Origin of the sequence: Hymenobacter sp. 5516J-16, from assembly GCF_022919335.1 — a bacterium.
In the GTDB taxonomy this organism is placed as follows: domain Bacteria; phylum Bacteroidota; class Bacteroidia; order Cytophagales; family Hymenobacteraceae; genus Hymenobacter; species Hymenobacter sublimis.
The window spans coordinates 340,837-454,892 of sequence record NZ_CP095058.1 but is presented as its reverse complement, the minus strand read 5'-3'; the positions used below and the strand labels follow the sequence as shown (position 1 = coordinate 454,892).

General features: G+C 60.2%; 102 protein-coding genes, 1 tRNA gene and 9 pseudogenes (1 of these 112 running past the window's edge). 43 read left to right on the top strand and 69 right to left on the bottom strand.

The annotated features are described in order from the left end of the window. Positions 1-113: 113 nt before the first annotated feature. Positions 114-185: transfer RNA gene (locus MUN84_RS02255), tRNA-Glu, on the bottom strand. 292 nt (positions 186-477) lie between these two features. Here MUN84_RS02255 and gap point away from each other — a divergent pair. The 4 genes from gap to MUN84_RS02235 all read left to right on the top strand — a co-directional run bounded on the left by gap (position 478) and on the right by MUN84_RS02235 (position 3,569). Continuing rightward, a complete protein-coding gene (gene gap, locus MUN84_RS02250) occupies positions 478-1,485 on the top strand; it encodes a type I glyceraldehyde-3-phosphate dehydrogenase (protein ID WP_244696469.1) in 1,008 nt (335 codons plus the stop codon). A 270-nt stretch (positions 1,486-1,755) separates the two neighbouring features. After that, positions 1,756-2,622: a diacylglycerol/lipid kinase family protein gene (locus tag MUN84_RS02245; RefSeq protein ID WP_244696468.1), complete on the top strand. Its 867-nt coding sequence runs from the start codon at positions 1,756-1,758 to the stop codon at positions 2,620-2,622. A gap of 117 nt (positions 2,623-2,739) precedes the next feature. Beyond that, positions 2,740-3,084: a translation initiation factor gene (locus MUN84_RS02240; RefSeq protein ID WP_244696467.1), complete on the top strand. Its 345-nt coding sequence runs from the start codon at positions 2,740-2,742 to the stop codon at positions 3,082-3,084. Positions 3,085-3,233: 149 nt separating this feature from the next. Beyond that, a complete protein-coding gene (locus MUN84_RS02235; RefSeq protein ID WP_244696466.1) occupies positions 3,234-3,569 on the top strand; it encodes a DUF1622 domain-containing protein in 336 nt (111 codons plus the stop codon). Between the two features lie 12 nt (positions 3,570-3,581). Here the strand turns inward: MUN84_RS02235 and kdsB are convergent, their stop codons facing one another. Further along, entirely contained in the window at positions 3,582-4,328 is a 747-nt protein-coding gene (kdsB, locus tag MUN84_RS02230; protein WP_244696465.1) for a 3-deoxy-manno-octulosonate cytidylyltransferase, read from the bottom strand. Between the two features lie 306 nt (positions 4,329-4,634). Between kdsB and MUN84_RS02225 the strand changes: the two genes are divergently transcribed. The 5 genes from MUN84_RS02225 (at position 4,635) to rlmF (ending at position 10,121) form a co-directional block, all read left to right on the top strand. Then, positions 4,635-5,663 (top strand): LysM peptidoglycan-binding domain-containing protein, encoded by a 1,029-nt coding sequence (locus tag MUN84_RS02225; RefSeq protein WP_244696464.1) that lies wholly within the window; start codon positions 4,635-4,637, stop codon positions 5,661-5,663. Positions 5,664-5,789: 126 nt separating this feature from the next. Then, positions 5,790-6,500, top strand: coding sequence for a TIGR02757 family protein (locus MUN84_RS02220; protein ID WP_317239075.1), 711 nt, complete (start codon positions 5,790-5,792; stop codon positions 6,498-6,500). A gap of 170 nt (positions 6,501-6,670) precedes the next feature. Continuing rightward, on the top strand, positions 6,671-8,716 hold the full coding sequence (locus tag MUN84_RS02215) for an endonuclease MutS2 (protein WP_244696463.1): 2,046 nt from the start codon (positions 6,671-6,673) through the stop codon (positions 8,714-8,716). Further along, positions 8,713-9,087, top strand: a complete 375-nt coding sequence (locus MUN84_RS02210) for a Smr/MutS family protein (RefSeq protein ID WP_244696462.1) — start codon at positions 8,713-8,715, stop codon at positions 9,085-9,087. The genes MUN84_RS02215 and MUN84_RS02210 overlap by 4 nt, the downstream gene beginning before the upstream one ends. A 104-nt stretch (positions 9,088-9,191) precedes the next feature. Further along, entirely contained in the window at positions 9,192-10,121 is a 930-nt protein-coding gene (gene rlmF / locus MUN84_RS02205; RefSeq protein WP_244696461.1) for a 23S rRNA (adenine(1618)-N(6))-methyltransferase RlmF, read from the top strand. 336 nt (positions 10,122-10,457) lie between these two features. Here rlmF and MUN84_RS02200 read toward each other — a convergent pair whose 3' ends face one another. From MUN84_RS02200 to MUN84_RS02170, 8 genes are all read right to left on the bottom strand, one after another. Continuing rightward, positions 10,458-11,180: a phospholipase D-like domain-containing protein gene (locus MUN84_RS02200; RefSeq protein ID WP_244696460.1), complete on the bottom strand. Its 723-nt coding sequence runs from the start codon at positions 11,178-11,180 to the stop codon at positions 10,458-10,460. 26 nt (positions 11,181-11,206) lie between these two features. Then, complete coding sequence (locus tag MUN84_RS02195) at positions 11,207-12,139, bottom strand: phospholipase D-like domain-containing protein (protein ID WP_244696459.1); 933 nt, start codon at positions 12,137-12,139, stop codon at positions 11,207-11,209. Continuing rightward, a complete protein-coding gene (locus MUN84_RS02190; RefSeq protein WP_244696457.1) occupies positions 12,136-12,735 on the bottom strand; it encodes a hypothetical protein in 600 nt (199 codons plus the stop codon). The genes MUN84_RS02195 and MUN84_RS02190 overlap by 4 nt, the downstream gene beginning before the upstream one ends. Positions 12,736-13,016: 281 nt before the next feature. Continuing rightward, complete coding sequence (locus tag MUN84_RS02185; protein WP_244696456.1) at positions 13,017-14,051, bottom strand: fibronectin type III domain-containing protein; 1,035 nt, start codon at positions 14,049-14,051, stop codon at positions 13,017-13,019. Between the two features lie 204 nt (positions 14,052-14,255). Continuing rightward, a complete protein-coding gene (locus MUN84_RS23435; RefSeq protein WP_317239074.1) occupies positions 14,256-14,612 on the bottom strand; it encodes a hypothetical protein in 357 nt (118 codons plus the stop codon). Beyond that, complete coding sequence (locus MUN84_RS02180) at positions 14,510-15,283, bottom strand: FAD-binding protein (RefSeq protein WP_317239073.1); 774 nt, start codon at positions 15,281-15,283, stop codon at positions 14,510-14,512. The genes MUN84_RS23435 and MUN84_RS02180 overlap by 103 nt, the downstream gene beginning before the upstream one ends. 131 nt (positions 15,284-15,414) lie before the next feature. Continuing rightward, positions 15,415-16,809 (bottom strand): sugar MFS transporter, encoded by a 1,395-nt coding sequence (locus tag MUN84_RS02175; protein ID WP_244696455.1) that lies wholly within the window; start codon positions 16,807-16,809, stop codon positions 15,415-15,417. A gap of 70 nt (positions 16,810-16,879) precedes the next feature. After that, positions 16,880-17,902 (bottom strand): hypothetical protein, encoded by a 1,023-nt coding sequence (locus tag MUN84_RS02170; RefSeq protein ID WP_244696454.1) that lies wholly within the window; start codon positions 17,900-17,902, stop codon positions 16,880-16,882. A gap of 547 nt (positions 17,903-18,449) precedes the next feature. Here MUN84_RS02170 and MUN84_RS02165 point away from each other — a divergent pair. Continuing rightward, positions 18,450-19,628 (top strand): class I SAM-dependent RNA methyltransferase, encoded by a 1,179-nt coding sequence (locus MUN84_RS02165; protein WP_244696453.1) that lies wholly within the window; start codon positions 18,450-18,452, stop codon positions 19,626-19,628. Between the two features lie 197 nt (positions 19,629-19,825). Here the strand turns inward: MUN84_RS02165 and MUN84_RS02160 are convergent, their stop codons facing one another. Next, entirely contained in the window at positions 19,826-20,170 is a 345-nt protein-coding gene (locus MUN84_RS02160; RefSeq protein ID WP_244696452.1) for a four-helix bundle copper-binding protein, read from the bottom strand. Positions 20,171-20,328: 158 nt separating this feature from the next. Here MUN84_RS02160 and MUN84_RS23430 point away from each other — a divergent pair, with 158 nt between their 5' ends. From MUN84_RS23430 to MUN84_RS02140, 5 genes are all read left to right on the top strand, one after another. Beyond that, positions 20,329-21,369: an ATP-dependent DNA helicase RecQ gene (locus MUN84_RS23430; RefSeq protein ID WP_317239072.1), complete on the top strand. Its 1,041-nt coding sequence runs from the start codon at positions 20,329-20,331 to the stop codon at positions 21,367-21,369. Next, the gene (locus tag MUN84_RS23425) at positions 21,342-22,619 is read left to right on the top strand and encodes an RQC domain-containing protein (RefSeq protein WP_317239071.1); all 1,278 of its coding nucleotides are present in this window, start codon (positions 21,342-21,344) and stop codon (positions 22,617-22,619) included. Before MUN84_RS23430 ends, MUN84_RS23425 begins: the two co-directional genes overlap by 28 nt. A 288-nt stretch (positions 22,620-22,907) precedes the next feature. Then, on the top strand, positions 22,908-23,720 hold the full coding sequence (locus tag MUN84_RS02150; protein WP_244696451.1) for an XRE family transcriptional regulator: 813 nt from the start codon (positions 22,908-22,910) through the stop codon (positions 23,718-23,720). 191 nt (positions 23,721-23,911) lie between these two features. Beyond that, on the top strand, positions 23,912-24,631 hold the full coding sequence (locus tag MUN84_RS02145; protein ID WP_244696450.1) for a pirin family protein: 720 nt from the start codon (positions 23,912-23,914) through the stop codon (positions 24,629-24,631). A gap of 80 nt (positions 24,632-24,711) precedes the next feature. Then, on the top strand, positions 24,712-25,431 hold the full coding sequence (locus tag MUN84_RS02140; protein ID WP_244696449.1) for a GAF domain-containing protein: 720 nt from the start codon (positions 24,712-24,714) through the stop codon (positions 25,429-25,431). Between the two features lie 85 nt (positions 25,432-25,516). On the opposite strand, the pseudogene MUN84_RS02135 reads toward MUN84_RS02140, so the two are convergent. The 3 genes and pseudogenes from MUN84_RS02135 to MUN84_RS02125 form a co-directional block, all read right to left on the bottom strand. Continuing rightward, a pseudogene (locus MUN84_RS02135) lies at positions 25,517-27,372 on the bottom strand (M2 family metallopeptidase). A 317-nt stretch (positions 27,373-27,689) separates the two neighbouring features. After that, positions 27,690-28,634, bottom strand: coding sequence for a zinc-dependent peptidase (locus tag MUN84_RS02130; RefSeq protein ID WP_244696448.1), 945 nt, complete (start codon positions 28,632-28,634; stop codon positions 27,690-27,692). Between the two features lie 53 nt (positions 28,635-28,687). Then, complete coding sequence (locus MUN84_RS02125) at positions 28,688-29,050, bottom strand: low molecular weight protein tyrosine phosphatase family protein (RefSeq protein WP_244696447.1); 363 nt, start codon at positions 29,048-29,050, stop codon at positions 28,688-28,690. Positions 29,051-29,257: 207 nt separating this feature from the next. Here MUN84_RS02125 and MUN84_RS02120 point away from each other — a divergent pair, with 207 nt between their 5' ends. From MUN84_RS02120 to MUN84_RS24350, 13 genes and pseudogenes are all read left to right on the top strand, one after another. Further along, positions 29,258-29,866, top strand: coding sequence for an RNA polymerase sigma factor (locus MUN84_RS02120; protein ID WP_244696446.1), 609 nt, complete (start codon positions 29,258-29,260; stop codon positions 29,864-29,866). Positions 29,867-30,023: 157 nt separating this feature from the next. Further along, positions 30,024-30,653 (top strand): FecR family protein, encoded by a 630-nt coding sequence (locus MUN84_RS02115; RefSeq protein ID WP_244696445.1) that lies wholly within the window; start codon positions 30,024-30,026, stop codon positions 30,651-30,653. 2 nt (positions 30,654-30,655) lie between these two features. Further along, entirely contained in the window at positions 30,656-31,060 is a 405-nt protein-coding gene (locus MUN84_RS02110; RefSeq protein ID WP_244696444.1) for a FecR domain-containing protein, read from the top strand. Between the two features lie 190 nt (positions 31,061-31,250). Beyond that, the gene (locus tag MUN84_RS02105) at positions 31,251-33,590 is read left to right on the top strand and encodes a SusC/RagA family TonB-linked outer membrane protein (protein ID WP_244696443.1); all 2,340 of its coding nucleotides are present in this window, start codon (positions 31,251-31,253) and stop codon (positions 33,588-33,590) included. Further along, entirely contained in the window at positions 33,524-34,174 is a 651-nt protein-coding gene (locus tag MUN84_RS02100; RefSeq protein ID WP_244696442.1) for a TonB-dependent receptor, read from the top strand. Before MUN84_RS02105 ends, MUN84_RS02100 begins: the two co-directional genes overlap by 67 nt. Then, positions 34,138-34,527, top strand: coding sequence for a hypothetical protein (locus MUN84_RS02095; protein WP_244696441.1), 390 nt, complete (start codon positions 34,138-34,140; stop codon positions 34,525-34,527). The genes MUN84_RS02100 and MUN84_RS02095 overlap by 37 nt, the downstream gene beginning before the upstream one ends. Before the next feature lie 12 nt (positions 34,528-34,539). Next, positions 34,540-36,081 carry a RagB/SusD family nutrient uptake outer membrane protein gene (locus MUN84_RS02090; RefSeq protein WP_244696440.1) on the top strand — a complete coding sequence of 514 codons (1,542 nt, stop codon included), beginning with the start codon at positions 34,540-34,542 and terminating at the stop codon, positions 36,079-36,081. Positions 36,082-36,202: 121 nt separating this feature from the next. Further along, positions 36,203-37,570, top strand: a complete 1,368-nt coding sequence (locus tag MUN84_RS02085; RefSeq protein ID WP_244696439.1) for a glucoamylase family protein — start codon at positions 36,203-36,205, stop codon at positions 37,568-37,570. 179 nt (positions 37,571-37,749) lie between these two features. Beyond that, complete coding sequence (locus MUN84_RS02080; protein WP_244696437.1) at positions 37,750-38,892, top strand: family 43 glycosylhydrolase; 1,143 nt, start codon at positions 37,750-37,752, stop codon at positions 38,890-38,892. Next, complete coding sequence (locus MUN84_RS02075) at positions 38,808-39,509, top strand: discoidin domain-containing protein (protein ID WP_244696436.1); 702 nt, start codon at positions 38,808-38,810, stop codon at positions 39,507-39,509. The genes MUN84_RS02080 and MUN84_RS02075 overlap by 85 nt, the downstream gene beginning before the upstream one ends. Positions 39,510-39,753: 244 nt before the next feature. After that, positions 39,754-42,078, top strand: coding sequence for a beta-glucosidase BglX (gene bglX / locus MUN84_RS02070; RefSeq protein WP_244696435.1), 2,325 nt, complete (start codon positions 39,754-39,756; stop codon positions 42,076-42,078). A gap of 481 nt (positions 42,079-42,559) precedes the next feature. Next, positions 42,560-44,373 (top strand): annotated as a pseudogene (locus MUN84_RS02065) (glycoside hydrolase family 97 catalytic domain-containing protein); the annotation flags it as partial. Next, positions 44,350-44,757, top strand: coding sequence for a glycoside hydrolase family 97 C-terminal domain-containing protein (locus MUN84_RS24350; protein ID WP_410780090.1), 408 nt, complete (start codon positions 44,350-44,352; stop codon positions 44,755-44,757). The pseudogene MUN84_RS02065 and the gene MUN84_RS24350, both read left to right, overlap by 24 nt. Positions 44,758-45,181: 424 nt before the next feature. Here the strand turns inward: MUN84_RS24350 and MUN84_RS02060 are convergent, their stop codons facing one another. The 16 genes and pseudogenes from MUN84_RS02060 to MUN84_RS01985 all read right to left on the bottom strand — a co-directional run bounded on the left by MUN84_RS02060 (position 45,182) and on the right by MUN84_RS01985 (position 67,008). Next, positions 45,182-46,234 (bottom strand): alpha/beta hydrolase, encoded by a 1,053-nt coding sequence (locus MUN84_RS02060; RefSeq protein ID WP_244696434.1) that lies wholly within the window; start codon positions 46,232-46,234, stop codon positions 45,182-45,184. A 177-nt stretch (positions 46,235-46,411) separates the two neighbouring features. Continuing rightward, positions 46,412-47,878: a glycoside hydrolase family 30 protein gene (locus MUN84_RS02055; RefSeq protein WP_244696433.1), complete on the bottom strand. Its 1,467-nt coding sequence runs from the start codon at positions 47,876-47,878 to the stop codon at positions 46,412-46,414. A 59-nt stretch (positions 47,879-47,937) separates the two neighbouring features. After that, positions 47,938-49,395, bottom strand: a complete 1,458-nt coding sequence (locus MUN84_RS02050; protein WP_244696431.1) for a glycoside hydrolase family 30 protein — start codon at positions 49,393-49,395, stop codon at positions 47,938-47,940. A 57-nt stretch (positions 49,396-49,452) separates the two neighbouring features. Then, the gene (locus MUN84_RS02045; protein ID WP_244696430.1) at positions 49,453-50,526 is read right to left on the bottom strand and encodes a sialate O-acetylesterase; all 1,074 of its coding nucleotides are present in this window, start codon (positions 50,524-50,526) and stop codon (positions 49,453-49,455) included. Next, positions 50,469-51,413 carry a sialate O-acetylesterase gene (locus MUN84_RS02040; RefSeq protein ID WP_244696429.1) on the bottom strand — a complete coding sequence of 315 codons (945 nt, stop codon included), beginning with the start codon at positions 51,411-51,413 and terminating at the stop codon, positions 50,469-50,471. The genes MUN84_RS02045 and MUN84_RS02040 overlap by 58 nt, the downstream gene beginning before the upstream one ends. Positions 51,414-51,627: 214 nt before the next feature. Further along, entirely contained in the window at positions 51,628-53,757 is a 2,130-nt protein-coding gene (locus MUN84_RS02035) for an RICIN domain-containing protein (protein ID WP_244696428.1), read from the bottom strand. A gap of 204 nt (positions 53,758-53,961) precedes the next feature. Next, a pseudogene (locus tag MUN84_RS02030) lies at positions 53,962-55,394 on the bottom strand (glycoside hydrolase family 30 protein). A gap of 109 nt (positions 55,395-55,503) precedes the next feature. After that, entirely contained in the window at positions 55,504-56,772 is a 1,269-nt protein-coding gene (locus tag MUN84_RS02025) for a sugar MFS transporter (protein ID WP_244696427.1), read from the bottom strand. 576 nt (positions 56,773-57,348) lie between these two features. Next, on the bottom strand, positions 57,349-57,753 hold the full coding sequence (locus MUN84_RS02020) for a RagB/SusD family nutrient uptake outer membrane protein (RefSeq protein ID WP_244696426.1): 405 nt from the start codon (positions 57,751-57,753) through the stop codon (positions 57,349-57,351). Further along, a complete protein-coding gene (locus MUN84_RS02015; protein ID WP_244696425.1) occupies positions 57,726-58,829 on the bottom strand; it encodes a RagB/SusD family nutrient uptake outer membrane protein in 1,104 nt (367 codons plus the stop codon). Before MUN84_RS02015 ends, MUN84_RS02020 begins: the two co-directional genes overlap by 28 nt. 90 nt (positions 58,830-58,919) lie before the next feature. Continuing rightward, positions 58,920-62,336, bottom strand: a complete 3,417-nt coding sequence (locus MUN84_RS02010) for a SusC/RagA family TonB-linked outer membrane protein (protein WP_244696424.1) — start codon at positions 62,334-62,336, stop codon at positions 58,920-58,922. Positions 62,337-62,399: 63 nt separating this feature from the next. Then, a complete protein-coding gene (locus MUN84_RS02005) occupies positions 62,400-63,359 on the bottom strand; it encodes a FecR family protein (RefSeq protein WP_244696423.1) in 960 nt (319 codons plus the stop codon). A gap of 277 nt (positions 63,360-63,636) precedes the next feature. After that, on the bottom strand, positions 63,637-64,224 hold the full coding sequence (locus MUN84_RS02000; RefSeq protein WP_244696422.1) for an RNA polymerase sigma-70 factor: 588 nt from the start codon (positions 64,222-64,224) through the stop codon (positions 63,637-63,639). Positions 64,225-64,469: 245 nt separating this feature from the next. Further along, positions 64,470-65,090: a DbpA RNA binding domain-containing protein gene (locus tag MUN84_RS01995; RefSeq protein ID WP_244696421.1), complete on the bottom strand. Its 621-nt coding sequence runs from the start codon at positions 65,088-65,090 to the stop codon at positions 64,470-64,472. Next, positions 65,051-65,748, bottom strand: a pseudogene (locus tag MUN84_RS01990) (DEAD/DEAH box helicase). Before MUN84_RS01990 ends, MUN84_RS01995 begins: the two are co-directional and overlap by 40 nt. Positions 65,749-66,183: 435 nt before the next feature. Continuing rightward, positions 66,184-67,008, bottom strand: coding sequence for a YihY/virulence factor BrkB family protein (locus MUN84_RS01985; RefSeq protein ID WP_244696420.1), 825 nt, complete (start codon positions 67,006-67,008; stop codon positions 66,184-66,186). Positions 67,009-67,117: 109 nt separating this feature from the next. On the opposite strand from MUN84_RS01985, the gene MUN84_RS01980 reads away from it, so the two are divergent. Continuing rightward, the gene (locus MUN84_RS01980) at positions 67,118-67,639 is read left to right on the top strand and encodes a DUF2062 domain-containing protein (RefSeq protein ID WP_244696419.1); all 522 of its coding nucleotides are present in this window, start codon (positions 67,118-67,120) and stop codon (positions 67,637-67,639) included. Between the two features lie 287 nt (positions 67,640-67,926). Here MUN84_RS01980 and MUN84_RS01975 read toward each other — a convergent pair whose 3' ends face one another. From MUN84_RS01975 to MUN84_RS01950, 6 genes are all read right to left on the bottom strand, one after another. Continuing rightward, positions 67,927-68,934: an enhanced serine sensitivity protein SseB gene (locus MUN84_RS01975; RefSeq protein ID WP_244696418.1), complete on the bottom strand. Its 1,008-nt coding sequence runs from the start codon at positions 68,932-68,934 to the stop codon at positions 67,927-67,929. A 224-nt stretch (positions 68,935-69,158) separates the two neighbouring features. Next, positions 69,159-69,593 carry a c-type cytochrome gene (locus MUN84_RS01970; protein ID WP_244696417.1) on the bottom strand — a complete coding sequence of 145 codons (435 nt, stop codon included), beginning with the start codon at positions 69,591-69,593 and terminating at the stop codon, positions 69,159-69,161. After that, positions 69,590-69,784: a hypothetical protein gene (locus MUN84_RS01965; protein ID WP_244696416.1), complete on the bottom strand. Its 195-nt coding sequence runs from the start codon at positions 69,782-69,784 to the stop codon at positions 69,590-69,592. Before MUN84_RS01965 ends, MUN84_RS01970 begins: the two co-directional genes overlap by 4 nt. Continuing rightward, a complete protein-coding gene (locus MUN84_RS01960) occupies positions 69,766-70,281 on the bottom strand; it encodes an SCO family protein (RefSeq protein ID WP_244696415.1) in 516 nt (171 codons plus the stop codon). Before MUN84_RS01960 ends, MUN84_RS01965 begins: the two co-directional genes overlap by 19 nt. After that, the gene (locus tag MUN84_RS01955) at positions 70,278-70,691 is read right to left on the bottom strand and encodes a hypothetical protein (protein WP_244696414.1); all 414 of its coding nucleotides are present in this window, start codon (positions 70,689-70,691) and stop codon (positions 70,278-70,280) included. Before MUN84_RS01955 ends, MUN84_RS01960 begins: the two co-directional genes overlap by 4 nt. Before the next feature lie 91 nt (positions 70,692-70,782). Continuing rightward, positions 70,783-71,271 (bottom strand): DUF4112 domain-containing protein, encoded by a 489-nt coding sequence (locus MUN84_RS01950; RefSeq protein WP_244696413.1) that lies wholly within the window; start codon positions 71,269-71,271, stop codon positions 70,783-70,785. Between the two features lie 159 nt (positions 71,272-71,430). Between MUN84_RS01950 and MUN84_RS01945 the strand changes: the two genes are divergently transcribed. The 4 genes from MUN84_RS01945 to MUN84_RS01930 all read left to right on the top strand — a co-directional run bounded on the left by MUN84_RS01945 (position 71,431) and on the right by MUN84_RS01930 (position 73,775). Next, a complete protein-coding gene (locus MUN84_RS01945; RefSeq protein ID WP_244696412.1) occupies positions 71,431-72,420 on the top strand; it encodes an aldo/keto reductase in 990 nt (329 codons plus the stop codon). 180 nt (positions 72,421-72,600) lie between these two features. Further along, positions 72,601-72,852, top strand: a complete 252-nt coding sequence (locus MUN84_RS01940; RefSeq protein ID WP_244696411.1) for a response regulator transcription factor — start codon at positions 72,601-72,603, stop codon at positions 72,850-72,852. Beyond that, on the top strand, positions 72,837-73,250 hold the full coding sequence (locus MUN84_RS01935; protein WP_244696410.1) for a LuxR C-terminal-related transcriptional regulator: 414 nt from the start codon (positions 72,837-72,839) through the stop codon (positions 73,248-73,250). The genes MUN84_RS01940 and MUN84_RS01935 overlap by 16 nt, the downstream gene beginning before the upstream one ends. Positions 73,251-73,403: 153 nt before the next feature. Further along, positions 73,404-73,775 (top strand): hypothetical protein, encoded by a 372-nt coding sequence (locus MUN84_RS01930; protein ID WP_244696409.1) that lies wholly within the window; start codon positions 73,404-73,406, stop codon positions 73,773-73,775. 58 nt (positions 73,776-73,833) lie between these two features. Here MUN84_RS01930 and MUN84_RS01925 read toward each other — a convergent pair whose 3' ends face one another. Further along, on the bottom strand, positions 73,834-75,285 hold the full coding sequence (locus tag MUN84_RS01925; RefSeq protein WP_244696408.1) for a DNA integrity scanning protein DisA nucleotide-binding domain protein: 1,452 nt from the start codon (positions 75,283-75,285) through the stop codon (positions 73,834-73,836). 212 nt (positions 75,286-75,497) lie between these two features. On the opposite strand from MUN84_RS01925, the gene MUN84_RS01920 reads away from it, so the two are divergent. Continuing rightward, positions 75,498-75,758, top strand: a complete 261-nt coding sequence (locus MUN84_RS01920; RefSeq protein WP_244696407.1) for a hypothetical protein — start codon at positions 75,498-75,500, stop codon at positions 75,756-75,758. A gap of 166 nt (positions 75,759-75,924) precedes the next feature. On the opposite strand, the gene MUN84_RS01915 is transcribed toward MUN84_RS01920, so the two are convergent. From MUN84_RS01915 to MUN84_RS01875, 9 genes are all read right to left on the bottom strand, one after another. Continuing rightward, positions 75,925-77,175 carry an NAD(P)/FAD-dependent oxidoreductase gene (locus MUN84_RS01915; protein ID WP_244696406.1) on the bottom strand — a complete coding sequence of 417 codons (1,251 nt, stop codon included), beginning with the start codon at positions 77,173-77,175 and terminating at the stop codon, positions 75,925-75,927. A gap of 179 nt (positions 77,176-77,354) precedes the next feature. Next, the gene (locus tag MUN84_RS01910) at positions 77,355-78,740 is read right to left on the bottom strand and encodes a chloride channel protein (protein ID WP_244696405.1); all 1,386 of its coding nucleotides are present in this window, start codon (positions 78,738-78,740) and stop codon (positions 77,355-77,357) included. Beyond that, a complete protein-coding gene (locus MUN84_RS01905) occupies positions 78,719-79,138 on the bottom strand; it encodes a hypothetical protein (protein ID WP_244696404.1) in 420 nt (139 codons plus the stop codon). Before MUN84_RS01905 ends, MUN84_RS01910 begins: the two co-directional genes overlap by 22 nt. 246 nt (positions 79,139-79,384) lie before the next feature. After that, positions 79,385-80,209 carry a mechanosensitive ion channel family protein gene (locus MUN84_RS01900; protein WP_244696403.1) on the bottom strand — a complete coding sequence of 275 codons (825 nt, stop codon included), beginning with the start codon at positions 80,207-80,209 and terminating at the stop codon, positions 79,385-79,387. Between the two features lie 102 nt (positions 80,210-80,311). Beyond that, complete coding sequence (locus MUN84_RS01895) at positions 80,312-80,692, bottom strand: hypothetical protein (protein ID WP_244696402.1); 381 nt, start codon at positions 80,690-80,692, stop codon at positions 80,312-80,314. Continuing rightward, positions 80,689-80,982 carry a hypothetical protein gene (locus MUN84_RS01890; protein WP_244696401.1) on the bottom strand — a complete coding sequence of 98 codons (294 nt, stop codon included), beginning with the start codon at positions 80,980-80,982 and terminating at the stop codon, positions 80,689-80,691. Before MUN84_RS01890 ends, MUN84_RS01895 begins: the two co-directional genes overlap by 4 nt. An 11-nt stretch (positions 80,983-80,993) precedes the next feature. Continuing rightward, positions 80,994-81,428: a nucleoside deaminase gene (locus MUN84_RS01885; protein WP_244698598.1), complete on the bottom strand. Its 435-nt coding sequence runs from the start codon at positions 81,426-81,428 to the stop codon at positions 80,994-80,996. Positions 81,429-81,655: 227 nt separating this feature from the next. Then, complete coding sequence (locus MUN84_RS01880) at positions 81,656-84,553, bottom strand: PD-(D/E)XK nuclease family protein (RefSeq protein WP_244696400.1); 2,898 nt, start codon at positions 84,551-84,553, stop codon at positions 81,656-81,658. Beyond that, positions 84,544-84,681 carry a hypothetical protein gene (locus MUN84_RS01875; RefSeq protein WP_244696399.1) on the bottom strand — a complete coding sequence of 46 codons (138 nt, stop codon included), beginning with the start codon at positions 84,679-84,681 and terminating at the stop codon, positions 84,544-84,546. The genes MUN84_RS01880 and MUN84_RS01875 overlap by 10 nt, the downstream gene beginning before the upstream one ends. Before the next feature lie 124 nt (positions 84,682-84,805). On the opposite strand from MUN84_RS01875, the gene MUN84_RS01870 reads away from it, so the two are divergent. Both MUN84_RS01870 and MUN84_RS01865 read left to right on the top strand, forming a co-directional pair. Next, positions 84,806-86,023: a hypothetical protein gene (locus tag MUN84_RS01870; RefSeq protein ID WP_244696398.1), complete on the top strand. Its 1,218-nt coding sequence runs from the start codon at positions 84,806-84,808 to the stop codon at positions 86,021-86,023. Positions 86,024-86,110: 87 nt separating this feature from the next. Beyond that, positions 86,111-86,614: a vitamin K epoxide reductase family protein gene (locus MUN84_RS01865; RefSeq protein ID WP_244696397.1), complete on the top strand. Its 504-nt coding sequence runs from the start codon at positions 86,111-86,113 to the stop codon at positions 86,612-86,614. Between the two features lie 81 nt (positions 86,615-86,695). Here MUN84_RS01865 and MUN84_RS01860 read toward each other — a convergent pair. The 5 genes and pseudogenes from MUN84_RS01860 to MUN84_RS01840 all read right to left on the bottom strand — a co-directional run bounded on the left by MUN84_RS01860 (position 86,696) and on the right by MUN84_RS01840 (position 92,649). Continuing rightward, positions 86,696-87,957, bottom strand: a pseudogene (locus MUN84_RS01860) (TCR/Tet family MFS transporter). 150 nt (positions 87,958-88,107) lie between these two features. Then, positions 88,108-89,703, bottom strand: a complete 1,596-nt coding sequence (locus MUN84_RS01855) for a 3'-5' exonuclease (protein ID WP_244696396.1) — start codon at positions 89,701-89,703, stop codon at positions 88,108-88,110. 168 nt (positions 89,704-89,871) lie between these two features. Continuing rightward, complete coding sequence (locus MUN84_RS01850) at positions 89,872-90,345, bottom strand: endonuclease domain-containing protein (protein ID WP_262920692.1); 474 nt, start codon at positions 90,343-90,345, stop codon at positions 89,872-89,874. A 107-nt stretch (positions 90,346-90,452) separates the two neighbouring features. Next, the gene (locus MUN84_RS01845) at positions 90,453-92,120 is read right to left on the bottom strand and encodes a UvrD-helicase domain-containing protein (protein WP_244696394.1); all 1,668 of its coding nucleotides are present in this window, start codon (positions 92,118-92,120) and stop codon (positions 90,453-90,455) included. A 109-nt stretch (positions 92,121-92,229) separates the two neighbouring features. After that, positions 92,230-92,649, bottom strand: a complete 420-nt coding sequence (locus MUN84_RS01840; RefSeq protein ID WP_244696393.1) for an acyl-CoA thioesterase — start codon at positions 92,647-92,649, stop codon at positions 92,230-92,232. Positions 92,650-92,966: 317 nt separating this feature from the next. Between MUN84_RS01840 and MUN84_RS01835 the strand changes: the two genes are divergently transcribed. Continuing rightward, complete coding sequence (locus MUN84_RS01835) at positions 92,967-93,158, top strand: cold-shock protein (protein ID WP_110980085.1); 192 nt, start codon at positions 92,967-92,969, stop codon at positions 93,156-93,158. Positions 93,159-93,512: 354 nt separating this feature from the next. Next, the gene (locus MUN84_RS01830) at positions 93,513-95,471 is read left to right on the top strand and encodes a DEAD/DEAH box helicase (RefSeq protein WP_244696392.1); all 1,959 of its coding nucleotides are present in this window, start codon (positions 93,513-93,515) and stop codon (positions 95,469-95,471) included. Positions 95,472-95,621: 150 nt separating this feature from the next. Here MUN84_RS01830 and MUN84_RS01825 read toward each other — a convergent pair whose 3' ends face one another. From MUN84_RS01825 to MUN84_RS01815, 3 genes are all read right to left on the bottom strand, one after another. After that, positions 95,622-96,068: a PA2169 family four-helix-bundle protein gene (locus MUN84_RS01825; RefSeq protein ID WP_188559014.1), complete on the bottom strand. Its 447-nt coding sequence runs from the start codon at positions 96,066-96,068 to the stop codon at positions 95,622-95,624. Between the two features lie 308 nt (positions 96,069-96,376). Next, complete coding sequence (locus tag MUN84_RS01820) at positions 96,377-97,624, bottom strand: NAD(P)/FAD-dependent oxidoreductase (protein ID WP_244696391.1); 1,248 nt, start codon at positions 97,622-97,624, stop codon at positions 96,377-96,379. A 112-nt stretch (positions 97,625-97,736) separates the two neighbouring features. Next, positions 97,737-98,516 carry an NAD(P)H-binding protein gene (locus MUN84_RS01815; RefSeq protein WP_244696390.1) on the bottom strand — a complete coding sequence of 260 codons (780 nt, stop codon included), beginning with the start codon at positions 98,514-98,516 and terminating at the stop codon, positions 97,737-97,739. 230 nt (positions 98,517-98,746) lie between these two features. On the opposite strand from MUN84_RS01815, the gene MUN84_RS01810 reads away from it, so the two are divergent. Then, complete coding sequence (locus MUN84_RS01810; protein ID WP_244696389.1) at positions 98,747-99,628, top strand: SDR family oxidoreductase; 882 nt, start codon at positions 98,747-98,749, stop codon at positions 99,626-99,628. Between the two features lie 186 nt (positions 99,629-99,814). Here the strand turns inward: MUN84_RS01810 and MUN84_RS01805 are convergent, their stop codons facing one another. The 3 genes from MUN84_RS01805 to MUN84_RS01795 form a co-directional block, all read right to left on the bottom strand. Continuing rightward, entirely contained in the window at positions 99,815-100,021 is a 207-nt protein-coding gene (locus MUN84_RS01805; RefSeq protein ID WP_244696388.1) for a hypothetical protein, read from the bottom strand. A gap of 104 nt (positions 100,022-100,125) precedes the next feature. Beyond that, positions 100,126-100,662, bottom strand: a complete 537-nt coding sequence (locus tag MUN84_RS01800) for a DUF1571 domain-containing protein (protein WP_244696387.1) — start codon at positions 100,660-100,662, stop codon at positions 100,126-100,128. A 321-nt stretch (positions 100,663-100,983) separates the two neighbouring features. Next, the gene (locus MUN84_RS01795) at positions 100,984-101,283 is read right to left on the bottom strand and encodes a hypothetical protein (RefSeq protein WP_244696386.1); all 300 of its coding nucleotides are present in this window, start codon (positions 101,281-101,283) and stop codon (positions 100,984-100,986) included. A 100-nt stretch (positions 101,284-101,383) separates the two neighbouring features. Between MUN84_RS01795 and MUN84_RS01790 the strand changes: the two genes are divergently transcribed. Next, positions 101,384-102,145 carry a glycosyltransferase family 2 protein gene (locus MUN84_RS01790; RefSeq protein ID WP_244696385.1) on the top strand — a complete coding sequence of 254 codons (762 nt, stop codon included), beginning with the start codon at positions 101,384-101,386 and terminating at the stop codon, positions 102,143-102,145. Between the two features lie 100 nt (positions 102,146-102,245). Here MUN84_RS01790 and MUN84_RS01785 read toward each other — a convergent pair whose 3' ends face one another. The 6 genes and pseudogenes from MUN84_RS01785 to MUN84_RS01765 form a co-directional block, all read right to left on the bottom strand. Continuing rightward, a complete protein-coding gene (locus MUN84_RS01785; protein WP_410780067.1) occupies positions 102,246-103,517 on the bottom strand; it encodes a metal-dependent hydrolase family protein in 1,272 nt (423 codons plus the stop codon). 320 nt (positions 103,518-103,837) lie between these two features. Next, positions 103,838-104,017, bottom strand: coding sequence for a hypothetical protein (locus tag MUN84_RS01780; RefSeq protein WP_244696384.1), 180 nt, complete (start codon positions 104,015-104,017; stop codon positions 103,838-103,840). Between the two features lie 184 nt (positions 104,018-104,201). Then, positions 104,202-104,609, bottom strand: coding sequence for a hypothetical protein (locus MUN84_RS01775; protein ID WP_244696383.1), 408 nt, complete (start codon positions 104,607-104,609; stop codon positions 104,202-104,204). A gap of 280 nt (positions 104,610-104,889) precedes the next feature. After that, positions 104,890-105,692, bottom strand: a pseudogene (locus MUN84_RS22700) (S46 family peptidase). After that, positions 105,689-107,041 (bottom strand): S46 family peptidase, encoded by a 1,353-nt coding sequence (locus tag MUN84_RS22695; RefSeq protein WP_262920611.1) that lies wholly within the window; start codon positions 107,039-107,041, stop codon positions 105,689-105,691. The pseudogene MUN84_RS22700 and the gene MUN84_RS22695 overlap by 4 nt, the downstream one beginning before the upstream one ends. A 257-nt stretch (positions 107,042-107,298) precedes the next feature. Next, positions 107,299-107,826 (bottom strand): YkvA family protein, encoded by a 528-nt coding sequence (locus MUN84_RS01765; protein WP_244696382.1) that lies wholly within the window; start codon positions 107,824-107,826, stop codon positions 107,299-107,301. A gap of 198 nt (positions 107,827-108,024) precedes the next feature. Here MUN84_RS01765 and MUN84_RS01760 point away from each other — a divergent pair. Together MUN84_RS01760 and MUN84_RS23420 are read left to right on the top strand one after the other, a co-directional pair. Then, a pseudogene (locus tag MUN84_RS01760) lies at positions 108,025-108,560 on the top strand (DinB family protein). 263 nt (positions 108,561-108,823) lie between these two features. Beyond that, positions 108,824-109,111, top strand: a pseudogene (locus MUN84_RS23420) (VOC family protein); the annotation flags it as partial. Positions 109,112-109,222: 111 nt separating this feature from the next. Here the strand turns inward: MUN84_RS23420 and MUN84_RS01745 are convergent. From MUN84_RS01745 to MUN84_RS01735, 3 genes are all read right to left on the bottom strand, one after another. Next, a complete protein-coding gene (locus MUN84_RS01745; protein WP_244696379.1) occupies positions 109,223-109,849 on the bottom strand; it encodes a helix-turn-helix domain-containing protein in 627 nt (208 codons plus the stop codon). Between the two features lie 90 nt (positions 109,850-109,939). Next, positions 109,940-110,809 (bottom strand): SDR family oxidoreductase, encoded by an 870-nt coding sequence (locus MUN84_RS01740; RefSeq protein WP_244696378.1) that lies wholly within the window; start codon positions 110,807-110,809, stop codon positions 109,940-109,942. A 250-nt stretch (positions 110,810-111,059) separates the two neighbouring features. Then, positions 111,060-111,482, bottom strand: coding sequence for a DUF3127 domain-containing protein (locus MUN84_RS01735; RefSeq protein ID WP_244696377.1), 423 nt, complete (start codon positions 111,480-111,482; stop codon positions 111,060-111,062). A gap of 148 nt (positions 111,483-111,630) precedes the next feature. Between MUN84_RS01735 and MUN84_RS01730 the strand changes: the two are divergent. Further along, positions 111,631-112,616 (top strand): annotated as a pseudogene (locus MUN84_RS01730) (isoaspartyl peptidase/L-asparaginase family protein). A 239-nt stretch (positions 112,617-112,855) separates the two neighbouring features. Here MUN84_RS01730 and MUN84_RS01725 read toward each other — a convergent pair. The 3 genes from MUN84_RS01725 to MUN84_RS01715 form a co-directional block, all read right to left on the bottom strand. Then, positions 112,856-113,407 (bottom strand): cyanophycinase, encoded by a 552-nt coding sequence (locus tag MUN84_RS01725; RefSeq protein WP_244698592.1) that lies wholly within the window; start codon positions 113,405-113,407, stop codon positions 112,856-112,858. A 26-nt stretch (positions 113,408-113,433) separates the two neighbouring features. After that, positions 113,434-113,793: a hypothetical protein gene (locus MUN84_RS01720; RefSeq protein ID WP_244696376.1), complete on the bottom strand. Its 360-nt coding sequence runs from the start codon at positions 113,791-113,793 to the stop codon at positions 113,434-113,436. Positions 113,794-113,985: 192 nt separating this feature from the next. Continuing rightward, positions 113,986-114,056, bottom strand: partial view of a M1 family metallopeptidase gene (locus tag MUN84_RS01715; protein WP_244696375.1) — the final stretch only. The gene runs 1,744 nt beyond the window's last position; 71 of the gene's 1,815 nt are visible here — the last part of the coding sequence; its start codon lies off the right edge, out of view; its stop codon occupies positions 113,986-113,988.

Below are 114,056 nucleotides of genomic sequence, written 5' to 3'. Positions count from 1 at the left end.
GCCGGTTGCTGCGGGCGAAGGTAGCAGTGGGCTCTGGGGTATAAGCAAAAGAAAAGCCCGCTTACCGGGAAGGCAAGCGGGCTTTTAGGAAGAGAGCCAAAACGGTAGGCGAGTAGTCCGTAGGGGAATCGAACCCCTGTTGGTAGAATGAAAATCTACTGTCCTAACCCCTAGACGAACGGACCAGGTAACGCGGCCTTGTTCCGTTTTGGTGATGCAAAGATAGGTAACGCAGCTTTCAGCGCAATAGCTGCATTTGAAAAAAAGTCGGGCAGTACTAGGAATAGACTGATTTTCAAGCCGAAATTTTTCAAGTAAACGGTTTAGCAGCCCCCGGTTTGCGCTGTACAGAGGCATCCTGGCGGCCCCTACCACCGTATTGCGGTTTGATTTGGCGGAATACCCCTAGCCCGTTACCTTCGCTCCGCGTTTTCACCCGGCCCCTCGGGACCGACAACCTTCCCATTTCCCCATACTATGGCTAAAATCAAAGTTGCCATTAACGGCTTCGGCCGCATTGGCCGCCTCACGTTCAAGGCGCTGCTCCAGCGCGAGAACGTGGAAGTCGTGGCTATCAACGACCTCACCGATAACAAGACCCTGGCGCACCTGCTGAAGTACGACTCCGTACACGGTCGTTTCGATGGTACCGTAGCTTACGATGAGCAGAGCCTGACCGTAAATGGCCAGCGTATTGCTGCCCTCGCCGAGCGTGACCCCAAGCTGCTGCCCTGGGGCCAGATGGGCGTTGACGTGGTATTGGAATCCACGGGCCGCTTCGTAGACGAAGCTGGCGCTGGTCAGCACCTGACGGCTGGCTGCAAAAAGGTAGTTATTTCGGCTCCCGCTACCGGCAACATTCCGACGGTTGTGCTGGGCGTAAACGAAGACATCCTGACCGGCGAGGAAACCATCCTCTCCAACGCTTCCTGCACTACCAACTGCCTGGCCCCCATGGCCAAGGTGCTCGATGATGCTTTCGGCATCGAGAAGGGCTACATCACCACGGTGCACGCCTATACCTCCGACCAGAACCTGCAGGATGCGCCCCACAAGGACCTGCGTCGTGCCCGCGCGGCTGCCTACAGCATCATTCCTACCAGCACCGGTGCTGCTAAGGCCGTAGGCCTGGTGCTGCCCCAGCTGAAAGGCAAGCTAGACGGTATTGCCATGCGCGTGCCTATTCCAGATGGTTCGACGACGGACCTGACCGTAATCCTGAAGCGCGAGGTAACCAAGCAGGAAATCAACGACGCCGTGAAGGCAGCCGCTGAAGGTCCGTTGAAAGGCATCCTCGAATACAGCACCGATCCGCTGGTGAGCATCGACATCGTGGGCAACCCCCACTCGTGCATCTTCGACTCGGAGCTGACCTCGGCCAATGGCTCGCTGGTGAAAGTAGTAGGCTGGTACGACAACGAAACCGGCTACTCAACCCGCACCGCCGACCTGATCCAGAAGCTGGGCGAGAAAATGAACGGCTAAGCCTCCGGGTTTTGCTGACGTAAGAAGCCGCCTGTTCGGGAAACCGGGCAGGCGGCTTTTCTTTACGCGTTGGGGTAGATGGTGCCTGAAAGAACCAGTGCCCACACGGCCGGAAACAATGCGTCTGGCTGAAGTCGGTAGGTTTCTATTTCCTCGACAGCACGCGGGCGGCTGCGGTGGCGTCACTTCATCGTATTATCTAGTGATGCCGCTCTGCCGGCTGGCTCTATCTTTAACTTACCATTTCACGATTTTACCATCTCACCACCTGTGCGCATCTGCTTTATTCTGAACCCGACTTCTGGCACCAACCGCACCCAAGACGTGCCGGCGCTGCTCACGCGCTACGCCACGGCTGCCGGCGCCGACTTCGAGGTGCAGGCCACCCAGTACGCAGGTCACGCCGAGGAACTGGCCCGCCGGGCGGCGGACCACGGGTACCGGATCGTGGTAGCAGTCGGCGGCGACGGCACCGTGAATGAGGTAGCGCGCGGCCTGCTCGGCACCGCAGCGGCCTTGGGCATCATCCCCCGGGGCTCCGGCAACGGCTTGGCCCGCCACCTGCGCCTCCCGCTAGATTTGCCGGGAGCCGTGCAGCGGGTGTGCCGGCCCACCTTCCAGCGCATTGATGTGGGGCGTATTAACGGCCGCCCGTTTTTCTGCACCGCGGGTCTGGGCTTTGATGCCCACGTGAGCAAGATGTTTGCGCGGGCCGGCACCCGCGGGCTGAGTACCTATATCAAGGTGTCGTTGCGCGAATACCGCCGCTACCAGCCCGTACCGGTGCAACTTGAGCTAAACAACCAGGTGCTGGCAACCAACTGCTACGTGCTGGCCTTTGCCAACGCCGCCCAGTACGGCAACAACGCCTACATCGCGCCCCGGGCCGATATTCAGGATGGCCTGCTCGACGTGTGCCTAATTGATGCCCTGCCGCTTACCCGCGCCGTGCGGGTGGGGGTGGGGCTGGCCCTGGGTACGCTAGCAACCTCCGGGGCCGCCGTTTATCACACCAGTCACCACATCCGCGTCCGGACCGAGCACACCCTAGGCTTTCACGTGGATGGCGACTACGTGGCCGACGCTGCGGAATTTGAGGTAGCCCTGGAACATTTGGCCCTGGAAGTAGCCGTGTAACCAGAGTGAAGTTATGAAAAGACGAAATGAAGGCGAATAATAATCTAGCGGGACTTATTCGGTAGGCAAAGCACGCATTTCACAATTTTGCGTTTCACAATTTCACAACTTGCATTCATGAAAGCCGATAAAAACCGCCGGGAGGGAGTCGTGTACTCGACTAACCCCGATTTTGAGTACCAGCAAACCGGCGACGAGCAGGCCGCCACGCTGCCGCCCCAGCAGCAGAACCTGCGGGTGCAGCTCGACAAAAAAGCCCGGGGCGGCAAGCAGGTTACCCTCGTCACTGGCTTCGTGGGCCAGGATGCCGACCTGCAAACCCTGGGTAAGCTGCTAAAAACCAAATGTGCTGTCGGCGGCAACGCCAAAGACGGTGAAATCATCATTCAGGGCGACTTCCGCGACAAAGTACTGGCCGTGCTCCTTGAAAAAGGCTATAAGGCCAAAAAGGCCGGCGGCTAACGGAAGCCGCTTTCTGCCTGTCTTCTACCCCCGTAAATAACTCCCAGCGCTCGGCCGCTTGCCCTTCACCGTATTCCCTTCACTATGCCCGCTCCCGAAGTTGCTACTGTGCATTCCCTGGCTGAAAACTGGGTTATTGAAGCCGTACAGTGGCTGAAGCTGGGGGTAGAAACCGTGGGGCCTTTATTATTGCGCTGGGTATTATCGTAGCTGGTGGCCTGTTTTTGAAGGCCCTGCTGACGCGTCAAACAGCCGATTTTACGGCCATTCGCCTGACCTTAGCCCGCTACCTAGCCCTGGCCTTGGAGTTTCAATTGGGCGCTGATATTCTTTCCACCGCTATTGCCCCCAGCTGGGAGCAGATCGGCAAGCTGGGGGCCATTGCTGTCATTCGGACTACGCTCAACTTCTTCCTTTCCAAGGAAATGAAGGACGAGCATCGGAGTGCCGCCGAACATCACATCACCAAAAGGGCCACTGAATAGTGGGTGGTTGCCTTACTGGCGAGCCAAGTAGGCCCGGGCGCGCTTCACATCCTCCGGCGTGTCAATGCCGATGGTTTCCAGAGTCGTTTCGGCCGTCAGGATGCGGTAGCCGTTTTCCAGCCAGCGTAACTGTTCCAGGCTTTCGGCCAGCTCCAGGGCAGAGGGAGGTAAGCGGGTGATTTCGGCTAGCACATCGGGGCGGTAGGCGTACAGGCCAATGTGGCGCAGGTAGCGGTGGTGCCGGAGCCAATCGGCCGGGGCGTGCTGGCGTTGGTAGGGCAGGGGGTGGCGGCTGAAATAGAGGGCGTGCCCGGCCGCGTCAAGCACTACTTTGGGCAGGTGAGGACTGAAAAGCTCCTCCTCACTCACCACCGGCTTGACTAGGGTAGCCAGTTGGGGCGGCTCGGGTCGGGCAAACAGCTTCACCAACGCATCAATTTGCGCGGGGTGAATAAAGGGCTCGTCGCCCTGGATGTTAATGATGCAGTCGGCGGTAGTGCCTAGCTGTTGGTAAGCATCCCAGATCCGGTCGGTGCCGCTGGGGTGCTCGGCGGACGTCGGGACGGCCTCGCCCCCAAACTCGCGCACATGCTTTAGAATCCGCTCGTCGTCGGTGGCTACCACTACCCGGCGCAGGCCAGCCTGCCGGGCCTGCGCCACCACCCGCTGAATCATGGATTGGCCGCCCAGGTCTACAAGAGGCTTGCCGGGTAGGCGGGTGGAGGCGTAGCGGGCGGGAATAATACCAATGGCGTGCATATAGGAGCAGGATGATAAGCGAGCCACAAAAAACGGCAAAAACCGCCACGGTTTCCTACCCCGCCTTAAAGCAAGAACATTAGCGTACACTTTTTATCGAACTGACCCGGAAATAGGGGCAACTTCTGGTGCCGAGAAGACGCGGGGCTCAGGATATTGGCGTCCCGAAATCAACCAATAAAAAACCCCTGCTGTCATATTGTAGCGGATGCTTCGGCTTGAATCCGTAACTTTCGGCAAACTTTATGCAAGAGGGTCATTCTTCGCCTTGAGGGGCCTGCTACTTGCTTTTTGCCACCCCGTTGTATGTTCCGATTTTCGTTGCTGACCACTGCGCTTGCCCTGACTGGTTTTACGGCTGCGGCCGCCCCCCGGCCGGTAGCGCCGCCCGATTCCATTGGGGTTGAGTACCGCAACAACATGATGCTAATTAAGCACCGGGTAGGGCCCGGCGAAACCCTTTACGGGCTGGCTCGGCGCTATAAAGTACCCGTGGAGCAGATTGTGGAGGCTAACTCGGGTCAGAAAGGCGCCCTGGTTACGGGACAAATTGTGCTGGTGCCCCGCAACCGGGTAGTGCTAAACCAACCCGCTACACCCCGCGCTACGGCCGCTACCACCTCGGCCCCGGCCCGCACGCTGCCTACCGACAGCCGTGGCAACCGCATTTACCGAGTTGAGCCGGGCGTCACGCTGTTTGCCATTGCCCGCCGCTTCCAGACTACCCCCGCCGAACTTTCCCGGCTGAATGGCTTTCCCGCCAACTACAACGTGCGCGTGGGAGAAACTGTGATTGTGGCCGCTGGTACGGGTAGCGCACCAAGCGCTGCCCGCCCGGCCGCAGCCCCAGTGGCAGCCGCTCCAACCCGCCCGGCGCCCACGGCCCGGCCGGAGCGCGACGACACTGCGGAGCGCGAGGCCCGGGAAACCCGGGAGCGGGAAGCGCGCGAACGGGCGGCTCGGGAACGGGCCCGCGACTCCGCCACGGCTCCTGCCGTGACGCCGGCCAGCCCGGCCACGGAAGCTCCCGACACCGACCGGGGCCCCTCCCGCGCCAGCGAGATTGTGCGGCGCGTATCGGAAAGCGGCCTGGCCACTGCCATCCAGACGGATGCTTCGGACAAGTACCTGGCCCTGCACAAAACGGCCCCGGTAGGCACCATCATGCAGGTGCGCAACATCATGAACGGGCAGTCGGTGTACGTGCGCGTAATTGGCCCCCTGCCCGACACGGGCGAGAATACCAACATTCTGGTGCGCCTGTCTAAGAAAGCGGTGCAGCGCTTGGCTACCCCTGACCAGCGCTTCCGGGTAGAAACCAGCTACGTACCGTAGCAGTGAGATGGTGAATTTGTGCAATGGTGAGTTTTTATGTTCGACTGGCCTGGAGGCGCCGCTTGGGCAGGTAGGACGGCCTGAACGGAAAACTCACCAACTCACTTATTTCACCATCTCACCTGTATGAACCACGCTCAGGTTCGGGCCTTGCTCGACGAAAAATACCGGCATTACGACCGGCCAGCCTTCATCCTGGCCGATCCAATCAGCATTCCGCACCGCTTCAGCCAGTTGCAGGATATTGAAATTAGCGGGTTGTTTGCGGCCTTGCTGGCCTGGGGCCGCCGCCCCACTATTATCAGCAAGTGCACGGAACTGCTGCGCCGCATGGACGATGCGCCCTACCAGTTCATTACCCAGCACCACGACGAGGACCTGAAAAAGCTGCTGGGCTTTTGCCACCGCACGTTTTGTGACACTGACCTGCTGTATTTCGTGCACTGGTTGCGCTGGTTTTATGCCCGCCACGAGACCCTGGAAGATGCCTTTCTGGTGGGTAGCACCCAAAAGGAGCGCCTCGAAAACTTCCATACCCTATTCTTTAGCCTAGAAGATGCGCCCCAACGCACCCGCAAGCACGTGGCTACCCCGGCCCGGGGCTCAGCCTGCAAGCGCGTGAACATGTACCTGCGCTGGATGGTCCGCCCCGATTCGCGCGGCGTCGACTTCGGCCTCTGGCGCCGCCTACCCGCCGCCGACCTCATCTGCCCCTGCGACGTGCACGTGGAGCGCGTGGCCCGCCGCCTGGGTCTGCTGGAGCGCAAGCAAGTCGATTGGCTGGCGGCCGAGGAGCTGACAGCCCACCTGCGCACCTTCGACCCCTGGACCCCGTGAAGTACGATTTTGCCTTGTTCGGGCTAGGGTGGAAGGGGAGATGTAGGAATTCTGACCGGCCACTGCCAACGGGTGGTAAGCGGCGCATTTATTAGCATTTGTGAATCTTTCCGGCCTCAGCGAGTGTTTATCTTCGCATTCTCATCTGAATCTCCAAGTACCTACCCGATTTGATTCTTCCTCAGAACTTTGAGCAGAAAATAGGTTTCACGCAGTTGCGTGAAATGTTGGATACGTTGTGTCTGAGCTCGTTGGGCCGGCATTTCGTGGCCAAAATGTCCTTTCAAACCAATGCCGAGCAGCTCCAGAAGCTGCTGCTGCAAACCGACGAGTTTCGCCAGCTCCTGAACAGCGGGGCCGACTTTCCCAGCCAGCACTACCACGACGTACATCAGCACTTGGTGCGCGCCAATCTGCCCGGTTCTTACCTGGACGTAGCGGCTTTTTTCGCCGTGAAAATGAGCTTGCGCACCATCCGGGAGGCGCTGACCTTCTTTACCCGGGCCGAAGAAAACTTGTACCCTACGCTCCGCCTGCTGGGCATTGGCGTGCAGGTTGACCGCAACCTAATAGCCAACCTCGACAAGGTAGTGGACGATGAGGGTCAGGTTCGTGAGGATGCCTCGCCGCTGCTGCGCCAGATTCGGCAGGAGCTAATTAACCGCCAGGGCCAGCTGCGCAAGCAGATTGCTGGCATCCTGCGTCACGCCCGCAACGAGGGCTGGGTGCCCGAAGGGGCCGAGCCTACCATCCGGGGTGGCCGGCTGGTGCTGCCGGTGATTGTGGAGCACAAGCGCCGGGTGAAAGGCCTGATTCATGACGAGTCGGCAACGGGCCAAACGGTGTTCATTGAGCCGGAAGCCGTCTTCGAGCTCAACAACGATATCAAGGACCTAGAAAATGCCTACCAGCGGGAGTTGGTGCGCATCCTAACCCAGCTCACGGCCCAACTGCGTCCCCACATTCCGGACCTGCGCAAGGCCTACCAGTACCTGGGGCTGCTCGACTTTATTCGGGCCAAAGCCCAGCTGGCTCGCCGCTTGGAAGCCACGCTGCCCGCCCTGAACCCGCGGCCCCTGATCCGGTGGCACCGGGTGCGGCACCCGCTGCTGTTCCTCACCTTCCAAGGCCACGCTAAAGATGACCCGCGCGAGGTGGTTCCTCTGGATATTGAGCTGACCCCGGAGCAACGCATTTTGCTGATTTCGGGGCCCAACGCCGGGGGTAAATCGGTGAGCATGAAGACGGTAGGACTAGTGCAGTACATGCTGCAGTGCGGCCTGTTGATTCCGGCCGGCGAAGAATCGGAGGCCGGCGTATTCGATGATATTTTCCTGGACATCGGCGACGAGCAGAGCCTGGAAAACGACCTGAGTACGTATTCCTCCCACCTGCTGAGCATGAAGCAGTTCGTGACCCTAGCCAACAAGCGCAGCCTGGTGCTGATTGACGAGTTTGGCACCGGCACGGAGCCCAGCTTGGGCGGGGCCATTGCCGAAGCCGTGCTGGAGCAGCTCAATCGGGCCCGGGCGTTTGGCGTCATCACGACGCACTACACCAACCTGAAGAACTACGCCGAGCGCACGCCCGGCATCATCAACGGGGCCATGCGCTACGACCCCGACCAGCTGCAGCCCCTTTACCGCCTCGAAACCGGCAAGCCCGGCTCCAGCTTCGCCATCGAAATTGCCCGCAAAATTGGCTTGCCCAAGCAGATTGTGGAGCGGGCTACCCAGCTCGTGGGCAAAGATAAAATTCGCTACGACCGACTGCTGGAAGGCCTGGAAAAGGAGAAAACCGAGCTGGAGCAGCGTACCGCCGAAGCCGCCAAGGCCGAGCGGCGCCTGAAAAAAGCCGCCCAGGAGTACCAGGACCTCAAAAAATACCTCGACGATACGACCTTGGACGTGCTGCGCGAGGCCAAGGCCAAGGCCAAAATGCTGCTGCGCGACACCAACCAGCAGATTGAGGCCACCATTCAGGAAATCCGGCTGGGTCAGGCCGAGAAGGAGCGCACCAAGGAGGCCCGCGGCAAGCTCGATACCTTCGTGCGGGAAAAGCTGCAGATTGAGCCGCCCAAGCCCAAAGCCACCCGCGAAATGGCCGACGCTACTACCCTCAAACCCGGCGACAAGGTAGCGCTGCTGGGCCAGGAAGGGCACGGCGAAATCATGGCGGTGAAGGGCAAAACGGCAGAGGTTTCCTTCGGGGTATGAAAACCATCGTCAAGGTGAATCAGCTGGAAAAGCTCACCCGTTCCGAAATTCGGGAGCGGGAGAAGGAGTCGGCCCGCCGGGCGCCGGCCCAGCACGCTACCCTGGATATTACGGGCCGCATGTCGGGCTTCAACACCACACTGGACTTGCGCGGGGAGCGGGCCGAGGACGCCCTCAACCGCATTATGGCCTACGTGGACGACGCCGTGATGCTGGGCGTGCCGGAAATCAAAATCCTGCATGGCCGGGGCAACGGCATTCTGCGCCAGATTGCCCGCGACTACCTGCACAAGGTGCGCGAAGTGGCCAGCGTAGCCGACGAGCACGCCGACCGAGGCGGCGACGGCGTGACCATTGCCGTGCTGAAATAGCCAGCCGCACTTTCAACGTACCTTTACATTCCTAATGCACCTGAAGAGCCCGTTGCGTTCCGCGCAACGGGCTCTTTATTCCAGTAACATCTCAACGATCCGCTATGCACCCCCGTAACCCTCATGCTGCCCGCTACGACTTCGCCCAACTGACGAGCACCAGCCCCGAGCTGGCCGCCTTCGTCATCCCGAATCCTACCGGCGACGACAGCATCGACTTTGCCAATCCGGCCGCCGTAAAGGCCCTGAACCGGGCGCTGCTGAAGCAATTTTACGGGGTAGCGCACTGGGACGTACCCGCCGGCTACCTGTGCCCACCCATTCCGGGCCGCGCCGACTACATCCACAACGTGGCCGATCTGCTGGCCGCCGACCACGGCGGCGTAGTACCGCGGGACAAGTCAGTACACGTGCTGGACGTGGGGGTAGGGGCTAATTGCGTGTATCCCATCATCGGCACGCAGGCCTACGGGTGGCGCTTCGTGGGCTCGGAAGTAGACGGTGTGGCGCTCAAAGCTGCTCGCAGCATGGTGGCAGCCAACCCGAGCCTCGCCGGGCGCATCGACTTACGCCTGCAAACCCACGCCGACTACATTTTTGAGGGCATTGTGAAGCCGCGGGAAGAGTTCGACGTGGTCATCTGCAACCCGCCGTTTCATACTTCGGCCGCCGATGCGGCGGCCGGCAGCCGCAAAAAGGGCCGTAATCTGGGCTATGCCAAAACCAAGTCGGCGGAGCCCCTGCTCAACTTTGGAGGCCAAAACACGGAGCTGTGGTGCGAAGGCGGCGAAGAAGGCTTCCTGAAGCGCATGATTACGCAAAGTGTGCCGCTGGCCGCCCGAGTGCTCTGGTTTTCGTCGCTTATTTCCAAAAAGGAAACCCTGCGTAGCGCCCACTACCTGCTGGGCCAGGCCGGCGCCACAGAAGTGAAAGTGCTCGACATGGCTCAGGGCCAGAAGGTTAGCCGGGTGGTTGCTTGGACGTTCCAGGACGAAGCCCAGCGCCACGCCTGGGCCGAGCGGCGCTGGAAGTAAAGGCAAAGAAGAACCCTGAACAGACCATAAAGTAGGGTCACTTGGTTGGGCTAGCCTTCAGTGCGCGTCTTAGTATCAGAATAGTTGATCTAGTACAACTAACCCACCTGTCCTTCCGACGCAGGAGGAATCTGGACCAAGCCGTTGGATGGTGGACCTAGATTCCTCGTTTAGGCTCGGAATGACAATCTACATAACCTCAGAAACCGAAAGTTGGCGCAACCAAGGAAGCGTTCCTACGGTCATTCTTACATCAGTTAGGTGTTTTACTATTACGCAGCAAAAAAGGCCGTTTCCACTCGGAAACGGCCTTTTCTGTACACTAGGATAGGCTGCTTACTCCACTACTACCCGGCTAACCTGCGTCGATTCGGCCGTTTCGATTTGTACCAGGTACAGGCCAGCGCGTAGGGCCGAGGCGTCTACGCTTACCTCCTGGCCGTTCAGGGGCTTAATCTGGTCGAGCACTACGCGGCCGGTGGCGTCGCGCAGCACCACGCGGGCGGTGCGGGCGGCGCTGGCTTGCACGCGCAGCTGGAACTTGCCGCTGGTGGGGTTGGGGTACACCTGCACGGCGCTTTGCTGCACGGTTTTCTTGTTGCTCAGCACCAAGCTGCACACCTGTACGCCGCGGTTCTGCTCGGCAATGCGGGCAGCAAACTCCTGGTAGTACTGGTTTACGATGCGGGCATCGTGCACGATGAGCGTGTTTTCGTCATTCTCCGTATCGGCAGAAAGCGACCAGTTGTGGGAGCCCACGAACACCAGCGGGTCCGACTGCGAGGCGCCGGCATCCACGATGGCGTATTTGTGGTGCATGATGCCGCTGGTGTTTTTCACGAGGGCCCGCTCGCCCAGCGCGGTGCGGATGGTGCGCAGAATGGCGCCGGTGCCGGTGTTGCTGGTATCATTCACCAGCACCTCGGAACAGCCCACGATGTTGCGGGCCCGTACCTGGTCCACGATGGCGCGGCCCAGCTCGGTGCGGGTAATCAACATGGTAGCAATGTGCAGGTCGTTGTCGGCCGACTGAATGGCCTGAATCAGGCGGCCATTCACTTGGTCCGTGGGCGAGAACCACGACTCTACCTGCTTGCCCCGATCATGAGGTAGTGGGGCGTGTTGTCGGTTTTGGCCGAGCCGAAACGGGCCGTAGCCAGAGTGCCGCTACCCCACATTTCATTGAACTCCAGGGTGTAGGTGCGGGCCAGGGCCTGGTCCTGGATGGCAATGGCATTGTTACGGTCCGTGGAAAGCTGGGCTGGCGTCCAGTTTGTGGAGCCCGACCATACCCACGGCACATTCACGTTGGCATCCTCGGCGTCAATCACCACAAACTTGTTGTGCATGATGTTCTGCTGGGTCTGGCGGCCGAGGCGTGGTATGTTGGTGTTTAGGCCGGGAATGCTGGCGTTGGTGTTATCATTTTCGAAGATGACGCGCACGGCTACACTTCGAGCGTGGGCCGCATTTACGGCCGCCAGAATAACTGGGCTGTTCCAGTTGTAAATAGCAATGTCCAGGGTTTTGGTGGCCCGATTGATGTAGCGAGCCAGCGTGTCGGCAATAGCGCCGTTGGCCAGGTACGTAGCCGCGTTGCTGGGCAGGGCCAGAGCCGTGTTTACCGTGCCAGTGAAGTAGGAACGCATTTTACCGCTGGAAAGCGAGGCCGTTACCATAGGCACGGCCCTGGACTCCGAGGTGCCAATGCTGTTCGTAACCGAGGCTTTCACGTAATAAATAATGCCCGGCTGCAAACCCGTCAGGGCGATGCTGTGCTGCTTGGCGGCCGTGGTAGGGCCGGTTACCGCAGTGAAGGGACCGGCCGGGGAAGTACCGTACTCCAGCTTGGCCGTACCCGTGTTTTCGGTGGTGAAATTCACCGTGAAGCCCGTGGTGCTAATGGCCGTAGGCACCGGCGAGCTGAGCAGGTTGGGAGTGCCACCCAACACGAAATCCTGGTAGCGGCGGGGAAGCAGCTGGTAACCGCCCGTACCGCTGTTGGAAAACTGGCTCATAATTCCCAGCACGTCGAACTGACCGCTGGGGCGGCTTTCCCTACAATGTCGTTGCCGGTATTGCCCGCGGCGGCCGTGCGCACAGTAGCCCCGGTAGTGCCGTTGAGCAGGTAGTTGGTGTTGCCCCCGAAAGTGCCCACTGCGGCGCCGGCGCTGGTGGTAATGGAGGTGTTCTTGTTGATGCGTACCACCCGCGACTCGTACTGCTCGGCAAAAACCGACGTCAGGGCGGAAGCCTCTACGGTGGCTGCGGGCCGGATAACCCGGTTCTGGGCCAGCACGGCCACGCTGGCTACGGGGTCAATTTCCAGCAGGCCATTAAAGTTTTTCAACGTCCCGCTGATTTCGATACTGTCGCCGGGTACCAGGGCCGAAAAGCCGGCCGCACTAGTAGAATAGGCGGCCAGACCACCGGTGCCATCCTGCAAGTAGCGGATGACGCCCAGCTCCGTACCGTTGGTAACAACGCCCCGCACCGTTACAACAGCGCCAACCCCGGCGGCGCGGGCATCGGCCACCGATTGTACCGTTTGGGCCGCTACAGGCTGCAATGCGGCCCCGCTACCTAGCAGAGCCAACAGAGTAAATTTTTTCATCAAATGAATGGAATGGGAATGAGGTGGTAAGCGAAAAGTGCGACAAATATCCTCATCTTCCCCAAAGAATAAGCCCCCAGATTAGAAGATTTCCAGAGTAGAAAGGCCAGGGGATATTATAGGTAAATACCTGATTTACAAGTTTATCAAACTGACCACGGTTTAGCTTGCTAACAAAGGGCTCCGGCCGAAATGCTTGCCGTGGCTGCTTCCCGTTTGGGGGCACCACGCGGCAAGCGTTTCGGCCGGAGCAGAAGGGGTAGGTAGTAGCGGAAGCTAGGCTAGGGCCGGGCGGTCAGGCGCTTTTTCGTGTCCGTTATCATTGGTACGGCAGCGGAGCGCGACGTACCCGCGGCATTGGTAGCCGACACCCGGACGTAGTACACCGTGCCTGGCTCCAGATTGGTGAGTTCGACGCTGTGGGCGGTAGTGGCGGCGGGCAAGTTAACCGTAGTGCCCAGGGCCGTGGTTTTGCCGTACTCAACGATGGTGGTGCCGGGGTTGATGGTCTGGAAAGTAACCGTGAAGCCGTTGCGGTGGATGGCCGTGGGTACGGGCTCGCCCTGAATGACAGGCAAGCCACCAGCTACCGAGAAATCGGCGTACAGGCGCGGTAGCAACTGGTAGCCACCAGTGCCGCTCGGAGAAAACTGGCTTAGAGTTCCAATCAGGTCAAACGGCCCAGTTGGTGGCGTTTTGTCGACCAGGCCGGCGGGGCCGGTGGAGGCCACGTGCACCCGAATGGGCGTACTGCGCTGGCCGTTGATTAGGTAGTTCGTATTGCCCTTCAGGGCTTCGGCGGGGGTGTTAGCAGAAGTCGCCAGGCTGGTAACCCCGGTAATCCGGAGCAGGCGGCCCTCATAACCTTCCTCAAAGGCCTTGGCCACATCGGCGGCGGCTATTTCCGTGGCTACTACGCGCCGGTTGCTGGCCAGCTTCTGCACGCTCGTAACGGGGTCCATTTCCAGCAGGCCGTTGTAATTTTTGAGCGTGCCCGTTGCCAGCACACTGTCGCCGGGCACGAGGGCTTGCAGTTCGGCATTGGTAGTCGAGAATAGCGCCAGGCCGTGGGTGCGGTCCTGAATAAAGCGCAACTGCCCTAACTCCGGCCCGTTTTCTACCACGCCCCGCACCGTAACGGTGCTACCGGGGCCGGCCTGCCGAGCGGCGGCAATGGTGGGCTCCGGCGGGGTAGCCGGGGCGCTGCTGCGCACCTGACGGGCGGCACCTTGGCCGGCCCGCGACCGGGAGCCTTGCTGGGCCTGAGCAAGGAAGGTAAATGAAACAAAAAGGCAGGTGAGAAAACGTGTTTTCATTAAGCAAGCGGTGGTTGTAAGCCGCAAGAGGCAAGTAAACAGGCAAAAGTTAAGCAGAACCGTAGGCAAGCAAGAAGGGGTAAAACTACACGATTTCTTTCCCAAAATGAGCAGGAAAATTCCTGTTGCCGTAAAAAAGTCCTAAAACAACGAAGCCCGCCTGGTAGCAAAACAGGCGGGCTTCGTTGCTCCGTAGTGGAGTGCTCAGAGGATGTTCACCTCGGGGTGCAGCTCGATACCAAACTTTTCCCGCACCGACGCAATAATGTCGTGGGCTAGCTCGCGGATGTCGTGTCCTAGCGCGCCGCCGTGGTTTACCAGCACCAAGGCCTGTTTGTCGTGCACGCCGTGGGCACCGCGGCGCTGGCCCTTCCAGCCGCACTGCTCAATCAGCCAGGCGGCCGGCACTTTTACTCCGCCGGGCACGGGGTAGCCGGGCAACTCGGGGAAGAGGGCCTTCAGCTCATCATACTTAAGCTGAGATACTTCGGGATTTTTGAAAAAAGAGCCGGCATTGCCAATCTGGGTGGGGTCGGGGAGCTTGCTGCGCCGGATGTGCATGACGGCTTCGCTAACCTCGCGGGGGTAGGCTCGCCCCCAATGCCTAGGTCTTCGAGGGTGGTTTTGATGGCGCCGTAGCTGAGGTTGGGCCGGGCCTGCCGCTGCAGGCGCAAGACCACGCCCGTCACGATAAACTGGTTTTTCAGGGGGCCTTTGAACACACTTTCCCGGTAGCCGAAGCCGCACTCGGCGGCCGAAAACGTGCGCACCTGCCCGGTGCTGATTTCCAAGGCTTCGAGTTGCTCAAAAGTATCTTTCAGCTCGGAGCCGTAGGCCCCAATGTTCTGCAGCGGCGCCGCGCCTACCGTGCCCGGAATCAGGGAAAGATTCTCGATGCCGCTCAACTCCTGGTCCAGCGTGTACTGCACCAAACCGTGCCACGACTCGCCCGCGCCGGCCCGCACCAGGGCCGTTTCGGCATCTTGGCTGATGATGTCGAGGCCCCGGATTTCATTTTTCAGCACCACGCCATCGAAATCCTGGGTGAAGAGCAGGTTGGAGCCGCCGCCCAGCACCAGCTTGGTGGCCGCCTGCACCTCAGGGAGGGCCAGTAGTGCCCGCAGCTCTTCAACTGAAGTAAAGCGAGCAAACAACCGGGCTTTCACCTCCAGGCCGAAGGTGTTGTAGGGGCGCAGGGAAACGTGGTGTTCAAGGACGAGAGCCGAAGCCATAGAAGCAAAAGGAAATGATGCGCCGGTAAAGGTAGCCGTTTGGCTATTGCGCGACAGTGCCCGAGGCCTACAAAAGCAAAGCCCGCTACCCTGCCAAGGGTAACGGGCCGTAAGTTCGGTTGCTGGCCTACCTACCGCACGCGGTAGCCGCGCAGAGCGTAGAACAGTAAATACGCGTAACACAGGGCCGGAATAATAAAGGCCACGCGCAGCCCGCCGCCGTTGGTGGCTACCCAGCCCATAAGCAGCGGAATAATGGCCCCACCTACGATGGCCATAATAAGGTAGGAAGAACCCTGTTTGGTAAAGCCGCCTAACCCTTTAATAGCCAGCGGAAAAATGACCGGCCACATAATCGAGTTCATCAGGCCGCAGAGCACAATCAGCCACAGAGCCGTTTCTCCCGCGTTTAGGATGGAGGCCAGCACCAGCAGTACGCCAGCGGCACATACTACTACCAGTGCTTTACGGTCGTTGATGCGGGCTAGCAGCGGGATGCCCACTACCCGACCCACCAGCGAGCCAAACCAGTACGATGACACCAGCACCGCGCCTACCGCTTTGGTGAAGCCGGCCGTGGTATCAATGGGGGCCGGAGCCTGACCTACTAGCACCGCAATAAAGTTTACGGCTACGTTCAAGCCCCGAACGAGGGCCTGGGTAAAGCCGCTGAGCTGCGTAATGCCTTGAGCCTCACCGTAGCGGATCAGGAAGGAGCCCAGGCCTACCTCCACGCCCACGTATACGAAGATGGCAACAACTCCCAGGGCCAGGTGCGGAAACTGCAGGGCCGAAGTGCGGCCCGCCGTAGCCGGTACTACCTCCGCTTCCTCATCGGCGAAAGTTTCCAGTTCGGGCAGTTTCAGTAGGAAGAAGGTGCCGGCCAGAATAATCAAAAACACCGCTAGTCCAATGTAGGGGCCCTTTACGAGGGTAGATTCCTCGGCTAGGCGCTGGGCTACCGGTAGCGCTGCCAACCGTGCCTTCAGGGCCGCCGAGCCGCCGAACAGCAAAATACCACCCAGCAGCGGCGACAAGGTGCCTCCGAAGTTATTAGCTACCCCCACAATGCTTACCCGACTAGCCGCCCGGTTAGCCGGCCCCAGAATAGACACGTAGGGGTTGGCGGCCACTTGCAACAGCGTTACGCCCGCGCCCAACACGCTTAGCCCCAGTAAGAACACCCCAAACGTGCGCGAATTGGCCGCCGGAATAAACAGCAAGGCCCCCGCGGCCATCACCAGCAACCCCAGCACAATGCCGCGCTGGTAGCCCAGGCGCTTGAGCACGTAGCCCGCCGGCAGCGACATCAGAAAATAGGCCCCAAAAAAGGCAAACTGCACCAACGATGACTGCAAATCCGTGAGCTGGCACACGTCCTTGAGGTAGGGCATGAGCACGTCGTTGAAGTTGGTAACGGCCCCGAACAAGAAGAACAGGCTCGTCATGGCCGCCATGGGCAGGGCATAACTGCGCGTGGCGGTGCTGGTGGCGGTGGTAGGAGAGGAAGTAAGAGGAGCGGCCATGCAGGCAGGATGAGAGAAACAAGAGAGCCTTAAAGATAGAAAGACCCAGCAGAACAGCTGCCCTGCCGTACTACAGCGGAAATTGTCGCCGCAGCTGCTGGTAGCCGGGGTGGTCGTCGAGGCTAGTGAGGCTCTCGAACATGCTGATGAAGGTACGCACCAGCTCCGGGTCAGTCGACTGCATGGCGCGCGTTTCCGCTACCCGGTCGAGGTTGTACTGGCCCAGAAATATCACCAGCGCCCGGAAAGGCTCCTTAGCTTCGGCGTTGAAGCGCAGCAACAGCTGGAAAGGCAGCACCGGGAGCTGCTGGTGCGGTTCTACGCCCGCGGCCCGCTGCTCCGGGTGCTCGGAAAGCGTCGTAAATGTTTCCTGAATCTGACGCAGTGTGGCGCAGTGCTGCTGCTGGTGCTCCCGCCAGTGCTCCTCGGCTACGGGCGCCTCCGGGTGGAACTGCTGCCACACGCCCTCCACGAAATGGTGCAGCCGGCCGTGCTGGTCGCGGGTGGGCGGTAGGGCATCGGGTGTTTCGTCGGCGGCCAGCGTAGCCAGGTAAAACTCGCGGGTGTCGCGGGCGCGCTCCAGCAGCAGGTCATGAATACGGTCGGTGAGGGCGCGCATCTCCCGCTGGTTGAGGGCCGGATGGTGATGGCGAGCGTAGAAAGTACCAATGGCCGCCGAGTCGGTCATGATGGCCAAGTACTCACTACCTTCCGCTTCGGCCAGAAACTTCGCTACTTCCTGCATAATCGGCTCGAAGCCCTTATGCAGTTCCCGGGTGGCGTCGCTGATAGTTACTACGGCGTTCTTGATCTGTTCCTCTACCGCATTGCTGCTTTGCACTAGCTGCCGGGTTTCGTGGGCTAGGGCTTGCATCTGCCTGAGGGCTTCATCGGTATTGCGCGAAGCATCATCGGCCGCCTTCCAGCTGTGAAACGCCACAAACAGCCCCAGAAACGAGGCCACGCTGCCCACAATGGAGTAGTGCCCATTCACGGCCTCAAAGGCCGTGAGCCCCAGCACCGACAAGGCCAGAAACAACGTCAAGTAAAACGCTGAGCTTTTGCTGGGGTTGAAGAGAAAGGAAGGACGCATAGGCGGTAAAAATGCGGATTAATAAGTACTACTGCTAAAGCTTCGCGGCTTGGCAGGGCAAAGGTGGTTGATACTGGTACCTAGTTGCCTCATTCCTCGCCCCTACCCTCGCTTGCTGCGCGACATGGGGAGAGGGGAACTAGGTCGTGTGAATAGTTAGAACTCGTCAATTTCACAAGGTTGTCATGCAGAGCGCAGCGAAGCATTTCGCGTGCTGACGTTACTATACTACCTCAACGATTCAAGCGAGATGCTTCGCTACGCTCTGCATGACGGCCTTTGTAACATTTGCTCAGTTGTCTTCTACCTCCTAAATCTTTCCTCCTAGCTTCTAAATAACTAGTTCCCCTCTCCCCATGTCGCGCAGCAAGCGAGGGTAGGGGCGAGGAATGAGGCAACCAATGCTAGGCTGCCTTGACACTCCGCCCTAACCAAGCAACGGGAGCTAGACACTAGCCCGAAAGCAAAGTTGCGCCTGCTGCGCCGTATCACCCGCTTCTTTCCCGACCTTTGCAGCCTTACCCCGAATTTTGCTACCTGCTTTCCTATGGCCGATAACCGCCGCTCCGCCCCATTTTACATGACTGCCACTACCCAGTTTGGGCTGGAAGAAGTGCTAGCCGAGGAGCTGCGTCAGCTTGGGGCGAAAATTGAAAAGGTAGGCCAGCGAGCCATTGAGTTTACTGGCGACACCCAGCTGCTCTACGAGGCCTGCCTGTGGTGCCGCACGGCCATGCGCATCCTGCGGCCCTTCGCCGGTTTCTACGCCCGCGACGAAAAAGCCCTCTACCGCGAAGTAAGCCGCATCGACTGGCAGCGCTTTATCCGGCCCGACCAAACCTTTGCCATCACGGCCGTCGTGAACAAGTCCACGTTCGAGCATTCCCTGTTCGTGGCCCAGCTCACCAAGGATGCCATCGTGGACCAGTTCCGCAACCGCACCGGCTCGCGCCCCAGCGTGGACGTGAAAAACCCCGACATCCGGCTGCACCTGCACATGATTGAGAACGAGGTGACCCTGAGCCTCGACGCCTCCGGGGAGTCGTTGCACAAACGCGGCTACCGCCAGCAAACCAACGTGGCCCCGCTCAACGAAGCCCTGGCCGCGGGCCTGCTGCTGCTCACCGGCTGGGACGGCCGCAAGCCCCTCATCGACCCCATGTGCGGCTCCGGTACCCTGCTCACCGAGGCTGCCCTGATTGCCCAGCGCATTGCGCCCGGCCTTTACCACCAGGGCAAATTCGGCTTCGAGAACTGGGCCGATTTCGACGCCGCCCTCTGGGAATCAGTGCAGCTCGACGCCCGCCAGGCCCGCCTGGAGGAGCCCCAGGCCTACCTAGCCGGCTCCGATTTATCCCGCGAATTCATTGAGCTGGCCCGCGAAAACGTGGCCGCCGCCGACCTGGAAGACTTTATCCGGCTGGGGGTGCGCGACGTGCGCGAAGCCAAGGCGCCCGCCAAGGAAGAGCCCGGCATCGTCATCATGAATCCGCCCTACGGGGAGCGAATCGGGGAGGAAGCCGAAATGGATGCCCTCTACAAAACCATCGGCGACACCTTGAAATCCGGCTTCCAGGGCTACGACGCCTACATCTTCACTGGCAACCTGGAGGCCGCCAAGCGCATCGGCCTGAAAGCCTCCCGCCGCATTCCCCTCTACAACGGCCCCATCGACTGCCGCTTGCTCAAGTACGAACTCTACCAGGGCACCCGTAAGATAAAGTAGGGTAGGAGGGTAGGCGGGTTTGAGGGTATGAGTGTTTGAGGGTAGGAGGGTGATTTTGGGAATTTATATACGTCTGCCAGCCTGAGCAGCGCGCAGGACCTTATCACGTCAGTACGACAGCCGTTCTAACGTGATAAGGTCCTGCGCGCTGCTCAGGCTGGCAGGCAAATGGATGGAGGTTTTGTGCTACCTCCTGGCTACCCCAGGTACTGTTGGCAGGCTTCCACGCAGGCTCGGCAGGCGGTGGCGCAGTCTTGGCAGTATTGGTCTTGGTGCTGGCTGCATTCGTCGGCGCACTTTTGGCACACCTCCATGCACTCCCGCATCAGATGCTTGGCGTGCTCGGAGTCGCGGGCAACGAGGCGGGCCGTGAGGGCGCAGATGTCGGCGCAGTCCCGGTCGAGGCGGATGCAGGCGGCCATCATGTGCACATGTTCTTCGCTTAGGCAGGCGGTAGCGCAGTACTCGCAGGTAGCCACGCAACGGTTCAAGGCATCCAGGATAACAACACGCTGGGCCGGGGCAGCAGGGGAGGTAGGCATGGCAACGAGGAGCTACATGAAAGAAAAAGACTACCTGTTTGTACGACAGCAGGCTCGGGCCGGGTGTGCACGGTTCTGCCGCCAGAGTGCACTTTTTCCGCGGATCATTGGTTATTTTCATTCTTTCACCCCGCCGCGTTTAGCCCTATCTTTACCCCATGTTATTTGCTGCCGAACCACTCGCTCCTACCCTTGAATCTGCCCGCCGGGTATTAAAAAAATACTACGGCTACGACTCCTTCCGGCCCATGCAGGAAGACATCATCGGCAACATTATGGGCGGGCAGGATACGGTGGTGCTCATGCCTACTGGGGGCGGCAAAAGCATCTGTTTTCAGGTGCCGGCCGTGGTGCAGGAGGGCGTGTGCGTGGTCGTTTCGCCCCTGATTGCCCTGATGAAGGACCAGGTGGAAGCCCTGAAAGCCAACGGTATTTCGGCCGCCTACATCAACAGCAGCGTAGGCCAGAGCGAGCAAAATAACATTGCCGCTGACTGCCTGAACGGCTACCTCAAGCTGCTTTACGTCTCGCCCGAAAAGCTCCTTTCCGAAGGCTTTCTGACCTTCCTGCGGCGCCTGCGCATTAGCATGTTTGCCATTGATGAGGCCCACTGCATCAGCTCCTGGGGCCACGACTTCCGGCCCGAGTACACCCAGCTGCGGGTGCTGCGCGAGCAGTTTCCCGCCACGCCCATCATTGCCCTCACCGCCACCGCCGACCGCCTCACCCAGCGCGACATTCAGCAGCAGCTGCGCCTGAGCAATCCGCGGGTGTTTCTCTCTTCCTTCGACCGGCCCAACCTCAACCTGATTGTGCGCCCCGGCCAGGACCGGGTAGGCGGCATTCTGGAGTTTCTGGAGCGCCACCAGGGCGAGGCTGGCATCATCTACTGCCTCTCGCGCAAGCAGTGCGAAACCCTGGCCCAGAAAATCCAGGCCAAGGGTATTAAGGCTGGTTACTATCACGCCGGCATGACGCCCAACCAGCGCGGGGCCGTGCAGGAAGCCTTCCTCAAAGACGACTTGCAGGTAATTGTGGCCACTATTGCCTTTGGCATGGGCATCGACAAGAGCAACGTGCGCTGGGTGATTCACTACAACCTGCCCAAAAACATCGAGGGCTACTACCAGGAAATAGGCCGCGCCGGCCGCGACGGAGCCCCGCCACGGCCGTGCTGTTCTACTCCTTCGGCGACGTGATGAGCCTGCGCGACATGCTCACGAAGGAAAATCCTAACCTTACCCAGCTCAACCTCACCAAGCTGGAACGCATGCAGCAGTTTGCCGAAGCGGCCTCCTGCCGCCGCAAAATCCTGCTCAATTACTTCGGCGAAACCCTGGCCACCGACTGCGGCAACTGCGACATCTGCCGCAATCCGCCTACCACCTTCGACGGTACAGAACTGGCCCAGAAGGCTTTGTCGGCGGTAGTGCGTGGGCGGGAGCGGATGAGCATCAACCTGCTTATTGACGTGTTGCGCGGCATGCGCAACCAGGCCGTGCTCAGCCAGGGCCTCGACCAAATCAAAACCTACGGCGCCGGCCGCGACCTAGCCTACCTTGACTGGTATAGCTACATCCATCAGATGCTCAATGATGGGTTGCTTTACATTGCCTACGAGGAAGGCTACGCATTGAAAATCACAGAGTTGGGTCGAGAGGTGCTGCAAGGCCAGCGCACCCTGCCCATGAAGAAGTTTCAGCCTGCCGAGAAGGCTGAAAAAGCGCCGCGCGGCCGCAAAGCCGCGGCTCCCGCCAAGGCAGCACCCGTTAGCCGCGAGGCCCAGCTGTTCGAGGCCCTGCGCACCCTGCGCAAGCGCATTTCCGACGAGCAAGGCGTGCCGCCCTACGTTATCTTCACCGACTCTACCCTGCAGGAAATGGCAACGGAGCGGCCTATCAACCGAGTGGCCATGCTCAGCATTTCGGGGGTAGGCATGAAGAAGTTCGAAACCTACGGGGACGCCTTTATCCGGGAGGTGCTGGCCCACGGCGGCAACCCAGCTGCCGCCGCGGCCGAGCTGGACTTCGACGACGATGCGGTTAGTCTCGACCCGGATGACTACAGCACGGCCGCCAAGACTGCTACCCGTAAAAAGGAAGCTAAAGCGCCCAAGGAGCCCAAAGAAGCTGCCACCGAGGTAAATGGCACTATGGAAACTACCCACCAGCTCCACCGCATGGGGCTGAGCGTGGAGGCCATTGCCCAGCGCCGGGACTTAGCCGTATCTACGGTGCAAACCCACCTGACCACCTGCTACGCCAAAGGCCTGGAGCTGCGCATCGAGGACTTCCTGAAACCCCAGGAGCTGGCCGAAATCCAAACGGCCCAGGCCCAGCTCGGCGGTAGTCCCATGCTCCGCGACCTGTTCGACCACTTGCGCGAGCAGTACGACTACTTCCGCCTGCGCCTGGCCCTGATGTACTTTAAGAAGCTGCGCGGGGAGTAGGAGGTAACCTCGTGGCCCTCACAACTCGCGCTCAGTCGAGCACTAGGTAGACAGTGGCATAAGCGGGCTATTATAGCGGCGAGAAAGGCTAGGCTAATCACCAGGAGTGTGGAAAGTAGCACGCGTCACTTGCTGGGACCAGACAGTCTTACTAGAATAGTAAGCGCGCTAAAAAAAAATAGCAAAAATTCAAGCTAATTGAATTAGTATTCGCGTAGTACGGTTTGTACCTTCGTGAGCCGGTACCTGTTTGCCGTTGCAGCCATTTCTCCCGGCTCCCCCTGCGTTATGATTAACACTAACCTCAAATTCTGGCGGCGCGAACTGAGCCTTACGCAGGCGCAGATGGCCGAAAAACTAGGAATTAAACGCTCCTTGGTGGGCGCTTACGAAGAAGGCCGCGCGGAGCCTAAGCTCGCGACCCTCGTGAACATGGCCCGCCTGTTCGGCATCTCCCTCGACGCCCTGGTAACCACTGACTTTAGCAAGAAAAAGAATGCTAAAGCCGTGCTCCAACTGCAGGCCCAGACGGCCGCTGCTACCACGGAAGCCGCTACCGCGCGCACCAGCAATAACCTGCGCATTCTGGCCCTCACCGTTGACCGGGAACAGAACGAAAATATCGAACTGGTGCCCCAGAAGGCTGCGGCCGGCTACCTCAACGGCTACGCCGACCCAGAATACTTAGAAGAGCTGCCCAAGTTCCGTCTGCCTATGTTGGGCAATACGGGCACCTACCGCGCCTTCGAAATTGCCGGCGACTCTATGCTACCCATTGCCAGCGGCACCGTCATCGTGGGCCGCTACGTGGATGACTGGATGAGCATTAAGGATGGGACTCCGTGCATTGTGGTGAGTTCCAAGGAGGGCATCGTGTTTAAGCGCGTGTTCAACCGCCTGAAGGACGCCGCTATGCTGGCCCTGCACTCCGATAACCCGCTGTATTCGCCCTACCAGATTGATGTGGAGGATGTAGTAGAAATTTGGGAAGCGAAGGCCTACATCAGCAGCACCTTCCCCATTGCTGACCTGTCACTGAATCGCCTCGCCAGCATTGTGTTGGATCTGCAGCAGCAGGTAAGCACCATGAAGAAAGTATAAGCGAGGCGGCCTCGTTTGGAATACCCGCTTAGCTAAGGCTGAGCGGGTATTTTGCGTTTATCGGGGCCCATGAGTGGCCTGAAATTTCCGTCACTGACCGGGGAATATCTATTCAATCCGATTCATCGTTTAACTAACCATGCCTGCGCCGCGTAAGCGCAACGCAACCACCAACGAACGAATACTCCTCGATGCTTAAGCTCCTTCCCGCTACCGACCGCCATCATGCTGCTCCCGTGAACTGGCTCAGCAGCTACTTTCTCTTCAGCTTCGCCGATTATTACGACCCGCAAAACCTGCATTTCGGGCCCCTGCGCGTGTTTAATGATGATACTATTCAGGGCAATGCGGGCTTTCCGCAGCATCCGCACTCCGAAATGGAGATTGTGACCCTGGTGCTGGATGGGGAGCTGACGCACGCGGACACCATGGGCAACAAGTCAACCATAAAAAAAGGGGAGGTGCAGCGCATGACGGCCGGTACTGGTCTGGCCCACTCCGAGCAGAATGCCACCGACAAGCCCGCCCACATCTACCAGCTGTGGTTTATTCCCAACCAGAAGGGCCTCTCGCCCAGCTACGAGCAGAAGGACGTAGATTTCCTGGACAAAAAGAACGAGCTGGTTCCCCTGGTATCAGGTCAAAAAGTGCTGGAAGACGTGGTGTACATGAATTCCAATACTACCATCTACTGGTGCAACCTGGTGGAAGGTAAAACGGTGACCTTCAAAACGTTTCCCATTCGTAATACCTTCATTTACGTGAAAGAAGGCACGCTGTACATCAACGGCGTAGATATCGGACCCAATGACCAGGTTCGGTCAACGGATGAGAATGTGCTGGAAATCCAGGCCAGCAAAGACGCGCAGTTCATCCTTATCGATCTGCCCGGCAGCGAGGCGAACTACTAAGCCTTGCTTTCCTGCAACCTTCCGGCGGGTTGGCAGTTAGCTTCTAACTGCCAACCCGCCGTTTTGCTTATAAGTCCGTTATGACGAATATTTTTCCCGACCGCCTGGTACCCGAAAATGAAACGGCGCGCCTGCGCACGCTTCATCTGTACCAAATTGTAAACACCACGCCGGAGAAAATTTTCGATGACTACGTGGCCTGGGCTGCGCAGCTATTTAATACGCCCATCTCCCTGATTTCCTTTGTGGATGATGACTACGTGCACTTTAAGGCCGTAACCGGGGCCGAAGGCGTACCGGGGCTGCCCCGCACGGAAAGCATGTGCTCGGCCGCCATTCTGCCCGACATGCCGGTTGTAACCACTGACTACTCAGCCGAGGGCTGCCGCCTGATCAGCCCGGATGTGGCACAGACTCTAGGGCTAAACTTTTACGCCGGCTCCGCCCTGCGCATGCCCGATGGAGCCCGCATTGGGATGATGGCCGTAATTGGCCGGGAGCACCGCACACTCTCGGGCGCCGAGGAAGAGGTGCTGACTCGCTTGGCCCACCTGGTAAGCCAGACGGTGGAGCTGCGGTTTCAGTACTTGCAGGCCCAGCAGGACGACCTGTGGCAGGAGGCCCAGCAGGAACTCGCCGAAACGCTCGACGACAACGCTACCCTGACCCGCTACCTCAGCACCCGCAACCACGGCATCAACCTCGACGACACGGAGGTGCAGGACCTGGTGTTGCGCCGCCTCACGGGGGTAGAAAAGGTGCTGGACCGGCGCCTACGGGAAGCGCCCACCGCCGCATAAGTAGCAAATACCACGCACGAAAAAGCCGGCCCAGATGGGCCGGCTTTTTCGTGCTTTACCGCAAGCGTTAGTTCAAACGAAAGAGCTACATCGTGTACTTGCGGCCTTTGTTCTGCTGCTTGAGGTAGGTCATTAGGGGCTGGAAGTACTCGACCATGGCCCGGGCCGAAAGGTCTTCGCCGGTTTTCTCCTTGAGTACAGCGCGCCAGTCTTTACTGGAGCCGGGGCGCATGATGTCGGCCAGGAATTGGCCTACCTCCTTGCTGCCGTAGTAGTTAGTGGCGTGCGGATCCTGCTTCAGGATTTTCTTGGCAATGTGGTCGTGGAGCTGGAACAGAATGACGTAGGACAGGGCGTAGTCGTAGTACTGGGCCGGGTCGTCGTTGATGTGGGTTTTGGTGGCCGGGTCAAGGTAGTTCTCGCCGCGCGTAGTGGGCGGCACAATGCCCTGGTACTGCTTGGCCAACTGCCACCAGCGGGCGTTCAGCTGGTCAGCGGATAATTTGTCGGCGTAGAAGCTGTTTTCCCACTCACTCATTACGCCCGAGGCGAAAGGAATGAACACGGCGTAGTTCAGGGCTTCTTTCAGCAGCGTCTGCGTTTCATCCGTTTTCGCCTTGGGGTCAATCAGGCCCAGACCAGCCAGGAAGGGCTTTTGAGTAGCGGCCAGGCCCATCAGGGAACCCATGGCCTCGTGGTAGCCGCGGTTGGCTCCCTGGCGCAGCAGCGGCGGCACGTCGGGGTTGGTGTAGGTGAGGTAGTAGTAAATGTGGCCCAGCTCGTGGTGGGTGGTTTCGTACCACTCGGTGTTGCCTTCCACGCTCATCAGGCTGCGCACGTCCTGGTTCAGGTCCATGTGCCAGGCCGAGGCGTGGTTGTTCTTCTTATAGGTGGCATCCTTGGGCAGGGGGTAGAGGCTCGACTTCTCCCAGAATACGGCCGGCAGGGCTTGAAAACCAAGGCTTTGGTAGAAGCGTTCGGCCTGCTTTACTTGCCACTCGGCGCCTTTCTTGGCCAGCACGGGGTCAATGTTCAGGCCCTTCACTTCCACCATGGCGCTCCAGTCCTGGCCCCAGCGGTTGGGCAGCCAGGAGGCGGGCAGGTAGTCGGGTACTTGTTTCACGCCGTATTTCTTGGCCAGCTCGTAGCGGGCGTAGGTGTGCAGTTCCCGGTAGAGGGGCGCAGCTCCTCGTTGATGCGGCGCACCAGCGTCATCATTTCCTCCCGGCTCATGCCGTAGTCGGAGGCCTGGTAGGTGAAGTAGTCGGGGTAGCCCAGGGCCTGCACGGTTTGGTTGCGCAGGTCGCGCAGGTTCAGCAGGCCGTCCTTGAGGGTGGGGCCGATGGCCTTGCTGGCTTCCCAAATCTGCTGACGCTTCAGGGGGTTGTTCTCCTTGCGCAGCAGCTCGTCCAAGTCGTTGGTCGTCACCGATTTACCCTGGTACTTGTAGTCGAAGCCGTAGAGCTTTTCCGTCTGCTGGGTTTCGGCCTTGATGCGGCGCTTTACTACGTCGGCAATGGTTTGGGGCGAGTTGGCGGCGTTGTAGAGGGCGGTTTGCAGCTGCTTTACCTGCAGCTCCGTCAGCTCCTGCTTGTGTTCCAGCAGCTCGCGCAGGCGCTGAATGTTCTGGGCCGAGCCAGTGAAGGCCGCCATACGCTCATTGGCCCGGGCCGTGGCTCCGGAGTTGGCCGTGTCGCCGGTCACAATGCGTGTATTGGAGCGCCACTCCGCCTCCGACGATTGGGCGTACAGGCGCTGGTATTGAGTGGAATAGTCCTTCAGGAACGCCGCCGCCTGCTCCTGCCAGTTTGGGGCAACGGGCTGGGTAGCAGCTTCGGGGGCGGTAGTGGGTGGGGTAGTAGCAGCCGTGGGTGTCTTGGCCGTGGGGGCGCAAGCGGTCAGCACCGCGGCGGTAAGGGTAGGAAGGAGGTACTTTTTCATTGGGAAGTGGAAAGCTTCAGAACAACGTCAGGGTAGACGAAGGTACATAGCCCATCGGTTTAAGCCGCAACCGGAAGTGCGTACCGGCTGTCAGGGCGCGGCAAGAACGGGAGCAGGGTACCTATATCAGCGCCTTACCGCTTCGCACATTGTCCTGGCGAGGAGGTACGACGCCATCCGTCCTGACCAACATATTACCCCTCGAAACGTGACAAGCCCTTGACGCTACCATACGTCAAGGGCTTGTCACATTTCTAGGTTTATTACAGAAGAGAGGACGGATGACGTCGTGCTTCCTCGCCAGCACAGTCGAGGCCTTATGCTGCCTGTTCCTGCTGCAGCAAGTGGCAGTCTTTGTACTTTTTACCGCTACCGCAGGGGCAGGGCGAGTTGCGACCGAACTTACGTCGGGTGCGCAGGCTCCTGATCCACTCGCGCGGGTCCACGGCCAGGCGCAGGAAGCGCTTTTTGGGGTTCTGGCGCAGGGCCCGGCTCAGGAGCTGGTACAGCTCGGGGTGGTGTTCCTGCAGCTTTTCGGGCTTCTCGAAGAAGTACTCCGTTACCACAGCAAAGAATTCGGCCTCGTTGGTGCCCGCGTAATCGTTGATTTCCGAGCTGCCGGCCCGGATGGCGGCAATTTCGCGTTGCATCACGGCTTCCCACTCGGGGCGCAGCTCGGCGGGTAGGGCCAGGGCCGGCACGCCGTCAATCACGCCATCGGCCTCGTCCAGCAAGTGCGCAAACTCATGAATACCCACGTTCTGCTTGTCCAGGGCATCTTTGAAGCCCTGCTCCAGGGAGGTTTTCGACAAGCGCATGTAGTGGGACGTCTGAAAGCCCTGCACGCTACCCAGCAGGGTGCCTTCCAGACCTACGAATTCCTTGTTGGGGTCACGCTGTTGAGTCCAGGCGTCGGGCACTACCAGCACCTCGCTCAGGTTGGCGTATTCCCAGTCGGGAAAGCCGAAGACGGGAATGACGGCCGAGGCGGCTACCAGCACGCGGGTCGTTTCGTCGATGTCGGTTTGAATGCCCGTAATGGGCGTTTGGGCCAGAAACACCTGCACCTTTTTCTCGAAGCGCTGCTTGTCCTTGGCCGTGAGCGAGAGGTAAAAGGCCACCCGCTCGGCGAGAATCTGCCGCCACTCGGCCGGAAATTCAGCGGCTACCGCGGCTTGTTTCAGGCGCGACTCGCGGGTCAGGTACCGGTAGAAAAGGAAGGCTACGCCCGCTACCAGGGCGGCAAAAATGAAATACTGCATGAGCCGCTAAACGAGCGGCTGGCGGCCAGGTTGTGCCCGCGGGCCTCGGAAGGCTACGGTATCTCCGGGCCCAGCTGCTCGCGCAGCCGCTCCCGCAGCAAATCCAGCAGAATATGATCCATGAACTGAAATTTATCGGGAATGCGCAGGTTGATAATGCGCTTGCCCACCAGCTCCTCACCGAACTTCTGCTGCAGAATTTCGGTGTGCTTGCGCTCCATCACTAGCACCATGTCGGCCCAGCCTAGGTGCCCGGCCGTAACGCGCACCCGGGCTCCCGGCTCCGTGCCGGCTGAGCGGGCCTCGTAGTGCGGGTGGTGGTCAAAAAGTCGCTCGGCGGTAAGGCTGCGCCAGCGGTTCTGGCTGCAGACGAACAGAAGCTTTTGGGGCGCGGAAGCGGCGGAAGAAAGGTCCAAGGCAATACTACGTAGGTCGAACAGCCGCAAAGTAGCGCCGGCAAGGCCGCGAACCTAGCCCCAATTAGTGCACTTCTGCGTATGCTACGGAGCAGCTTTCAGCTTGGGACCCTCGGCCTGGGTAGGGGCGCACTCTGCACTTCCGGGCGAGAGGTTCCGCTTGGAGGTTCTTGGTAAGAATGATAAGTTAGGCTTTCTGCCCTGTCCATGCCGTCGTTGCCGTCATCTTCTCCCCAGCGCCACCACCTGTACGCCGCTTGGTCCGACGAGGCCTTGGTGCGGGCTCTGGGCAACGACGACAGCCGGGCCTTTGCCGAGATATACGAGCGGTACTGGGAGCTGCTGCTGGGCGTGGCTTACCGCAAGCTGCACTCCCGGGAAGCGGCCGAGGAACTGGTGCAGGACTTGTTCACTACCCTCTGGCAGCGGCGCAGTACCCAGCAAATCCAGACCCTGAAAAGCTACCTACTGCGGGCCGTGAAATATCGGGTAATCGACCTACTGAAAGCCCGCCTGACCCAGGCCAGCTACCTGACCCACTCCCGCCAGCACGTAACCACCGAGGACCACAGCACCGAAGAAACCGTGGCCGCCGACGACCTGTCCCTGGCCCTGCTCTCCAGCCTGACGCGCCTGCCGGAGCACACCCGCGAGGTGTTCCGCCTAAGCCGGCTGGAGCACCAATCGGTGCCGGAAATTGCGGAACACCTGAACCTCTCGCGCAAAACCGTGGAGTACCACCTAACCCGCGCCCTCCGGGTGCTACGCGTAAGCCTGCGCGATTTTCTGGCCCTGGTGCTCGTGTGGTTGTGGTAGATTAATTACCTTATTTCCAAATAGTTATGTCTGATGCTATTCCGGTGCCAGGGTGGCTGCCGGTTTTTTTATGAATTTTTTTCTGGGGCGGCTAGGGTGTTAGGCCAGTTAATCGACTGTACCAATAGCCCGCCCTCCTGTCTTTCGCTGCAAGGCCATGAAACACCCCGACTTACTCAACCTCTTACAGCGGTACCAGCAAGGCGAGTGCACGCCCGAAGAAAAACGGGTAGTAGAACACTGGTATGACCTGTTGGGCCACGAGCAGCCCCCACTTACGCTCACGCCCACTGAGCGCCAGGCGCTGCGGGCCTCGCTGTGGCAACGCATTGAAAACCAAACCCTCGACGCGGAAGATGTAAGTCCGCCGGCGGCTGGGCCCTGGTACGCGGGCCGGTGGCGCTGGGCTGCGGCGGCTGCCCTGGCCTTGGGGCTGGGGGTAGGGGCCCAGCAGCTCCGGCAGCCGGCCGCTACCCCGGCCGTGGTGAGCGTAGCTACCATCACACCACGCCCCGCTACCGGCTGGCAAACCTACCGCAACACCACGGCGCAGCCCCAGCTTGTGCAGCTCTCCGATGGTAGCCGCGTGCGGGTGTCAGCAGGAGGGCAGCTGAAGTATCCGCGCCGCTTTGCCAGCCAGCACCGCACCGTACACTTGGTAGGAGAGGCCTTCTTCCGTATTGCCCACGATAAGGCGCACCCATTCCGCGTGTACACCAACGAGGTAGTAACTACCGTGCTGGGTACCAGCTTTCTGGTTAAGGCCCCGGCCGGCCGGGGCCGGTAGTCGTGAAAGTGCGCACGGGCCGGGTGCAGGTGCGCCCCCTGAGCCCGGCCAACGCCGCGGCCACGGAGCCGGTGGGGGTTGTGGTGCTACCCAATCAGCAGGCCGTGTACTCGCCGGCCCGCCACGAGTTGCAGCGCGAGTTAGTCGCCCAACCCGTGCAGCTGGCGGCCCAGTCGTTTGCCTTCGACGACCGGCCGGTACCGGAGGTATTGGCGGCCCTGGAAAAGGCCTATGGTGTTGACATCGAGTACGATGCTCAGGCCCTGGCAGCCTGCACCGTCACCCTGAACCTGCAGAACGAATCCCTATACGGCAAGCTGGATGTGCTCTGCAAAACCCTGGGGGCCAGCTACGAGAAATCGGCAACCCATCTGGTATTTCGCAGCCCCGGCTGCTCCGGTCACTAGCTTTTTTTAGAACCTCACTTCGTCACCCTACCTGCTGCCTATGAGTTACTAGCACTTCTCTTGCCCCTGCTCTCCGCGGGTGCGGTAAGTCCCATCCGGTTGCTCTAGCGAAAAACCGGTCTGCCGCGCCTCTCGCCCCGCGCGAACTGCCTTACCAGCCGTGAGCTTTCCATCCATTCCCACCTTCCGCATGAAAAATCCCCTACACTTTCCTTCCCCGCATCTGCTGAAGCGGGCGGCGCTGTTGCAGCCCTTGTGCATTGCGGCGCTCAGCAGCAGCCTGGCCACCGCCGCGGCCCTACCCTCCGCCGCCCAGCAGTACCTGGAGCAGCCCATCACCCTGCAGGCCCAGGACGAGACCATGCACGCGGTCCTGACCAAAATTGAAAGCCAAACTAACGTTCGGTTTCAGTACAGCCGCCAGTTGATTGGGGCCGGCCGCCGGGTATCAATTCAGGCTACTGGCCAACCCCTGGGCCAAGTGCTGCACCTGCTCTTCGACCCGTTGCGTATTGCCTACGAGCCCCTGCCCGGCGGTATTGTGCTCAAGCCCGCCGCGGCCGCCGACATTACGGTAAGTGGCCGCGTGGTAGATGAAAAAGGCGCCGCCCTGCCCGGGGTGAATGTGGTGGTGAAGGGCTCCAGCACCGGCACCCAAACCGACGCTGACGGCCGCTACACCCTCACGGCCCCCGACAACGCCACCCTGATATTTTCCTTCGTGGGCTTCACCTCCCAGGAAGTACCCGTTAGCGGCCGCACTACCGTGGACGTGGCCCTGGGCTCCGACTCTCAGGCTCTGAGCGAGGTAGTGGTGGTGGGCTACGGCACCCAACGCAAGCAGGACGTGACCGGGGCCGTGGCCCGCATTGAGGCCGCCGAAATTGTCAACCAGCCGGTGCAGACGCCTACCCAGGCCCTGCAGGGCAAAACCGCCGGCGTGCAGATTACCACCGATGGCACCCCCAACGCCCAACCCACGGTGCGCATCCGGGGTACGGGCACGCTGCTGGCCGGGGCCAACCCGCTCTACGTGGTCGATGGGGTGCAAACCACCGACATCCGCAACCTAAGCAACGCGGATATTGAGACGATTGACGTGCTGAAGGATGCCTCAGCCGCGGCCATTTACGGGGTGCGCGGGGCCAACGGGGTTATCATTGTCACCACCAAGAAAGGCAAGCAGGGCAAGCCGGTGCTGAGCTACAATACCACCGTGGGCTTTAAGCAAGCCGCGCGCAAGGTAGAAATGGCCGACGCCGGCCAGTACACGGACTACCTGCGCAGCACCTCGCCCGACGTGACCCTACCCGCCAACACCGGCAGCACCGACTGGTACGACCAGATTCTGCGGCGAGCCATGTACCAGAACCACAACCTGGCCGTGTCGGGGGCCAATGAGAGCGTGCGCTACTACTTCAGCGGCAACCTCTTGCAGGACGATGGCATTGCCATTCAGAACAAGTTTTCCCGCCTGACGGTGCGCTCCAACACCGACTTCACCATCTCGCCCAAGTTCAGCGTCAACTCCCAGGCCTCGTTCAGCCGGGCCAACACCCGCGACGTGAACTTTGGCACGGCCTTCCAGAACGCCTACCGCGCCGCGCCCATTATTACCGCCAAGGAAGGGGGGCGCTACGGCAATACTTCGGCCTTCGGCAACGTGGGCAACCCCCTGCTCGACATCGAGAAGAACAACAACCGTTCCTACGAAAACCGCCTGCAGGGCAACGTGGGGCTGAACTTCCTGCCCGTGGAAGGCCTGACGCTTCGTTCGGCCATCAACGTGGACCTGAACTTCACCAACCGGCGCATCTACGACTACCAGTACCTGAACGACGAGGCCACCTTCCTAGCTTCGGGCGGCAACCAGCGCAACCCCCAGAGCACGCTCAACGTGGAGCAGCGCACCCGTTCGCGCTACCTCTGGGAAAACACGGCAACCTACCAGCGCGTCTTCGCCGAAAAGCACAACCTGACGTTGCTAGCCGGTACGGTGGTGGAAGAAGGCAATGTCAATTCCATTTCCGGCAGCCGCCGCAACGTGCCCGAAGACCCCAACCAGTGGTACCTGACTACCGGCGACCCGAACACGAGCGTGAACGGCGCCCCCGAATTAGGCAAAGACCGCCGTCTGTCCTTCCTGGGCCGCATCAACTACGCCTTCGCCGACAAGTACCTGCTCACTACCAACCTGCGCTACGACGGAACTTCCCGGTTTAACTCAGAGCAGCGCTGGGGCCTATTCCCGTCCCTGGGTCTGGGCTGGGTACTCACCGAAGAAGGCTTCCTGAAGGACCAGAACGTACTCAACTTCCTGAAGCTGCGCGCCAGCTATGGCCAACTTGGCAACGACCAGATTGACGCCAACTCCTACATCACTACGGCCGAAACCAACATTCCCTACGTGTTCAACAATACGCCGGTGCTCGGGCCGTCATCAGCCAAATCAAGGACCGGAACGTGCGCTGGGAGGTTACTACGGAGTACGACGCGGCTGTGGAGTTTGCTACCCTCGACAACCACCTGAGCGGCGAGCTGACTTACTACCGCAAAAAAACCTCCGATGCCCTGATTCCGGTCAATATTCCGGCTCTGTTTGGCGACCCGGACAACCAGTACATTACCAACGCCGCCGACATCAGCAACCGCGGGGTGGAAGCGGCCCTGAACTGGCGCGCCGACATCGGGGAGAACTTCTCCTACAACTTCGGGGTGAATGCCACCTTCAACAAAAACCGCATCGAGAACCTGAACGGCGGGCAGGCCCTGTTTGGCGGCCCCCGCGACGTCACGCGCTCCGACAATGGGGTAGCGGCCGGCTCTTTCTACGTGCTGCGGGCGGTGGGCGTGTTCCAGAACCAGGCCGAAATCGATGCTTATCCCAAGTACACCTTCCTGACTCCGCGCCCCGGCGACCTGAAGTACGCCGACACCAACGGCGACGGCACCATTGACCCCAACGACCGGGTGTACGCCGGCTCTTACCAGCCGCCCATGTATTTCGGCATCAACGGGGGCTCAACTTCCGGGGGCTGGACTTCTCCTTCGTCTTTTCCGGCAACGTCAACAACGACGTGTACAACGCCAAGAAGCAGGCGAGCGGGGCCGTGACCGACAACGTGGAGGCCGAGTTTGCCCGCAACCGCTGGACGGAGGCCAACCCCTCCCAGACCAACCCCTACGCCATCCGGAGCAACACCCCAAACTCCACCTATTTCATTGAGTCAGGCTCCTACCTGCGCCTGAACAATCTGGTGCTGGGCTACACCTTCCCCGCTGACCTCACCAAGCGGGCGCATGTTTCCTCGTTGCGGGTGTTTGCCACGGGCCAGAATCTGTTCACGGTCACCAACTACTCAGGCTTTACGCCGGAGCTGCCCGGTGGCCCCCTGGATGCGGGCATCGAAGCCACTACCTATCCCACCAGCCGCACCCTGGCCCTGGGTCTCAATGTTAATTTCTAAGCTCGTCGTCTGATGAAAGCCATAGCAACTATCCTTTCCCGGCGCGTGTACCTGGCGGCGCTGGGCCTAGCCCTTACGGCCGGTGCCGTGGGCTGCAAAGATTTCCTGGAGGTAGCGCCCCAGGGCCAACTCACCGAAGACCAGATTCGCACCGACCCCGCCGCCGCCCAGAAGCTCGTGGATGGGGTGTATAACACCATGTACCTGGGCGGATTCGGCCCCGACATTCACGGCCTGCAGTTCGTGGTGCTGACCGATATTGCCTCCGATGACTCCGACAAGGGCAGCTCACCCCAGGATTACTCGCCGGCCGCCGAGGTGGACAACTTCACCCTCAACTCCACCAACGACATCGTGAACAATGCCTGGAAGGGCTATTTCCAGGGCATCAACCGCGCCAACCAGGCCCTCGATAAAATTCCCCTGAGTCCCGCCCCAGAGGCCACGCGCAACCGCCTGATTGGGGAGGTGCGCTTCCTGCGCGGCTACTTCTACTTTAACATGGTGCGCCTGTTTGGGGGCTTGCCCAAACTAGACCGGGTGCCGGCTGCCTCAGAAATCAATAACCCCGAGTTGCAGAGGCGGGCCACGGCCCAGGAAATCTACCAGCTCATTATTGATGATCTGCAGTTTGCGGCCACCAACCTGCCCCTGAAGGGTGCCACCGAAACCGGCCGGGCTACCAAAGCCGCTGCTCAGGCCATGCTGGCCAAGGTGTACCTCTACCAGAAAAACTACCAGCAGGCCTTTGCCCTCACCAACGAAATCATCCAGGGCACCTCGGGGGCCTACGGGCTGTACCCGCGCTACGAGGAAATTTGGCGGGAGGTAGGGGCCAACAGCCAGGAGTCTATTTTCGAGGTGCAAACGGGCGTCAATTCAGCTTGTAACAACTCGGCCGTAAACCTGTACACCGTCAGCCAGGGCCCGCGCTCCGGGGGGCGCGGCGGCTGGGCCGACTTAGGCTTCGGGTTCAACTCGCCTACCCAGCAGCTGGCCGACGCCTACGAGCCCGGCGACCGGCGTCGAGCCGGCAGCATCATCTTTATTACCACGGCTCGCACCGGCACGGTACTCTGGGACGGATTCCGGATTCCGAGCAAGGACTCGGTGGAGAATTTCCGCTACAGCTATAAGGCCTACCACAGCCGCACCCAGGAGCGCAACTGCGGCAATAACGACTACCTACCCAAAAACATCCGGGTGATGCGCTACGCCGAGGTGCTGCTCATTAACGCCGAAGCCGCCCTGCAGACTGGCAACACCGGCGCGGCCCTGACCAACGTGAACCTCGTACGTACACGCGCCGGCCTCGCGCTCCGCACCAGCATCACGCTGCCGCAGATCTGGCAGGAGCGCCGGGTGGAGCTGGCCCTGGAGCACGACCGGTTCTTTGACCTTGTGCGCCAGGAAAGCGTGCAGCCCGGCCGCATTGTGTCCCTGTTCGCGGCTCAGGGCAAAACCTTTGTAAAGGGTAAACATGAGCTGTTCCCCATTCCGCAGCAGCAAATTGACCTTAGCGGCGGCCAACTCACCCAGAACCCCGGCTACTAAGCTGTTTCGTTGGTAGATACCGACCTTTTAAAACTAGCTCCCCTCCTCAGGTGAGAAGGGGAGCTAGTTCTGCTGACGTCGTCCCGTTATCGAAGTCGAAGACCAGAGATAAAAACACTCTATGAAAACAACCCTTCTCGCACTTCTCCTGTGCCTGCTCTGGCCCGGCTTGCTCCGGGCCCAGCAAAAGCCAGCCGCCAAAAAAGCCCCTGCTACTACTGTCAAATTCGACCCGAAGCAACGCCCCAAAAACCTCACCGATGAGCAGCTCCTGGACTTGGTGCAGCGCCAAACGTTTCGGTACTTCTGGGACTTTGGGCACCCCGTGTCGGGCATGGCGCGGGAGCGGAGCAACGTGGCCTATGACTACGGCAGCGAGGTAGTAACCACCGGCGGCACGGGCTTCGGCATCATGGCCATCATTGTGGCGGCCGAGCGTAAGTGGATTCCGCGGGAAGAAGCGGCGGCCCGCATCTACAAAATCGTGCGCTTTCTGGAGAAGTCCGACTCCTTTCACGGCGTGTATCCGCACTGGCTAAATGGGGCGACGGGCAAGGTCATTCGCTTCAGCCAAAAGGACGATGGCGGCGACTTGGTGGAGACTTCCTTTCTGTTTGAGGGTCTGATTTGCGCCCGCCAGTACTTTACCGGTGAAAGCGCCACGGAGCGGGATCTGCGCAACCACATCCTCTGGATGTGGGAAGGAGTGGAGTGGAACTGGCATACCCAGGGCGGGCAGAACGTGCTGTACTGGCACTGGAGCCCCAACAACGGCTGGAGCATGAACCACCAGATTCACGGTTGGAACGAGTGCCTAATCACCTACGTGCTGGCCGCCTCCTCACCCAAATACGCCATCGACAAAAAGGTGTACGACCAGGGCTGGGCCACCGGCGACTACTTCAAAAACGGCAAGGAGTTCTACCAAACCAAGCTGCCCCTGGGTTTCGACTACGGCGGCCCGCTCTTCTTCTCCCACTATACCTTCCTGGGCCTGGACCCGCGCGGCCTCAAGGACCAACACGCCGACTACTGGCAGCAAAACCAGGCCCACACCCGCATTAACTACGCCTACTGCGTGGCTAACCCGAAGCAGTACAAGGGCTACGGCCCGAATAGCTGGGGCCTTACCGCCTCCGACAGCTACCAGGGCTACGCCGCCCACTCGCCCACCGAGGACCTGGGCGTGATTTCACCCACCGCGGCCCTCTCGGCCATGCCCTACGCCCCCAAGGAGTCGATGGCGGCCCTCAAGCACTTTTACTTCAATTTGGGCGATCAAATCTGGAGTGAGTACGGCTTCGTGGATGGCTTCAGTGAGCACCACAACTGGTACGCCAAGTCGCACCTAGCCATCGACCAGGGCCCCATTGTGGGCATGATTGAAAATCACCGCACCGGCCTGCTTTGGCGCCTGTTCATGAGCAGCCCTGACGTGCAGCGCGGGCTCGGGAAGCTAGGCTTTGAAGGCGCGCCGGTGAAGAAGTAAGCTGCCTTGCTGAAGTATAAATCCCAAGTTAGAACAGTTGTAGAGACGCGACACTTCGCGTCTCGGCGCGTGCTGAGGTTGTTATGATGGCACGGTACCGCTCGTTCTGACGCCGAGACGCGAAGTGTCGCGTCTCTACTCTACAACTGTTCAGGCAACTCGATTACCTACCCCCACCCATGCGCCAAACCATTCTCCTGTGCCTGGCCGTACTGCTGAGCTTGACGGCCCGGTCCCAGCCGACGCCTAGCCCGGGCGGGCAGCGCACGTACTGCAACCCGCTGAACCTGGACTACGGCTACACGCCCATTCCCAACTTCGCCGAGGCCGGCAAGCACCGCGCCACCGCCGACCCGGTCATCACCTTGTACAAAGGCGACTACTACCTGTTCAGCACCAACCAATGGGGCTACTGGTGGAGCCCGGACTTGTACAGTTGGAAGTTTGTGCCCCGCCATTTTCTCAAGCCTGAGCACAAGGTGTACGATGACCTCTGCGCCCCCGCCGTGTTCGTGCTGGGTGATACACTACTCGTGTACGGCTCCACGCAGGAGAAGAATTTTCCCATCTGGATGAGCACGAACCCCAAGGCCGGGGAGTGGAAGGAAGCCGTGGACCCGTTCCAGGTAGGCGCCTGGGACCCGGCGTTTTTTCTGGATGACGACGGCAAGTTGTACCTGTACTGGGGTAGTTCCAACGTGTACCCGCTCTACGGGCAACAAATCAGCCGCAAGACGTTTCAGCCCATGGGGCAGCGCCGGGAGCTGTTCAAGCTCAACGACGAAAAGTTTGGCTGGCAGCGTTTTGGCGAATACTTAGATAACACGTTCCTCGACCCCTTCATGGAAGGTGCCTGGATGACTAAGTATCAGGGTAAGTACTACTTACAATACGGTGCCCCCGGTACCGAATTCAGCGGCTACGCCGATGGCGTGCAGATAAGTGACAAGCCCCTGGGCCCGTTCACGCCCCAAAAACACAACCCTTTTGCCTATAAGCCCGGTGGTTTTGCCCGCGGAGCTGGCCACGGCAACACCTTTCAGGATACCTGGGGCAACTGGTGGCATTTGTCGACCATGGTTGTCGCGGTAAAAAACAATTTTGAGCGGCGCTTGGGGCTATGGCCCGCGGGCTTCGATAAGGACGGGGTGCTGTACGCCAATACTACCTTCGGCGACTACCCCATTACCTACCCCGCGGTCCGGAAGACCACCTTAAGAGCCGCTTTACCGGCTGGATGCTGCTCAACTACCAAAAGCCCGTACAGGCTTCCTCTACACTCAGCGGCAACCTACCCAACTACGCCGTCGATGAAAGCATAAAAACTTATTGGAGTGCTGCTACGGGCAACAAAGGTGAATATTTTCAGACGGATTTAGGTACCGTAAGCACCGTCCACGCCATCCAGATCAACTATGCCGATCAGGACGCGGAGTTTCTGGGGAAGCAGCAGGGGACGTACCATCAGTACAAGCTGTGGGAGTCGAAAGACGGCAAGAAGTGGAAGCTGCTGGTCGATAAAAGCCAGAACAAAACCGACGTGCCCCACGACTATATCGAGCTGGCCAAGCCCGCGCAGACGCGCTACCTCAAACTTGAAAATATCCACATGCCAACGGGTAAGTTTGCATTGAGCGGCTTACGAATTTTTGGCAAGGGCACGGGTTCAGCACCCAACCAAGTCAAAGGTTTTGTAGTATTGCGCACCGAGAAGGACAAGCGCAGCGCCTGGCTGAAATGGGCTCCTTCCGACGATGCCTACGCCTACAACATCCATGTTGGCGTGGCGCCCGACAAGCTCTACAGCTGCATCATGGTGCACGGAGCCGCTGAATACTACTTCAAAGGCATGGACAAGAACCTGCCCTACTACTTTACCATCGAGGCCCTCAACGAAAACGGCGTTTCCGCGCGCATTCCCGTCGCGGAAGCAAAGTAGCATTATGAGTTTCGTCTGGTGACAGTAGATGTCATGCAGCGGCGCAGCTGAAGTATCTCGCGTGCGGGCTACTCTATAATCGTTCGGCTCCCCCTCTCTGCCGGAGAGGAGGCCGGGGGTGAGGCGCCCCACCAGAACGAAGCGGTAGAGATGCTTCGACAAGCTCAGCATGACGTTCTGATAGTGCTACCTAGGTCATTACCTGCCTTCCTGAATATTGCCTGTTCCATAATTCCATTCCCACATGAAACGAGTTTTTCGTACTGCCCTGCTCATGTCGCTGGGGCTGCTCACCCCGCAACTGCAAGCCCATATGTCGTCGGGGCCTTCCGCTGCTACGGTGGCCGCGGCCGATGAGGAGAAGATGAACAAGTTTATCTCCGACCTGATGCAGAAGATGACCCTGGAGGAGAAAATCGGTCAGCTCAATATGATTACCGTGGGCTTCGACGTGACCGGCCCGGTGGTGAGCAAGGACGTGGACGCCAGCATCCGCAAGGGCAACGTGGGCTCGGTGCTGAACACGTTTACGCCCCAGGCCGCGCGCAAGCTCCAGGAAATGGCCGTGAAGGATACTCGCCTGCACATTCCGCTCATCTTCGGCTACGACGTCATCCACGGCCACCGCACCATCTTCCCCATTGCCCTGGGTTTGGCTTCCAGCTGGGACCTCACGGCCATTGAGCGCAGTGCCCGCATTGCCGCCGAGGAAGCCTCCGCCGATGGCCTGAACTGGGTGTACTCGCCCATGGTGGACATTGCCCGCGACCCGCGCTGGGGCCGCATCAGTGAGGGCTCGGGCGAGGACCCCTACCTGGGCTCCCAGATTGCCCGCGTGATGGTGCGCGGCTACCAGGGCGACGACCTGAGCAAGAACAACACCGTCATGGCCTGCGTGAAGCACTTTGCCCTGTACGGCGCCGCCGAAGCCGGCCGCGACTACAACACCACCGACATGAGCCTGGTGCGCATGTACAACGAGTACCTGCCACCCTACAAAGCGGCCGTGGAAGCCGGCGCCGGCTCCATGATGTCCTCCTTCAACGATATCAACGGCGTGCCTGCCACCGGCAATAAGTGGCTGATGACCGAGCTGCTGCGCAACCAGTGGGGCTTCAAGGGCTTTGTGGCAACCGACTACACGGCCATCAACGAAATGACCGCCCACGGCATGGGCGACGACGCCCAAGTGTCGGCCCTGGCCCTGAACGCGGGCATCGACCAGGACATGGTGGGCGAAATTTTCCTGCGCAACCTGGCCCAGAACCTCAAGGACGGCACCGTGAAGCAGGAGCAGATTGATGTGGCCTGCCGCCGCATCTTGGAAGCCAAGTGGAAGCTGGGCCTCTTCAAAGACCCCTACCTCTACACCAACGAAAAGCGCGCCAAGGCTACGATGATGAAGAAGGAGTTCATCACCGATGCTCGCGACATTTCCCGCAAAAGCCTGGTGCTGCTCAAAAACAGCAACAACGCCCTACCCCTCAAAAAGCAGGGAACCATTGCCCTCATCGGTCCGCTGGCTACCCGCCAGCGCGACATGATTGGTAGCTGGAGCGGGGCCGGCGACTGGAAGCAGGCCGTGTCCTTGGAGCAGGGCATCCGGAATGTGGCCGGCAACGGGGTGAAGGTAGTAACCGCCCAGGGCGCCAACTTCACCGACGACCAGCAGATGATTGACCGCCTCAACGCCCACGGCGGCGAGCTGAATGTAGACAAGCGCAGCGCGGAGGAAACGATCCGCGAAGCCGTGCAGGTAGCCCAGGGCGCCGACGTGATTGTGGCCGCCGTAGGCGAGAGCCAAGGCATGACGGGCGAAGCCGCCAGCCGTGCCGACATTGGCCTGCCCGGCCAGCAGCTGGAGCTGCTCAAGGCCCTGAAGAAAACCGGCAAGCCCCTGGTCATCGTGCTCATGAACGGCCGGCCCATGACCTTGCCCTGGGAAAACCAGAACGCTGACGCCATCCTGGAAACCTGGTTTGCGGGCACCCAGGCCGGCAACGCCATTGCCGACGTGCTGTTCGGGGCCTATAACCCCTCGGGCAAGCTCACGGCCACCTTCCCCCAGCATGTTGGGCAGATTCCGCTCTACTACAACCACAAAATGACCGGCCGGCCCTACCAGGGGGTGGCGCTGGACAAGTACAAGTCGCGCTACATGGACGTGAGCAACGACCCGCTCTATCCCTTCGGGTACGGTTTGAGCTACACCACCTTCGAGTACGGCAAGCCCGAGCTGAGCACGACCACGCTGCCCATGAACGGCACGCTGGACGTGAAGGTGACCCTGAAAAACACCGGTAACTACGACGGCGAGGAGGTAGCCCAGCTCTACATCCGCGACATGGTCGGCTCCATCTCGCGCCCTGTGAAGGAGCTGAAAGGCTTCCAGAAAGTGATGCTCAAAAAAGGCGAGAGCCGCACGCTCACTTTCCGCCTCACGCCCGAGGACCTGAAGTTCTACAACGCCGACCTCAAGTTCGTGGCCGAGCCCGGCGACTTCCAGGTGTTCGTGGGCGGCAACTCCCGCGACGTGCAGACGGCCACTTTCAAGCTCGCCGCCCAATAAAGTCACCTCCGTTACTACCTGCGCCTTGTTGTGGGACGAGCGCGCGGGGGCTTCCGGAAACTGATCCGCTAATAGGGGAGCGGGGTAGTGCTCCGGAAGCCATTTTTACCGTAGCGCGAAGCTTCACCGTGAGGCTTCGCGCTACTGTTTTTTAGCTCGACGGGGCAGGTGAAGACCGTATCATTCTGTGTCCTTTGCCATAGGAACGTCATGCAGAGGCGGAGCCGAAGCATCTCGCGTGCTGATGTCTGGTTTACTACCCGACGATTCGAGCGAGATGCTTCGGCTCCGCCTCTGCATGACGTTCTGTTTGCTGCTGACGTAATCAGGTAACCCGACCGTCATTTAGTCAATAGCGCACGGAAAGCAGACAACGCGGAAGTAGCAGGCCGCAGCGAAGAGCGTCAACTTGCTGCTGCGTATCTTCCCGTATTTCCTTCGCGGAGCAAGCTGCGTCGAACCTTCTCTTTTCCTTCCCACCATGTGTATTGACCGCATAAGCTGGCCCGTTTCCTCCCGGAAGCAGACTGGCGCCCAGGTACTACCTTCTGCCTTGCCTCAACCTTTTCGCCGTTTCAGCCGCGGCGTGCTGCTGCTATGCGGCCTGCTGCTGGGTAGCGCGGCTGAGGCCGAGGATATTCAGTCGCCCAACAAACAGTTCACGCTCAGTGTGAACGTGCAGGCAGGCGGCGTACCTACCTACAGCCTCACCTACAAAGGCCGGCCCGTGCTGAAAACTAGCAAGCTGGGCCTCGATCTGAAAAACACCACCGCCCTTACCAGCGGCTTCACCCAAACCAGCGCCGAGCGCCGCTCCTTCGACGAAACCTGGCAGCCGGTGTGGGGCGAAAGCAAGAACATCCGCAACCACTACAACGAGCTGGCCGTCACGCTCACCCAGGCCCAAACCAACCGGGTGATGCGGGTGCGCTTTCGGGTGTTTGATGATGGGCTGGGCTTCCGCTACGAGTTTCCTCAGCAGAAAGGCCTCGACTACTTCACCGTGAAGGAGGAGCGCACGCAGTTCGCCCTGGCCGGCGACCACAAGGCCTTCTGGCTGCCCGGCGACTACGACACCCAGGAGTACAGCACCGTCACGTCGAAACTCTCCGAGGTGCGCGGGCTGATGAAGGCGGCTACTACCCCCAACGCCTCCCAAACCCCGTTCTCGGCTACCGGCGTGCAAACGCCCCTCATGCTCAAGAGCCAGGACGGCCTCTACATCAACATCCATGAGGCGGCCCTGATCGACTATTCGGCCATGCACCTGGAGCTGGACGACAAGAACATGGTCTTGGAAAGTCACCTCACGCCCGATGCGGTAGGGGACAAGGGCCTGCTCCAGACCCCAGCCAACTCGCCCTGGCGCACGGTGATTGTCAGCGACAAAGCCGGCGACATTCTGCTCTCCAAGCTGGTGCTCAACCTCAACGAGCCCACCAAGTTCAAGGACGTATCCTGGATCAAGCCGGTGAAGTACGTGGGCGTGTGGTGGGAAATGATTACGGGCAAGAGCACCTGGTCGTACACCAACCTGGAGAACATCAAGCTCGACTCGGTGGACTACCGCACGGTGAAGCCCAACGGCACCCACGCCGCCAACACGGCCCACGTGAAGGAGTACATCGACTTTGCGGCCAAGCACGGGCTGGATGGCGTGCTGGTAGAAGGCTGGAACACCGGCTGGGAAGACTGGTTCGGCAAGCACAAAGACTACGTGTTCGACTTCGTGACGCCCTACCCCGACTTCGACGTGCAGGAGCTGAGCCGCTACGCTCAGAGCAAGAACGTGAAGATCATCATGCACCACGAAACCTCGGGCTCGGTGCGCAACTACGAGCGCCACCTAGACTCGGCCTTCCAGTTCATGAACAAGTACGGCTACAACGCGGTGAAAACCGGCTACGTGGGCGACATTGTGCCCCTGGGTCACAAGCACTACGACCAGTGGATGATCAACCACTACAACTTCGTGCTGGAAAAGGCGGCCAAGTATAAAATCATGGTAAATGGCCACGAAGCTGTGCGCCCCACTGGCCTCTCGCGCACCTTCCCCAACCTGATCGGCAACGAGGCCGCCCGCGGCACCGAGTACGAATCGTTCGGGGGCAACAACGCCGACCACACCACCATTCTGCCCTTCACCCGCCTCATCGGGGCCCCATGGACTATACGCCCGGCATCTTCCAAACGAAAATCAGCGCCTACAACCCGCAGAACAACTCCTTCGTGCACAGCACCCTGGCCCGGCAGTTGGCCCTGTACGTGACTATGTACAGCCCCCTGCAAATGGCCGCCGACCTGCCCGAAACCTACAACAAGCACCTCGACGCCTTCCAGTTCATCAAGGACGTAGCCGTGGACTGGGACGATACCAAGGTGCTGGAAGCCGAGCCCGGCGACTACATCACCTACGCCCGCAAAGCCAAGGGTAGCAGCAACTGGTTTATCGGTAGCACCTGCGACGAGCAGGGCCGCACCTCGAAAATCAACCTGAGCTTCCTCGAGCCCGGTAAGAAGTACGTGGCCACCATCTACGCCGATAAGAAGGACGCCCACTACGAGAAAAACCCGCAGGCCTACGAGATTCGCAAGCAGAACGTCACCAGCAAAACCAAGCTAAGTCAGTACTGCGCCCCCGGCGGCGGCTACGCCATCAGCGTGATGGAGGCAAAATAGCCCGCCGCGGTTAGGTTGTGTGGACAGTGAGCTAATAGGCCGTCATGCAGCGGCGCAGCGAAGCATCTCGCTCGAATCGTTGAGGTAGCAGAACAACATCAGCACGCGAGATGCTTCGCTGCGCTCGGCATGACGGCCTTTTTTGAATTGAAGGTTCTTACTGTCCACAGACTCAGTCAAAGCAAAGTCCCGGCAGGAATCAAGCTGATTCCTGCCGGGGACTCTGTTTTGGCTAAGGTGTAAGAGGATAAAAGTCTAGGCGGTAAACCGAGTCGTAAAGGACATAGCCACAATCCGTTTGTCATGCAGAGGCGCAGCCGAAGCATCTCGCGTGCTAACGTTGTTCTGCTACCCCAACGATTCGAGTGAGATGCTTCGGCTGCGCTCAGCAGGACACAGTCTTATTAGCCGATGTGTACTACCCTTAGTCGAATTGCAGAAGCTGGTTGAAAAACGGCAGCAGCTTCTGGTACAGTCGGCCCTTGCGGCCCATGATGCGGTTGCCGTGGTTGCCCTCGTAGCTTTCGGCGGCGTGCGGGATGCCGTAGGCCGAAAGCTGGGTGTCCAGCAGGCGGCAGGTTACTGGAATGTGCTGGAACTGATCCTGTTCGCCCCAGTCGAAGGCCAGGCTGCGCAACTGGCGCAGGCTGGCGAGGTGGGTAGGTAGCAGCGCTACTGGTGAAGCGGCGCCCCACCGGGCCAGCACGGCGTCGCGGTGGGTGAGGCTGTCGGAACTGACGGAGTAGGGTAGGGCGGCTCCAAAAGCTCCTTTGCCCGGCGTAGGCGAAAAGGCCCGGGCGCAGGCTACCAGCCGGATAGCATTGAAGTCCTGCTGGATGGCCGCCCGGGAGGCAGCCTGGCTGGCCGCAGCTTGGCTCGGCCGCGCCGCCATCCACTCCGGATGCGGCGCCACAAAGGCCGGGCTCAGGGCGTAGGCCGCCGCGTACGTGCCGGGGTACAGCATGGCGAGGCGCAATGTACCGTTGCCGCCCATGGAGTGGCCTGCCAAGCCCCGGCTGGCGGGTTTGGCCAGCGTGCGGTAGTTCTTGTCGATAAAGCTCACCAGCTCCCGGGCGGTAAAGTCGGCCCAGGGGCCGTTGGTGGCCGAGTTGGTGTAGAAGCTACCCTGAAACAGGGTCTGCTCGTTGGGAGCCACCACAATCAGGGGGCGAATCTTGCCGTCGGCAATGGCCTGATCCAGCAGCTCACCCAGCCCATCAGCATGAAACAGCAGGCTGTCGTTCCAGGTGAAGCCGTGCAGGTAATAGAGCACAGGGTAGCGGCGTTGCAGGCTAGCCTCGTAGCCAGCCGGCAGGTAGACACTCACCCGACGCCGCGGGTTTTCGCCGCCCGGGTTGCCCTTCAGCAGCTTGGAATCGAGGTAGGTGACGACCACGCGGCCTCTGGCCGGCGACTGAGCGGCTACGGGCCGCTGCCAGAGTACCCCCAGCAGCAGAATCAACGTGAAAAAGCGCATCAGAAGGAAAAACAGAGGATTACTGAAAATAAAGAACGTCCTGCTGAGCGCAGTCGAAACTTCTCTACCGCTTTGTCCTCACGTCAGGAGTATAGCCAGCGGTAGAGAGGCTTCGACTGCGCTCAGCAGGACGTTCAATGAAGGGTTCGTCAGCTATAATCAGCCAGAAAATGTAGCTTAGTTCACTACCATCGTCATAATGGAGTGGGGGCGGCTGGTGGCCTGGGCGGCCTGGCCTTTCAGCCAGAGCTGGAAGGGCTGTTCCTTATCGGTTTGGTTCATGACCACCACGGCCACTTTGCCATCGGGGTTCAGGAAGGCGGTGGTTTGCAGCACGTCGCGGCTGGAAGCGGTGGCAATGCGCCGGGCGCCGGGCCGCACGAACTTGCTGAAGTGGCCGATGTAGTAGTAGGCGTTGGTGTAGATGAGCTTGCCGCTGCGGGTGTCGCCGATGACGGGGGCGTAGCAGAAGTTGCCGACGTGGTTGGGGCCGCCGGTTTCATCGAGCAGGATGTTCCAGTCGGTCCAGGCGACGGTGCCGGCGTTGAAGTCGTTGATCATCGAATTGCCGTACCGCTCGCCCAGCTTCCAGTCCTGCACGTTATCGAACTTGAAGTTTTCTACGCAGCCTTCCGTGAACACCAGGTGTTTGTCGGGGTAGGTTTCGTGCACGCGGCGTAGGTTGTCGAACTGCATGCCCGAGCCGGTCCAGGTTTCGTACCAGTGGTAGCCCAGGCCCCAGAAGTACTTGCTGGCCTCGGGGTCGTCGAAGAGGGTAGCGGCGCGCTGAAACGCCAGGTCGCGGTTATGGTCCCAGCCAATGAGCTTCTTGTCCGAGAGGCCGCCTTTTTTCAGGGTAGGCCCGAGGAAGCCCTTCACGAAGTCGCGCTCCTCTTCGGCCGTGAAAATGCAGGATTCCCACTTCTGCTTGGCCATGGGCTCGTTCTGCACCGTGAGCCCCCAGACCGGAATACCAGCCTTCTCGTAGGCCTTAATGAACTTCACGTAGTAATCGGCCCAGCTCTGGCGGAACTCGGGCAGGAGCTTGCCGCCCTGCAGCATGTTCTTGGTGTCCTTCATCCAGGCCGGTGGGCTCCAGGGGCTTACGTAGAGCGTGAGTTTGCCTCCGGCTGCGGCTGTAGCCTGCTTAATAAAGGGCATCTTGTATTTCTCGTCGTGCTTGAGACTAAAGGTTTTTAGCTCCTTGTCGCCGTCCTGCACGTAGGTGTAGGTGTCGCTGCTGAAGTCACAGCTGTTGATGTTGGTGCGGCCCAGGGTGTAGCCAATGCCCTGGCTGGGGCTGAAGTAAGCCTGCAGAAACTCCTGCTGCTGGGCCTTAGGCAGCTTGGCAAAAGTTTCGGCCGAGGCATCGGTCAGGGCCGCGCCAATGCCTACCAGGGTTTGGAAGGTGTGGGTCGGGTCTACGAACACCGTGGGCTGGGTTTCCAGGGGTTGGCCTACTTCCTTGAAACTGAGCTTGTCAGTGGCACTTAAGCGGAGCTGGGAGTTGTCGGCGGTGGTGTATACCTGCACCTGCTTGCCCGCCGCCGAGTACGATTTGGGCGCGGTGGCCGTAGGTTTTTGAGCGGAAGCAGTAGTGCCAATGCCGGCCGCCACTAGAACGGCCAATAAGGATTTTTGCATGCGTAAAAAAATCTGGTGCGAGAAATCAGGAGAGAAAATGACCGTCGGGCGGAGCGGGCCTACCACACGTAGGTTCCCACTGCGCCCTTGTCAAGCGAGGTAGTTGCAACGTTGCCACGGTACTGAATAGCAAAGCGTTGGGTAGCGTTGCCTGCGTTCAGTACAATGAGTATCTTCTTGCCATCGGGGTTCTTAAAGGCCACGTTTGGTAGGTTGCCGAGCTCGTTGGTGCTGATGCGCACCGAGCCGGGGCGAACAAACTTCGCGGCGTGAGCCACCGTGTAGTAGGCCGTGTTGCGGGTCACGTTGTCTCCGCTGATGGTCAGGGCGCCCAGGCAGGTGCTGCAGCCTCCGGGAGTGTAGGGGCCATAATTGGGGTCGGCGGCCAGGTTCCACTCTAGCACGTTGCGGCTCCAGTTGCGGGTAGCCCCAATGATGAGGTTGCTCACGTGCCACTTCAGGTCGCCGGCAAAGTCGCCGGGGCCGCCTACCCACTGCTCCGTGAAGTACACGTTCTTGCTTGGGAAGGCATTGCGCACGCTAGTCATGGCCGTGATGTCGCCGGCGTAGAGGTGGAAGGCCGAGCCATCCACGTACTGGCTGGCTCCCGGGTCGCGCAAAATGGTGAGCGGATACTCCGGCTTGTCCAGGTTGTGGTCGTAGGTAATGATTTTGGTGGTGAGACCAGCCGCGCGCAGGGCCGGGCCCACATGGTCGCGGATGAAGGTGGCCTGCTCCAGCGCCGACATGAGCATGCTGGGGTTGTTGCCGTCGTGCAGGGGCTCGTTTTGCAACGTAATGGCGTCCAGCCGGATGCCTTCAGCCTGCATGGCTTGCAGGTACTTCACGAAATACTGGGCATAGGCCGCGTAATACTCCGGTTTCAGCGCCCCCCCGATGTAGCTGTTGTTGGTTTTCATCCACCGCGGGGCCGTCCAGGGCGAGCCCAGAATCTTGATACTGGGGTTGATAGCCAGAATTTCCTTGAGCACCGGAACTAGATTGACTTTATCCGGGGCGAGGCTGAACTGGGCCAGTGTAGGGTCGGGCTGGGCGGCATCATCGTAGGTAAACACGCCCACGTCGAGGTCGGAGGCCCCAATGCTAACGCGCAGGTAGCTGGTGCCGATGCTGGCGCCGTCGGTGGCAAACAGTTCCTTGAGCAGGGCCGCCCGGGCTGTGGCGCTCATCTGCTTGAGTAGCATGGCGCTACTACCCGTAAGCGTGTAGCCAAAGCCGTCAATGGACTGGTAGGTTTGGGTTGTGTCCACGATGATGGTCGGGTTCTGGCTGCTAGTCGCCTGAAAGTTCAGCGGCGACGTGCTTTTATAGAACAGAGCCGATTTATCGGGTGCCGTTAGCCACTGCGCAACCTGAGACGGGCCGGCCGGCTGGGGCGGCACGGGTGGGGCTGGGCTGGGCGTAGGGGTGCTGTCGTCGGTGCTGCCGCCGCAGCCGGCCGCGCCAAGCAGCAGAACACAGGCCAATCCGAGACGAAATCCGGGGAATAGTTTCATACAGGAAGAAGAATGCCGTAGCGAGGGTAGCGGCCGCGGAAGAGGGTAGTGGCGGGGTTAGTTGTCGGAGCGAAAAGGGGAAGCCGGCAACCCTTCCTGATTGTAGAGGGTAGCCGGGCGGTTGTTGCCCCAGGCGTAGCGCACGGCCACCGGATTAGCCACCCCATCGGCCTGCAGCACCACGGTGTTGCCCTGGACCTGCGCCCGCGCCCACACAAAGCGCCCATCGGGTCCGGCTACGGCAAAGCTGCTGGGCGTACCCGCGGCGCCAGGCTTGAGCACTAGGCCGCTGCCCACGTTTCGGAAGCGAAGCAGCAGCTGGTTGCCCGCCGTGGAGAGCTTCTCGAAGGTAGGCCCGGAGGCAACCACGTCGGTTTCGCCGTAGGCCACCTGCCGGGCCACCAGGGCCAGGCGGCGGCCCACGTCTTGCTTGTTGCGGGGGTGGATGTCGTCGGGGTTGCCCAGGTCCAGGGCCACTGCCATACCGGTTTTGGGTACTGTGAGGCTGGTAAAGCGCTGCGCTTCCCGCAGGCGGGCCCAGTCCGTGTCGGCGGGTTCCGGGCCGTCGTGCATGTAGCCGGCCAGCTGCACGAACAGGAAGGGCAGGGGCCCCTGTTGCCAGCGCGTGCGCCAGTCCTGAATCAGAGCCGGAAACAGGGTGCGGTACTGGGCGTCGCGGCCAGCGTTGCTTTCACCCTGGTACCAGATTATGCCCTTCAGCGCATAAGGGAGCAAGGGGGCAATCATGCCGTTAAACAGGGCCGTTGGCTCGTTCTGGGTTCCGCCCGGGAACGGGCTGCGGGGCCGGGTGCTCGGGTCGAAAGCCGGACGGTACTGCCAGGCCCCGGCCAGCGGCACGGTGAGGCCGCCCACCGTGGCTGTCATGTCCGTGGGCTTGCCCCAAATGCCTCCGCCGCTACCCGTATCCGTGACCCGCACGGTTATGATGTTGCGGCCGGCGCGCACAAGGCTGGCTGGTACTGAGTAGCGCCGAAGTTGGTCGTAGCCGCGGGTACCGCCAATGGCTACTCCGTTGAAAAAGGTGCTGTCCTGATCATCAACCTGGGCTAAGCTCAGGGTAAGGGGCTGATTGGCGGCAGTAGGGGCAGCGTGAGTTCCCGCCGCAGCCACACAATGCCGTCAAAGTCACGCAGCTCCGGGCTCTGGCCTTCCCAAATGCCTGGCAGTTGCATGGACTTCCAGGTGGTCGTCGTCAGGGTAGGGTCGGCCCAGGTGGGCTGGCCGGGCAGTAGGCCCTGGTCCTGGCCGGCCGGGCTTTGCTGCCAGGCCCGCAAGCGAATTGCGTAAGCGGCATCCTGCTCAACAAATGAGCCGGTCTGGCCTTGCAAGGCGGCCACTGGCCCCCGGAAATCCGGGAGTTTCAGCAGGGCCTCGGCGCTGGTCCAGGCTTCGGCGGCGGTGCCGCCCCACTCAGCTGCAATCAATCCAACGGGTACTTGGTAGCGCTGCTGCAAGTCGCGCCCAAAGTGGTAGGCCACGGCCGAAAAGGTAGCTACCGACTGCGGCGTGCATACCTGCCACTCGCCGCCGGCCAGCTCGGGCTGGGGCCGCGACTCGGCGCGGTTCGGCACGGTAAACAACCGGATGGTAGGGTGATTGGCGGCCGTTACGGCCGCCGGCCCGCCGGTCGTCTCGCGCAGGGGCCACTCCATGTTCGACTGTCCGGAGGCCAGCCACACGTCGCCTACCAGCACATCTGTCAGCCGAATTACGTTCTGGCCTCTCACTTCCAACTCGAAGGGGCCACCCGCCGCCTGGGCCGGAAGCTTGAGCTGCCAGCGCCCATCGGGGCCAGCTGTGGCCTGGGCCGTGGCGCCCCGGAACGTAACGCGCACCGTCTCGCCAGGCGCGGCCCAGCCCCAGAGCGGCAGCGGCACGCGGCGCTGAAGCACCATGTGGGAGTTCACCAGGCGGGGTAGGCGCACCGTGGCCCACGCAGCAGGCGAAGCCGCCAGCAGCAGGGTCGTGCTAAAGCAAAGACAGGAGAAAAAGCGCATGGCAAAGGGGACGAGAATCGAAGGAAAGACACTGCTGAGCTGAGTTTGGTGCAACCAACCCTTGGCTCAGTCTTATCTGGCCTTATCTACGAGGTGGGACGCCAGGTCGTGGCATTTCTGAACGAGTTACTAGTCAGGGAAGTACGTGTGTTGTCAATAGGCAGTAAGAAAAGCCGGCCCCGAGCATCCGGGGCCGGCTGGTTCCAGACAAAGCTTAATGGGCCACCACCACCCGGCGGACGAGCTGCCCATCGGGGGTATCTACCTGCAGCAAGTACACCCCGGCCGATACGCTGGCTACGGGCACCGTCAGCTGATTGTCGCCCGGCGTAACGGCCCGCCCTACCTGGCTAACGGCCACGCGGCCCGTTAGGTCCAGCAGGCGCAGGGTTAGCTGCTGCCGCGCCGCTGCGGTGTAGTGCAGGCTCAGCTCCGTATTCGCTACCGTGGGGTAGACTTGCAGGCGTAAGTCGGCGGCCGAGCCGGGGGTAGCGGCCAACACCGCGGCCGGCCGGGCCGCACCCTGGTCCGAGAACCACCAGCGCTGGTTGTCGCCGCCGCCCCAGGTCCATTGCTGCACGGCGGCCCCGTCGGCGGTAGAGTTATTCTGCACGTCCAGGGCCTTGCCGCTGAACTTGCTGATGATGCGGTAGGTACCGTCGCCGTTACCAATGATCTGCCAATACTGGCTGTCTTGGCTCAGCCAATCCCACTGGTGGGTCAGGGCGCCGTCGGCGGTACTGGGACCGGCTATATCCAGGCTCTTGTTGCTGTTCAGGTTCACAATGCGCACGTAGCCCCCGCCGGCATCCACCAGCTTCCACTTCTGGCTGGCCACGCTGGCCCAGGTCCACTGCTGCACCCGGCCGCCGTTCACCTGGGAATTGTTCGACACTTCCAGGGCTTTGCCGCCTTTTTTGGAGCTGATTTCGTAGATGCGCCCGATGGCCGGGCCGCTGGGCGTAGCGGCGGTGCCGTTGTAATTGCCGCCGCCGGGGTAGTTCACGATGCCGTTCTGGTTGGGCGATACGGCCGCTACCGTCGTGTTGGGCACGCAGTTCGCAAACCGAATATTGGTGAGCACCTGGTTGAGGCCCGCGGGCCCATCCACCACGTAGGGCGGGTTGATGTGCATGAAGGCCGGGTTGCTACGGTCCTCGAAGCGCTTGTAGGTCCAGTGGCACCAGCCAATGCCCACGGAGTTAAGGTTCTTGGCCGCGTCGCGCATCCAGGTATCGGTGTTTTCGCCGGTTTCCCCAATCCAGATGGGCACGTTGTGGGTAGTGCGGAAGTTGCGCAGGTTGCCGATGAAGCGCAGGTCGTTGGGCCCGCCGCCGGTGGAGTTCACGCCGTTATCCATCTCGTAGCCCGTGCCGCTGTAGCGGTGCGAGTTGTACACCAGGTTGGCGCGGTTGGGGAAGGTAAAAGGCTCCAGGTAGTTATAGTCGTTGCCCCAGCCGTTGCCCTCCACCAGAATCAGGTGGTTGTCGCCCTGATTGCGAATGGTCGTAATCAGGCGCTGAAATACGTCGTGAATCTTCTGGTTGCTGGGGTAGTTGTTCGGCTCGTTAATTAGGTCGTACATGGCCACCCGGGCGTCGTTCTTGTAGCGGTTCGAGATGAACGACCACAGCCGGTTGAGCACGTCCTGGTTGATTTGGCGGTTCCAGAGGTCGTTGGCCACAATCTGGTCGGCAATGTTGGCATCGGTGCCCTGGGAGCCGGGCACGGCGTGCATGTCCAGCACCACGTACATGTTGTTGGCCTGGGCCCAGGCCAGGGTGTTGTCAATCATGCGCAGCGCCGCCATATTGGCCGGGTCGGTGAAGAGCTGATTGGCGTTGTACCAGTTGGTGAGCTGGCTCACGTAGGAGTCGTACGACACCGTGCCGCGCATCACGCTGTTGCGCACCGCCCGCTGGCTGGGCGTCAGAAACAGCTCGTAATGCAAGGGCAGGCGGATGCAGTTAAACCCTTTGCTGGCAATGTAGTCGATATCGGGCTTGGTGATGAAGGCGTCGCGGTAGTTCTGGTAGAAGGTTTCCACCGCCGCGTCGCTCATGCCGGCGTTATAGAGCGTCTTCTTGACCTTGCCCTGGGTTTGCTTGCCGTCGAGGCCGGGCCAACCCACTTTCATCATGTAGCCCTCCTGCACAGCCCAGTTGCCCAGGTTCATGCCGTTGAGAATAACCTCCTGGTTGCTGGCATTGACAATGCGTTGCCCATCGGCGCGCAGAAAGCTCTGCGCGTCGGCCGCCTCGCTCAGCCCAAGGCCGGCCAGCAGCAGCGGCAGGTAGCGCACGGCGCGGGGTACCTTGGTGGTCCAAAAAGTAGTTGTGTTCATAGTGGTGGGGTTTGGTTGTGGAAAAAGCACTAACAGGCCCTAGGAAGGCCAGCAAGTCAGGGTAAGTGGAGCAGGTGACGCCACGTAGCGCGCGGTGCCTCCCCGTTGCGGAACGCAGGAAGGAAAGCGGTATTCAGGTCGGAAAAAGCGCCGCCCGCTACCCAGGGTCCCGGAGGCTAGGTAGCAGGCGGAGTAAGCGGAGCGTTACCAGACGTACGTGCCGGCCGCGCCGGCATTCAGGCTGGAAGTCAGGGTTTTGCCCTGGTAGCGGAGACTGAAAGTCTGGGGCGCTTTCGTGTTGTTTTGCACCAGCACTACCCGCTGCCCACTAGGGCTTTTGAAGGCAACGCTGGGCAGGCTTTCGGAGGTAGTGGAGCCGATGCGCACCGAGCCAGGCCGGGCAAACTTGGCGGCGTGGGCAATGATGTAGTAAGCATCCTCGCGGGTTACGGTGTTGCCATCGATGGTGAGGGCGCCGCGGCACTCGGTGCAGCCCCCAGGCGTGTGCGGATTCTGTTGGGGGTCGGCAGCTAGGTTCCACTCCAGCACAGTGCGGGCCCAGTTGCGAGTCGCCCCAATCATGAGGGTGCGGATGTGCCAGGGAAAGTTTTCCTCGAACTTGCTTTTGGAGCCCACCCACTGCTCCGTGAAGTACACGTGCTTGTCGGGGTGGGCGTCGTGCACCTGGCTCAGGGCCTCAATGGGGCCGGCGTAGAGGTGAAAGGCCGAGCCATCGACGTACTTCTTGGCCTCAGGGTCATTGAGAATGGTGAGGGGGTAGTCGGGGCGGTCGGCGTTGTGGTCGTACACGATGATTTTCGTGTCGATTTTCTCCTGTTGAAAGACAGGCCCCAGATGCTTTTTCACGAACTCGGCCTGCTGCTCCGGCAGCATGAGCAGACTGGGATTATTGCCCGGGTGCAGGGGCTCATTCTGGACCGTAATGGCATCAATACGAATGCCTTGGGCCTTCATGCCCAGCACGTACTTGGCGAAATAGCGGGCGTAGGCGTCGTAAAACTCCGGCTTCAGGGAGCCGCCCTTGGAGTTGCCGTTGGTTTTCATCCACGTCGGCGGCGACCAGGGCGAGCCCAGAAGCTTGATGCGCGGGTTAATGGCCAGGATTTCCTTGAGCACCGGAATTAGGTGGGCTTGGTCGGGGCAAGACTGAACCGGGCCAGCGTCGGGTCGGTTTGGCCCTCAGGCAGGTCGTCGTAGCTGAATACGGTGGCGTCCAGGTCCGAAGCCCCGATGCTCAGGCGCAGGTAGCTCACGCCAATGTTGGTGCCATCGGTAGCAAACAGCTCCTGCAAAATAGCCTTGCGCGCTTCGGGGCTCATGGCGTGCAGCAGTTGGGCGCTGCCGCCCGTCAGGCAGTATCCGAAGCCGTCAATGGTCTGGAAGGTCTGCTGATCGTCGATGTCAATAACCGGCGTACCGGCCGCCGGCGCAACAGTGCTCCAGGTCGGGGCCGTTTGGGCCTGAAATAGCACCGATTTATCGGGGTTGGTCAGCCAAAAGGCAGCCGTGCCTTTGGCTGGCTTCGGGCTAGCCTGTGGCAGGCGCTGGCAGGCGCTACCCAGGCCCAACGCCAGGAGCAACGCCAGCGAAAGGCCGGTAAAAGAGCGAGTGGACATACAGAACGCAGGGGTGAGAAAGGCAAAAGAGTAGCCGTCGCACGACAAACGTCGGGCGTGAGAAAGTATAGATCAAGCGGTTAGCTTATTCCAACGGCGCGGCCGCTGGTTATACCGCCGCGGGCTTATGGCCTTTCAGGCCGTACCACATAATGTAGAGGTAGCACAGGACAGGCAGCACGAAGGCCCAGCGCAGGGTGCTGGCATCGGCCACCAAACCGAAGAGCAGCGGGATGATGGCGCCGCCCACAATGCCTACGTTAAGCAACCCAGACGCTTCCTCAGTATTGCGGCCCAGGCCCGCCATCGCCAGCGTGAAAATTGTGGCGAACATGATGGAGTTCATCAGACCCACGGCCAGCAAGCTCCACATGGCAATTTCGCCGGTCGTCATAACCGAAATAAGCACCAGCACCACGGCTCCCAGCGAGTTGAAGGCCAGCAGACGGCCCGGATTAAACCTGCCCAGCAGGTAAGCGCCCAGGAAGCGGCCCACCATGGCTCCACCCCAGTAGTAGGCTACTTTGTCGCCGGCTACTTTGGGCGTGAGGTTCATCACGTCAGGTAGGTGCAAGTAGGAAACAATGTGCGAGCCAATGGCCACTTCGCCGCCTACATAGGCAAAGATGCCAATGACGCCGAAGATGAGGTGGCGGTAGTGGTAGGCCCGACGGGTGGAGTCTTCTTCGGTGTGGGCATGCACAATGGTGGGCAGCTTTAACATCCCTAGCAGCACGCTTATCACAATCAGTACCGCCCCAATACAGAGGTAGGGAATCTGGACGGCCTTCACATCGATGGCCGCGGCGGAAGCCGCTGACTCCAGGTCCGGCAGGTTCGAGAGAATCAGGGCCGAGCCCAGCAGCGGGGCTACGGTAGTACCCAGGGAGTTAAAAGCCTGGGTGAGCGTGAGGCGAGCCGGGGCCGATTTGGCCGGACCCAGGATGGCTACGTAGGGGTTACCGGCTACTTGCAGCAGCACTACGCCCGTAGCCAGCACGAATAAGGCGCCCAGAAACAATTCGTAGCTGCGGCTGTCGGCGGCGGGGTAGAACAGGAAGGCGCCCAGGGCCGCAATCAGAAAGCCCGCCAGCATGCCACCCTTGTAGCCGATGCGCTGCACCAGCTTGCCGGCCGGAATACCCATCACGAAATAGGCCCCGAAAAAGCACAGGTTAATCAGGTTGGCCTGGGTGTAGCTGAGCTGGAAAATGGCTTTTAGATACGGAATCAGAATGTCGTTCAGGCAGGTAATAAAACCCATCATGAAAAACAAAACTGTCAGCGAAGCCAGGGCCGAGGTGTAACGGGGCACTTCGGTGCCGGGTGGGGTAGCGGTGGCCGGAGCAAGAGGTGAGGCGGAAATAGGGGCAGCCATGGTGGGAAGGAAGGGAAAGGGAGTTTGAGGATTAAGAGCAAAGCCTAGCAGTGGCTTCGGAGGGTAAGGTAGCCGGTTCCCATGGGAAGGCTGCCATTACCAAAGCCCCGGGAGGGCCGGCTTGCTCCCCTTTAGCAAACCGGCCCCAGGTAACCCAGCAGTCTAGCGAAGCCGCTGGGGTAGGGCAACCCAAGGCTGCTGGCAATCAGCTTGGGTAAAAGTCAGGTGCGGGAAAGAACGAAGATGAGGTGGGGCACGGTGCTTGAAGAGGATAAAGCACCCAGGCCTCAGGAAGGAAAAAGACGCCGACGGCAGCAGGGGTAATAAACCAAATATATTAGCTCGTTAGCGGAGAAAACAAACGCGCGAAACCTCGTTTTCGCCGCTGTTTGCTGGCTTTATACACCTACTGCACACGTGCCGGTCGGCTTTTTCGGGGTGTTGTTGCTATGGGAGACTTAACCCGTTGTAGGCCTCTACAGATAAGAAACAACGAAAAAAGGGTGGGTTATCCGTCTGGTTCCGGATAAGGCCAGCCCAACGTTTTGGCTTTGCTGGACTGGCCTTTGCGACGGATTAATACCCCGGATTCTGCTGCACGTTCAGGTTGGTGTTCAACTCGTCCAGCGGAATAGGGAATAGCAGGTAGTTAACGTCGGCGGTGGCCGTTTTGCGTTGCGCCTTAATAACGTCCAAGGCCGTTACGGCGTGGTCGGCCGAGGGGTCAGCCTGCTCGTGGCGGGCATAGCGCAGCAAGTCAAACCACCGCTCCCCTTCGAAGGCTAGCTCCAGACGGCGCTGTCGGTCAATCTCCGTGCGCAAGGCCTGCTTGCCGGCGGCTTGCGGCGAAGCGCTGGTCAACTCAGCCAGGCCAGCCCGCTGCCGGATCAGGTTGAGCTTGGCTATGGCGTCGGCGGTAGGGCCCGACAACTCGTTGGTTGCCTCGGCATACATTAGCACGACATCAGCGTAGCGCAACACGTACGTGTTGTCGGGGAGTTGAAGCCGTTGGGGTTGCCCGGCCATTTGTAGACGAAGGGGCCGTCGTCGTTGCCTGTGCCGCGGCCGCCGTCAACGTAGCTGGCGTGGTCACGGCCGGCGTTGGTTACGCCCTGGAAACTCCAGCGTTTGTCGCTCAACGTATCCACCACAAAGGTTAGGTCCGTCGGCTGGGCGCTGGCCTGGGGCCGGTACAGCGTTGGGATGCTGAACTTAGGGAATGAGTACGTGGCGGGCGGGCTGGGTAGCAGCAGGTCAGGCAGGATATTGCCCCCGTCGTTGCTACCTGCAAACTGCACCTCAAAGATGGATTCCGACTTGTTATCGGCCGGGAACAGCGTTTTGAAGCTAGTTGCCAGGGCCCCGCCGCTCAGCACCTTCCCTGCCGCGGCCTGGGCCGGAGCCCACTGGCGCTGGGTCAAGTATACGCGGGCCAGAAGTGCATTGACAGCGTTTTGCGTAACCCGAGTTGCATTGGAGGCAGCTACCAGGGGCTCGGCCGTGGTTAGGTCTTGAATAACCTGGGCGTACACCGCTTCGACAGTAGCGCGGGACAGATTCAGCACTTCCGTCGTTCCCGTTTCCGTGGGCTCCAGGCGCAGGGGCACGCCGCCGTACAGTTTCACTAGGTTAAAGAAGTGCAGGGCACGCAAGAAGCGGGCTTCGCCCAGAATCTGGTTTTTGCGGGCCTCGGGCATGTCGATAGCCGGCACGTACTTCAGAATGGAGTTAGCGCGGTTGATACCGATGTAGGAGTCGCGGTAAATGCTTCTTACCTGGCCCGTGGTAGAGTTCCAGGTAATGTTTTCCAGCGCGGCAACGTCGCCGTTGGCACTGGTGCAGTTGTCGGAAGGCATCTCGCCCACCACAATCATGTCCTGACCGTAGAGGCCGGTGCCCTGCAGGGCGTCGTAGGCGGCCGTCAGGCCTGCCTCGGCGTCATCGGCCGAGGTAAAGAAGTTTTCCGGCGTAATGCTCGGCAGCGGATTTTTGTCCAGTACGTCGCAACCCGTGGAGAGCAGCGTCAGGGCGAGAATAGGGATGAATATCTTTTTCATTGGGAATTTCAAGAAAAGCTGGAAGAAAACCGAGAACGCCGGGCCGCGAAGCCGTTTGCCGCCACATCAGCAGCAAACGGCTGGCAGCGGTTAGAAAGTGGCGTTCAAGCCCACAGTGTAAGTGCGCGCCTGCGGGTACACACCGAAGTCGCGGCCAAAGCCCGTATTCGACTGCGGGTCGGAGCTGACTTCGGGGTCGTAGCCGGAGTAGTCAGTCCAGGTAATCAGGTTCTGGCCGGTCACGTACACGCGTAGGTTGCTAATAGCGGCCTTGCGGGTCAGGGTCGAGGGGAGGTTGTAGGCCAGCGTCAGGTTTTTCAGGCGCACGTAGGAGCCATCCTCAATAAAGCGGTCCGACATGCGGCGGTTGTTGTTCGGGTCGTTGCGCACGGCCCGGGGCACGTCGGTATTGGTATTAGTTGGGGTCCAGCGGTTCAGAATCCGGGTACTCTGGTTGAGCGGATCCGCCATGCCCTCCAGCGTCTCGCGGTTCTGGTTGTAGATGTCGTTGCCGAAGCTACCCTGGAAAAACACGCTCAACTCCAGACCTTTGTAGCCAAAGTTGTTCGTGACGCCTGCAATGGCCTTAGGGTTAGGGTTACCGATAACCGTACGGTCCTTGTCGTTGATGATGCCGTCGTTGTTTAGGTCGCGGAACCGAATGTCGCCGGGGGCGGCGTTGTCCTGCTTGGCAGCGGAGCTAATCTCATCCTGGTTCTGGAAAATGCCCTGCACTTGCCAGCCGTAGAACACCCCTAGGGGCTGACCTACCAGTGTGAAACCGTTGCCGCTCGGCAGGCGGCGGTCTTCTACTTCGCCCTGCTCGTTACGAATGGTACCCAAATCGAGCACCTTGTTGCGGTTAATGGTAAAGTTGAAGTTAGTAGTCCAGGAGAAGCCCCCGTTGGCGCCCTGCAGGTTAGTCGAGTTCAGGCCAAACTCAAAGCCCTTGTTTTCTATCTTGCCTACATTCTGAATGATGCTCAGATCTTGGGCCCCAGTGCTGAGCGGAATACTCACCAGCGTGAGTAGGTCGCTAGTTTTCTTCAGGTAGCCATCCAGGGTCAGGGTCAGCCGGTCGCTGAACAGACCCAGGTCAATGCCCGCGTCGTATTGGGTGGTGCTTTCCCACTTTACATCGTTGTTGCCGATGTTGGTGGGGGCAATGCCACCCAGGATGCTACCCCCGTTCTGATAGTTGAAGCCCGTGCCGTAGCGCGAGAAGCGCTGATAGGTGTAAAACTCTTGGTTACCGGTGGCACCAATGCTACCGCGTAGCTTCAGCTCGGAAACGGCCGTGTTCTGCGGGAAGAAAGCCTCTTTCGACACGCGCCAGCCCAAACCCAAAGCCGGGAAATATCCAAACTTGTTGCCCTCGCGGAACTTGCTGCTGCCATCGGCGCGCATGCTCAGCGTGGCCAGGTAGCGCTCATCGTAGTTGTAGATGGCCCGGCCGAAGAAGCTCATCAGACCCCACTGGTCCTGGTAGCTGCTGGGCTTATCGAACTGCGACACCGCTGAGAGATAGGGCACCGAGTTGGCAGGGTAGCCCTTGCCGCTCGCCGACGAAGTAAAACGGTCTGACTCCTGCACCGACTGGCCCGCCAGTAAGGTCAGGTTGTGCCGGTCGCCGAGGTTGGGGTTGTAGGTCAGGGTGTTTTCCAGCAGCCAGATAACCTGCTGGTTGAGCGAGGTAGCCCCGCTGCCGCGCGTGGCCGGGTCGGCGTTGGAGGTGCCGGGGTAGTCGCGGGTAATGAACTGGTTTTCGTTCTGTGTGCGGAAGTCCAGGCCTAGGGAGCTGCGCAGGGTCAGGTTCTTGAGAATGTCCAGCTCGCCATAGGCGTTACCAATAGCTTGGTAGATAACAGCCTTGTTATTCGTTTCCAACAAGTTGCCCACCGGGTTGTCGAAGGCTTGGAAGGGGTTGGTGCCGTAGCGGCCATCGGCCGTACGTACCGGAATGGTCGGAATCTGGGCCAGCGCGCCCAGCACCGTGCCGGAGTTGCCGATGCCTAGCTCGGATCGCACCGAGCCGTTGGTGAAGGTGCGGCTCAGGTTCAGGTTAGTGCCCATCCGGAACCGCTGACCCAGCTTCTGATCCACGTTGATCTTGAAGTTGTAGCGGTCAAAGCCCGAGTTCAGGCTGATGCCATCCTGCTTGAAATAGCCGCCCGAAACGTAGTAGCGCGTCTGCTCCGTGGCCCCGCTGATGTTGAGCTGGTAGCTCTGAATGCCAGCCGGCCGGTAGATTTCCTCCTGCCAGTCGGTAGCAGTAGGCAGGTTGTTGAGGTCAGTGAAGGCCGCGGGTCTGCCGGCGTTGACCAAGGCTTCGTTGTAGTACTCGGCAAACTGGCGGGAGTTGAGCACGTCCAGCTTCTTGCGCAGCCGCTGCTGCCCGTAGTATACGCTCAGGCCCACCTGGGGCTTGCCCAGCTTGCCCTTCTTGGTGGTAATTACGACTACCCCGTTGGAAGCGCGCAGGCCATAAATGGCGGCGGCGGCGCCGTCCTTGAGCACGTCGATGCTCTCGATATCCTGAGGGTTCAGGGCGTTCAGGGGGTTGGGGCGCTGCCCGCCCACGGCCAGTTCCTGCTCATAGGTGGGCAGAATGGGTACCCCGTCGATTACGTATAGCGGGGAGCCCGTCAGGCTAATGGAGCTGTTGCCGCGAATCCGTACGTTAATACCCGCGCCAGGAGCGCCGGAAGGGCTGGTAACCTGCACCCCGGGCGCCTTGCCCTGCAAAGCTTGGTCGAAGCCGGCCACCGGCTGGCGGGTCAGCTCCTCAGCGCTTACCGAGGTGACGGAGGTGGTCAATTCCTGGCGACTCTGTGTGCCGTAGCCCACTACCACAACCTCGTCGAGGGCCTTGGCATCGGTGCTCAGGCTGATGTTCAGGGCCGGGTTAGCGCCCGTCACGGGTACCTCGCGGCTCAGGAAGCCGATGGAGCTGAATACCAGCGTGCTGCCCTCCGGCACGTTCAGCGAAAAGCTGCCGTCGGAACTAGTGGAAGTACCGATGCTGGTGCCTTTCACTACCACCGTTACACCCGGCAGCCCTTCACCGTTGGACTGTGTTACCCGCCCCGAAACCGGCACGTCGGCCTGAACTGTTTTGCCCGCTGCCGTGGTAACCGGACCAGCGGTGGGGGCCACTACCACGTAATAGTCGGAGCGCAGCTTTTTAAACGTCAGCTCCGCCTGGGGCAGCACTTCCGTAAGCTTTTCTTCCAGGGGCGAGGCCACCTCGGGGCGGGCGGTTACTCGCTTGTTACGCACCAAGTTGCTTTCGTAGAAGATGGTTACGCCGTACTGTGATTCCCAGCGGCCCAGCAGGTCCTTGAGCAGCACTGTTTCGGCGGGTGTCTCCGTCCGTTGCGTAGGCAAGTGGTTTGAGGCCAGAAGTTGAGCGGAGGCCGTGGCCCCCGGAGCGGGTAGCAGCAATGCACAGGCCGAAAGGGCCGTAGACGCCAGGCTGCCACCTAAACGGGTAGGGGTGTGGTTCATTGTGGGAACGGTGGGAAATGGAAATGAATGAGCCGTGGCTCCGGACACTAGAGGGGAGTCCGGCTACGGGGCAATTAAGTCAGAGAAAATCAGGCGGTTTTGCTGGCGCTCGGCCTTCAGGTGGAAGGTTTCTTCCAGGGCCTTGAGTAGCAGTTCCAGGTCCTGCACGGGCACCGTGCCGGTCATGCGGCGGGTGCGGAGCGCCGGGGTGGCTACCTCTACGTCCAAACCGTAGGTGTCATGCAGGCGGGTAGCTAGCTCGCTCATAGACGTGTTGTCGAGCACCAGCTTTTCGTCTTTCCAGCTGGCGTAGGCATCCGTATGCACGGGCTTGTGTACCAGGGCGCGGGGTTGGTCGTCCTGGGTTTGCACCAGTTCGCCGGGCTTCATGAGCAGGTCGGCACGAGTGCTGTCCTCGAAGTCTACGCGCACCTTGCCCGAGAGCAGCACTACCCGCGCCTCCTGACGGCGACGGAATACGGTAAACTGGGTGCCCAGTACTTCCACATTAAACCCGGCAGTAGTATGCACAATAAACCGTTGATTGCTAGGGGTATGGCGCACCGAGAAGAAGGCTTCGCCGTCCAGCCACACCTCCCGGGGCTGCCCGGCCGCCGGATTCGGAGCATAGCGGAGCCGGGAGTTGCCGTTGAGCGTAACAGTGGAACCGTCGGGTAGGTGCAGGGTGCGGGTTTGGCCGAAGGTGGTAGCGTAGCTCTGCGGAGCCGGGCGTGCGTGTTGCTGCCACAAAATACTCCCTCCGGCGACCATGGCCACGGTAGCGGCGGCTGCGGCCCAGTATCGCCAGCGCCCGGGCCAGCCGCCAGCAGAGTCGTCCGCAATGTCAACCGGCTCCGCTACATCAAACCTTAGCCGCTGATGCAGGGTTAGGAGCAGAGCCTCATAATCTGGTTCGGGGTAGGCGGGAACCGCATGGGGGCTGGCATCGAAGGAGTGCCAATGCTCCTTCATCCAATGGCGGGCCAGCAGCTGGTTGCTGGGCTGGCCGAGCCAGGTACGCATGGCGGTAGCTTCGGCGGCCGTAGCGGTGCCGTTTATATACTGGAGAAAAGCGCTTTTATCAGGGTGGGCGGGCATGCAGAGCAGGACGGATGGAGTTCTAAAGTGTAATACACTCCAACTGGCCGCTACCCTGACTCACAACATGATTTTTTATGCAGATTTTGTAACCTTTTTCAAAAGCGCCTGATAATCTATTGCTTACAGCAAGTGTCTCTTGAAAAAAGTTTAAGTTGCCGGCAGGTAACGGCTCACTCACCCCAGTTTTTGGAGCCTTCAATTAAAGAAGTACCAGGAGCAGCGGAATTACTACCAGCGCCGTGCCGTGGGCCTGGAAGTACTGGCGCAGAAAGTGCAAGGCCTGAGCCATCTGGGTTTCCACAGTCTTCACCGAAATACCCAGCTCCTGCGCAATTTCAGCGTAGGAAAGCCCCTGCTGGCGACTCAGTGTAAAAATTCGGCGTCGCTTGGGCGGTAGTTTATCCAGAGCCGCTAGATACAGCATTTCCAGTTCGGCAAATGCTACGTCGGTATCAGTGCCCGGGGTGGAAGGGTAGCCGGCCAGCAGGGCGTAATCCTGGTAGGCGAGGTGGTAGCGGTTCTGGCGAAGCTGATTGAGAATGGCATGATGAGCCACCGTGAACAGGTAGCCTTTCAGCGGAACATCGTCGCGCAGCTCGTGGCGCCGCTCCCAGATCTTAAGAAAACAGTCCTGCACAATTTCCTCCGCCGCAGGACGGGCCTTGAGGTAGCTGTAAGCAAATCGATACACCCGGGCGCTGTACTGCTGAAACAGCGCATCGAAGGCCCGTTGGTCGTCGTGTCGCAGCCGCCGCAACCAAGCCAATTCCGAATCTGGGTGATCCACTTCCAACGAGGAACAGTCTTTTAAAATTTACCTTTGCCTGCTGGGCTGCCCAGCCAGTATGTGTCAAAGACACTTTTGGCCGCGGGCGTGTTGCGTTGCTGAAACGGGCTGCCCATAGCTGCTGGCAGCAATATATAAACAAGAAAGCAGCACTCAGAAAAGTTCGTCTTCCGAGTCGGAAGAAGCGTTTCTCAGGTGCTACTCTACTCATTGCCCGCCACGGGCGGCTCCCAGGCACGGCTCCGTTATTCTACTACGGACACCCGCACTTTCTTGCCTTTCACCTTAGCCCCGGCCAGGCGCTCGGCTACCTGCTGGCCCTGCTGGCGGGGCACGGCTACGTAGCTGTAGTAGTCAAATACTTCAATGTGGCCAACCTCCTCCCGCGACACGCCGCCTACGTTCACGAAGGCGCCTACTAAATCGTGGGCACTCACCTTGTCTTTTTTGCCGGCCGAAACGTGCAGGGTTACATTCTCGGGGCGCAGGGCCTTGGGTGCCGCTGGCGGCAGCTTCGGTGCGTGCATGGCCTTCCACTTGATGGAAGCGGCTACTGGCCACTTGTTTACGTGGGCTTGCTCCTTGTCGGTGGCCAGGATATGGGCCGTGCCCTCGGCGCCGGCGCGAGCCGTGCGGCCAGCCCGGTGCTGGAAGCCGTCGGCCTTGTCGGGGGCGTCGTACTGCACTACCGTGTCCAGCAACGTCACGTCGATGCCGCGAGCCGCCACGTCGGTAGCGACTAGCACTTGGCTCGAGCCGTTGCGCAACTTTAGCAAGGCCTTGTCGCGCTCCGGCTGGGGCATTTTGCCGTGGAGTACTTCGGCCGCTACCCGCGCCCCACCAAGAAGCGGGTCAGCTCCATGCACCGCTCCCGGGTGTTGCAGAACACCAGGGCGCGGCCCGTTTCAGGCTGGTGCAGCAAGTGGAGCAGGGCAGCGGGTTTCTTCTCCACCGTGCCCACGTGGCCGATGAGGGTTAGGTTTTCGGGCAGTTCGTCGGTGTCCTGGCCCGCATTTACCACCCGAGGACGCGTCAGGTTCTTCCGGATTAGGTCCAGCACCTTGTCCGACATTGTAGCCGAGAACAGCAAGGTTTGCCGGCGGCGGGGCAGGCGCTTAATAATCTCCACCAGCTCATCCTGAAAGCCCAGCTCCAACAGCTTGTCGGCCTCGTCCAGAATTAAGGTTTTGAGTTGGTTAGGAATAATGCTGCGGCGCTCAAAGTGGTCGAGCAGGCGGCCGGGGTGGCTACCACAATATGGGGTGCCTGGGTAAGGGAGGCCGTTTCCTCCCGAAAGGCGTGCCCCCCGTAAAAGGCCGCTACCCGCAAATTAGGCAGAAACTTACCCAGCTTCTTGAGGGCGTCGCGCACCTGCAGGGCCAGCTCGCGGGCGGGCACTAGCACAATCACCTGCACCGCATCTTGCTTTAAATCAAGGAGTTGCAGCACGGAAAGACCATAGGCCGCCGTTTTACCCGAGCCCGTGGGAGCCTGCCCGGCCACATCCTGCCCGGCCAGGGCCATGGGAACTACCTGCTCCTGCACGGGGGTAGGAGCCTGAAACTGAAGTTCTTCCAGGGCTTGTATTAGTTCGGGGGCAAGGCCCAGGTCGGCGAAGGACGGGGTAGTTGAAGTCATAAACGGGTATTTCGTCCTGCAAAGGTAGCGGATTGGAAATGGCGAGGCGGTGAGCTAGTGAGCTGGTGAACTGACGAGTAAAAACGTCTGTCATTCTGAGCGCAGCGAAGGACCTAGACGTGAACGAGCCGATGCAGGGATTATCCGTTCTCAGGTGACAAGATCCTTCGTTGCGCTCAGGATGACAGACGTTTTACTCGCCAGCTCACTTCTCCTCTACAATATCCACCAGCTTGTAGCGCACGGCGGATTTTTTGGGCCGGATGTCCATCCCCACGTAGTGGGCGTAGGCTTTGGTGAAGCAGGCGCCGAAGTAGAAAATCATGGCCGAGTAAAACATGAACAGCAGCACCAGCACAATGCTGGAAGCCGGTCCGTAAATGGGGCCCAAGTTGCGCGGAACCAGCAGGTAGCCCAGAGCGGTTTCGCCCAAGTCAATGAGCACGGCCGTGAGCAGGGCCCGCGCAGCACGGCCTGGGGCGGCACCTTGGCGCTGCTCAGATTGCGAAACGTAACGGCAAACCAAGCCGTCAGAATCAGCAGAGAGGCCAGTTGGTTGCCAATTTTAAACAGCACGAACCCAAAGGTCGCGTCGAAGTCGCGCACGTAGTCGGCCAGGAAAGCTAGGCCCGCGTCGACCAGAAAGGCCAGCATGGACAGTACGCCAGTGGCCAGCAGCAGCCCCAGGGAACGGGCCCGCTCTTTCAGCACCTTATGGAAACGGTCGGTGCGCCGGCTGGGCCGGATTTGCCAGAGCTGGTTCAGGGAGCTTTGGATAACGCCGAACAGGGTAGTGGCAATGAAGAGTAGGAAGCCAAACCCCAGCCAGGTTACCAGGCGGCTGCGCTCAATGTTGCTGACGTTTTGCAGAATTTGCTCCACCAGGCCGGCAGCCGAGTAGCCCAGCAAATTGGACAGCTTGGTGAGCAGCAGCACCCGCACCTGGGACGTGGAATACAGGGAACCCAGCACCTGAATCAGGATAATCAGGATGGGGGGTAGGGCGAAAGTGGTAAAAAACGCCGTGGCTGCGCCCAGCCGTAGCGGGTCGTTGGCCCCAAACTCCCGGGCTGCCCGCCGCAGCAGAATCAGGAAATCAAGCCAGAGGTTGCGCCGGCCGTGGCCAGACTCACGTACTTTTGTCATCGGAGGCGCGTAAATAACCGGCGACGCGCAGCCGGAACAGTGACGGGTTGCGAAGGTAACGCCCCGCTGCCGTATCAGCCAGCTCAGCCGCCGCTAACTTGTGTTACCCGTGAATCAGCCCTTGGTCCCGCCGCCTACCACCCCGCCCTCCGCGCCGCCGGCCCAGGGCTGGTTTCGGCGGCGCGTGGTGCAGCCGCTACTGGGCATTTTGCGCCAGGGCCTGACGCCCCGACAGCTGGCGCTAATGGCCACGCTAGGCACTGCGTTCGGGCTGGTACCCATGCTGGGCGTGACTACCTTGCTGGCCACGTTTGCGGCCGTGCGGCTGCGGCTCAACGTGGCGGCCATTCTGCTCATTGCTCACCTCTGGAGCCCGGTGCAGTTGCTGCTCATCATCCCGTTTATGAGCCGCGGAGCCAAACTCTGGGGAAGTCACGGCCCCGAGCTAACCCTGGCAAAGTTGCAATACCTATTTTCTCACGACTGGGTAGGGGCTCTGCAGCTGCTGTGGCACGCTATTTTGGGTGGCCTGGCCCTGTGGGCGGTAGCCTGCGTGGTACTAGGTCCGGTGCTATACTTTATCCTGCTACCCATTTTGCGCCGAACCATAAAGCCCGTTCCGGTTCCGTAGCAGGTGCTCACCCCGACCGAAAGAAATCAGGCTGAATGGACCTAAAAAAGGAACGTCATGCAGAGCGCAACGAAGCATCTGGTGTGGCGTCATTGAGGTAGTAACGCTGTCATCAGCAGGCAGAATGCTTCGGCGGCACCTCTGCATGATGATTGTCAAGTGAAAAGCGTCTTTAAAGCTTTCTGCTTCTGGGTTTGCCTAATAACTCCTAAAAGTCAGCCTCCCAATGGTGGGTAGCACCTGCTACGCATCATCGGGGAGGCTGACTTTTGGGGGCTCGTTGTGTGTTACGCGCGCTGGTAAACCGGCGTGGTAGTAAGCAGGTACTGAATCAGGGGCTCCTCTGAGTTGGGGTCAATCAGCATGAGGTCCACGAACTGAGCATCCCCAATTTTGCCTTGGATGACGGGGCCTAGGTCCTGCAGGAAGGCGGGGTCCTGCTGCTCCGTGTCGAAGGCTACCAGCAGGCGGGCTTCCTGGGGGTTGTGCTGCACGCGCATCTCCGTCAGGTACACGGTGCGGATGTGGGGCTGAGTGGCGCTATACTCGCGCAGGCCTTCCAGCAGCTCGGTGGGCTCGGGCTCCGGTTGGTGCAACGACACTTGCATGTCCTGCGGGTTCGGAGCCTCAAAAAGCTGGCCGCTGAGCAGGGCCTGCACCTCATCGGCGGCCAGCAGCTTGCCCACGGCCGAGAAGGGGTTCAGGGCACAGTCAGCTCCTTGCACCATGGTGAAGAAATCGTGGCCGCGCAGGCGCATGTAGGCTACGCTGCCTTCGGGTACGGCGCCGTTATCGAAAATACGTTCTACGGCCGTGAAAACGGCAATTTTGCCGTCGTGCAGGGCCTGCAGCTGAATTTCCATGCCCTCAGTGGGCGTGATTTCGCCGGGCTCCTGGCCTTCCTTACCCGCCATTACCACCACCACTTCCTCGCCCAGCAGGGCCTGGTAGAAGGGGCTACGGAACTGGGGCTCCACGGCAGCTTGCATTAGCAGCTGCTCCAGAATGTTGAGGGGCTGAAAGTCGGGTAGCTGGGGCGCTTCTTCCCCGAAAGCTCCGGGCAGCGGAATGGGCGGCGCCGGCGGAATATGGGGCATGGGCGGCGCGGCGGGAGCGGCCGGCATCTGGTAGTTAGAGCCTTTATAGCGCGGGCCGGCCGGCTTGTTCTGCTCGGTTGAGGCAGGCGTGGCGGGGCTATCCGCGCCGGGAGTAGCAGCGGCAGGGGAAGGGGTAGGAGCAGAAGCGGGCGCCGCAGCGTCCTCGGGTTTCTTTTTCAGGAAGTCAAACAGACCCATAACAAAACAGACAGATGAAGCTGCAAGCTAAGCAGGTTTGGGGAAGATGCACGCGTCAAAACGGGCGGTTTGTTGGCCCAAGCCGAAAATATTCTGGCGCGGTAACTGGGTCAGAACCCACCTGCTAGGCCTTGATTTGGCGGGTAGTGGCCCCGGCCATGCTGCGCCTGCCCCGCGCAATTGCGTGCTTGGCCGACAAAGAGTAGAGTTGAAAGCTGGGCGGGCTACTGCCCATCGGAGCCGTTGCAGCGGCCCAGCAGCTCCGAGGCTTCCCGAATGGTATAGGGCTGGTTGGTGTTGCCCCAGTTGGTTTGCAGGAAGTTGAGCAGGTTGGTAATCTGGGAGTCGGTCAGGTCCTCGTGGCCGGGCATCACTTGGTTGTAGGCAATACCGTTCACCGTGACAGGTCCTTTCATACCCTTGCGGATAATGCACGGCAGCTCGGCGCGGTGACGGGCAATGTAGTCCGTCTTGGCCACGGCCGGAATTAGTCGTTCCAAGCCCTGGCCCTGGTCGCCGTGGCAGCTGGCGCAGTGAGCGGCGTAGAGCTTGGCGCCCTCGTTCTGGCGCTCGGTAAAACAGCCGTTGAGGCCCAGCAGCAGCGTGGTGCTACCAGCCACTGCCAGCCCCGCCCGGCCGAAAAGCCTAGTCCAGCTCATCGGGTAGCTACTTTTTGCTCTTCCTGCTCCTCTTTTAGCAGTATCGGTAGCTCCTGAATCAGGCGGTCCACCTCCGACTTTTCCATGCCGTCGTACACGCCCCGGATGCGGCGCTTAGAGTCGATAAGGGCAAAGGCGCCGCTGTGCGCAAAGCCGCCGGCCACTTTCTTATCTACTTCGGCCGAGGCCATGTAGGCGTGGGCCAGGGCAAATACGGTGTCGTGGGGGCGGTGGCAAAGTGCCAGCGCGAGGCGTCCTTGATGCCTAGGCGCTCAGCGTAGTCACGCAGCACCGGAATCGAGTCGTGGGCCGGGTCGATGGTATGGCTCAGGAACAGCACGTTGGGGTTGCCTTCAAACTGCTTATACACGCGCAGCATTTCGCTCTGCATTTTGGGGCAGATGCTGGGGCAGGTCGCGAAAAAGAAATCCGTGATGTAGACCTTGCCGGCAAACGTTTGATTGGTAATGACTTTGCCTTCCTGATTGGTGAGCCGGAAAGTAGGCACCGGGTCGGGCAGAGTGTCGGCGGGAGTGCGGGGAGCGGCATGCTTGATACCGAAAACCGACAGGCGGTCTGACTCCTGGGCTTCGGGCGTGGTGGTGCAGGCTGGCAGGGCAACGCTGGCGCTGAAAAGCACGCCGGCTAGGAGTAATTGCCCCGCCGCGCGCAGAAAAGAGGTATTCATGGGGTAGGATGGTTAGCGGCCGGGGCCTGCAGCTGCAGGCGGGCCGAGTCGACACTCGTACGGAACAAGCGGCCGACCGAATCAATTCGTTGTTGCTGACCAGAATAATAAGTCAGGCGCCGCGCAACGGCTACCGTGTCCTGGGGGCGGCGGTAGTGGTGCATCCAGAACATCATGCCCGCTTCGGCAGCTAGCAGGGCCCGGCGCTGCCGGCCGGCAGCTGCAGTATCAGGAATGGAGGTTGTTTGCAGCTGTTGGCGCAAGGAGTAGAGCTGATCCATCTGGGCCATCAGCTCGTCGTGGCGGGCTAGTAGGGCCTTTTCAGCGTCTTCGGCCTGCTGTTCCTCGCTGTGCAGCGAGAGGCAGGCCGATACAACCAGCAGCAAAGGAGCTAATCGGAGCGTTTTCACGCCGCAAAGGTACAACCAGATTCATGCGCCCGGAATGCTGGCTTCCGCAATTGCTGGGGCATGTTGACTACCGGCTTACCCGGCCAGTCACTTACCAGTTCAACTGCTCCGCCCAGTGCCAGAGGGCGCTGCCCAGCGCCCAAGCTCCCCACACCAGCAGCCCGCCCACTACCAGTAGCACGAGCAGCACGCCCGCCAGCAGCCCTTTGCCGCTACCCTGGTACCGCCCCTCGGCGTAGTGGGCGCGCAGCAGGCGCACGTTCCGGTCGTTGGCTTTATAGGCGAAGTCAAAAATGTTGCCCAGCACCGGAATGGCCCCGATGACGGTGTCCAGCAGCACGTTTAGGGCCATCCGGATAACGAGGCTACCGCTGGCCCCGTGGCGCATCATGGTCAAAATCAGCACCCCTGAAATGGCCAGGGAAGGCAGGCCCCCAACCACCGGAATCAGGCCCATAATGGGGTCGAGGCCGAAGCGCCAGGTGGTGCCGGGCACCCGGAACTGGCTGTCGAGCAGGTAGGAAATGCGCTCTACCCAGCGCAGGCGGTCATCTTGATCGAAGGAGGTGGGAGTAGGCATCAGGCAGGAGCAGGGCCAGTGGGAAGTACTAGAGCGGCGGTAGTCATACGGCGGGAAGGCCGCCGGGGTGCCCGCCCGGCTAACATCCGGCGACAAATGCGGTTGTGGCTGCGTATAACCCTACCAAGCTGCCTGCTCACCTACCACACGTTCCTTCCTATGAAAACCCGCACTCTGGGCCGCGCCGGCCTGCACGTTTCTGCCTTGGGCCTTGGCTGCATGGGCATGTCCGACTTTTACGGGCAGCGCGACGACGCCGAAAGCCAGCGTACCATTCACCGCGCCCTCGACCTGGGCGTGACTTTCTTTGACACGGCCGACATGTACGGCCCCTTCCTGAATGAGGAGCTGCTGGGCCGGGCCCTGCAGGGCCGCCGGGCGGGCGTGGTAGTCGCCACCAAATTCGGGATTCAGCGCGACCCCACAGACCCGGCCAAACGCGGCATCAGTGGCCGCCCCGAGTACGTAAAAGCCGCCTGCGAAGCCAGCCTCAAGCGCCTAGGCACCGATTACATCGACCTGTACTACCAGCACCGCGTAGACCCCGCCACGCCCATTGAGGAAACCGTAGGGGCCATGGCGGAGCTAGTGCAAGAAGGAAAAGTGCGCTACCTGGGCCTCTCCGAAGCTGCCCCCGACACCCTGCGCCGGGCCCACCAAGTGCACCCCATTACGGCCATGCAAACGGAATACTCGCTTTGGAGCCGGGAGCCGGAGGACAACATTCTGCCTACCTGCCGGGAGTTGGGCATTGGCTTCGTGCCCTATTCGCCCCTGGGCCGCGGTTTCCTGACCGGCCAGATTCAGCGCTTCGAGGACCTAGCCGAGGACGACTACCGCCGGTTTACCCCGCGCTTTCAGGGCGAAAATTTTCAGAAAAACCTGGACTTGGTAGCCCGCATCAAAGAAATGGCGGCCGAGAAAAGCTGCACGCCGGGGCAGCTGGCGCTGGCGTGGGTGCTGGCCCAGGGCGAGGATATTGTGCCGATTCCGGGCACCAAGCGCGTGCCTTACCTGGAAGAAAACGTAGGCGCGGCTGACATTCTACTTTCCTTGGAAGATCTGTCCCGCATCAATCAGCTAGTTCCGCCGCACGTAGCGGCGGGGCAGCGCTACCCAGAGCAAATGATGCAATCAGTAAACGGCTGATGGCTGCGGCCGACCGTTCCGGCTGCGGCCCCACACCAGGGTAGCGGCAGCCGGAACAGTTGGCCGGGGCTTGCCACTAGCTGGGTCCGTAATCTGATTTCCTTTATATTGACAGAACTTCGGGCCAAGTTCCGCGCGCCAACTCACCTACCCCTACTGACACCTACGATACCACTAACAATGATCCGCATTGCACTGGCAGATGACCATGCCATTATCCGGGACGGAATTCGGGCATTACTGTCGGGCGAGGATGACCTGCAGGTGGTAGCAGAGGCCAGCAACGGCCGCCAGCTCCTGGCCCTGCTTCCTACTGTGACAGTAGATGTGGTGCTGCTCGATATCAACATGCCCGACATGGACGGGTACGAAACCCTGCAACGACTGCGCAACGACTACCCCAGGTGCACGTGCTCATGTTGTCCATGCTGAGCCACGAAGAGTACATTAACCGCATGCTGGAAGCCGGCGCCATGGGGTACGTGCTCAAAAATGTTGGGAAGGCGGAAATGCACTTTGCCATTCGCACGGTGGCGGAGGGGCGGCAGTTTTTGTGCACGGAGCTAGGAATTGAGTTGCTGCACAAGCTGTGTAGCCGGGGAGAGAAAGCTCCTGTGGAGGGCGAGAAAAAGGCTACCTGCACGTTGTCGCGGCGGGAAACGGAAGTGCTCCGACTAATCGGAGAGGGCTTTACTACCAGTGAAATAGCGGAAAAGCTGTTTACCAGCAAGCGCACCATTGAAACGCACCGCCAGAACATCATCGATAAAACGCAGGTGCGCAACACGGCGGCTCTCATCAAGTTTGCCGTAACTCAGGGGTTGTTATAACCACCCGGTAGGGGCGTAAAGCGTAGTGGAACTGCGAAAAATACGGAGGATAGAATCAGCATAAACCGTAGAAAAATAGAGTATTTGGGCGGAGAGGGGGAGGAGGCGGAAAATCTAGTTTTGAAAAGCCGCACTCCTCTTTCTTTCCAGTTAATGGCCTCCGACCAGTTTCTCATTTATAATGTATCCAGTAAAGGATGCGTAGGCCTACACCTGCGCGGGCAGATTGTTAGCGTTACCGATGCTGTTCGGCTGGAGCACGCCGTGGTGCAAGCCTTGCCGGCTGCCGGCGCCAAGCACATCTGGATTGACTGCCAGCAGCTGGGGCCGCTAACCTGCCAGGCCCAACGGGCCCTGTTGCGGGCTGACCGCCTAGCGTGGCAGGCGGGCATTACCCTGCATTGGTGCGACTTATCGTCGGCGGTGGTGGCCCAACTCAGGGAGAGTGGCCTGCACTTGCTGCTGCACCTGGTGGCGAGCAGCCCCTGCCTGTGCCCCAGCAACTTGCTGGAGGAGGTAGCATAGCTTTTAGCTCGGTAGCACCTCCCATACCTACTAGCTTTAGCCGCTAACTGCCTGCCGATCAGCGGCGCATGGGGGGCAGCAAGTCAATCCAGCCGTCCTCACTAACGACAACAACCAGTACGGGGTAGCGGCTGCTTTCCACGTAGCGGAGCGCCGAGTTGTAGCGCGAGCCGCGGGAAGAGTCGCCCTTTTCCGTGGCTAGCCCGTCCAGAATGACGCCAATGGCGTAGCAGGTGCCTGCCGGATCAATGAGCACGGCCCCGTCAATGTTGGTGACCAGGCGCAGAACCGAAGGCGTCATCAGGCGGGGCGACACCCGAAAGCACTGCCGCGTGAGGCGGGCCGCTTCCTGGGCTGCTCCCTCCGAAATCACCAGAATGGTGCCATTGGCCTGGGCGGTTGCCCTGAGAGTCAGCTCCCAGAGGTAGGCCGCGCCGGCCGCATCAACCCCAGGAAACACGCGCCGCAGGGCTACCCCAAAGTTGATTTCATCAACTGTGCCCTGGGGTAGGCGGGGCGTGTTCGACACAACTTTCATCATCACGTGCTCGTCGTGGCTAAGCTCCCAGCTGTAGTGCTTGGTAAAGTGCACCGTGAACAAGGGCTCATACTGCGGGTCGGTGGGCTCCACTAGGTAGCCCAGCCCGAACACGTCGGAGGCATCGGTGAGCAGGGCGTTGCGGTCCTCGCTCAGTTCCAGTAGCTTGCGCACCCGGCGGTAGTCGCGCAGCGGTATCGGCGACTCCAGGGTCATGATGGGTACTACGGAAGGGTGGTTACGCCGGGAAATCAGCATGGTGCCCACGCCTTCGTCGCCTTCGTGGCGCAGGGCCGCAATACCGTTGCAGGCATCATAGAGGCCGTGTGAGCCGGCCGCGGCCCGCAGCATAAACCGGCGACCGGCCGCGCGAAGCACTTCGTTATAGTCCCGGTCGAGTACGGGGCGGTCGTCGTCCGTGTCTGACTCGCGCAGGGCCCGGGAGGCATCCTGCAGAAACTCCAGCACGGTAGCGGCCAGCAGCGAGGCCGGCCGGGTAGGGCCCGCCGGGCCGGGCAAGGCGTAGTAGCTGGTGTATACCTCCGCCGAAAGCTGGAGCACCACAATCACAAGGTAGCCGCCCACGCTTACCGGCAAGGAGCAGAAGTTTACCCGGTCTTCCTCCCGCAGGCCTACTAAGTCGTTGAGGGAGTGTTCCGTGGCTCGCCGCAACAGCTCGTACCAGCGGTGCTTTTCAAACCGGTCGTGGTCCAAGGGGTGCAGGTGGTACACTACCTCCCGGGGGCCATCGGGCTCCAGGGCAGCAGCCCGGGCCTTGATGGCGGCAAAGTCGTGGGGGCGGTAGCGGTGCGAGGAGGGCTCCACGACAATAGCCTCCGGCTCAGAGGTTTCGCGCGCCGAGGCAATTCCTAACAGAAATACTTCTGGCTTAAGACTACGGTCGAGCAGATTAAAGATACCATCGGCCGAGAGCTGGGCCGAAACGCGGAACAGACTTTGGTTTTCCCACATAGGGAGGGCGAGGAGTGGGCGAAAGAAAGCGCAAAGGTGGAAGTACGAGAAATTCCGACGAAGGATGGACTCACTGGCCAAATACCGGCACATTTTCACAACTTTCTGGCCCCGCCGGTAGTTGCCTTACTGCCCGTAGTATCAGCCGGACTTGTCAGCCAGCGGAAAGCGGTGTATCTTCCAGAAGTTCCACGCCTTCGCCCCGCTGTGCTATGTTCGTAGATCTACTGATAGGCGGTATTTTCGCCATGTCGCTGCTGCCGCTCACTACCGGCTACTGTGCCTATAGCTATGGCCGGTCGTTCTGGCTGTGGTTTGCTTTGGGGGTCTTTCTACCCATTGTCTCCTACTTCATCCTGTTTGCCCTAATCCTGCGCCAGCAGCTCGACCACGGCCAGCGCCTGCTCACTGAGGCCAAAGCCATTCTGGCCGAAGCCGAAGAGGCCGAGCGGGTGCAGCGGGAAGAACGATAAAGCGGCGGAAGCAGCGTAGCAGATCTAGCTGCCCGCCCAAGCCACACGTAACAAACAAAACACAAGCCCTTCCCTCCGCGCTGGAGGGAAGGGCTTGTCACGTTTTCGGGGGCAGCACACTGGCCAGGCCAGCTGGCGTCGTCCGGCTTCCTTGCATACCACAATTTCATAAACTCACCGGGGCACCTAGCCACTGGGCCAGGCCGCGGGCTGCCCAGGCCCCGGTGCTAAAGCAACCCTGCAGCAGATAGCCACCCGTAGGCGCTTCCCAATCCAGCATTTCGCCGGCCACGAAGGTGCCGGGCCGGCGACGCAGCATCAGGTGCTCATCTACTTCGGGCCACGCCACGCCGCCCGCGGTGCTAATGGCCTCATCCAGGGGGCGCAAGCCGCTGACGGGGATGGGGAGGCTGGTGAGCAGCCGGGCCAGTTCGGAGGGTGCAACAGGCAGTTCTGGCGGGCCTACCTCCCGAAGTAAAGTTGGGATGGGGGGCTTGAGCTTCAGCGCGTCGGCCAGGAAAGACGCCAGGGACTTGCCCGGTCGCCGGCCCGCCAACTTGCTCAGGAGCTGGGCTGTGGGCAGCTCGGGTTTGAGGTTAAGCTGAAGGGTAGCCTGTCCGTCTGCTGCCAGCGCCGCCCGCAGGGCCGGCGTGAGGGCGTATACCGGCGTGCCTTCCAGGCCGTACTCCGTGAGCATGAGCTCCCCGCGCACCGTGTGATCGGCGCAGCGCAGGGCAATGTTCTTGAGCGGTTGCCGGCCCACCTTCTCCCGGAAAAAAGCCGACCATGCTACCTCCGCCCCGCAGTTGCTGGGCTCAAAGGGCACAGTTTGCACCCCAATTTCCTTGAAAGCGGCGGTCCAGCGGCCGTCGGAGCCGGTTTTGGTCCAGCTGGCTCCACCCAGGGCCAGCAGGGTAGCAGCTGGGTACACTACCGTTTCCTGGGCTGCGGCCTCATTGAGCACTCGCAGCCCCGTTTCTGCGGCAAAGCCCAACCAGCGGTGACGGGTTTTCAGCTCGACGCCGAGCGTGCGCAGATGCTCCAGCCAGGCGCGCAGCAGGTGGGCGGGCTTGTGCTCTTCCAGCGGAAACACCCGGCCACTGGTTCCCACAAAGGTGCCAATGCCCAGGCTGTGGGCCCAAGCCCGCAGCTCCGCGGCGGAAAAGTGCTGGAAGTAACGCGCAAATTCGGGCTGACGAGCGGCGTAGCGGGCCGCAAAGGGGGCGGCCGGCTCTCCGTTGGTGAGGTTGAAGCCACCGTGGCCGGCCACCAGAAACTTGCGCCCCATGGTAGCCTGGGCCTCGTACACCGTTACGCGGTGGCCGGCTTCAGCTAGGTGCTGGGCGGCCAGCAGCCCGGCCGGGCCCCCACCTACCACTGCCACCCACGTCGCCCCGGAATCAGAAGTACTAGCCATGCGGCAAAGGTAGAGCGCAACTTGCAGTAGACGGTTGCTACCCAAAACTCCGGCGGTGCGGCCGGACTGGTTTGGCCCGCGCCCTACCGCTCTACACCAAACTATCGGTTTATCGAAACGACTAAAGCAGCGGTATGCAGTTCTGGATTGCCGGGCAGTGGCGGTACGCCGCTGGCGGGTTAGTTCTCGCTTTCCTTGATAAGCTGGCGGCGGTAATTGGCCAGGATGGTAGACTTCAGCAGAAAACCCATGTACCGGTCTTCGGGGCTGAGGACGGGCAGGGCCCAGGCCCCTAGCTGCTCCATGCACCGCAACGTGTCCAGCAAGGTGTCATCGGGACGGACGATGGCGGGCGGGTCGCTCATCAGGTCCCGGACGCGGGTTGTGTTGTAGTGCTCATCGTCGAAGAGGGCGTCGCGCACCGTATCCAGGCTGATGATGCCGTGCAAATGCCCCGCGGAATCAACCACCGGAAACAGGTTGCGCGTGGCGTGGCGGAAGGTCTGCACCAGCTCGCCCAACGTGTCCTCGGGGTGCACGGGCAGGAAATCGGTTTGCACCTGAGAGGCCACGTCGAGCTGGGCCAGCAGGCCCCGGTCCCGGTCCTGGTTCACGTACACGCCCTTCTGCACCAGCTTGCGCGTGTACACCGAGTAGGGCTCAAAGTAGCGGGTAATGAGGTAGGAACCGGACGTCACCACCATCAGGGGCACGAACAAGGCGTAGCCGCCCGTAATTTCGGCAATAAGGAAGATACCAGTCAGGGGCGCGTGCACCACGCCGGCCAGCGTGCCGGCCATGCCCAGCACAATAAAGTGCACTTCGGAAATAGGGTATAGGCCGCTCATATTAATCAGGCGCGCAAACACGAAGCCGCACAGCGCCCCCGCAAACAGCGAGGAACCGAACATGCCCCCGTTGCCCCCGGAGCCAATAGTAATGCTGGTCGCCACCACTTTCAGCAGCATACTGCCGGCCGCTACCAGCAGCACCAGCCACACACTTTGGTCGTGAAAAACATCGAACAAGGAGCCGTCCACCAGTTGGTCGGAGTGGCCGCCCAGCAGCAGCTGCACAATGTTGTAGCCCTCGCCGTACAGGGGCGGAAACAGAAACACCAGTCCGCCCAATGCCAGCCCGCCCAGCACCACTTTGCGGAACGTGCCCGGCAGCTGCTCGAAGTACTTGTCGGCCCAGAAATACACCCGGATCATGTATACCGACAGCAGGGCCGTAAACACGGCCAGCATCAGGTAGAGGGGCACCGCATCCACGGGCCAGGAGGTGGTAATGAGCACGAAGGGCTGACCCGCGTACAGGGCTTTGGAAACCACCGTGGCCGTGGCTGAAGAAATAAGCAAGGGCACGAAATACGCCGCCGACAGCTCCGAGAGAATCACTTCAACGGCGAACAGCACCCCGGCAATGGGGGAGTTAAAGATGGCCGCTACCCCCGCGGCGGCCCCGCACCCCGTGAGCAGGCGCCGCTCCCGCCGACCAATACGCAGCACCCGGGAGGTGTTAGAGCCAATGGCCGAGCCCGTCACGGAAATAGGCGCCTCCAACCCCGCCGAGCCCCAAACGTGACCGTCAGAAACGACGACACAAGCTGGGAATACAGCTTACTGCGGGGCACCACGCTACCCTGCCGGGCAATGTTATAAATGATGGGCCCAATGCCTCGCCCCAAGTTGCCATCGAGGAAATACCGGGTAAACAGCACCGTGAGGGCAATGCCAATAATGGGGTAGAGGGAGCTGGAAAATACCTGATACTGCGCCGGCACCCAGGCATTCAGCACCTTTTGGGAGTCGTGAACTAGGGTTTTGAGCACTACCGCCGCCATGCCCGCCAGCAACCCCACCACCATGCTGACCAGAATCAGGTACACCCGGTCGCTGATGTGGCGCAGGCGCCATAACAGCAAAGGGCGTAACAGCCGATGGACGGTGCTTTTAGGCATAGGCAAAGATGGTGAAATTGTGAGTTAGTGAGTAGCGAGATAGTGAAATGGTGAGTAGTGAGTGAGTAAGTAAAAAGGCCCGTCATCCTGAGCGTAGCGAAGGACCTTCTCACATTAGAAGGATTCGTTGTGACGATTCTCGTTCGGGTCTAATAAGGTCCTTCGTAAGGCTCAGGATGACAGGTATTTTTAAGCCCACTCACCATTTCGCCATCTCACCATTTCACCATTTCACTATCTCGCCACTTACTGCCCTAGCCCAGGCACGCCTAGTCCGGCCCCGAGCAGTTCCTGCTTGACTTCCTGCATGATGCGGCTCTTGAGCTGCAACACCCCGCGGCGGTAATCCTCGGAGTCGGCCCAGAAGTACACGCGCAGGTCGGCGGTAGTGGGGGTGGCCTTTTCTAGGTTGATATAGGGCTCCCGCGGGGCCTGCTGAATATCGGAGATGGTGCGCAGGTACTGCAGAATCAAGTTGATGGCCACATCGGGCGTGACATCGGGGCCCAGCTCCACGCTCACCAGAAAATCCTGGCGCAGGTTACCGTCGCGGGTGTAGTTAATCAGCGGCTCCTTGAGCACCATGGAGTTGGGCAGGAAGATGTGCTTGCCATCGAAGGTGCGCATAAGGGTAGTGCGCAGGTTCAGGCCCTCCACGTGCCCAATTAGGTCCTTAATTTGGACGGTGTCGTTGATATGAAAAGGACGGTTGAAGGCCAGGATGACGCCGGCCAGGAAGTTCTCGGCAATGTCCTTGAAGGCAAAGCCCACAATAAAGGCCGACACGCCCGCCGCCCCAATCAGGCTTCCGACTACCCCCGTGAACCCGAGAATGTTCAGGGCTATCATCAAGCCCAGCAGCACCATGGCCCACTTGCTGAGCTGGGCCAGAAAGTTGGGCAGCAGCGGGTCGTGGGAGCGGCGGCGCAGGCGCCCACCGAGCAGGGTACTGACCCGGTTGGCAATGGACACGGCCGCCACCAGCAGCACAATGGCTATCAGCAGTTTGGGCAGTAGAAACAAAAACTGCTGCCAGTAGGCCGACAAAACGCGGTGAAGATCCTGAATCATATGGGTAAGAAAAGCTACGCCCAGCGGGCTAAAACAGAAGCCCCGCGACCAAAAGGCCGTCGGGGCTAGGAAGTTATTATACGAGCAGAAGTAGAGCTGAGGTTAGGCCGGCGTGGTGTCGGGGCGGTTCATCCAGCGCCAGAACACCAGTCCGCCCAGGGTGTAAGCCACCACATCCAGCGGATCGGCCACCATGTTCCGGTTAAACCGAGGCATAACCACCTCAAACCACACCGCAACCACCACCCAACTGGCCACAATCCAGGAAAGGGGCAGCACAAAGCTTGGGCGGCGAAAGTAAAACCGGCGCATCAGCCACAACACCATGGTCAGTTGCAGCGGCAAGTCTAGCAAGTCAGCCAGGTGGGAGTTGACAAAGGCAGGCAGGTGCCAGAAGGGCCAGTAGCGGTTAATGCACGCAAAGACGTACAGGCCCGTCCCGAGCACAAATAAGGGGTGACGCAGTTCGGCGGGCAGCCTCATCCGGCCAGCGCCGTTACCAGCCAAATCATAAAGGCCATGAGGGCAGCAAAGGCCAGCTGCCCACCCCGAATCAGGTATTTCAGTCCCCGCACTAGGGCACCATCCTCCGGCTTTATTTCTATGAGCATCAAGGAGGAAACCGGCTGCTCCGACAGGCGCTGCCGCGCTTCGTCACTGGCCACGCGGTAGGGCTCCAAGGCCTGCCCGCAGTGCTGGCACTGGTCGGTGGGCTGTTGCTGCCACTCGGTCCAGCGGCCGCAGTGCGGGCATTTTTTGGTGGCCGTCGTCATGCCAAAGCGGGCTACAGCTCCATGATATCCTCGTTCCAGAGCGTGGGCTCGTCGCGGATAAAGTCCTGCATCATCTGCACGCACTCGGGCAGGTTCAGAATCTCCACCTCCACGCCGTGCGACTCCAGAAACGCCTGGGACTCGCCGAAGGTCTGGGCCTCGCCCACTACCACCTTCGGAATCTTGAACTGCACAATGGTGCCGGCGCACATGTAGCAGGGCATCAGGGTGGTATAGAGGACCGTGTCGCGGTAGGTGCGCTGGCGGCCGGCGTTGCGTAGGGCGTCCATTTCGCCGTGGGCAATGGGGTCCAGCTCCTGCACGCGTTTGTTGTGCCCGCGGCTCACAATTTCCTCGCCCCGGCGCAGCACCGAGCCAATGGGAATACCGCCTTCTTTCCGGCCCTGAAGCGCCTCCTCGATGGCCGCCTGCATGAATTTGTCCATGGGTTGAATAATCATAGGTATGAGGCCGCAAGGTAGGGCGTAATTGCCCCAAGTTGCGTACTAGCGCTAGTTCCCCTCCTTGGAAAGGAGGGGCTAGGAGTGGTTGACTCGTTGAACATCATCGAGCGTCTAGCTCTAATTATCGTTCTGGTATCATCAACCACCCTAACCCCTCCTCCGCGGAGGAGGGGAACTAGACTTTAGCCCTAGTACGCAACAATGGGTCGTTACCGGGCGCAGATGCCGCGGTAGGGGCAGTACTGGCACTTCTCCAGGTCGTCGGTTTTGCGGATAGGCTCCTCGGGGTCGAGAATGCGGTTGACGAGCTGGCTGAGAAGCTGCTCGCTGTGCTGCACGAAATCTTGGTTATCAGCCGTCAGAAAGCTCATATCCGCGGACATGGGGCCGGCCCCGAGGTTGCGCAGGGAAATGATGGCAGCATCGGCGGCGGGGCGGCCACCCTGGGCCAGCAGGAAGCGGTAGAGCCAGAGCTGGCGCACCTTGTCGGCGGCGGGGGTAGCGTCGGTGAGTAGGCGCTGCACAGCGTCGGCGGGGCCTTCGCCGCGCTTGAGCAGCTGCAGGTGGTACTTCTCGACCATGCCGGTTTTGTAGTCAACCACCCGCAGGCGGCCGTCGGGGAGTTGGTCTACGCGGTCAGCAAAACCGACCAAACTCACGGGCAGTTTTTCGCCGGTAGGCAGGGGCACGTACACGGTGGTTTGCAGGGCTTCTTCCTGGCTCTGGATGAGCAGCGGCAGGGCGTCGGGTTGTTCGAGTAGGCTTTCCAGGTAGCGGCGCACTAGCTGGCTGGCTACCTGCCCCAGCACGTGGTTCAGGCCTTCGTCGGCGCGGGCGTGGCGGCCTTCTTCCTCGCGGCGCAACGCCTTAGCTACCATGATGGGCGCCAGCTTCACGAGACCCGGAATATCCTGAGCCGTAACGGGTTGCTTGTTCTGCTGAAACGGACCGAACAACTCCTCCAGCGCCTCGTGCACTACCGTACCAAACCCGTCGGGACCCAGGGCTTCTTCTACCTCGTCGTTTTCGCGGAAGCGGGCTACCCGTTGGAAGTAAAACTGCAGGGAACAGTTTAGATACTGGTTCAGGCCGGTGGGCGAGAGGCCTTTGGTTAGCACGTCGCGCAGGGCCAGCAGCATGCCGGTATCTTTCTCCAGCACTAGGTCGGGCGCATCTTTGGAGCTGGTAGCGCTTGGCGGTTGGTGGGTAGCCTGCGTTGACGCAGCAACGGATTTTCCTGAACTGTCGCTAGCCGCTGCCTCCGACGTGACGGTTAAGTCGCGCAGGACCAGGCCGGGGTTTTGCACGGCTAGGTCGTTTTCAATCTGGAGCAGAAAGCGGCTTCGCTCCCCGGTGCGAGTGCCCTCGGCCCCGGGCAGAATGTGGAGCAGATCTACTTGGCGGGCCCGCTGCAGGAGGCGCCAGAACTGGTGGGCCGTGGCGGCTTCGTGGTCGGCGTAGGTAGGGAGCTGGAACGTGGTCAGCACGTCGTAGGGAAACAAAGAACTGTGGCGCTTGGGGGCCGGCAGCACATTCTCGTTGCAGCTCAGAATGATGATGTGGTCGAAGTCGAGGGCTCGGGTTTCCAGCAAGCCCATCACCTGCACGTCGGCAATGGGTTCCCCGCTGAAAGGCAAGCGCGTGGCCTTCATCTGCTCGTACAAAAACCGCCGGAAGGAGCGCACCGACAGCCGCTGCTCCCGGCAGTCGAACACCGAATCCAGGCGCTTCACTAGGGTGAAAAACAGGTAGAGGTACTCGGCTTCAATGGCCGAATGCTGGTCCTGGTACGCCTGTTTGAGCAGGTTGATGAGGGTGTAGCAGGCCGCAATAATATCGTCGCAGTTGTTCCAGGTAGCAAATAGGGCCTCAATCAGCTCGTGGCCGCGGCCTAACTCCACTAGTTCTTCGGCGGGCAGCAGCACGGCGTGGCGCTTTACAATGGCCCGGCACACCTGGTCGAGCAGGCCATGATACCGAGCATCCTCTTGCTTATCGAGCCAGTGCTGGTAGCGGCGCAGAAACGGGTGCTGCAGCAGTTTGCTCACGGCCAGATGGTGGTAGCGCGGGATGCCGTAGCCAGTTTCCGGGGAGCCTTCGCGCACGCCCGTCAGGTGCACCTCAAACAGCAAATCCACCAGGTTAAACAGGGGCGTGCTCTGGAAATTAAGGCCCATGGTAACGTTATATTCCGGCACGGCATCCAGGGGTAGGCCGTGCAGGACCGGCAGCAGCAGGGTTTCGTCGGGCAGCACCACGGCTACTTTGGCGGTGGGGTTCAGCCTCCGGGACTCGGCCAGCAGTTGCCCCGCTACCTTGCCCTGCATGGAGGCATTGGCCACGCCCACGAAGCGTACCTCCCGGGGCAGTCCGCGCAGTAGCTCGGCCGGGCCGCCGAAGTTCTCCCAAGGCAAATCGAACAGCTCCTGGTACTCGCGCAGGTGCTGACCGGCCCGATTGGGCGAGTTGCGTTCCAGGTAAAAGGCATCGGCATCGAAAAACACTTCCGCCCGCCGGGCCTTGCGCAGCAACCGGATTAACTTTTCCTCGGCCTTCGAGAGCAAGCCCAGGCCAATGAACACGTGCTGGGGCAGGGTTTCCTCTTTTTCCAGCCGATCTTGCACCCGGTTCACGGCCAGGCGGTAGGAAAGGCCGGGGTAGGCCAAATGGGTCTGCTCCATGCGGCGGCGCAGGCGGCGGTACACCTTTTCCAGATCGTCCCAGAAGCGGAAATAAGCGGCCGTGGTGCTTTGCGCGGCTGGCTCGGCCCCCAGCTCCCAGCGTTCCAGAGCTTTGGCCTGACTCAGATATTCAAACACCTTTTTGGGCGAGGCCAGGTTTTGGTCGAGGCTAGAGAAGTCCTGCAGCAGCAACCCCGACCAACCTACGAACTGGTCGAAGTCCAGCTTGGGGTCAATGTCGCGCAGAATTTCGAACAGCAAGAGCTGCAGGGCAATGGGCTCCTCAACCTGCACGCCGGCCAGCTCCACCATGTAGTCCTCCATGGCCGCAATGCGCGGGCTCCAGACGGCCTGCCCCGCCTCGGCGGCCAGGCTCAGCTCGTTCTGCAGGTACACCACGGCCCGCCGGGTGGGCACTACCACCACCAAATCCGACAGGTCGCCCGAGGGCCGTACTTCGCCACCAGCTCCCGGGCCATGCGCGTGAGGAAAGGCGTGGTATCGGGGCGGCTAGTGATGGGGGCAAGGGTAGGAAGGGCAGAGGCAGTAACCATATGGTAGTAAAGATAACGCTAGCGAGGGTGGAAACCGTTTTCTGTGTGATTCCAGATGCTACCTTCGCAAGGCATTCTCGCTAGTTACTCTTGCCCAATGTTGCCTGATTTTTCGCAGCTTTTCGTGGCTCGTCGCTGCTATCTGGTTTCTCTGGTTACTAGCCTCCTGATTGGTTGCCAGCCCTCATCGCCCGCCGAGCAAGTTGCCACTCCACCTCCCGTACTGGACTCCGTACAACTAGCGATAATTCCGGCCCCGACGGCGCCTGATACGGTGGACTGGTTAAATAGAAGTCTGCCCGGTAAGGCCACCACCGACACTACCTTCCGCCTCAACGGGCAACTCTACCGCCTGCGCCTGAGCGCCACCACCGACTCGGCCCGCATGCTGCGCATTGCCACCGATGGCATTGTGGGGGAAGCCCTGGCCGCCGACAGCAACTTTGCTCGCAACCGGCTGGTAACCGGGCCCGCGGGCCGCTACCAGATTGTGCTGACCATGGCCGCGGGCCAGCCGATTATGCGCAAGGAGTTTCAGAAGCCAGATTTTTACCCGGTCGTCGGGGCCGACATTGTGGTGGTGAGCGAGCCAATCCCGCCCCGGTTTCTGGGCTACTACCCGGAGGTAGGCGGGCTGGCCTTCTGGCAGGAAATCGGGATTCCGGGCAGCGACGTGGGCACGTACGTGTTCTACCTGCTAGACTTGCAGGGTAGAGTGCGGGAGCTGTCCGCCGGCAATGAGTTCGGGGAGGGTCGCGCCGACTGCGACCCGCTGCCCGCCCCCCGCGGCGGCGCCCTGCTTACCTGCGGCCAGCTGCTACGGGCGGGCCAGCCACCGCTGCCCCTGCAAAAGCCCCACGCCGACCTAGTGCTGGCCCGCTTCCTCTCCGATACTACCGTGCTGACCATCTACCAGTACGGCGAGTATAAGGTAACCACCGACAGCCTGGGCCACCCCGAGAGCATGGAGTGGCAGGTGCCGCCGCGCCTGCGCAACCAGCCTAACGCCTTCGTACTGAACCTGCGCGGGCAGCCTGTGGCCCGGTTTCGCTACACCGGCTTTGCCAGCGCCCTGGGCTACACCGTACCGCGTGCCTACCTGCCCGCCACCCGCACCTACTACCTACTGGACGAGGAGCAGCGCGCCCTCCGGCTGCTGGAGCAGGCAAGTCCGGCGGCCACGCGGGAAGTAAAATTCGGGCAGATGAGCCCCTTCCGGCCGCCGCGCAAGCCGGCGGAAGCGCGCCTGGTGCTGGACGCGGAGGCGAGCCGCTACGAGTTTTACGTCGATAAAAGCCAGCCGAGCCGCATCCGGTACCGGCGGCGGCCCCTGCCGGGGTAGGCGTGGGAAGGCAAGCTCCTCCTTAACCCAAACCCCTGCTGAGCACGTACCCCGTAGCAAACCTTCACTACCTGCTACTTCTTTCCAATGGATCCTACCCAACTCAGCCTTGAACTCCGGCACGGCCAGAGCCCCGACCTTAAACGCCGCCGCTGGATTATTGGCCTCTCCATGCTCGGTGTGGCCGCCGGCCAGATGGTGAGCCTCTACCAAACCGGCATCATCAAGCACCTGCCCGACCCACCGCTAGACGTATTTGACTCCGACAAAGTGGACGCCTCAGACTACGCCTACAAGCGTATGGACACGCCCGACGCGCTACCCATGATTGTTACCTATGGCATTACGGCCAGTCTGGCCGGAGCCGGGGGCCTGCACCGGGCCAGCCAGCAGCCCCTGCTGCCGGTAGCCATGGGGGTAAAAACCTTATTCGACTCGCTGACGACCGTGAAGCTGGGCCGCGAGGAGTGGCAGGAGAACAAGGCCTTGTGCTTCTACTGCCAGGTAGCCACCGTCGCATCTTTCGCCTCGTTGGCTCTGGCCTTGCCCGAAGCCATCAAAGGCGCCAAAAAGCTGCTGGGTCGGCGGTAGCCGCTCGCATACCTTCCACAAAAAAGCCCACGCTGTTATAGTGTGGGCTTTTTTGCGGGCAATAGGGTAGTACGTTGATGCTCAGTGTCCGGCGTTTACTAGTGGCTCAGCTGCTTCCTGTTGCTGGGGGGCGGGCGCTACGTAGGTGGCCAGGGAGCGGGCTAACAGCAGCAGGCTCACCAATATCAGGGCCGCTCCTAGCAGGAAGGGGGCACCCGGGAAGTAAACCGGGGCGCTGGCGCCGGTGTAGTATGAAAACAGATTGGTCATCAGGGGCGGGCCCACAATGGAAGTCAGGCTCATCAGGCTGGTAAGCGCCCCTTGCAGCTCCCCCTGTTGGTTGGGCGGCACCTGACCGGAAATAATGCCCTGCAAGGCCGGCCCGGCAATACCCCGAGGCAGTAGGGCACCAGAAAGGCAAACATCATCCAGCCCTTGGAGGCGAAGGCAAACAGCACAAAGCCCACGGCATACAGCAGCATTCCTAGAAATACGGAGCGCTTTGGCCCCAGCACCGGGTTGACCCGCCGAATTAGCACGCCCTGCACAAGAGCAACCAGCGCCCCCAGTGCCCCAACGAGTACCCAACCCAGGCTTCAGTCCACTGAAACTTCTCGATTACGTAGTACGACCAAGTAGACTGCGTGGCGTGGGCTGCCACGTAAAGCAGCAGCAAGGAGGCCACTAGCCCGGTAATAACGGGGTAGCGCCGCAACAGCTGCAAAGAGCCGATGGGGTTGGCCCGGGCCCATTCGAACGGCCGGCGCTTCTCCAGGGGTAGCGACTCGGGCAGGACAAAGTAGCCGTACACCACGTTCAGTAGGGTAATACCCGCCGCCGCCAAAAACGGCACCTGATGGCCGTACTTACCCAGAATACCCCCAGCGCCGGCCCGATGATGAAGCCCAGCCCGAAGGCCGCCCCAATCATGCCAAAATTCTGGGCCCGCTCCTCGGGGGCTGATATATCGGCAATATATGCGGAGGCCGTGGTGAAGCTGGCCCCATTACGCCGGCAATCAGGCGGCCAGCAAACAGCCAGCCAATGCTGGGCGCAAAGGCCACCAGCAGGTAATCGAGCCCAAACCCGAGCAAGGAAAGTAGCAGCACTGGTCGGCGGCCAAACCGGTCGCTGAGGTTACCCATCACCGGCGAAAACAGGAACTGCATGACGGCAAAAGCAAACACCAGCCAGCCGCCTACCCGGGCCGCGTCGCTGATGGTACCACCCGTCAGGTTGCGGATAAGGGCCGGAATTACCGGCACAATAATGCCAATGCCGATGACATCCAGCAGCAGCGTCAGGAAAATAAAGCCAAGCGCGGCCTTGCGGGGACCAGCCATAAGAGGGGAGAGGTAGGTAGTGGCAACCGTAAAGGTAGAAGCATCCGGATATCTCAACGCTGAAAATACGCGGCTTAGGCTCAATACTCCCAACTTCGGGCACCAAACCCTAACTCCACGCGAAGCCTAGGGTAGTGCCAGCCACCCTACCTAGAAAACAACGACCTCCTGCGTGTCAAAATAGTATAGCACGCACTGCACCTCCTCGTAGCCCAACTGCCGGAATAGGCCGGCGTAGCGCTGCAGGGGTAGGCGGTGGCGGGGCTCGGGCGGAGGAAGCTTAAAGTCGATGAGCGTAACGCGCCGGCCGGTCGCTTCAAACACGATACGGTCGGGCTTGTAATCCTGTTTGCGGGTGCCGCCCACGAGAATTTCGCGCTCGGCCTCGGCCTCTACCTGGGGGCTGAAATAGTGAGCCATCTGCGGGTGCTCGGTTACCTCGTGCAGGCGGCGCAGCAGTTCCGCCCGCTCCCGCGTGCTCACGAGCCCTTCGGCTACCAACTGGGCCGCTACCCGGTCTACTTCCGCGGCTCGCTTCACCCGGCGCAGGGCGTAGTGCAGCTTGCGGTTCCATTCCCGCTGGGTTTGCTGCGCATCGAAATCAAAAACCGTGTTGGCGTGGCGCTTCAGGCGCAGGCGCTCTTCCCAGGGCGTGCTGGTTAGGTTGTGCAAGGGGAGGTCGTGGGCGGTGGCGCGAGGGGCGTGGCGTTGGGTAGGCACGTAGCCGTGGGCATCGGCTAGCACGTAGGCCATTTGCTCATCGTCCCACTGCATGGTGCTGGTGAGGTAGCGGTGCAGCAGCTCCGCCACGGTTTTGGCCGGCTCCAGGGAGGCGGGTGCTTCGCCGTCCTTGGCAGCCTTCACCGGCCGGGGCTTGCGGCTGATGGCGTACAGGCGGTGGCGCGGCCGGGTGAAGGCCACGTACAGCATATTTAACCCTTCTAGAAAGGTTTTCTCGACTTCTTCGGTGTACTGCTCGGCCAGGGGAGTGTGCAAGAGGGCTTGGGTTTGGGGCAGCACCGCCACGGCGGGCATGCTGGCCAGCGGCTTACGGTCCGTATCGGCCAGCCGGCCCCAGAGTAGGGTGCCCATGTACGGCCGCAACGACCAGTCGGCGAACGGCACAATAACTACGCCGTAAGCCAGCCCCTTGGCCTTGTGCACGGTAGTAATGGTAATGGCGTCGCGGCCGGCGGGGGCGTTGATGCTCAGGCTGCTTTTGCGCTGGTCCCAGTAAGTGAGGAAGTTGTTGAGGTTGTTGCCAAAGCGCAAGCTGTACTCCAGGGTAAGATCCAGAAACCGAAACAGGTACTCCTGCTCCGCTACCCGGTGCAACAGCCCAAACAGGCCAATCAGTCGCTCCGTTAGCTCATACAGGCCTAAGTTGCCGGTTTCCCGCTCTTGCACGTCGTAGCCCAGCTCCCGCAGCTCATCAAAGAAGGGCTGCGCTGACTCGCCATTGGCCAGCTCGGCCCAGCGGCGGGCCCGCTCGGGGGTTGGGTCCTGGCCGCGCACTACCCGGTCCACGAGCAGCAGGGCTTCGGCCCGGGCCAGGGTGTCGGCGGGCTGGTTCAGCACCCGAAATAAGGCCACCAGCAGGTTTACTACCTCCGCAAACTCCAGGGAAAGGGAGTCGGCCGAAATAATATCGTAGCCCCGCTCCTTCAGAAACTTGGCTACTCGGCGGCTTTGGTCGCGGCGGCGGCAGAGCACGGCTACCTCCTGGAGGCGGAAGCCATCGGCCACGGCTTTCTCAACTAGCTGCAGGGTCAGGTAAAGGGTGCTTTCGGTGTAGTCCAGGGTGTGCCCCGTCAGGTAGCCCGGCAGCAGCTCCGGCGTGTAGGTGCCCAGGGCCGCATCATAGCGGCAGGCGGGGCTTCGTCCTCGGTAAACAGCAGCTCGACGTGGCCGGCCTCACCCCCCGGCCCCCTCTCCCGTGGAGAGGGGGGAGCCTGACAAGTTCGGCAGCGCAGCCGTTTCGGCTTCCGCCTCAACAGCTGCTACCTGGGAGCGTGAGGTAGAGGTTAGGAATGATACGTGCTGCTGGATGGTCAGAAGCACGTGGGGTAGGTGGTGAAGCACCTCATCGTTGTGGAAGCGCAGCACATGGTAGCCTAGCTCGGTAAGCTCGTGGGTGCGGCCGGCGTCATGTTCGGCCTGGCCGGTTTCGCGGTGCACGTCGCCGTCTACCTCTACAATCAGCTGCGCCTCTACGCAAACAAAATCCACGATGAACGTACCGATGACGTGTTGCCGCCGAAACTTCACGCCCAACTGGTTATTGCGTAACGCCTGCCACAGCGCATCTTCGGCCGCCGTCGGGTTAGAGCGCATTTCCCGCGAGTGCGCTACCGTTTTGTCCCCCGCCTGGTCATCCGCCGTGAACACGAACTCTCCCACCGTGCTTTCTCCCGTAGTTTCTACTCCTGCTGACTGACTTGAGTCGAAAGCAATTCCGGAGGCGAAAGCCGACGGGGCTGCAGAACGACCCTGCGTCAGGCTCCCCTTCTCCGCGGGAGAGGGGCCGGGGAATGAGGCCCCCGCTGCACAAAATCCGCGTCGTAAATGTCTTGCACCAGCGGCAGGGAGGCATGGGTGGCGCTGATGTGGGTGAAGAAGCGGTTGTTGAAGTCGATGATGGCCGGGGCCGAGCGGAAGTTGGTGTTCAGGTTGGCCGCTTCCAGACTCTGGTCTAGGGTTAGGTAGCGGTCGGCAAGCAGCTCACGCAGCTCTTCATCGGTGGCCTTATTATAGAGGTGCTGCGTCTGGTTTTGGTAGAGGCGCAGAATCTGCTCCATTTCGCCCCCGCGCCAGCGGTAAATGGCCTGCTTGGCGTCGCCCACGGCCAGGCTGAGGTTGCCCCCGGCCACGGCGTTTTCCACCAGGGGCAGCAGGTTGTTCCACTGCAGCACGGAGGTGTCCTGGAACTCATCAATGAGCAGGTGCAGGTACCGCTCGCCCATGCGTTCGTACAGGAAAGGCACCGGCTCGCGCAGCACAATCTGGGCAATGCGACGGTTGAACTCGGCAATGAGCACCACGCCCCGGTCGCGGCTTAACTGGTCCACCGACTTGCTCAACTCGCTCAGCAGGCTTACCTGGAAGAGGTAGGGCAGCATGCCGGTTACCAGTAGGTAGTCGGGCAGCAGGGTAGCGCGCAGCTTTTCCACCAGCTCGTAGGCGGCCAGCAGAGCCGGTTTCACGGCATCCACGCGGGCCTTGTCCGGGGCGGTTTTGACTTTACTGCTGTACCATTTGTCCTGCTCCACGGTGGCCCGTACGTAGGTATTGGCCTCTTTATCAGCTTGCAAACGCTCCTCCCACTTGGTGAGGTAGCCCAGCAGCCCGCTCCGCCCCTGGTACAGGTCGGAGTCGGCCACCCCGGCCGTATCTACAGCCTCCTGGGCTACCTGAGCTACCTGCCGGAAGGCGTCCTCAATTTCGGCTTTGCGCTGGCGCAGGGCTTCGTGTAAGCGACGGTAGTCCTGCATGCTCAGCTTCTGGAGCTGCTCTACGGCCTCATGCACCGGCTCGCTGAGCAAAAACTGCCCGAAGTCCACCAGCTCGGCGGGTAGGTTGTTCCAGCTGCGGCCCTCGTCGGCCTTGCTGAGGGCAAAGTCAGAGATGGTGCGGGAGAGTAGGGCTGCGTTCGGGTCCCGGTTGACGCGGTCCAGCAGCAAGGCTACGGCGCTTTGCAGCACGGTCGCGCTGTCCAACTCTACCTCAAACGTGGCGGGCAGTCCCAGCTCCCGGGTAAAGGCCGTGACGATGCGCTGCACAAAGGAGTCAATGGTGCTGACGGCAAAATCGGCGTAGTGGTAGAGCACCAGCCGAAACGTGCGGCCAGCCCGTTCCCGCAGCACCCGCTGCCGCTCCTCCGGGGTAGGCAGGTAGGCCAGCGCTCCTTCAGCAGCCAACTCCTCGGCAATTTCGGTTAGCAGCGAATCGGTTTCGCCCTCCGGTAGCTGAGCAAACCGTCGCAGGGCCCCAATGATGCGCTCCTTCATTTCGCCGGCCGCGTCGTTGGTAAACGTAATGGCCAGAATCCGCTTGAAGTAGGCGGCCTCATCGGTACCCAGAGCCAGCTTCAGGTATTCCTTAGTAAGCTGGTAGGTTTTGCCGGAGCCGGCAGAAGAGGAGTAAATGCGGAAAGTGGCGGGCATTGGGAAGAGGAAAAGCGGATATGCTACTGCACAGCAGTTAAATGGGTACGCCTGTTCATTAAAGTACTAAAGGTGCTGCTGGCGGTGTTAAAATCTACAACACCAACTCTTACACCGGCCCCCACAGCCGCGCCACCACGTCTGGCTCTATCCGTACGGGCCGCTTGGTGGCGGGGTCCAGCAGTACCCACTGGGTTTCCGCCTCGCAGAGTAGCTTGCTATCCGCGGCCCGCTCAATGCGCACGAAGCGCTGGCACTGGGCCCCGCGTACTTCTCCAATCCAGGTGGTGCAGCGCAACTGCTCGCCCAGCAGGGCCGGGTGGCGGTACTGAATACGGTGTTCCCGCACCACCCAGATGTAGTGTTCCCGCTCGCCGGGTGGGTAGGCCGTGAGCCAGTGCGCCCCGGCCGTATCCTGCACCCAGCGCACGTACTGCACATTGTTAGCGTGGTTTAGCTCGTCGATGTCCGCGGGCTGAACCGTCAGGAGGCGGGAGAAGCGAAAAGCGGGCGTCTCGGGTGTTTCCATGAGCGTAAAGGTACCACCGCAGGGAGCAATCAGCCCCGCGCTGGCAGAAGGTTGCAATAAATTCAACAAGAGAATTTGGGGTAGTAATTGGTATTAATTATCTGAAAAACAGAATGTTGTTAAGAATAGGTAGTGGTTGAGCTTGGCGCAGATTCTTTGTAGTGTATGCATATGAGGTATTCCACATCTAAAATATCCGTGTATATTTGAGCACATTAAGAAAACGCGGTTTCACCGTCCTGTTGAGTACTTCCATCCGGGAGGGAAAGCAGAGTTGAGTGCGCTTTCCGAAAAAAACATCCATCATCACCAGTACCATGCAGACAGGAACTGTAAAATTCTTCAACGAAACCAAAGGTTTCGGCTTTATCAAAGTTGACGAAACCGGCGAGGACGTATTCGTGCACGTAACCGAGTGCATCGACGAAATCCGCGACAAAGACAAAGTGGAATTTGAAATTGCTCAAGGCCGCAAAGGCCCGAACGCCGTGAAAGTGAAACTGGCGTAGTCCTTTATCCTTCTCGGATAGCTTTAAAAAAGCAGGCTCCTGACGAGCCTGCTTTTTTTGTGCCCACCCGCCGCGGCTCCACGCCCTGGCCCATGTGGGTTGCCGTGAGGGCATAAGCCTGCAGACAATAGCTAGAGCAAGAATGCTATTTTCATTATTTCTGCGTATCTTTGCACCCGCATTTGAGAACGGCCACGTTCCGCGCAGCTTGTGAGCTGCCTTTAAGAAACCTGTTGGGCCGGCTTTGTCTTCCGTCCGTTGCTTCCGTCACTTGTCGTTGTGTTGAGTGGGAGAGAAGAGCGTCGCTGAATCCGCTGTTTTCAGAGCTACAGTCTCCACTCCATCAACACAGACATGGAAAACGAAAAGGAAAAAATGAAATTCAGTGAGCTGACCCTCTCTGAAGAAATGCAGCGTGCCATTACCGAGGTAGGGTACGAGGAAGCTTCGCCCATTCAGGCGGGCGCTATTCCCGTGCTGCTCGCTGGCCGCGACGTAATTGGGCAGGCCCAGACCGGTACCGGTAAAACCGCTGCCTTCTCCATCCCCGCCATTGAGCTGATTGACACGGACTCCCGCGAAGTGCAGGCCCTGGTTCTGTGCCCTACCCGCGAACTGGCTGTGCAGGTTTCCGGCGAAATCCAGAAGCTGGGCAAGTATAAGCGTGGTCTGGCCGTAGTACCAATTTACGGCGGCTCCAGCTACGACCGGCAGTTCCGCGCCCTGGAGCGCGGCGTGCAGATCGTCATTGGTACCCCTGGCCGCGTTATGGACCACATTGAGCGGGGCACCCTGAAATTGGACAACTGCAAGATGATCATCCTCGATGAGGCTGATGAGATGCTGGACATGGGCTTCCGCGACGACATCGAGACGGTGCTCAAGAAGATGCCCGAGCAGCGCCAGACGGTGTTTTTCTCGGCTACCATGAGCAAGCCCATCATGGAGATGACCAAGCGCTACCAAACGGAGCCGCAGATCGTGAAGGTGAACCATCAGGAAATGACGGTTACCAACATTGAGCAGAGCTACTTTGAAGTGCGCGGCCCCCAGAAAAAGGACGTACTGACCCGTCTGATCGACATGTACAACATTAAGTCGGGCATCGTCTTCGCGAACACGAAGCGCATGGTGGACGAGATTGTGGGCGACTTGCAAGCTAAAGGCTACTTCGCCGAAGGTTTGCACGGTGACATGGGCCAGCAGCAGCGCCAGAACACCCTGGACAAATTCCGCAAAGGCACCCTGGAAATCCTCGTGGCCACCGACGTAGCTGCCCGCGGCATCGACGTGGACAACGTGGAGGTAGTGGTAAACTACGACCTGCCCGCCGACGAGGAATACTACGTGCACCGCATCGGCCGCACCGGCCGCGCTGGTAAGCAAGGCAAGGCCTTCACTTTCGTGAGCGGCCGCGACATCTACAAGCTGCGCGACATCATGCGCTTCACCAAGGCCACCATCAAGCAGGAACGTGTGCCTTCGTTTGAAGATGTGTCGGAGGTGAAAACTACCCTGATGCTCAACTCCATTAAGGAGGTCATTGACAAGGGTAACCTGGATAAGTACATTGCCCGCGTGCAGCGCCTTATCGACCAGGATCAGGAGGACGGCGTAACGTCCTTGGACGTGGCCGCGGCCCTGCTGAAAATGACGATGAAAGAGGACAAGCGGGCTCAGGAAAGCCTTGACGCTAGCCGCACCCAGGGTGCAGCCCGCCCCGGCTTCACGCGCCTGTTCGTCACGATGGGCAAAAAGGACCGCCTGCACCCCCGCGACATCGTAGACCTGATTGCTGAAAATACTAGCCTCACGGCCGGTAAGGTAGGCGACATTGCGCTGTACGATAAGTTCAGCTTCGTAGAAGTACCGAATGAGTTCGTGGAAGAAGTTGTAACCCAGTTGGGTCGCAGCACCATTCAGGGCCGGCCGGTAGCCTTCAACATTGCTACCCCCCGTCAAGAAGGCGATGCCCAGCAAGAGGGCGGCAACCGCGGCGGCTTCGGTGGCGAGCGTCCTCGTCGGGGCCCGGGTGGCTTCGGCGGCGGTGAGCGTCGGGAGGGCGGCTTCGGTGGTAACCGGGGCGGCGGCAGCTATGGTGGCAATCGCGGCGGCGGCTCCTACGGCGGCGGCGAGCGTCGGGAAGGCGGTTTCGGTGGCAACCGGAGCGGTGGTTCCTACGGGGGCAACCGGGGCGGCGGCTCTTACGGCGGCGACCGTCGGGAGGGTGGCTCTTACGGTGGCAACCGGGGTGGCGGCAGCTACGGCGGCGGCTACAAGGGCAAGCGTGACAACGGCGGCTTCGACGAATAGTCGAGCTTAGCTAGCCGTTACACACTAGTAGCGAAACCATGATAAACAAAAAGGCCACTCTACTGAGTGGCCTTTTTGTTTGGTGCTTGGGTAGACGATTAGGTAGACTGTGTAGCAGCGTGCTATACGCTACCCGAGCCTATGCTTGTACTATTTTGACGAGTCGCGAAGGGCGCGCATCTCGTCGTGGCCTTGGGTTACGCCGGCTGCTTGCTTGGCAATAAGGGCCTGCAATTCACTGGGGATTCCCTGCAGCTTCTGGGCTGTTTCGTAGGCTTTTTTGGCGTAGTCTTCGCCCCGCTCACACTCAGCTAGAATGCTGTGGCGGTCTTTGCCGGTTATCAAGCCCTTCAGGTTAATGAAGGCCCGGTGTACGGTACCCGTAATAGATGATTCCTCTTCCGGATGCAGGTTCAGCTTGTGCATCTGGTCTTCTAACTCCGTAATGTACTCGGAGCGCTGAGCAGCATATTTCTTGAAAATCTGCTTCAGATCAGCGTCTTCCACGTCGGTCATAGCTTCAGCATAACCGCGCTGACCGTCTTTTAGGGTTTCCAGAAGTTCATTGAGTCCGGCTTGAAGGGTTTTAGCGTCCATGAGGAGAGTAGATTTGGGTGTTGGGAAAGATAGTTGTGCCTTTCTTTACTGATAGAACCCAAATCAAGTTGCAATAAGTACTAAAATGAGCCGAGCAGCCTCCAACCTTACGCTGCCGAATAAGTAGGTGGGGGCCAAGCGCAACCAGATACGGCGGTCAGCAAAGCACACCCCCTTAGTAGAGTAGCTAACGACAGCTAGTATAGCTGTTCTAATAACATGAGCGTGCCACTAGGAAGTAGCTCACCCCCTTTGCTTCGCTAGTAAAAGCACAATCTAGGTGAATGTCAGTACTAAGTGTGTGCTGACTACAGGATGCTCATAGCCCGCCCGGCCAGGTAGCCGGTAGTCCAAGCCGCCTGAAAATTGAAGCCGCCAGTAATGCCATCAATGTCAAGTACTTCGCCGGCAAAGTGCAGTCCGGGTACGCGGCGACTTTCCATGGTTTGCATGTTGATTTCGCCCAGCGTGATGCCTCCGCAGGTGACGAACTCGTCTTTGTAGGTGGTTTTGCCGCGCACGGGTAGGGCCGTGCGGAGCAGGCCCTCAATGAGGCGGTTCTGGAGTTTGGCAGGCAGCTCGTTCCAGCGGGTTTCCGGGCCCACACCAGCCTGCTCCGTGAGTGTGCGCCACAAGCGTTGGGGTAGGCCGAACAAGGGGTTGCTCGCTACTATCTTCTTGCCGTGCAGCTCCCGAAACTCTACCAAGTACTGGCGCAGCGTATCCTCCGTGTGGTCGGGAATCCAGTTAATAAGGGTGGTACTTTGGTACTGCAGCTCGTGCAGGCGGCGGGCGCCCCAGGCCGAAAGCTTGAGTACAGCCGGCCCACTCACGCCCCAGTGCGTAACCAGCACCGGGCCTTCATATTCCAGCTTTTCGCCGCTCACGCGCACCCGGGCCCGGGGCACGCTCACGCCCGGCAGCTCGCGCAGCGGGGAGTTGGGCACGTTGAAGGTAAACAAGCTGGGCACCGGTTCCTGCACCGTGTGGCCCAGTTGCCGCAGCCACTCATACTGCTCAGCTTTGGGGGCGCCGCCAGTAGCAACCAGCAGCCGCATCACGGGAAGCGTTTGGGCATGAGCCCCAGTCAGCGTTAGCTCGAAGCCGCCCGCGGACAACTGCGTAATACGCTCGGCGGTAGTTTGCAGGAGTATTTCGACCCCGGCCCGCCGGGCCGCTTCCAGCAGGCACTGGGCAATGGTTTCCGATGAGTCGGTGGCGGGAAACATGCGGCCATCGGGCTCGGTTTTGAGACGCACGCCGCGCCGTTCAAACCAGCGGACCGTATCCAGGGCTCCGAACTGCTTAAAGGCCTCTTTGAGTTGTTTGGCCCCGCGGGGGTAGTGCTGCACCAGTTGGGCAGCCGTGTCGGCGGCGTGGGTCACGTTGCAGCGCCCCCCACCCGAAATTCGGACCTTGCTGAGCAGTTTGGAGGTTTTTTCAATCAGCACTACCCGCAGGCTGGGGTTGGCCTCGGCACAGGCAATGGCGCCAAAAAAACCGGCTGCTCCGCCCCTAGCACGGCCACTGTACGCTTCGCTACATTCACGGTGCAAAGATACGGCCTAGGCAGTTGGGAGCGAAGACCCAGGCCCCATCAACATCAGCAATATTCCAGAGCAGCTACCACATCCTCGTGGCGGAACTGGTAACCGGTCAGCTCTCGAATCAGGGAAGAATCGATTTGTTTACCCCCGAAGATTCTTCCAGAAATGTGGGCGGCTGCAACCCAAGGCGGGTAGCGGCGGCCGTATAAAACGTGCGGCGGGTAGGGTGGGTAGCCGCGCTGGCATTGAACGTGTACCCCCACAGCTCTTGCTCAATGATGCGGCTAAGTAGGCTAATGCAATCCTGCAAGTGAATCAGATTAACGGGCGCTTCGCCGTGGGGCACACCCGCCCGGCCCGCCAGAAACCGGCCCGGCGCGCGTCCCGGCCCCATTAAGCCAGCCAGGCGCACTACCGTGTGGTGGGGCCCCTGGAACAGGGCTTCAGCCTGGAGCAGAGGGGCCGTGGCCGTGGGGGCAGCCTGGGCGTCGGGCTCCCGCATCAGGCGGGGTTCGTCGGCATACACGCCCGTGGAGCTTACCAGCAGCACGTGGCGGACGCCAGCCTGGGCGGCTGCTTCGGCTACGGGGCGCAGCAGGGCCGGGTAGGCCTCCGCAGAGCCCGCTCCGCGGGTCGGCGGCACGTTTAGCACCAGCACATCGGCGTCCTGCAGTTGGGCCCGTAGCGTATCGGCATCGGTAGCGGAGAGAATGGGCGCCAGCCGGAGCAGAAATGGCCGGATTCCGGCGTCGCGCAGGGTAAGCAGCTGGCCCGGGGTAGTAGTAGAGCCATGCACACGGTAACCCAACGCCACCAGGGCCTGCGCCAGGGGTAAACCCAGCCAGCCACAGCCCAGAACGGCTACGGTGGGAGGCGAAACGGAAGGAATAGTGTCAATCATGCGGGGTAAAGGTGGCAAAAAATCTTTCGTGGGCAAGGCTGAGTAAAGGGCTATTTCGGGACGAGGGCAGCACCAGTTTGGGCCCTGGCGGCGCCAGGTTCTGGGAGAGCACGCCGGGCCGCCACAACCGTAGCGGCACGAAGCCACTGCAGAATTACCGTTCTTGCGCCCGGTAGCCTGCGGGCTCATCTACTACTTTTTACTCATCATTCCCACCAGTTTCCATTCTCATGTCTGCTACGCACCCTTACGCCCAGCCCATGCTCCGCGACAACGCCCTGCAGGGTAAAACCATCGTCGTGACGGGCGGTGGCACCGGCCTCGGCCGCGCCATGACCACTTACTTCCTGCAGCTCGGCGCCAACGTAGTAATTAGCTCCCGCAAGCTGGACGTGCTGGAGAAAACCGCCGCGGAACTGCGCGAGCAAACCGGCAACCAGGGCGTGCTGGCCGTGCAGTGCGACGTGCGCAAGTACGACGAGGTTGAGGCCTTGCTGCAGAAAACCATTGACACGTTTGGCGGGGTAGACGTGCTACTCAACAACGCCGCCGGTAACTTCATCAGCCCCACGGAGCGCCTGAGCCATAAGGCCTTCGACGTCATTGTGGACATCGTGCTGAAGGGCTCGTACAACTGCACGCTGGCTTTTGGCAAGCGCTGGATTGCTGAAAAGAAGTCGGGTACCATCCTCAATATCGTCACAACGTACGCTTCCGTCGGCTCAGCCTTCGTGGTGCCCTCGGCCGCGGCTAAGGCCGGCGTGCTGGCCCTGACTCGCTCCCTGGCCGTGGAATGGGCCAAGTACGGCATCCGCTCCAATGCCATTGCCCCCGGTCCCTTCCCTACGGAAGGCGCCTGGAGCCGCCTATTCCCCGAACCCTTGGCCTCCAAGCTCGACCCCGCCGCCTCGGTGCCCCTCAAGCGGGTAGGTAACCACCAGGAACTGGCCAACCTAGCCGCCTACTTGGTGTCCGACTTTTCCGCCTACATGAATGGGGAGGTAGTAACCCTCGACGGAGGCGAATGGCTGAACGGCGCCGGCGAGTTCAACAAGCTCGAGCTCCTAACGCCCGATATGTGGGACCACATCGAAAAAACTATGCGCCGCTAAATCACAGCTTGAGACGGATTTTTCAGCTTACACGGATTCCGGTTCTGCTTTTGAGTTAGTCAGCGGTTCAACAAAAAAGACGCTCCCGTTAGGGAGCGTCTTTTCTATTTTCGTGAGACAACAGATAGCCGGAAGGAAAGCAGAACCGGAATCCGTGTAAGCCGAAAAATCCGTCTCAAGCCGTGATTACAGTTTGTACCCTTTAAAATCCTTGGTGAACTCCTGGGCAGGTATGGGCTGGTTGGCTACGATGTCGTTGAACTCGAACTTCTCGAACAGGCCTTTGTCGTCGTTCACCTGAATCACGAGGGGTAGGGTCAGCTTCTGGTCCACGGCAATGATGACGCGGCGACCGTAGGCATTGGGCACCTGCAGGGCGCGGCCAGCTGGCACGGTGGCTCCGGGCGTAAGGCCGTTGCGCTCCAGAATCCGATACTCGCCGCAGCCAAACCGGTCGGCAATGGAGGCAACGGTTTCAGCTTTGGCGGGCTTGTAGGTTACGTAGCGGAACTGGGGTAGTCGGCGCGCAGGATGTGGGCGGGGCGGCCCTGCACGGTGGTGTCGCCGGCGTAGCGGAAGCTTTTCTCGAAGCTGTGGTCGGCGCGCTGGCTGGAGCCGCGCAATAGCTCGGCAATGGTACCGTAGCCGGCATCCAATACGCTGTGGTGTTGCGTTTTACGCATCATGCTGCCCAGCGGATCGAGGCTGACCGTGACGTAGGGGAAGCTGTTGGGGTAAACCCAGGCGTCGCCATCGTTTTGACCCGTTACGTACAAAACCTCAATGCCCTTCTGGTTGCGCAAATACACCTTGTAGGGCTTGAAGGCCATTTTCATGCTCGTGCGAGCCTGCTGGTAGCTTCCGTCAATCCGCTCCTGGGCGCGCACATTGCAGCGCAGGGTTTTCAGGTTTTCGATGGCCGCGGTGAGGCGGGAAATCAGTTGCTCGGTAGTAAGCTTGGTATCGGCGGGTATGGCGGCCATGCTGCTGAGGGCCAGCCCGGCAACCGTGAAAAGTCGGAAAAAACGAATCATGCAGAAAGTAAAGTGGGAATCAAATAGAAAGGTACAAGCCGGTTAGCAGAAATCAAGCCGGAAGAAATAGGAGATAAGAAGAGGTAACTGAGTGAGTTGGTAATTAGATGCGTGCATAAGGTAAGTGCGTCCACAAGGTGCCCTAGCGAGGCCCTACGACGAGGCCCTCCTTCCGCTCCTTTGTGATAAGCCTAGCAACAGATGCCCTTACTTCCGCAGTAGAGGTAAGAGCTGGTCACATCTGGCGAGGTAGCACGTTGGTTAGAACGGATGGCGTCGCGCCGCTCTCCAGGAGGACAGTGTGGCACCTCACTCAATCACTTAATTCAGGCTGATGCGGGGAAAGCGGCTGGCGGTGCTATCGAAGACAAATAACTCGTCGATTTCAATTTCACGCAGAAACTGGTACAGGGGAAAGCGCTCCACCACGGCCCGGACGGTAGCCGCGTTTTGGCCGTTCATGGTTACCCAACCGCGGGTGCGGTCGGCGCTGATGGCGTAGGACTCCACAATATTCTCCTCGATCAATTGGTTGATAAAGGCGCGGTGGCGCGGGATGAGGGCAATGAAATCCTCATCGAAAAAATCGGGTAGGCGGAGCGTGACAACGAATTTGGCCATGAATCAAGCAGCAGACACGGCCATAACGCCACTCGCACCGCGAAGGTTGACGAGGCAGCGGCGGCTGTAACTTTTTTCGACCTGAACCAGAATAGGAAGCATGCATTTCTCCGTCATCACCCCGACCCACAACCGCCGCGACTTTCTGCCCGAGGCGGTAGCCAGCGTCCGTGCCTCCGTTTCGGCGCCCCTGGATTTTTCTGTTGAGCACCTGGTATGTGAAAACGCCAGCACCGATGCCACGGCCGAGTGGCTGCGCGAGGCTGCCGCTCAGGACGGCGTTCCGCTCCGGGTCCGGCCCCAGGCCCGCAAGCTGCTACCCGGCCCCGCCCGCAACCTGCTGATCCGCGAAGATGCGCCCACGGACAGCTGGATTGTGCCCCTCGACGACGACGATATTCTGCTGCAACGCGCGCTGTTCCACTACGCCGACCAGATTCAGCAGCACCCCGGCCGCCCCTGGCTGGTAGCCGACTTCCTGCGCGTAGACCAAGACCGGCGCTACCTGCCCAATGAGGATTATTACGCCTGGAAATTTGATTCGCCAACGGATATGCTGCGCGCCATTTTCCGGGCCGAGCACTTCATTCAGGGTAACGTGTGCTACAGTCGGGCCCTGTTTGAGGAAGTAGGCGGCTACGACGAGCAGATTGAAATGGCCGAAGACCTGGACCTGTACGTGCGCTTCCTGCTGGCTGGGCAGCAGCCTGTTATCTGTCCGCACCTCAGTCACTTGCACCGCTTCCACACCAGCAACGTCAGCATCGGCGTCGATGCCAGCAAGCACGGCCAGGATTTGCAGGTGATATACGATAAGTACGCCCAGCAGCTGCAGAAGCTAGGTATTGAGCGGCCGGGGTAGGGAATAAACCGCGCCATTCGAGCGGCGCGAAGAATCTGGAGCAGCCATTCTTATGACTTGAGCTAGATTCCTTGCGCCGCTCGAATGACGCGGTTTGGGCTTATTCCTTTACTACCGCCCCACCTTTTATTACCAGCCGCACTTGCCGCAGGGCCTTGATGTCTTTGGTGGGGTCGCCAGCTACGGCCACCAGATCGGCGAGGAGGCCGGGCTGGATGCGGCCCCGGTCGGGGAGCTGGAAAATGCGGGCGTTGCCAGCCGTGAAGCCGCGCAGAGTTTGCAGGGTAGTGAAGCCATATTCCTGCACCAGCAACTCGGCCTCACGTACGTTGTCGCCGTGGGCGAATACGCCGACGTCGCCGCCGTAGGCCAGGTCGACGCCACTTTGCAGGGCGGCTTTTACGGTTTGCTTTTTCTGCTGGATGCGTTCCGGCTCGGGGTCCTGGCCTTTGCGCCAGCCGCGGTACTGGGAGGTAGCGTCGCCGGCGGCTACGGTGGGGCAGAGCGCTACCCCGCGTTGCTTCATCAGCTTGAAGATTTCGGGTGTGCCGGCGTCGCCGTGCTCAATGGTTTGCACCCCGGCCAGGGTGGCGCGGCGCATGCCCTCGGGCGTACTGGCGTGAGCTACTACGGGGCGGCCGGCGCTGCGGGCCGTCTGCACAATCAGGTTTAGCTCGTCTTGGGAGAAAGTGGGGCGGCTGGGCTCGTTGGGGCCCCAGCGGTAGTCGGCGTACACCTTAATTACATCGGCTCCTTTGCCGATCTGCTCGCGCACCGCCCGGATGATGCCATCCACGCCGTCGGCCTCTTGGGCGCCCTGGGGTACGTCGAAGCCTGAGAGCAGCTTGGGGCCGTAGGAGCCCGTTGCTACCAGCGCCCGGGTGGCCACCACCATGCGCGGCCCCGGAATCAGGCCCCGGTCAATGGCTTGCTTGAGGCCCACATCGGCGTAGCCGGCGCCCTCGCTGCCCAGGTCTCGGACGGTAGTAAAGCCGGCTTCCAGCGTCCGGTGGGCATGGGCCGTAGCGCGGGCCACCCGTAGCGCCTCCGATTCTTGAAGCACCTGGTCGTTCCAACTAGTTTCGTTGTAGGGGTGGAGCAGCAGGTGACTGTGGCCCTCAATGAGGCCCGGCAGTAAGGTCAGGCCCGGCAACTCCAGAATGCGGGCGCCAGCCGGGGCCGTGAGCTGGGCGGCCGGCCCTACGGCTTTAATGGTGGAACCTTCCGTCAGTACGGCCCAGCCGGGGTGCAACGTTTCTCCGTCGAAAACGGCCGCAGGGCGAATTAGCAGCGCGGGAGTAGGAGGCGCTACGGTTTGGGCTAGGGAGGTCAGGCCCAATAAGAACAGGCTGGTGAAGAGAGGTAGGCGCACGGGATGGGCGGGGAAAGAAGCGAGAGGCGTTTAAAGCTACGGTTGCTTCCGCAGATTATAGGAAATACCTATTTGAGCATCCCAGACAAACAGATGCTGACCGTCAAATCGAAAATTGGCGTCTTCAACCGGCAGGTTTGGCCGCAAAATTCGAGGATGAAACAGAGCTTCTAAGTTAAATCGGCTGCCCCATAGCTGCTGGTACGTCAGCCCTGACCATAGCCCAAAGCCTGCCCGTATTTCATCGGTCCGCTCGCGGGAGCCTACCACGTATAGGCCAGCACTTGGTCCTAGCACGGCTTCAAGCCGTGGTACCAGCTTCAATCGGGGGCCACAACAACCTGAATGGAGTACAGGAAATTATGATACTCTGTGATGGTGCGCCCGCCGCCCGTAAAGTCAAAATCGGGAACAAACTCCTGATAAGGTTGGCGGTTGCGGGCAACAGTGGACCCGATACCAACTACCAACCGGCGGCCCAGCGGTAGTACAACGTGCATCCCTGCGGCAGGAGCGTCAGTAAATGACTTCTCGCCGACGCGGGTATAGCCGCCGGCTCCAATTAGTTTCTGCCCAAAACCAGGAAATGTTAAGAAGGCAAGGAGGAATAAAGCAGCGGAGATTGTTTTCATCGTTAATAGAAGAAATTGCAATAATGGTATAGCTCAAGCTATTGCTGCCTTCTCAAAAGGGCCACCAAGATTTCCGCGCCGGCTGTGGTAACCCAAGTACTTTCCGTAAGACCTGGGCTATATGCTGAGCTATATTTTCTGCTTCTATTTCAAGCAGGAACAGCTTCGTCTTATCAGTTAAGTTCAGGTATAAAATGCCAGCGTATCCTGAAGATTGGACATGTACTCCCTCTACTTCGCTAAACAATACCCGCTTCTCCTGAGCGACCCGTTCACGATATATCATGTTAATGTTTTGAAGCAGGATCTGTTTAGTTGTAGTATCAACCTGTATATCATTTTGTAAGCGTAGTTCATACATATCAACTGTACCACGACGCTTTCTAAGCCACCACACCAACCCTATTAAGGCTAGCGCAATTAATAGTATATAGTATGCTTGATAAACGCCTATCACCACCCATATACCAACAAGTAGTCTGCTCATTAACCTAGTCATCCTTTCTTGCTCTGGTGTGGGAGGTGTCCAGCGAAGATGTAGCTGGGAATGAGAATACAGACAGGTTATAGAGCTATTCGACTCTAAAAGCCTCCGACTGATTTGCTTTAAGTCTGAGTACGATGAGATAAGGCTCATATAGCCGTATAAAAACAGGAATGCCCGCCGGAAGATAGGCTTCTCGGCGGGCATTCTTGTATGGCAACAGCATCTTAAGCTTTCTCCTTGGCTGGCTTGCGCTTCACTTTGATCTTCTCCAGCTTCTTGCCGTTGTCGGGGTAGCGGCTTCACTGCCAGGGCCGCCCACCAGGGTCATTTCCTTGACGAGGTGGCCGGCGCCGGCGTATTTATCGACTACGAAGAGCATGTAGCGCACATCGAGGGTGATGTTGCGCACCCGGTCGGGGTCAAACATGATGTCAGACATGGTGCCTTCCCAGTTGCGGTCGAAGTTGGTGCCGATTAGCTCCCGCGGCCGTTGATGACGGGCGAGCCGGAGTTGCCGCCGGTGGTGTGGTTGGTGGCAATGAAGGCCACGGGCACGGTGCCTTTGTAGGCGTAGGGGCCGAAATCCTTGTTTTTGTACAGCTCGGCAAGGCGAGCGGGCACTTCAAAGTCAGGGTTGGTGGGGTCGGCTTTTTCCATGATGCCGTCGAGGGTGGTGTAGAAGTCGTACTTCGTACCATCGGCGGGCTGGTAGCCAGCTACCTGCCCGTAGGCCACGCGCAGGGTGGAGTTGGCATCGGGGTAGAACTTGCGCTCCGGCTGCTGCAGGCGCAGGCCGGCCACGTAGGTGCGCTGAAGCAGGGCAATGTTGTCGGTGGCGGCGGTGTAGGTAGGCAGTACCTGCTGGCGATACGTCGTCACGATGGCCTGGGCCAACTGCACGGCGGGGTCTTGGCGTAGGTTGGTTACGTTGCCTTTCGCTACCTCATCCAGCACCACATAAGCCGATTCCTGCGTTGTCAGGCGTGACTTGCCGTAGAGTTGGGCCGCGTAAGCCGGCCAGCCGGTGGTAGCGTACTGCTTCTGCAGATTCTTCACGTAGGCGGGCAGCAGGGCGGCTGGGGTGCCGTTGGCGTAGAGGGGAACAGGGCCGCGGCTACCTTCTGGTCGGTGGGGGCGCTGTAGTTGCGGAAGAAGCCCACGGAGCCTTTCTTGGCTTTCTCGGCGGCGGCAGCCAGCTCCTCAGTTGGGGCTTTCTTGTCGGCCAGCTCCAGCAGGGGTAGTAGGCTGTTGGCGTAGCTCACCAGCTCCACGCCCAGGGCAGCTTCCGTGACGTAGTCGCGGGCCAGGGTATAGTCGCGGGCGGTGGTGTAGTTCTTTTGCAGCTCCGGGAGCAATCCGGCAAAGGCCGCGCGGCGGGCAGCGTCGCCGCTTTCGGCCCACTTCTGGAACTGGGCTTCTTGCTGCTGCTTCACGCGCACGGCGTCGAGCTTTTTGAGGCCGCGGGTTTCGCCAATCCACTTTTTCCAGTAGTTGGCAATGCTGGCGTACTTGGCGGCGTACTGAATGCGTACCTTATCGGAAGCTTTCATGTCGGCGTCCAGCACCCGCAGCTTGGCGTCGCGCACCTTAATTTTGGCAGGGTTCGACAGCGAGTACACTTCATCCACGCCCCAGGAGGTCAGGTACTCATTGGTGCGACCGGGAAAGCCGAACACCAGGGTAAAGTCGCCGGGCTGCACGCCGCCCAGGGAAATGGGCAAGTGGTGGCGGGGCTTAAAGGGCTTGTTGTCGGGGGAGTAGGGCGCGGGTTTGTTGTCGGGGCCGGCGTAGATGCGGAAGATGCTGAAGTCGCCGGTGTGGCGGGGCCAGGCCCAGTTGTCGGTGTCGCCCCCAAACTTGCCGATGCTGCTCGGCGGCGCGCCTACCAGCCGGATGTCCTGGAACACCTCCGTCAGAAAGAGGTAGTACTCATTGCCATTGAACATGGGGCGCACAAAGGCCTGATAGTGCGTGCCTTGCACGGCAGCCTGGGCCACGCGCTGGCTGTTTACCTGCACCAGCTTCTCGCGCTCGGCCTCCACAATGCCCGTGGTCGGTACGCCGGCCAACACCTGGCTGGTCACGTCTTCCATGCGCACAATGAAGGTAGCCGTGAGGCCGGGATTGGGCAGTTCCTGGTCCCGACTCATGGCCCAATAGCCCTTGGTGAGGTAGTCTTTCTCGACGGAGGAGTGGCTCTGGATCTGGCTGTAACCGCAGTGGTGGTTGGTGAGCAGCAGGCCTTGGTCTGAGATAATTTCGCCGGTGCAGCCGCCGCCAAACTGCACGACGGCGTCTTTAAGGCTACCCTGATTGATGGAATAAATCTGCTCGGCGGTGAGCTTGAGGCCTTTTTTCTGCATGTTGGCCTCGTTGAGCTGCTTAAGCAGCAGAGGCAGCCACATGCCTTCGTCGGCGCGGGCCGGGGCAGGCAGGAAAGGAGCGTGAGGGCCAGCAGAGCCAGCCGGAAACGTACGCGCATACAATAAGTGATTGTGCTGCTGGGTGGTCAGCGAAAAAGATGAAGCAAAAATAGCGAACCGGCGGCAGGCACGGCGTGGCGAGGCCAGCCAGCCAGCTTCTGCACACGCAAAAAAGCACTACCACCGCCCAAGAAGCGGTAGTAGTGCTATTAGAAGTACGGCGCGGTAGGAAACTCAGGCTAGGAGTGACCCATTTCGGCTACGGCCGGTGCATTTTCGGCGTTGGTATTGGACGCGGCGTACACGGGCTTGGCCGAAGCAGCCGGAATGTCATCGGTTTCTTCGGCAGCATTGGTTTGCTCCCACTCCCGGAACCGGACAATTTCACCCTGGAACTTCTCCACGAACCAGCTCAGCAAAGCCAAGTCGTCGAGGAAACCTACCACGGGTACGAAATCAGGCACCAGATCAACGGGGGACAGGGTGTAGAGCAGTACGCCCAAGGCCGACACAATGGTGCCAGTTTCGATTTGGCGGTAGCTGCCGCTTACGTAGTTACGCACCAAGCGCACCACGGTGTAGCCTACGTCAAAAAGCTGCTTGAATTTGCTGTCCTTGCTTTCTTTGCTGGCCAGCTTGTTGGCTACCTCGTTCAGTACCATAACTACTTTGAACGGGCGGCCCAGGAGCTTGCCGGCGCGGTTCAGAAAGACACTGAACAGGGCGTTTTTGGAAATCGAAAAACCTTTGTCTAGGAGAGAGGCCATAGGATGGGAGTGATGAAGCAAATGCCTACTCTACGCTACGGGGTTGTTGCGCGTTGTCGGTTGGGGTTGTTTGGAGCCGGTAACTAGCTGCCGTGCCCCAGAAATAGCCCCGTGATGGCCTGATCGTTGCGCCATGTTTGGTAAAGAGCTAGAGAAATCAGAGGCTTGAAAATGACGCTATTCCCGTAGTTTCGCCTCATGAGCCACCTTACTACCCGCCCCGGCGCCGACCAGTACGCGCCGTACTACGCTACTTACATCCGCCTCGTTCCGGAAGGCCACAGCCCGTTGCAGCAGCTGCGCGAGCAGCCCGCAACCCTGCAGCAGCTACTCCACGGCCTCACTGACGAGCAGGCCCGCCTGCGCTACGCGCCCGGCAAGTGGAGCATTAAGGAAAGCCTGGTGCACGTGCTGGACACGGAGCGCATCTTCGCCTACCGGGCCCTGCGCATCGCCCGCGGCGACCAACAGCCCTGCCGGGCTTCGACCAGGACGCCTACGTGCCCGCCTCCGGTGCCGACGAGAGGCCGCTGGAGGATATTCTGCGGGAATACGATGCCGTGCGTACCGCTACCCTGAGCTTGCTGGAGTCGTTTCCGGCTGAGGCCTACGAGCGCACGGGTACGGCCAGCGCTTCCCCGGTGAGTGTGCGGGCGCTGGCCTTTATGCTGGCCGGCCACGAAGCCCACCATCTGCACCTGCTACAGGAGCGCTACCTGCCGCTACTGAAGTAATACGTACTTTTAGCCGGCTACAACACCCGCTCGGTCTGGCGCGTTAGAGTACCAGAATCCTTCCTCTTCAAAATCCCTACTATTATGGCCAAAGCCCAGGAACCCCGCAAAGAAAAAAAGAAAGAGCCTGCTAAAACCACCAAGGAAAAAAAGGCCGCCAAGGAAGAAAAAAAAGCCTTGAAAGCGCGTCAGCAGGAGTAGTGCCAAGCAGCCTGAGTAGTGTACTGCTCAGGCTGTTTTTAGGTAGTGCACCGGCCCCCGAGATGAGTATAAACCAGCAAATTGCGCTACTTACCATGGTAGTAGCCGACTATGACGAGGCCATTGCTTTCTACACCCAAAAGCTGAATTTTCAACTTCTGGAGGATACTGACCTCGGGTCCGGGAAACGCTGGGTGCGGGTAGCGCCCCGCGGTGCTGCTGGTGGCGCCGAACTGCTGCTGGCTCGCGCCACTAGCCCCGAACAAGCCGCTCGGGTGGGCAACCAGACGGGTGGCCGCGTGGCGCTGTTCCTTTATACCGATAACCTGGCGCGGGATTATCAGCAGCTGCTGTCCGCGGGCGTAACTATTGTGCGCCCCCGACAACGGAGGCTTACGGGCACGTGCTGGTATTCGCCGACTTATACGGCAACCTCTGGGATTTGCTGGAGCCTGCCCGGCTTACAGCGTGTAATACGCCTCTTTCTGCTTGTCGTGGTGCTTGATGTAGCCGTGCAAAGTCAGCTTGATGAGTGTCCGGTAGGCGCGGCGCTGCCCAATGTTGAGCAGCTTCATGTATTGCGCCAGCGTGATGCGCGGGTTTTTCTGCAGGTAGTCCAGTACGGCTAGTTCTTCTTTATTCAGCGGAATGCGCTCAAAGCGCGGTCCGGTATCGGTACGCTCCAGCGCTTTTTCGGTAAGCTGACTGGTTTGTACGCTTTCGTCGCGCACGCGCACGTAGGCCCGCCAGTCGCCGTCGGCTACCTGGGCGCGGTGGGGTTTGTGGGAGCTTTCAGCCACCGTTACTACCAGCACCACCCGGTCGTCCTCCTCAACTTCCTTAAACCGAAGCTCCAGCGGCGGATCAATGTAATGCTGGGCAGCTTGGCGCAGCTGATAGATTTCCTCTTCCGCGTCGCGCACGCCCACAATGCGGCCATCATCGTCTACGCCTACCAGCACCCGGCCGCCGTGGGTATTAGCCAATGAGGCCAGCGTGCGGGCAATGCGGGTGGGGTGGGTAGTGCGCTTCTTAAATTCCAACCGCTCGCCCTCGCCCTGCCGGATCAGTTCCCGTAAGTCAGTCATGTATGGTGCCTATTAGCGCCGGGCCAGAGCGGCAACGACGGTACTAGCTTAGAACGCTGAATCAGGAGAAAAGTAGCGGCCCTCCAGTTTTCACTCGATGCCGGTTTCTTCCGCCGATATGCGCCAGAGGCGGCTAGCTTCGGCCCGGCTCTGGGCCCGTTCCGAGGTGCGGGCCGGCCGGCTGCCGGAAAAATAACGCCCGCTTACCCGCGCTACCTCCGGAGAAGTGGCCAAGTATAGCGTCGTTTGCGCGCCGCGCTCCGGCGAAATCATCAGGGGTTTGGCCGTCCACCAGAGCGCCTTCATGACGGGGGAGGTACCCGGCCGGATCAGGCCGGTATCTACCATGCCCGGGTGTAGGCAGTTAGCGGTAATGCCCGTCAGGTCGAGGCGGTGAGCCAGCTCGTTGGTGAATAAAATATTGGCCAGCTTGGAGTCGGCGTAGGCCGTGAGCCAGCTGTATTTGTCGGGCGAGTTGCGCACGGCGCGGTCGGGCTCAATCTCGCCTACCCAGTGTGCCACCGACGATACCGTAACTACCCGGGCCTGGCCGGCGGCATCCAGCAGTGGGAGTAGTAGGTTAGTCAGGGCATACGGAGCGAGGTGGTTGGTGGCCCAACTTAGCTCGTGGCCTTCCTCAGTGAGAACAAACCGCCCGGGCATGATGCCCGCGTTATTCACCAGAATATCCAATTGGCTTATCTCCTGCTGCAGCTCCTCGGCCAGGGCGCGCACATTGCGCAGCAACGACAGGTCGTAGCACTTCACGTGCACCGGTACTTCTGGGCCGGCCGCCAGCTGAATGGAAGCCACGGCCCGTGCGGCCTTGTCGGCGTCGCGGCCCACCAGAATTACGCGGGCACCCTGCCGGGCCAGCTCCCGGGCCGTTACCAAGCCGATGCCGCTGGTAGCGCCCGTAACAAGGGCCGTTTTTCCAGAAAGCGGGAGAGAAGAAATCATACAGCGAAAAAACGGATGCGGCCGGAGCCGATGCATCACCAAACTACGAACAAGATAAGCGACGCCGGAAAGACGTACGAGAAAACGGGCGGCAATGGTGCCTTATCCGGCTACCTCCTGACGGAGTCACCCCCGGATTACTTTAACTGCTATCCATAAAATCCTCGCCATTGCCCAGCAAAAAGCCGCTCCCGGATTACGGAAGCGGCTTTGCGTACACTGCCAGGCAGCTCAGGGCCTTCCAAGCAAACTAGAAGGGTAGGTCGTTGTCGTCGTCCGAGGCAATTGGGGCGGCCGAGGCGCGCAGGTTCGGGTTTTGGTTTTGGGCCGGAGCCGCCGCGCGAGGAGCAGCCTGCTGGTAGTTGCCACCGCCCTGGGGAGCAGCGCCGCCACCGGCACCCGCCTCAATGCGCCAGGCTTCGAGGTTGGTGAAATACAGCATCTGACCGTTCTTGTTGAACCCACGGCCCCGCAGGTTAAAGGAAATTTTCACCTCGTCGCCTACTTTGTAGGAGTCGATGAGAGCCGTCTTGTCCTGTACCAGCTGGAACTTGATATGCTCGGGATACTGGCCGTCTACGACCTCCAGCACGAACTCGCGCTTGCGGAATTTCTCGCTCACCTGCTGTTCGTCGAAAATCTCGTGCAGGCGGCCGGTAGCTTCGTAAGCCATAAGAAGAATATGTTTGGGGAGTTGAAAACAGTAAACCAAACCTACGAAAAAAAACGCGGTTCGTTCGGGTCACTACCGGCCGGTTGAGCTCATATGCTTGCCTACCTTTGTCTTGCGTTTTTGCCTACCTGCTAATTTTTTTCGCTTTATGACAACTTCCTTCGCCTTGGCCCTGCACGGTGGTGCCGGCACCATTTCGCCCCTGTCCATGACCCCGGAAAAGGAGCAGGCCTACCGCGAAGCCCTCGGCGAGGCCCTGGCCATTGGCTATGCCGTGCTCCGGCAGGGTGGCTCGGCCCTGGAAGCCGTGGAGCTAACCGTGCGCAGCCTCGAAGACTGCCCCTTGTTTAATGCCGGCCGCGGCGCGGTGTTCACGCACGAAGGTCACCACGAAATGGACGCCGCTATTATGGATGGGCGCACCCGCGCAGCCGGAGCCGTAACGGGCGTGCGCACCGTCCAGAACCCCATTCGGGCGGCGCGCCTGGTGATGGAGAAAACCGAGCACGTGTTGCTGGGCTACCCCGGCGCCGACGAGTTGGCCCGCCAACATGGCCTACCCACCCAACCCGCCGAATACTTTTTCACCCAGCAACGCTACGACCAGCTGCAGGAAGCCCTGGCCGAAGGCCGCATGCGCCTCGACCACAGCCAAGCCCTGGAAACTGCCGCCCCACTAGCCGAGCCGAGTGCCTTTCCGAACGAAGACCCCAAAAAGAAGATGGGCACCGTAGGGGCGGTAGCCCGCGACGTGCACGGCAACCTGGCCGCCGCCACCAGCACCGGGGCATGACCAATAAGCAGCATTCCCGCATCGGCGACTCGCCCATCATCGGGGCCGGCACCTTTGCTGATAACCGCACCTGCGCCATCAGCTGCACCGGTCATGGCGAGTATTTTCTGCGCGCCGTAGTGGCCCACGATATCAGCTGCCTGATGGAGTACCGCGGCTTGAGCCTGGCCGAGGCCTGCCGCATAGTCGTGCACGACAAGCTGGCGCCCATTGGGGGCGAAGGTGGGCTGGTGGCCGTAGATGCGGCCGGCAACGTGGCCCTGCCTTTCAATTCGGAAGGCATGTACCGAGCCAGCCAAACGTCTGCCGACACTGCTCCTTTCGTCGCTATTTACAAGTAAGCAACGGCCGTCGTTTTGCGCCTATATATATAAGGAGTAGGTAGGCGCGCTATTCACGGTCGATTTTGCCTCAGATCAGCTTGATGCACAGGCGGTAAGCCAATAAAAACGAAATCCGCCGGGCATAGTCGAATTTTAGGGTGTTAGAGTAGCGCTGCTCGCCGACACGCCGAGGTAGTAAAATCAAAGAGGCTTCCCCCAGGGGAAGCCTCTTTGATTTTAGGTAGCAGCTAGAAAGCCTATAACGCCGGAGCGGGCTCGTTGGCATCCTGGCCCGCCGTCAGAAGCACCGACTCAGCCGCTTGCTGGCGCAGCTTCAGATTAGGGTAAAATTCGCGTTGGCTGATGTCATAGACGTTGCCCTTAACCAACACGTGCAGCAGCATGCTTTCAATAGAAATGGCCTCGCCCTTTTTGGCGGCCGCCGCGTTGTTGTGCTCCAGCTTGTGCCCATCCATGATGATGACCAGGTTGGAACCGATGGTTTCAATCTGGCTGCCTTCCGTAATGAGCACGCCCGTATCCTCGCCCAACCCAATGCCGATCAACTTGGGGTGGAGGGCCACGGCCTCGATGAGGCGGCCAAAGCGGCCGCGCTTCACAAAGTGCGAGTCAATGACGACGTTGTTGATCAGGCCCAGGCCCGTGCCCATCTTCACGGCACCTTTCATAAGGGCATCTGGCACGCTGCCGCCTTTAATCATGGTTTTCGACATGGCCATGGCCCCGGCCGAAGTACCGGCTATAACAAAGTTGGGCTGGTTGTAATACCGTTCCCGCAGGGTTTCCAGAAATTCCGTGCCCCCAAAAATATCCGTCAGGCGCGACTGGTTGCCCCCGAAAACATCACAATATCCGCCTGCTTGAGCCGCTCCACATACTCCGGGTACAGCGCGTCTTCCGGCACGCGAATATCCAGAATGCCCACGTTGTTGCAGTTAAGCATAGTAAACGAGGAAACGTAAATGCGCGCTACCTCCTCCGGAATCATGGAAGCGGTAGTTATGACCTCGATGCGCGGGTCTTCCTTGCCCGATTCCAGGATTACTCGTTTGAGAATACCCAACTCGAAGAAGTTGAGGTAGTATTTCTTTTTTGTGCGCGGGTTTGGGTACGTGCCTTTGTCTTCGTTGCCTCCAATGGCAATCAGCTTACCGAGCGGTTTGGAATTTTTCAATGCAGAAAATCAGCTTAATCAACACAACTAGGAAAGAACCGGCTACTACAAGCAAGGTTCAAGCCACCTCTACCAGGCCACGGTCCCTAACGCCGGGGTGCCCCAGCTTGTTCCGGTACGGCCAGTATTTACGCGCCCGAAATAACGGTAGGGCTGCATAACGCTGGGGTAGTTCTGGCCAAAGCGCAGTAGTTACTCGGCGGGCTTACCCAGCAAGGCGTCAAACGTGCTGGTCGCTACGGCGTGGTAGTTGCCGCGTGCTT

Bases quoted from the DNA above. Each gene is read 5' to 3' on its own strand.
- gap (WP_244696469.1), top strand. From the start codon at position 478: ATGGCTAAAATCAAAGTTGCCATTAACGGCTTCGGCCGCATTGGCCGC.
- MUN84_RS02240 (WP_244696467.1), top strand. From the start codon at position 2,740: ATGAAAGCCGATAAAAACCGCCGGGAGGGAGTCGTGTACTCGACTAAC.
- kdsB (WP_244696465.1), bottom strand. From the start codon at position 4,328: ATGCACGCCATTGGTATTATTCCCGCCCGCTACGCCTCCACCCGCCTA.
- MUN84_RS02225 (WP_244696464.1), top strand. From the start codon at position 4,635: ATGTTCCGATTTTCGTTGCTGACCACTGCGCTTGCCCTGACTGGTTTT.
- MUN84_RS02220 (WP_317239075.1), top strand. From the start codon at position 5,790: ATGAACCACGCTCAGGTTCGGGCCTTGCTCGACGAAAAATACCGGCAT.
- MUN84_RS02210 (WP_244696462.1), top strand. From the start codon at position 8,713: ATGAAAACCATCGTCAAGGTGAATCAGCTGGAAAAGCTCACCCGTTCC.
- rlmF (WP_244696461.1), top strand. From the start codon at position 9,192: ATGCACCCCCGTAACCCTCATGCTGCCCGCTACGACTTCGCCCAACTG.
- MUN84_RS02195 (WP_244696459.1), bottom strand. From the start codon at position 12,139: ATGAGCCAGTTTTCCAACAGCGGTACGGGCGGTTACCAGCTGCTTCCC.
- MUN84_RS02190 (WP_244696457.1), bottom strand. From the start codon at position 12,735: ATGAAAAAATTTACTCTGTTGGCTCTGCTAGGTAGCGGGGCCGCATTG.
- MUN84_RS02185 (WP_244696456.1), bottom strand. From the start codon at position 14,051: ATGAAAACACGTTTTCTCACCTGCCTTTTTGTTTCATTTACCTTCCTT.
- MUN84_RS23435 (WP_317239074.1), bottom strand. From the start codon at position 14,612: ATGCACATCCGGCGCAGCAAGCTCCCCGACCCCACCCAGATTGGCAAT.
- MUN84_RS02180 (WP_317239073.1), bottom strand. From the start codon at position 15,283: ATGGCTTCGGCTCTCGTCCTTGAACACCACGTTTCCCTGCGCCCCTAC.
- MUN84_RS02175 (WP_244696455.1), bottom strand. From the start codon at position 16,809: ATGGCCGCTCCTCTTACTTCCTCTCCTACCACCGCCACCAGCACCGCC.
- MUN84_RS02170 (WP_244696454.1), bottom strand. From the start codon at position 17,902: ATGCGTCCTTCCTTTCTCTTCAACCCCAGCAAAAGCTCAGCGTTTTAC.
- MUN84_RS02165 (WP_244696453.1), top strand. From the start codon at position 18,450: ATGGCCGATAACCGCCGCTCCGCCCCATTTTACATGACTGCCACTACC.
- MUN84_RS02160 (WP_244696452.1), bottom strand. From the start codon at position 20,170: ATGCCTACCTCCCCTGCTGCCCCGGCCCAGCGTGTTGTTATCCTGGAT.
- MUN84_RS23430 (WP_317239072.1), top strand. From the start codon at position 20,329: ATGTTATTTGCTGCCGAACCACTCGCTCCTACCCTTGAATCTGCCCGC.
- MUN84_RS02150 (WP_244696451.1), top strand. From the start codon at position 22,908: ATGATTAACACTAACCTCAAATTCTGGCGGCGCGAACTGAGCCTTACG.
- MUN84_RS02145 (WP_244696450.1), top strand. From the start codon at position 23,912: ATGCTTAAGCTCCTTCCCGCTACCGACCGCCATCATGCTGCTCCCGTG.
- MUN84_RS02140 (WP_244696449.1), top strand. From the start codon at position 24,712: ATGACGAATATTTTTCCCGACCGCCTGGTACCCGAAAATGAAACGGCG.
- MUN84_RS02130 (WP_244696448.1), bottom strand. From the start codon at position 28,634: ATGCAGTATTTCATTTTTGCCGCCCTGGTAGCGGGCGTAGCCTTCCTT.
- MUN84_RS02120 (WP_244696446.1), top strand. From the start codon at position 29,258: ATGCCGTCGTTGCCGTCATCTTCTCCCCAGCGCCACCACCTGTACGCC.
- MUN84_RS02115 (WP_244696445.1), top strand. From the start codon at position 30,024: ATGAAACACCCCGACTTACTCAACCTCTTACAGCGGTACCAGCAAGGC.
- MUN84_RS02105 (WP_244696443.1), top strand. From the start codon at position 31,251: ATGAAAAATCCCCTACACTTTCCTTCCCCGCATCTGCTGAAGCGGGCG.
- MUN84_RS02090 (WP_244696440.1), top strand. From the start codon at position 34,540: ATGAAAGCCATAGCAACTATCCTTTCCCGGCGCGTGTACCTGGCGGCG.
- MUN84_RS02085 (WP_244696439.1), top strand. From the start codon at position 36,203: ATGAAAACAACCCTTCTCGCACTTCTCCTGTGCCTGCTCTGGCCCGGC.
- MUN84_RS02080 (WP_244696437.1), top strand. From the start codon at position 37,750: ATGCGCCAAACCATTCTCCTGTGCCTGGCCGTACTGCTGAGCTTGACG.
- MUN84_RS02075 (WP_244696436.1), top strand. From the start codon at position 38,808: ATGCTGCTCAACTACCAAAAGCCCGTACAGGCTTCCTCTACACTCAGC.
- bglX (WP_244696435.1), top strand. From the start codon at position 39,754: ATGAAACGAGTTTTTCGTACTGCCCTGCTCATGTCGCTGGGGCTGCTC.
- MUN84_RS24350 (WP_410780090.1), top strand. From the start codon at position 44,350: ATGTACAGCCCCCTGCAAATGGCCGCCGACCTGCCCGAAACCTACAAC.
- MUN84_RS02060 (WP_244696434.1), bottom strand. From the start codon at position 46,234: ATGCGCTTTTTCACGTTGATTCTGCTGCTGGGGGTACTCTGGCAGCGG.
- MUN84_RS02055 (WP_244696433.1), bottom strand. From the start codon at position 47,878: ATGCAAAAATCCTTATTGGCCGTTCTAGTGGCGGCCGGCATTGGCACT.
- MUN84_RS02050 (WP_244696431.1), bottom strand. From the start codon at position 49,395: ATGAAACTATTCCCCGGATTTCGTCTCGGATTGGCCTGTGTTCTGCTG.
- MUN84_RS02040 (WP_244696429.1), bottom strand. From the start codon at position 51,413: ATGCGCTTTTTCTCCTGTCTTTGCTTTAGCACGACCCTGCTGCTGGCG.
- MUN84_RS02035 (WP_244696428.1), bottom strand. From the start codon at position 53,757: ATGAACACAACTACTTTTTGGACCACCAAGGTACCCCGCGCCGTGCGC.
- MUN84_RS02025 (WP_244696427.1), bottom strand. From the start codon at position 56,772: ATGGCTGCCCCTATTTCCGCCTCACCTCTTGCTCCGGCCACCGCTACC.
- MUN84_RS02015 (WP_244696425.1), bottom strand. From the start codon at position 58,829: ATGAAAAAGATATTCATCCCTATTCTCGCCCTGACGCTGCTCTCCACG.
- MUN84_RS02010 (WP_244696424.1), bottom strand. From the start codon at position 62,336: ATGAACCACACCCCTACCCGTTTAGGTGGCAGCCTGGCGTCTACGGCC.
- MUN84_RS02005 (WP_244696423.1), bottom strand. From the start codon at position 63,359: ATGCGTACCTGGCTCGGCCAGCCCAGCAACCAGCTGCTGGCCCGCCAT.
- MUN84_RS01985 (WP_244696420.1), bottom strand. From the start codon at position 67,008: ATGACAAAAGTACGTGAGTCTGGCCACGGCCGGCGCAACCTCTGGCTT.
- MUN84_RS01975 (WP_244696418.1), bottom strand. From the start codon at position 68,934: ATGGGTCTGTTTGACTTCCTGAAAAAGAAACCCGAGGACGCTGCGGCG.
- MUN84_RS01970 (WP_244696417.1), bottom strand. From the start codon at position 69,593: ATGAGCTGGACTAGGCTTTTCGGCCGGGCGGGGCTGGCAGTGGCTGGT.
- MUN84_RS01965 (WP_244696416.1), bottom strand. From the start codon at position 69,784: ATGGCCTCGGCCGAAGTAGATAAGAAAGTGGCCGGCGGCTTTGCGCAC.
- MUN84_RS01960 (WP_244696415.1), bottom strand. From the start codon at position 70,281: ATGAATACCTCTTTTCTGCGCGCGGCGGGGCAATTACTCCTAGCCGGC.
- MUN84_RS01950 (WP_244696413.1), bottom strand. From the start codon at position 71,271: ATGCCTACTCCCACCTCCTTCGATCAAGATGACCGCCTGCGCTGGGTA.
- MUN84_RS01945 (WP_244696412.1), top strand. From the start codon at position 71,431: ATGAAAACCCGCACTCTGGGCCGCGCCGGCCTGCACGTTTCTGCCTTG.
- MUN84_RS01940 (WP_244696411.1), top strand. From the start codon at position 72,601: ATGATCCGCATTGCACTGGCAGATGACCATGCCATTATCCGGGACGGA.
- MUN84_RS01935 (WP_244696410.1), top strand. From the start codon at position 72,837: ATGTTGTCCATGCTGAGCCACGAAGAGTACATTAACCGCATGCTGGAA.
- MUN84_RS01930 (WP_244696409.1), top strand. From the start codon at position 73,404: ATGGCCTCCGACCAGTTTCTCATTTATAATGTATCCAGTAAAGGATGC.
- MUN84_RS01925 (WP_244696408.1), bottom strand. From the start codon at position 75,285: ATGTGGGAAAACCAAAGTCTGTTCCGCGTTTCGGCCCAGCTCTCGGCC.
- MUN84_RS01920 (WP_244696407.1), top strand. From the start codon at position 75,498: ATGTTCGTAGATCTACTGATAGGCGGTATTTTCGCCATGTCGCTGCTG.
- MUN84_RS01915 (WP_244696406.1), bottom strand. From the start codon at position 77,175: ATGGCTAGTACTTCTGATTCCGGGGCGACGTGGGTGGCAGTGGTAGGT.
- MUN84_RS01905 (WP_244696404.1), bottom strand. From the start codon at position 79,138: ATGCCTAAAAGCACCGTCCATCGGCTGTTACGCCCTTTGCTGTTATGG.
- MUN84_RS01900 (WP_244696403.1), bottom strand. From the start codon at position 80,209: ATGATTCAGGATCTTCACCGCGTTTTGTCGGCCTACTGGCAGCAGTTT.
- MUN84_RS01895 (WP_244696402.1), bottom strand. From the start codon at position 80,692: ATGAGGCTGCCCGCCGAACTGCGTCACCCCTTATTTGTGCTCGGGACG.
- MUN84_RS01890 (WP_244696401.1), bottom strand. From the start codon at position 80,982: ATGACGACGGCCACCAAAAAATGCCCGCACTGCGGCCGCTGGACCGAG.
- MUN84_RS01885 (WP_244698598.1), bottom strand. From the start codon at position 81,428: ATGGACAAATTCATGCAGGCGGCCATCGAGGAGGCGCTTCAGGGCCGG.
- MUN84_RS01875 (WP_244696399.1), bottom strand. From the start codon at position 84,681: ATGGTTACTGCCTCTGCCCTTCCTACCCTTGCCCCCATCACTAGCCGC.
- MUN84_RS01865 (WP_244696397.1), top strand. From the start codon at position 86,111: ATGGATCCTACCCAACTCAGCCTTGAACTCCGGCACGGCCAGAGCCCC.
- MUN84_RS01845 (WP_244696394.1), bottom strand. From the start codon at position 92,120: ATGCCCGCCACTTTCCGCATTTACTCCTCTTCTGCCGGCTCCGGCAAA.
- MUN84_RS01840 (WP_244696393.1), bottom strand. From the start codon at position 92,649: ATGGAAACACCCGAGACGCCCGCTTTTCGCTTCTCCCGCCTCCTGACG.
- MUN84_RS01835 (WP_110980085.1), top strand. From the start codon at position 92,967: ATGCAGACAGGAACTGTAAAATTCTTCAACGAAACCAAAGGTTTCGGC.
- MUN84_RS01830 (WP_244696392.1), top strand. From the start codon at position 93,513: ATGGAAAACGAAAAGGAAAAAATGAAATTCAGTGAGCTGACCCTCTCT.
- MUN84_RS01825 (WP_188559014.1), bottom strand. From the start codon at position 96,068: ATGGACGCTAAAACCCTTCAAGCCGGACTCAATGAACTTCTGGAAACC.
- MUN84_RS01815 (WP_244696390.1), bottom strand. From the start codon at position 98,516: ATGATTGACACTATTCCTTCCGTTTCGCCTCCCACCGTAGCCGTTCTG.
- MUN84_RS01810 (WP_244696389.1), top strand. From the start codon at position 98,747: ATGTCTGCTACGCACCCTTACGCCCAGCCCATGCTCCGCGACAACGCC.
- MUN84_RS01800 (WP_244696387.1), bottom strand. From the start codon at position 100,662: ATGATTCGTTTTTTCCGACTTTTCACGGTTGCCGGGCTGGCCCTCAGC.
- MUN84_RS01795 (WP_244696386.1), bottom strand. From the start codon at position 101,283: ATGGCCAAATTCGTTGTCACGCTCCGCCTACCCGATTTTTTCGATGAG.
- MUN84_RS01790 (WP_244696385.1), top strand. From the start codon at position 101,384: ATGCATTTCTCCGTCATCACCCCGACCCACAACCGCCGCGACTTTCTG.
- MUN84_RS01780 (WP_244696384.1), bottom strand. From the start codon at position 104,017: ATGCACGTTGTACTACCGCTGGGCCGCCGGTTGGTAGTTGGTATCGGG.
- MUN84_RS22695 (WP_262920611.1), bottom strand. From the start codon at position 107,041: ATGTGGCTGCCTCTGCTGCTTAAGCAGCTCAACGAGGCCAACATGCAG.
- MUN84_RS01765 (WP_244696382.1), bottom strand. From the start codon at position 107,826: ATGGCCTCTCTCCTAGACAAAGGTTTTTCGATTTCCAAAAACGCCCTG.
- MUN84_RS01745 (WP_244696379.1), bottom strand. From the start codon at position 109,849: ATGACTGACTTACGGGAACTGATCCGGCAGGGCGAGGGCGAGCGGTTG.
- MUN84_RS01740 (WP_244696378.1), bottom strand. From the start codon at position 110,809: ATGATTTCTTCTCTCCCGCTTTCTGGAAAAACGGCCCTTGTTACGGGC.
- MUN84_RS01735 (WP_244696377.1), bottom strand. From the start codon at position 111,482: ATGGCTTACGAAGCTACCGGCCGCCTGCACGAGATTTTCGACGAACAG.